Origin of the sequence: Roseateles paludis (genome assembly GCF_039872745.1) — a bacterium.
Lineage (GTDB): Bacteria > Pseudomonadota > Gammaproteobacteria > Burkholderiales > Burkholderiaceae_C > Pelomonas > Pelomonas paludis.
In genome coordinates this window covers 1,039,394-1,154,736 of sequence record NZ_JBDPZD010000002.1, presented here as the reverse complement: position 1 = coordinate 1,154,736, position 115,343 = coordinate 1,039,394, and the positions used below count along the sequence as shown (strand labels likewise).

Annotated in this window: 85 protein-coding genes (2 of these 85 running past the window's edge); 47 read left to right on the top strand and 38 right to left on the bottom strand. The window is 68.1% G+C overall.

The features are described 5' to 3' along the window. From ABDJ85_RS11100 to ABDJ85_RS11080, 5 genes are all read right to left on the bottom strand, one after another. Positions 1-884: the beginning of a TonB-dependent receptor gene (locus ABDJ85_RS11100; RefSeq protein ID WP_347704890.1), read on the bottom strand. 1,960 nt of this gene lie to the left of the window's left edge; 884 of the gene's 2,844 nt are visible here — the first part of the coding sequence; it begins with the start codon at positions 882-884; the stop codon falls past the left edge of the window. Between the two features lie 577 nt (positions 885-1,461). After that, positions 1,462-2,097, bottom strand: coding sequence for a 2-dehydro-3-deoxy-6-phosphogalactonate aldolase (locus ABDJ85_RS11095; protein WP_347704821.1), 636 nt, complete (start codon positions 2,095-2,097; stop codon positions 1,462-1,464). A 4-nt stretch (positions 2,098-2,101) separates the two neighbouring features. Continuing rightward, positions 2,102-3,112 (bottom strand): 2-dehydro-3-deoxygalactonokinase, encoded by a 1,011-nt coding sequence (locus ABDJ85_RS11090; protein ID WP_347704820.1) that lies wholly within the window; start codon positions 3,110-3,112, stop codon positions 2,102-2,104. Continuing rightward, positions 3,109-4,293, bottom strand: a complete 1,185-nt coding sequence (dgoD, locus tag ABDJ85_RS11085; RefSeq protein ID WP_347704819.1) for a galactonate dehydratase — start codon at positions 4,291-4,293, stop codon at positions 3,109-3,111. Before dgoD ends, ABDJ85_RS11090 begins: the two co-directional genes overlap by 4 nt. Positions 4,294-4,451: 158 nt before the next feature. Beyond that, on the bottom strand, positions 4,452-5,417 hold the full coding sequence (locus ABDJ85_RS11080) for a LysR substrate-binding domain-containing protein (protein ID WP_347704818.1): 966 nt from the start codon (positions 5,415-5,417) through the stop codon (positions 4,452-4,454). A 219-nt stretch (positions 5,418-5,636) separates the two neighbouring features. Here ABDJ85_RS11080 and ABDJ85_RS11075 point away from each other — a divergent pair, with 219 nt between their 5' ends. From ABDJ85_RS11075 to yicI, 3 genes are read left to right on the top strand one after another with little or no spacing between them, the layout of a single operon-like run. Beyond that, positions 5,637-6,902, top strand: coding sequence for a glycoside hydrolase family 27 protein (locus tag ABDJ85_RS11075; protein WP_347704817.1), 1,266 nt, complete (start codon positions 5,637-5,639; stop codon positions 6,900-6,902). Between the two features lie 22 nt (positions 6,903-6,924). After that, a complete protein-coding gene (locus ABDJ85_RS11070) occupies positions 6,925-8,475 on the top strand; it encodes a tryptophan halogenase family protein (RefSeq protein ID WP_347704816.1) in 1,551 nt (516 codons plus the stop codon). Positions 8,476-8,501: 26 nt separating this feature from the next. After that, entirely contained in the window at positions 8,502-10,781 is a 2,280-nt protein-coding gene (gene yicI, locus ABDJ85_RS11065; RefSeq protein WP_347704815.1) for an alpha-xylosidase, read from the top strand. 138 nt (positions 10,782-10,919) lie between these two features. Here the strand turns inward: yicI and ABDJ85_RS11060 are convergent, their stop codons facing one another. Next, positions 10,920-11,420, bottom strand: coding sequence for an AAA family ATPase (locus ABDJ85_RS11060; protein ID WP_347704814.1), 501 nt, complete (start codon positions 11,418-11,420; stop codon positions 10,920-10,922). A 257-nt stretch (positions 11,421-11,677) separates the two neighbouring features. Here ABDJ85_RS11060 and ABDJ85_RS11055 point away from each other — a divergent pair, with 257 nt between their 5' ends. Then, complete coding sequence (locus tag ABDJ85_RS11055; RefSeq protein ID WP_347704813.1) at positions 11,678-13,054, top strand: family 43 glycosylhydrolase; 1,377 nt, start codon at positions 11,678-11,680, stop codon at positions 13,052-13,054. A gap of 804 nt (positions 13,055-13,858) precedes the next feature. On the opposite strand, the gene ABDJ85_RS11050 is transcribed toward ABDJ85_RS11055, so the two are convergent. Then, on the bottom strand, positions 13,859-15,262 hold the full coding sequence (locus ABDJ85_RS11050; RefSeq protein ID WP_347704812.1) for a glycoside hydrolase family 43 protein: 1,404 nt from the start codon (positions 15,260-15,262) through the stop codon (positions 13,859-13,861). A 272-nt stretch (positions 15,263-15,534) separates the two neighbouring features. Here ABDJ85_RS11050 and ABDJ85_RS11045 point away from each other — a divergent pair, with 272 nt between their 5' ends. The 7 genes from ABDJ85_RS11045 (at position 15,535) to ABDJ85_RS11015 (ending at position 24,186) form a co-directional block, all read left to right on the top strand. After that, positions 15,535-16,812 (top strand): efflux RND transporter periplasmic adaptor subunit, encoded by a 1,278-nt coding sequence (locus ABDJ85_RS11045; protein ID WP_347704811.1) that lies wholly within the window; start codon positions 15,535-15,537, stop codon positions 16,810-16,812. 63 nt (positions 16,813-16,875) lie between these two features. Continuing rightward, positions 16,876-17,571 carry an ABC transporter ATP-binding protein gene (locus ABDJ85_RS11040; RefSeq protein ID WP_347704810.1) on the top strand — a complete coding sequence of 232 codons (696 nt, stop codon included), beginning with the start codon at positions 16,876-16,878 and terminating at the stop codon, positions 17,569-17,571. A gap of 8 nt (positions 17,572-17,579) precedes the next feature. After that, positions 17,580-18,851 (top strand): TolC family outer membrane protein, encoded by a 1,272-nt coding sequence (locus ABDJ85_RS11035; protein WP_347704809.1) that lies wholly within the window; start codon positions 17,580-17,582, stop codon positions 18,849-18,851. Continuing rightward, on the top strand, positions 18,851-20,158 hold the full coding sequence (locus ABDJ85_RS11030; RefSeq protein ID WP_347704808.1) for an ABC transporter permease: 1,308 nt from the start codon (positions 18,851-18,853) through the stop codon (positions 20,156-20,158). The genes ABDJ85_RS11035 and ABDJ85_RS11030 overlap by 1 nt, the downstream gene beginning before the upstream one ends. Beyond that, positions 20,158-21,468: an ABC transporter permease gene (locus ABDJ85_RS11025; protein ID WP_347704807.1), complete on the top strand. Its 1,311-nt coding sequence runs from the start codon at positions 20,158-20,160 to the stop codon at positions 21,466-21,468. Before ABDJ85_RS11030 ends, ABDJ85_RS11025 begins: the two co-directional genes overlap by 1 nt. Positions 21,469-21,487: 19 nt before the next feature. Further along, positions 21,488-22,828, top strand: coding sequence for a sigma-54-dependent transcriptional regulator (locus ABDJ85_RS11020; RefSeq protein WP_347704806.1), 1,341 nt, complete (start codon positions 21,488-21,490; stop codon positions 22,826-22,828). After that, positions 22,825-24,186, top strand: coding sequence for a sensor histidine kinase (locus tag ABDJ85_RS11015; RefSeq protein WP_347704805.1), 1,362 nt, complete (start codon positions 22,825-22,827; stop codon positions 24,184-24,186). Before ABDJ85_RS11020 ends, ABDJ85_RS11015 begins: the two co-directional genes overlap by 4 nt. A gap of 56 nt (positions 24,187-24,242) precedes the next feature. Here the strand turns inward: ABDJ85_RS11015 and galA are convergent, their stop codons facing one another. Further along, the gene (galA, locus tag ABDJ85_RS11010) at positions 24,243-27,068 is read right to left on the bottom strand and encodes a beta-galactosidase GalA (protein ID WP_347704804.1); all 2,826 of its coding nucleotides are present in this window, start codon (positions 27,066-27,068) and stop codon (positions 24,243-24,245) included. Between the two features lie 153 nt (positions 27,069-27,221). Here galA and ABDJ85_RS11005 point away from each other — a divergent pair, with 153 nt between their 5' ends. The 4 genes from ABDJ85_RS11005 (at position 27,222) to ABDJ85_RS10990 (ending at position 34,231) form a co-directional block, all read left to right on the top strand. After that, a complete protein-coding gene (locus ABDJ85_RS11005; protein ID WP_347704803.1) occupies positions 27,222-28,829 on the top strand; it encodes an alpha-N-arabinofuranosidase in 1,608 nt (535 codons plus the stop codon). 29 nt (positions 28,830-28,858) lie between these two features. Beyond that, on the top strand, positions 28,859-31,198 hold the full coding sequence (locus ABDJ85_RS11000; protein WP_347704802.1) for a CocE/NonD family hydrolase: 2,340 nt from the start codon (positions 28,859-28,861) through the stop codon (positions 31,196-31,198). Between the two features lie 104 nt (positions 31,199-31,302). Next, positions 31,303-33,603, top strand: coding sequence for a beta-glucosidase BglX (gene bglX / locus ABDJ85_RS10995; protein ID WP_347704801.1), 2,301 nt, complete (start codon positions 31,303-31,305; stop codon positions 33,601-33,603). 34 nt (positions 33,604-33,637) lie between these two features. Beyond that, positions 33,638-34,231 carry a GNAT family N-acetyltransferase gene (locus ABDJ85_RS10990; protein WP_347704800.1) on the top strand — a complete coding sequence of 198 codons (594 nt, stop codon included), beginning with the start codon at positions 33,638-33,640 and terminating at the stop codon, positions 34,229-34,231. Between the two features lie 370 nt (positions 34,232-34,601). On the opposite strand, the gene lepB is transcribed toward ABDJ85_RS10990, so the two are convergent. Both lepB and ABDJ85_RS10980 read right to left on the bottom strand, forming a co-directional pair. Further along, a complete protein-coding gene (gene lepB / locus ABDJ85_RS10985; protein WP_347704799.1) occupies positions 34,602-35,129 on the bottom strand; it encodes a signal peptidase I in 528 nt (175 codons plus the stop codon). Positions 35,130-35,265: 136 nt separating this feature from the next. Beyond that, the gene (locus ABDJ85_RS10980) at positions 35,266-35,781 is read right to left on the bottom strand and encodes a DUF1697 domain-containing protein (protein ID WP_347704889.1); all 516 of its coding nucleotides are present in this window, start codon (positions 35,779-35,781) and stop codon (positions 35,266-35,268) included. A 139-nt stretch (positions 35,782-35,920) separates the two neighbouring features. On the opposite strand from ABDJ85_RS10980, the gene ABDJ85_RS10975 reads away from it, so the two are divergent. The 3 genes from ABDJ85_RS10975 to ABDJ85_RS10965 are packed head-to-tail and all read left to right on the top strand — an operon-like array spanning position 35,921 to position 37,329. Further along, on the top strand, positions 35,921-36,268 hold the full coding sequence (locus ABDJ85_RS10975; protein WP_347704798.1) for an NIPSNAP family protein: 348 nt from the start codon (positions 35,921-35,923) through the stop codon (positions 36,266-36,268). Next, on the top strand, positions 36,265-36,609 hold the full coding sequence (locus tag ABDJ85_RS10970) for an antibiotic biosynthesis monooxygenase family protein (RefSeq protein ID WP_347704797.1): 345 nt from the start codon (positions 36,265-36,267) through the stop codon (positions 36,607-36,609). Before ABDJ85_RS10975 ends, ABDJ85_RS10970 begins: the two co-directional genes overlap by 4 nt. A gap of 30 nt (positions 36,610-36,639) precedes the next feature. Beyond that, positions 36,640-37,329 (top strand): ArsR/SmtB family transcription factor, encoded by a 690-nt coding sequence (locus ABDJ85_RS10965; protein ID WP_347704796.1) that lies wholly within the window; start codon positions 36,640-36,642, stop codon positions 37,327-37,329. A 224-nt stretch (positions 37,330-37,553) separates the two neighbouring features. Here the strand turns inward: ABDJ85_RS10965 and ABDJ85_RS10960 are convergent, their stop codons facing one another. The 18 genes from ABDJ85_RS10960 to ABDJ85_RS10875 all read right to left on the bottom strand — a co-directional run bounded on the left by ABDJ85_RS10960 (position 37,554) and on the right by ABDJ85_RS10875 (position 65,523). Then, positions 37,554-38,318, bottom strand: a complete 765-nt coding sequence (locus tag ABDJ85_RS10960; protein WP_347704795.1) for a hypothetical protein — start codon at positions 38,316-38,318, stop codon at positions 37,554-37,556. 59 nt (positions 38,319-38,377) lie between these two features. Next, a complete protein-coding gene (locus ABDJ85_RS10955) occupies positions 38,378-39,295 on the bottom strand; it encodes an AbiTii domain-containing protein (protein WP_347704794.1) in 918 nt (305 codons plus the stop codon). Between the two features lie 126 nt (positions 39,296-39,421). Then, on the bottom strand, positions 39,422-40,774 hold the full coding sequence (locus ABDJ85_RS10950; protein WP_347704793.1) for a glycoside hydrolase family 27 protein: 1,353 nt from the start codon (positions 40,772-40,774) through the stop codon (positions 39,422-39,424). Positions 40,775-40,783: 9 nt separating this feature from the next. Then, positions 40,784-43,291 (bottom strand): glycosyl hydrolase 115 family protein, encoded by a 2,508-nt coding sequence (locus tag ABDJ85_RS10945; protein WP_347704792.1) that lies wholly within the window; start codon positions 43,289-43,291, stop codon positions 40,784-40,786. Positions 43,292-43,318: 27 nt separating this feature from the next. Beyond that, positions 43,319-44,440 (bottom strand): glycoside hydrolase family 43 protein, encoded by a 1,122-nt coding sequence (locus ABDJ85_RS10940; protein WP_347704791.1) that lies wholly within the window; start codon positions 44,438-44,440, stop codon positions 43,319-43,321. 13 nt (positions 44,441-44,453) lie between these two features. Then, positions 44,454-45,428, bottom strand: coding sequence for a galactofuranose ABC transporter, permease protein YjfF (gene yjfF / locus ABDJ85_RS10935; RefSeq protein ID WP_347704790.1), 975 nt, complete (start codon positions 45,426-45,428; stop codon positions 44,454-44,456). After that, positions 45,425-46,402 (bottom strand): ABC transporter permease, encoded by a 978-nt coding sequence (locus tag ABDJ85_RS10930; RefSeq protein ID WP_347704789.1) that lies wholly within the window; start codon positions 46,400-46,402, stop codon positions 45,425-45,427. The genes yjfF and ABDJ85_RS10930 overlap by 4 nt, the downstream gene beginning before the upstream one ends. A 34-nt stretch (positions 46,403-46,436) precedes the next feature. Then, positions 46,437-47,972, bottom strand: a complete 1,536-nt coding sequence (locus ABDJ85_RS10925; RefSeq protein ID WP_347704788.1) for a sugar ABC transporter ATP-binding protein — start codon at positions 47,970-47,972, stop codon at positions 46,437-46,439. Positions 47,973-48,569: 597 nt separating this feature from the next. After that, positions 48,570-49,520, bottom strand: a complete 951-nt coding sequence (locus ABDJ85_RS10920; RefSeq protein ID WP_347704787.1) for an ABC transporter substrate-binding protein — start codon at positions 49,518-49,520, stop codon at positions 48,570-48,572. A 31-nt stretch (positions 49,521-49,551) separates the two neighbouring features. Beyond that, the gene (locus ABDJ85_RS10915) at positions 49,552-52,491 is read right to left on the bottom strand and encodes a TIM-barrel domain-containing protein (RefSeq protein WP_347704786.1); all 2,940 of its coding nucleotides are present in this window, start codon (positions 52,489-52,491) and stop codon (positions 49,552-49,554) included. Continuing rightward, positions 52,488-54,905 carry a beta-L-arabinofuranosidase domain-containing protein gene (locus tag ABDJ85_RS10910; protein WP_347704785.1) on the bottom strand — a complete coding sequence of 806 codons (2,418 nt, stop codon included), beginning with the start codon at positions 54,903-54,905 and terminating at the stop codon, positions 52,488-52,490. The genes ABDJ85_RS10915 and ABDJ85_RS10910 overlap by 4 nt, the downstream gene beginning before the upstream one ends. A 5-nt stretch (positions 54,906-54,910) precedes the next feature. After that, on the bottom strand, positions 54,911-56,542 hold the full coding sequence (locus tag ABDJ85_RS10905) for an alpha-L-fucosidase (RefSeq protein WP_347704784.1): 1,632 nt from the start codon (positions 56,540-56,542) through the stop codon (positions 54,911-54,913). A 40-nt stretch (positions 56,543-56,582) separates the two neighbouring features. After that, positions 56,583-58,130, bottom strand: a complete 1,548-nt coding sequence (locus ABDJ85_RS10900) for an alpha-N-arabinofuranosidase (RefSeq protein ID WP_347704783.1) — start codon at positions 58,128-58,130, stop codon at positions 56,583-56,585. 45 nt (positions 58,131-58,175) lie between these two features. Further along, positions 58,176-59,762, bottom strand: a complete 1,587-nt coding sequence (locus ABDJ85_RS10895; protein WP_347704782.1) for an aldehyde dehydrogenase (NADP(+)) — start codon at positions 59,760-59,762, stop codon at positions 58,176-58,178. A 9-nt stretch (positions 59,763-59,771) separates the two neighbouring features. Beyond that, on the bottom strand, positions 59,772-61,526 hold the full coding sequence (locus ABDJ85_RS10890) for an IlvD/Edd family dehydratase (protein ID WP_347704781.1): 1,755 nt from the start codon (positions 61,524-61,526) through the stop codon (positions 59,772-59,774). A gap of 38 nt (positions 61,527-61,564) precedes the next feature. Continuing rightward, positions 61,565-62,629 (bottom strand): LysR family transcriptional regulator, encoded by a 1,065-nt coding sequence (locus ABDJ85_RS10885; protein ID WP_347704780.1) that lies wholly within the window; start codon positions 62,627-62,629, stop codon positions 61,565-61,567. A gap of 17 nt (positions 62,630-62,646) precedes the next feature. Continuing rightward, on the bottom strand, positions 62,647-64,581 hold the full coding sequence (locus ABDJ85_RS10880; RefSeq protein ID WP_347704779.1) for a glycoside hydrolase family 97 protein: 1,935 nt from the start codon (positions 64,579-64,581) through the stop codon (positions 62,647-62,649). Positions 64,582-64,593: 12 nt separating this feature from the next. Next, positions 64,594-65,523, bottom strand: a complete 930-nt coding sequence (locus ABDJ85_RS10875; protein WP_347704778.1) for a dihydrodipicolinate synthase family protein — start codon at positions 65,521-65,523, stop codon at positions 64,594-64,596. A gap of 229 nt (positions 65,524-65,752) precedes the next feature. Between ABDJ85_RS10875 and ABDJ85_RS10870 the strand changes: the two genes are divergently transcribed. The 3 genes from ABDJ85_RS10870 to ABDJ85_RS10860 all read left to right on the top strand — a co-directional run bounded on the left by ABDJ85_RS10870 (position 65,753) and on the right by ABDJ85_RS10860 (position 68,708). Continuing rightward, positions 65,753-66,520, top strand: coding sequence for an SDR family NAD(P)-dependent oxidoreductase (locus ABDJ85_RS10870; RefSeq protein ID WP_347704777.1), 768 nt, complete (start codon positions 65,753-65,755; stop codon positions 66,518-66,520). 195 nt (positions 66,521-66,715) lie between these two features. Next, positions 66,716-67,777, top strand: a complete 1,062-nt coding sequence (locus ABDJ85_RS10865) for an aldose epimerase family protein (RefSeq protein ID WP_347704776.1) — start codon at positions 66,716-66,718, stop codon at positions 67,775-67,777. A gap of 10 nt (positions 67,778-67,787) precedes the next feature. Next, positions 67,788-68,708, top strand: coding sequence for an SMP-30/gluconolactonase/LRE family protein (locus ABDJ85_RS10860; RefSeq protein WP_347704775.1), 921 nt, complete (start codon positions 67,788-67,790; stop codon positions 68,706-68,708). 206 nt (positions 68,709-68,914) lie between these two features. Here the strand turns inward: ABDJ85_RS10860 and recG are convergent, their stop codons facing one another. After that, on the bottom strand, positions 68,915-71,056 hold the full coding sequence (gene recG / locus ABDJ85_RS10855; RefSeq protein ID WP_347704774.1) for an ATP-dependent DNA helicase RecG: 2,142 nt from the start codon (positions 71,054-71,056) through the stop codon (positions 68,915-68,917). 76 nt (positions 71,057-71,132) lie between these two features. Here recG and ABDJ85_RS10850 point away from each other — a divergent pair, with 76 nt between their 5' ends. Continuing rightward, positions 71,133-71,510 carry a COG4315 family predicted lipoprotein gene (locus tag ABDJ85_RS10850; protein ID WP_347704773.1) on the top strand — a complete coding sequence of 126 codons (378 nt, stop codon included), beginning with the start codon at positions 71,133-71,135 and terminating at the stop codon, positions 71,508-71,510. A 33-nt stretch (positions 71,511-71,543) separates the two neighbouring features. On the opposite strand, the gene ABDJ85_RS10845 is transcribed toward ABDJ85_RS10850, so the two are convergent. Beyond that, entirely contained in the window at positions 71,544-71,918 is a 375-nt protein-coding gene (locus tag ABDJ85_RS10845) for a hypothetical protein (protein WP_347704772.1), read from the bottom strand. 32 nt (positions 71,919-71,950) lie between these two features. Next, positions 71,951-72,334 carry a TraR/DksA family transcriptional regulator gene (locus ABDJ85_RS10840; protein ID WP_347704771.1) on the bottom strand — a complete coding sequence of 128 codons (384 nt, stop codon included), beginning with the start codon at positions 72,332-72,334 and terminating at the stop codon, positions 71,951-71,953. Positions 72,335-72,450: 116 nt separating this feature from the next. On the opposite strand from ABDJ85_RS10840, the gene queA reads away from it, so the two are divergent. Beyond that, complete coding sequence (gene queA / locus ABDJ85_RS10835) at positions 72,451-73,530, top strand: tRNA preQ1(34) S-adenosylmethionine ribosyltransferase-isomerase QueA (RefSeq protein ID WP_347704770.1); 1,080 nt, start codon at positions 72,451-72,453, stop codon at positions 73,528-73,530. Here the strand turns inward: queA and ABDJ85_RS10830 are convergent. Next, a complete protein-coding gene (locus ABDJ85_RS10830; protein ID WP_347704769.1) occupies positions 73,482-74,087 on the bottom strand; it encodes an IMPACT family protein in 606 nt (201 codons plus the stop codon). The genes queA and ABDJ85_RS10830 overlap by 49 nt on opposite strands. Before the next feature lie 32 nt (positions 74,088-74,119). Here ABDJ85_RS10830 and tgt point away from each other — a divergent pair, with 32 nt between their 5' ends. From tgt to ABDJ85_RS10805, 5 genes are all read left to right on the top strand, one after another. Next, positions 74,120-75,247: a tRNA guanosine(34) transglycosylase Tgt gene (tgt, locus tag ABDJ85_RS10825; RefSeq protein ID WP_347704768.1), complete on the top strand. Its 1,128-nt coding sequence runs from the start codon at positions 74,120-74,122 to the stop codon at positions 75,245-75,247. Next, positions 75,244-75,933 (top strand): UPF0149 family protein, encoded by a 690-nt coding sequence (locus ABDJ85_RS10820; RefSeq protein WP_347704767.1) that lies wholly within the window; start codon positions 75,244-75,246, stop codon positions 75,931-75,933. Before tgt ends, ABDJ85_RS10820 begins: the two co-directional genes overlap by 4 nt. Before the next feature lie 70 nt (positions 75,934-76,003). After that, entirely contained in the window at positions 76,004-77,896 is a 1,893-nt protein-coding gene (locus ABDJ85_RS10815; RefSeq protein ID WP_347704766.1) for a site-specific DNA-methyltransferase, read from the top strand. 3 nt (positions 77,897-77,899) lie between these two features. After that, positions 77,900-78,295, top strand: coding sequence for an HI0074 family nucleotidyltransferase substrate-binding subunit (locus ABDJ85_RS10810; RefSeq protein WP_347704765.1), 396 nt, complete (start codon positions 77,900-77,902; stop codon positions 78,293-78,295). Beyond that, entirely contained in the window at positions 78,288-81,311 is a 3,024-nt protein-coding gene (locus ABDJ85_RS10805; RefSeq protein WP_347704764.1) for a DEAD/DEAH box helicase family protein, read from the top strand. Before ABDJ85_RS10810 ends, ABDJ85_RS10805 begins: the two co-directional genes overlap by 8 nt. Here the strand turns inward: ABDJ85_RS10805 and ABDJ85_RS10800 are convergent. Beyond that, positions 81,297-82,046, bottom strand: a complete 750-nt coding sequence (locus ABDJ85_RS10800; RefSeq protein ID WP_347704763.1) for an SDR family oxidoreductase — start codon at positions 82,044-82,046, stop codon at positions 81,297-81,299. The two genes, ABDJ85_RS10805 and ABDJ85_RS10800, sit on opposite strands and share 15 nt — an antisense overlap. A gap of 44 nt (positions 82,047-82,090) precedes the next feature. Here ABDJ85_RS10800 and ABDJ85_RS10795 point away from each other — a divergent pair, with 44 nt between their 5' ends. The 14 genes from ABDJ85_RS10795 (at position 82,091) to galB (ending at position 100,593) form a co-directional block, all read left to right on the top strand. Further along, positions 82,091-83,314, top strand: a complete 1,224-nt coding sequence (locus tag ABDJ85_RS10795) for a GGDEF domain-containing protein (RefSeq protein WP_347704762.1) — start codon at positions 82,091-82,093, stop codon at positions 83,312-83,314. Then, the gene (locus ABDJ85_RS10790) at positions 83,311-84,462 is read left to right on the top strand and encodes a GGDEF domain-containing protein (RefSeq protein WP_347704761.1); all 1,152 of its coding nucleotides are present in this window, start codon (positions 83,311-83,313) and stop codon (positions 84,460-84,462) included. The genes ABDJ85_RS10795 and ABDJ85_RS10790 overlap by 4 nt, the downstream gene beginning before the upstream one ends. 15 nt (positions 84,463-84,477) lie before the next feature. Beyond that, complete coding sequence (locus tag ABDJ85_RS10785; RefSeq protein ID WP_347704760.1) at positions 84,478-85,140, top strand: YecA/YgfB family protein; 663 nt, start codon at positions 84,478-84,480, stop codon at positions 85,138-85,140. A 454-nt stretch (positions 85,141-85,594) separates the two neighbouring features. Then, on the top strand, positions 85,595-86,266 hold the full coding sequence (locus ABDJ85_RS10780) for a hypothetical protein (RefSeq protein ID WP_347704759.1): 672 nt from the start codon (positions 85,595-85,597) through the stop codon (positions 86,264-86,266). A gap of 20 nt (positions 86,267-86,286) precedes the next feature. After that, entirely contained in the window at positions 86,287-86,652 is a 366-nt protein-coding gene (locus ABDJ85_RS10775) for a response regulator (protein WP_347704758.1), read from the top strand. A 3-nt stretch (positions 86,653-86,655) separates the two neighbouring features. After that, entirely contained in the window at positions 86,656-87,000 is a 345-nt protein-coding gene (locus tag ABDJ85_RS10770) for an STAS domain-containing protein (protein ID WP_347704757.1), read from the top strand. A gap of 19 nt (positions 87,001-87,019) precedes the next feature. Next, a complete protein-coding gene (locus ABDJ85_RS10765) occupies positions 87,020-89,263 on the top strand; it encodes a chemotaxis protein CheA (RefSeq protein WP_347704756.1) in 2,244 nt (747 codons plus the stop codon). After that, the gene (locus tag ABDJ85_RS10760) at positions 89,257-92,112 is read left to right on the top strand and encodes a methyl-accepting chemotaxis protein (protein ID WP_347704755.1); all 2,856 of its coding nucleotides are present in this window, start codon (positions 89,257-89,259) and stop codon (positions 92,110-92,112) included. The genes ABDJ85_RS10765 and ABDJ85_RS10760 overlap by 7 nt, the downstream gene beginning before the upstream one ends. A 36-nt stretch (positions 92,113-92,148) precedes the next feature. Then, positions 92,149-94,797 carry a methyl-accepting chemotaxis protein gene (locus tag ABDJ85_RS10755; RefSeq protein WP_347704754.1) on the top strand — a complete coding sequence of 883 codons (2,649 nt, stop codon included), beginning with the start codon at positions 92,149-92,151 and terminating at the stop codon, positions 94,795-94,797. Between the two features lie 6 nt (positions 94,798-94,803). Continuing rightward, the gene (locus tag ABDJ85_RS10750; protein ID WP_347704753.1) at positions 94,804-95,352 is read left to right on the top strand and encodes a chemotaxis protein CheW; all 549 of its coding nucleotides are present in this window, start codon (positions 94,804-94,806) and stop codon (positions 95,350-95,352) included. Continuing rightward, positions 95,349-96,164 (top strand): CheR family methyltransferase, encoded by an 816-nt coding sequence (locus ABDJ85_RS10745; RefSeq protein ID WP_347704752.1) that lies wholly within the window; start codon positions 95,349-95,351, stop codon positions 96,162-96,164. Before ABDJ85_RS10750 ends, ABDJ85_RS10745 begins: the two co-directional genes overlap by 4 nt. Next, the gene (locus tag ABDJ85_RS10740) at positions 96,157-96,696 is read left to right on the top strand and encodes a chemotaxis protein CheD (RefSeq protein ID WP_347704751.1); all 540 of its coding nucleotides are present in this window, start codon (positions 96,157-96,159) and stop codon (positions 96,694-96,696) included. Before ABDJ85_RS10745 ends, ABDJ85_RS10740 begins: the two co-directional genes overlap by 8 nt. After that, the gene (locus tag ABDJ85_RS10735; protein WP_347704750.1) at positions 96,696-97,790 is read left to right on the top strand and encodes a protein-glutamate methylesterase/protein-glutamine glutaminase; all 1,095 of its coding nucleotides are present in this window, start codon (positions 96,696-96,698) and stop codon (positions 97,788-97,790) included. Before ABDJ85_RS10740 ends, ABDJ85_RS10735 begins: the two co-directional genes overlap by 1 nt. Before the next feature lie 43 nt (positions 97,791-97,833). Beyond that, on the top strand, positions 97,834-100,593 hold the full coding sequence (gene galB / locus ABDJ85_RS10730; protein WP_347704749.1) for a beta-galactosidase GalB: 2,760 nt from the start codon (positions 97,834-97,836) through the stop codon (positions 100,591-100,593). A 5-nt stretch (positions 100,594-100,598) separates the two neighbouring features. On the opposite strand, the gene ABDJ85_RS10725 is transcribed toward galB, so the two are convergent. The 3 genes from ABDJ85_RS10725 to ABDJ85_RS10715 form a co-directional block, all read right to left on the bottom strand. After that, positions 100,599-102,221, bottom strand: a complete 1,623-nt coding sequence (locus ABDJ85_RS10725; RefSeq protein ID WP_347704748.1) for a methyl-accepting chemotaxis protein — start codon at positions 102,219-102,221, stop codon at positions 100,599-100,601. 126 nt (positions 102,222-102,347) lie between these two features. Next, a complete protein-coding gene (locus ABDJ85_RS10720) occupies positions 102,348-102,851 on the bottom strand; it encodes a DUF3237 domain-containing protein (protein WP_347704747.1) in 504 nt (167 codons plus the stop codon). A gap of 18 nt (positions 102,852-102,869) precedes the next feature. Beyond that, positions 102,870-103,673, bottom strand: coding sequence for an AraC family transcriptional regulator (locus ABDJ85_RS10715; protein WP_347704746.1), 804 nt, complete (start codon positions 103,671-103,673; stop codon positions 102,870-102,872). Between the two features lie 164 nt (positions 103,674-103,837). Here ABDJ85_RS10715 and bglX (ABDJ85_RS10710) point away from each other — a divergent pair, with 164 nt between their 5' ends. After that, positions 103,838-106,120: a beta-glucosidase BglX gene (gene bglX, locus ABDJ85_RS10710; RefSeq protein ID WP_347704745.1), complete on the top strand. Its 2,283-nt coding sequence runs from the start codon at positions 103,838-103,840 to the stop codon at positions 106,118-106,120. A 90-nt stretch (positions 106,121-106,210) separates the two neighbouring features. On the opposite strand, the gene ABDJ85_RS10705 is transcribed toward bglX (ABDJ85_RS10710), so the two are convergent. Then, entirely contained in the window at positions 106,211-106,576 is a 366-nt protein-coding gene (locus ABDJ85_RS10705) for a response regulator transcription factor (RefSeq protein ID WP_347704744.1), read from the bottom strand. A gap of 170 nt (positions 106,577-106,746) precedes the next feature. Between ABDJ85_RS10705 and ABDJ85_RS10700 the strand changes: the two genes are divergently transcribed. The 4 genes from ABDJ85_RS10700 (at position 106,747) to ABDJ85_RS10685 (ending at position 114,482) form a co-directional block, all read left to right on the top strand. Continuing rightward, positions 106,747-108,204, top strand: a complete 1,458-nt coding sequence (locus ABDJ85_RS10700; protein ID WP_347704743.1) for a methyl-accepting chemotaxis protein — start codon at positions 106,747-106,749, stop codon at positions 108,202-108,204. A gap of 90 nt (positions 108,205-108,294) precedes the next feature. Continuing rightward, positions 108,295-109,089 carry a phosphate/phosphite/phosphonate ABC transporter substrate-binding protein gene (locus ABDJ85_RS10695; protein WP_347704742.1) on the top strand — a complete coding sequence of 265 codons (795 nt, stop codon included), beginning with the start codon at positions 108,295-108,297 and terminating at the stop codon, positions 109,087-109,089. A gap of 24 nt (positions 109,090-109,113) precedes the next feature. Next, positions 109,114-111,369 (top strand): sensor histidine kinase, encoded by a 2,256-nt coding sequence (locus ABDJ85_RS10690; RefSeq protein WP_347704741.1) that lies wholly within the window; start codon positions 109,114-109,116, stop codon positions 111,367-111,369. Beyond that, complete coding sequence (locus ABDJ85_RS10685) at positions 111,366-114,482, top strand: CHASE domain-containing protein (protein WP_347704740.1); 3,117 nt, start codon at positions 111,366-111,368, stop codon at positions 114,480-114,482. The genes ABDJ85_RS10690 and ABDJ85_RS10685 overlap by 4 nt, the downstream gene beginning before the upstream one ends. 25 nt (positions 114,483-114,507) lie before the next feature. Here ABDJ85_RS10685 and ABDJ85_RS10680 read toward each other — a convergent pair whose 3' ends face one another. Then, positions 114,508-115,343, bottom strand: the 3' portion of a protein-coding gene (locus ABDJ85_RS10680; RefSeq protein ID WP_347704739.1) for a DUF4382 domain-containing protein. 613 nt of this gene lie beyond the right edge of the window; 836 of the gene's 1,449 nt are visible here — the last part of the coding sequence; its start codon lies off the right edge, out of view — the gene reads right to left on this strand; the stop codon is at positions 114,508-114,510.

The following is a 115,343-nucleotide window of genomic DNA, read 5'->3' as shown; positions in this document are numbered from 1 at the left end:
GTGCGGGTGTCGGCGCCGAAGTCGAGCTTGGAGCCGTCCTTCATCGACAGCGTGCCGTAGGTCAGGGCGCCGTTGCCGTCCCACTGGCCGTTGGCCACCTGGATGTTGTAGGGGCTGCCGATCTGGGCAAAGATGGCGTTCTCGTCCCACTGCATCTTGTACTTCGATTGGAAGTAGGTCAGCGAGGACTCCATGTTGTCCTTCTTCCACTGCACGGCGGCATAGGTGCCATCGCGCTTGCGGTCGAATTCCAGCGTGCGCCACTGCGAACCCTTGGGCACCCAGTAGGTGCCGGTCTGGCCGGGCACGGCGTCGGTGCGCGGGTAGTAGGGCTCGACCTGGAAGGCGTCGGTGCGGGTGCCGCTCTTGGACGTGGCCAGGCTCAGCAGCATGCCGATCTTGCCGGCCGGGGTGTTCCAGGTGTTGGACAGCAGGCCCGAGACCTCGGGGCGGTTCTTGCCCTTGAGCGTGGAGTACGTGCTCTTGGCCGACAGGCTGGCCTTGAAGCCGGCGTAGTCGAAAGGCAGGGCCGTGCGGAGGTTCACCAGACCGCCGATTGAACCTTCAATCTGCTCGGCCGAAGGGTTCTTGTAGACATCGACGCCGGCCATCAGCTCGGGCGGCACGTCTTCGAAGTTGAGCGCGCGGCCACCGTTGGCGGAGAAGGAGTCGCGGCCGTTCAGCTCGGAGCGGACATAGGTCAGGCCGCGGATGCTCACGCCCGAGCCTTCGACCGAGTAGTGCTCGGGGTCGCCCTTGGACATGGTGCGGTCGATGGTCACGCCCACGATGCGCTGCAGCACTTCGGTCACCGAGCGGTCGGGCAAGGCGCCGATGTCGGACGCGACGATCGAGTCAACGATTTCGTCCGAGCTTTGCTTGATCTTCTGGGCCGACTGCAGGGCGGCGCGCTTGCCGCTGACGACGACGGTTTCGATCTTGTCGGGGTCTTGTCGGCCGGTGCAGTCTGCGCGAACGCGAGGCCACCCCAGAGCAGGGCGGCTTGCGTGGCGGCGATGGAAACGGCGGTCCTCTGGAATCTCATCTGATGTCTCCTAGCTAGGAATGGAAAGGCGCCGAGAGCCGGGGGGTCTCTCGGGCGCGGGCGCACGTGGGCCTGGGGCTGGCTTGCCAAAGGGGGGCGATGGGGCGGATGTACCGCTACATCATGGCGATCCATCGGTATGAAGGATGTACCGCTACATCAAATCAATCCGCGTCAGGCGGAAGGCTGGCTTACCGAGGTGGGCCGCTCTTGACGGGCGTTCTCGTGCGGCAAAGTTATCGATTTGCGACATGCCCGACCAATCGCGCTTTTCGCCCAATCCATACGAATCTTGAATAGCGTTGCGCTGCCGTCGCGCCGTCTCATGGTGATCCCTAGGGCCTGAAGCCCGCGACCAAAAGTGGGAGCGCTAACGCTTGCGCGAGGCTTGCTGCGCGGTGCCTTGGCCGGCCGATTCAGCCGCGCCAGGCGGACACGAATTCGCGCGCCTGGCGGGCAATTTCGGTCGCGTTTTGCCCGGGCCGGTAGAGCGCCCCGCCGAGACCAAAGCCATCGGCGCCCGCCGCCCGGTAGGCCGCCATGCTGGCCGGCGTGATGCCGCCCACGGGCAGCAGGCGCACGCTGGCGGGCAGCACGGCCCGCAAGGCCTTCACCACGGCGGGGCTCACCAACTCGGCCGGGAAGAGCTTGACCGTGTCAGCCCCGGCCTCCAGCGCCGCGAAGACCTCGCTGGGCGTGGCGGCGCCCGGGATGCACACCAGCCCTGCGTCACGGGCGGCGCGGATCAAGCCCGGCGCGGTGTGCGGCATCACCACCAGGCGCGCCCCAGCCGCGCGCAGCGGGGCCAGCAGCGCGGCGTCCAGCACGGTGCCTGCGCCCAGCACGGCATCCGGTGGCAGCGCCGCATGCAGTGCCTCCACCGAGGCCAGGGCCTCGGGCGAGTTGACGGGCACCTCGATGAGCCTGAAGCCCTCGGCATACAGAGCCTGCCCGATGTCGGCCGCTTCGTCGGGCCGCACGCCGCGCAGGATGGCCACCAGGGGCAAGGCCGCCCAGGCGGCGTCGAAGGCAGGGCAGGCGGGGGTGGGCATGGACTCAGTGTGCAACGAAGGAGGCCAGGGCGCGCCACACGCATTGCGCTGGATCGGGCACGGGCTGCAATGCCACGTCAGGGGCGCACAGGGCCAGCGCCTGGGCGTAGCGGGCCGTCAGGGCCTCCTCGCCGACCAGGGCCAGCGGCGCGTCTGCCGCGTGCTGGCGGCGCCAGGCCAGGCCGGCACGCAGTTCATGGCCCAGCAGCAGGCCCGACAGCAGCTCGCGCAGCGCGGCGCCGGGCCACTGGTCGATCAGGCCGCGCGTGCGCACGGCAAAGAGCTGGTGCAGCAGGCCGCCGCCGTCGTCCTGCCAGGCTGCGCGCACGCCCTCGGCGAAGGCGGCCTGGCAGCTAGGAGCGTGGTCATGGTCAGGGGCTGGAGCGCTCCAGTCCATCTCCTGGGGCAGCAGCCGCCCCAGCACCGAGTGCTGGCTGAGCACGGCAAAGAGCTCGCCCGTCATGTGGGTGGCAAAGCCCTGGATCTGGCCTTGCCGGACCCACGCCCACTTCGAGTGGGTGCCGGGCATGACGAGCACGCTCGAAGCGCGCAGCGTTCTGGCCGCGCTGAGCGCACCCAAAGCCTGGGTTTCTTCGCCGCGCATCACATCAGGCGCTTGCCCGGCCAGGGTGCAGCACAGGCCAGGCAGCAGGTGCACGGCCTGGCCTTGCCAGTCCACCCGCACGCTGGCGGCGACCAGGGCGGCAGCGTCGGCCGGGCAGGGCAGGTAGGGCGCCTCGCGCCAGCCATGCTGGCTGCCCGCCATGCCGCAGGCCAGCACGGGCAGCAGGACGCCGCTGGGGCCCACATGCCAGTCGCCGATCAGGGCCGTCAGGGCCATCGAGAAGGCGGTGGCGCCGCCGCGCAGCGTGGAGGCGCCTGCGTCCGCGTGGCGGGCCTCCAGCACCGTGCCATCGGCCGCCAGCAGGGCGGCGCGCAGCCGGCTGCTGCCCCAGTCCAGGCCGATCAGGGCTGCGTCGCCGTGCATCCCGGCGGGCCGGGCCGCCAGGGTCACCACTCGGCGACGCTGCCGTCCTCGTGGCGCCACAGCGGGTTGCGCCAGTCGGGTGCCCGCAGGCTGGCTTCGCGGATATGCGCCTCGTTCATCACCACGCCGAGCCCCGGCTTGGTGAAGGGCAGCATGTAGCCGTCCTGGATCACGAAGTCCTCGGGGTTGAGCACGTAGTCCAGCGGCTCGACGCCCTGGTTGTAGTGGATGCCGATGCTTTGCTCTTGCAGCACCGCGTTGTGCGAGACGAAGTCCAGGTGCAAGCAGGCGGCCAGCGCCACCGGGCCCAGCGGGCAGTGCGGCGCCAGGGCCACGTCGTAGGCCTCGGCCATGGCGGCAATCTTGAGGCACTCGCTGATGCCGCCGGCATGCGAAGGGTCGGGCTGCACGATGGCCAGGCCGCCGGCCTCAAACACGCGCTTGAACTCGAAGCGCGAGTACATGCGCTCACCGGCGGCCAGCGGGATGCTGGTGTGCTGCGCGAGGCGCGCGTAGTGCTCGTCCTGCTCGGCCAGCACGGGTTCCTCGACGAACAGCGGCCGGTGCGGCTCCAGCTCGCGCAGCATGGTCTTGGCCATGGGCAGGCCGATGCGGCCATGGAAGTCGATGCCGAACTCGATGGTGTTGCCAAAGGCCTCGCGGATCTCGGCGATGCGGGCAATGGCGGCGTCCACCTTGGCGCTGTTGTCGAGCGGGCCCATCTCGACGCTGCCATTCATCTTGAAGGTGTCGAACCCCCGCTCGTGCAGGCGCTTGATGTCGCGGATCACGTCCGAGGGCCGGTCGCCGCCGACCCAGGAATAGACCTTCATCTTGTCGCGCACCAGGCCGCCCAGCAGCTGGTAGACGGGCACGCCCAGGGCCTTGCCCTTGATGTCCCACAGCGCCTGGTCAATGCCGGCGATGGCGCTCATCAAGGTGGGCCCGCCGCGGTAGAAGCCGCCGCGGTACATGACCTGCCAGAGGTCGTTGATGCGCATCGGGTCCTGCCCCACGAGGTAGGGCGCGAACTCGTGCACGGCAGCCTCGGTGCTCAGCGATTTGCCTTCCACCACGGGCTCGCCCCAGCCGTCGATGCCTTCGTCGGTTTCAACCTTGAGGAACATCCAGCGCGGCGCGACGCGGAAGGTGGAGAGCTTGGTGATCTTCATGGGGCAGCGGATGCGGTGGCTAGGGCCTGTTAACACTACGGGAATGGGTCGCGAGTTAACAGGCCCTCGCCAGCTTAAGAGGGCGCCCCGCGGGCCCTCTATGCAATGTTTTGCGTCAGCTATCCCGGCTTCGCATAGCGCGACCTGCGCCGCCCAGCCTGTGGCGCGCAGGTCTATGGTTTGTTTCGAGCGAGCTATCCGAGCTTCGTATAGGCCGCGCCGTAGCGTTGGCGGCCGCCTTCGCGCAGCAGGTCCAGCAGCACGGCGGGCCCGGGGGCCAGCTGGTGGTGCTTGCGGGTGACGATGCCATAGAGGTCCATGCGCAGGCCCAGCTCCAGCGGCAGCGTGGCCAGGTGGCCGGCGTCCAGTTGCTCCTGCACCAGCTCAGGGGGCAGGGCCGTCACCATGTCGCTGGCCAGCAGCAGCTGGGTGATGCAGGGCACGGCGGTGGTCTCGACGATCTCCAGCGGCTCGGGCACGCCCTGGGAGAGGAAGAGCGCCGTCAGGCGGTCACGCAGGATGCTGCCGGGCGAGGGCATGACCCAGGCCTGGGCGGCCAGGTCGGGCAGGGCCAGGGCGCTGCGCTTGAGCAGCGGGTGGCCGGCCCGCACGATCAGGCTGTGCGGCTCGTCGGTCAGCGGCTCGAAGTTCAGCTCGGCGGCCGATTCGCTGTCCAGGATGCGGCTGACCACGATGTCATGCCGGCCCTCGCGCAGTTGCTGGATCAAGGCCTTACTCGTGTCCACCGTGATGCTGACCTGCACCCGCGCATGGGCCTGCTTGAGCTTGAGCACCGCCTCGGGCACGAGGCCAATGGCCGGCGTCATCACCGTGCCCAGCGAGATGCGGCCGCTCAGCCCGTCGGCCAGCTCAGCTACCTCCTGATGGGCGGCACTCAGCTCGGCCAGCGCGGCGCCGGCGCGGCGGATCAGCACCTCGCCATAGCGCGTGGGTTGCACTCCGCGTGGCAGGCGCTCAAACAGCGTTACCCCGAGCGCATGCTCCAGCTCGGCCAGCAGCTTGGAGGCGGCGGGCTGCGTCAGGTTGGCGGCCTGGGCAGCGCGCAGGATGGAGCGGTGGCGGCCCAGCTCCACCAGCAGCACCAGGTGCCGCGTCTTCACGTGCGAGCGAACAAAACGGTTGGTGCGGGGGTCGGACATGGCAAGCGGCGAACGACGGGGGGCCAAAGTGTCGCTCACCCAATAAATGGGGCCAGATGGGTTTGCCAGGGGTGGGCGCCCGCATTGATAACCCGGGAACCCCCCAGGTATATTGATTTTCAAGAGCGTCCCGCCGCCTGTTTGTTCAAGCGGTCACACCGCCCCAGCCTGCCCCGCGCCCATGCCGGGACCTGGCCCCGACCACTGGAGACACCCGCCATGAAAACGACCTGGGCTGCGGCCCTGCTGGGCCTGCTGCTGTCTGCGCTGCTGTCCGCACCTTCTGCGGCGCACGCCCAGGCCGCGCCCGTGGCCACCGCCCCCCCGGCCTGGCACAAGGCCGAGGGCCTGGCCCTGACGCCGCCCATGGGCTGGAACAGCTGGAACAAGTTCCAGTGCGACGTCTCCGAGCAGCTGATCCGCGAGACGGCCGACGCCATGGTCGCCACCGGCATGAAGGACGCCGGCTACCAGTACATCAACATCGACGACTGCTGGCACGGCGAGCGCGACGCGCGCGGCTTCATCCAGGTGGACGCCAAACGCTTCCCCAATGGCATGAAGGCGCTGGCCGACTACATCCACAGCAAGGGCCTCAAGGTCGGCATCTACTCCGACGCCGGCTGGAAGACCTGCGGTGGCCGCCCCGGCAGCCGGGGCTATGAATTCCAGGACGCCCAGACCTATGCCGAATGGGGCATCGACTACCTGAAGTACGACTGGTGCAACACCGAGGGCCTGAACGCCGAGGGCGCCTACCAGACCATGAGTGCCGCGCTGCGCAAGGCCGGCCGGCCCATCGTCTTCAGCCTGTGCGAGTGGGGCAACCAGAAGCCCTGGCTCTGGGGCCAGAAGATCGGCCATTTGTGGCGCACCACGGGCGACATCACCGCCTGCTTCGACTGCGTCGTCAACCATGGCGACTGGAAGGCCTGGGGCGTGGTGCAGATCCTGGACATGCAGGACGGCCTGCGCCAATACGCTGGCCCCGGCCACTGGAACGACCCCGACATGCTGGAGGTGGGCAACGGCCTGACCCCCAACCAGGACCGCGCCCACTTCGCCCTCTGGGCGATGCTGGCTGCGCCGCTGATTGCTGGCAACGACCTGCGCAAGATGCCGGATGCCGTCAAGGCCGTGCTGACCCAGCGCGAGGTCATCGCCATCAACCAAGACGCGCTCGGCGTGCAGGGCCTGCGTCACAGTGCCAAGGACGGTATCGAGACCTGGGTCAAGCCCCTGGCCGGCGGTGACTGGGCCGTGATGCTCTTCAACCGCAACAAGGAGGCCCGCGCCGTCACCCTCGACTGGACCCAGCTGCGCCTGACCGACGAGCTCTCCAAGCGCAGCCTGGACGCCGTGGCCACCCGCTACCAACTGCGCGACCTGTGGGCCGGCAAGGACCTGGGTGTCAGTGGCGCGGCCATCAAGCGCGAGCTGCCGGCGCAGGACGTCTTCATGCTGCGTCTCAAAGCCCCCCACTGAGCGAGGCGCTAACCTGCGCGGCATGAGCACTCCCCAACGCATCCGCAGAGTTGTCATCGTCGGCGGCGGCACCGCCGGCTGGATGACGGCTGCGCCGCTGGCGCAGAAGTTCTCCCGCCAACTGCCGGTGGACGGCGGCCCGCCCACCGAGGTCGTGCTGATCGAGTCGCCCGAGATCGGCACCATCGGCGTCGGCGAGGCTACGCTGCCCACCATCCGCGCCTACAACGCGACCCTGGGGCTGGACGGCGCCGACTTCATCAAACGCACCCAGGCCAGCTTCAAGGTCGGCATCGAGTTCAAGGACTGGAAGCAGGTCGGCGAACGCTTCTTCCATGGCTTTGGGGACTTTGGCCCCGCCATCAACAACCTCTCGTCCATCCAGTACTGGCTGCACCTGCGTGCGGTGGCGGAGAACATGCCACCCTACGAGGACTGGTCCACCTCCAGCGTGATGGCGCGGCAGATGCGCTTCACGCCGCCCACGGGCGAAGCAGCTGCGCCCACCAACGCCTACTCCTACGCCTTCCACTTCGACGCTGGGCTCTATGCCGCCTACCTGCGCGAGTACGCGATGGGGCATGGCGCCCAGCGCATCGAAGGCACCATCACCGAAGTCCACCAGCGGCCCGAGGATGGCTTCGTCACCGGCGTCACGCTCAAGGATGGCCGCCGCGTCGAGGGCGACCTCTTCATCGATTGCAGCGGCATGCGCGCGCTCTTGATCGGCGACACCATGCAGGTGCCCTTCGAGGACTGGAGCCACTGGCTGCCCGTCAACCGCGCCCAGGCCGTGCCCAGCAAGCGCGTGGAGCCGCTGACGCCCTACACCACCTCCACCGCCCGCACGGCAGGCTGGCAGTGGCGCATCCCGCTGCAGCACCGCACCGGCAATGGCCATGTCTATTGCAGCGGCTTCATCAGCGACGAAGAAGCCGGCCGCCAGCTGATCGCGGGCCTGGACAGCGAGGCCCTCGACAGCCCCCGCCTCATCAAGTTCACCACCGGCGTGCGGCGCGAGTGCTGGCGCAAGAACGTGATCGCGGTGGGCCTGTCCAGCGGCTTCCTGGAGCCGCTCGAATCGACCAGCATCCAGCTCATCATGGACGCCGTGGGCCGCATCATCCAGTTCTTCCCCGAGACGGATTGCGCCCCGGTGCTGGCCGATGAATTCAACCGCCGCATGAGCACGCAGTACGAGTCCATCCGCGACTTCATCATCCTGCACTACAAGCTCACGCAGCGCCGCGACACCGAGTTTTGGCGCCACGTCTCCGGCATGGCCATCCCCGAGCGCCTGGCGCACCAGATCGAGCTGTTCCGCCGCAGCGGCCGCGTGGCCGTGTACGACCCCGATGGCTTCCAGGAGCCCTCGTGGCAGTCGCTGATGCTGGGCCTGGGCATCCAACCCGAGGCCTATGACCCCATGGTCACTGTCATCGACCCGCGCGAGCTGCTCGCCCACTTTGCGCGTGTGCGCGCCTCCATCGCCCAGACGGTGGCGGCCATGCCCACGCATGCCGACTTCATCCGCGCCAATGTGCGCGCTGATTCCCCCATGGCCAAGGCCTGAACCATTTTGCAAACCCGGACGACCCTATGAAATTCACTGACGGGCAGTGGCTGCTACAGCCCGGCGTCACCGCCCACTACGCCTCCGAGGCCTACACCGTCGACGCCCAAGACGACCGCATCGTCATCCTCGCCACCTCGCGTCCCATCAAGCACCGGGGCGACACCCTGCAGGGCCCCACGCTCACCGTGGTGCTGTCTTCGCCCATCGAGGGCGTGGTGCGCGTGAGCTGTGAGCACTACAGCCACAGCGAAGGCGCTCGCCTGCACATCCCCATGGTCGGCGCCACCAAGCCGGCCGTGCAGATCACCGAGACCGACACCCACATGACGCTCACTTCGGGCGCCTTGTCGGTGGACGTCAAGAAGGGTGAGGGCTGGAGCCTGGTCTTCCGCGAGGGCAGCCGCATCCTCACCAAGAGCGACTGGCGCTCGCTGGGCTACATCCAATGGGGAGCCAAGGGCAATCACGTCCACGAACAACTGCTGCTGCAAGTGGGCGAGTCCATCTACGGCCTGGGCGAGCGCTTCACGCCCTGGGTCAAGAACGGCCAGATCGTCGAGAACGTCAACAAGGACGGCGGCACCGCCTGCGAGCAGGCCTACAAGAGCGTGCCCTTCTACCTGTCGAGCCGTGGCTATGGCGTGCTGGTGAACGAAGCCGGCCCCGTGTCCTTCGAGGTCGCCTCCGAGAAGACCACCCGCGTGCAGTTCAGCCGCGAGGGCGAGAGCCTCGACTACTGCGTGTTCGCCGGCCCCACACCCAAGGACGTGATTGGGCGCCTCACCGCGCTGACGGGCCGCTCGCCCCTGCCGCCGGCCTGGACCTTTGGCCTCTGGCTCACCACCTCGTTCACCACGCAGTACGACGAAGCCACCGTCACCCACTTCATCGACGAGATGGCGCGCCGCGACATGCCGCTGGCCGTCTTCCACTTCGACTGCTTCTGGATGCGCGAGTTCCAGTGGTGCGACTTTGAGTGGAACCCCAAGGGCTTCCCGGAGCCCGAGGCCATGCTGGCGCGCTTGCGCGCCAAGGGTCTCAAAATTTCGCTCTGGATTAATCCTTACATCGCCCAGAAGTCGCCGCTGTTTGCTGAAGCTGCCGCCAAGGGCTATCTGCTCAAGCGGCCCAATGGCCAGACTTGGCAGACCGACCTCTGGCAGCCCGGCATGGGCATCGTCGACTTCACCAACCCCGCCGCCACCGCTTGGTACCAAGGCCACCTGCGCCGCTTGATGGCCATGGGCGTGGACTGCTTCAAGACCGACTTCGGCGAGCGCATCCCGGTGGATGGCGTCGTCTATCACGACGGCTCCGACCCCGTCGAGATGCACAACCTCTACGCGCTGCAGTACAACGAGGCCGTCTTCAAGGTCATGCAAGAGGTCAAGGGCGACGAGGCCGTCGTCTTTGCGCGCTCCACCTACGCCAGTGGCCAGCGCTTCCCCGTGCACTGGGGCGGCGACTGCTGGAGCAACTTCGAGTCCATGGCCGAGAGCCTGCGCGGTGGCCTCTCGCTTACCGCCTGCGGCTTCGCCTTCTGGAGCCACGACATCGGCGGCTTCGAGGGCAAGCCGCCGCCAGCCCTCTACAAGCGCTGGATCCAGTTCGGCCTGATGTCCTCGCACAGCCGCCTGCATGGCTCCAGCAGCTACCGGGTGCCATGGCTGGTGGACGAAGAGAGCTGCGACGTGCTGCGCGCCTTCACCCGGCTCAAGCACCGTCTCATGCCCTACCTCTTCGGCGTCGCCATCGAGGCCACGCAGACCGGCGTGCCCGTCATGCGGGCCATGGTCATCGAGCACCCGCAGGACCCCGCCTGCGTCACGCTCGACCGCCAGTACCACCTCGGCAGCCCGCTGCTGGTGGCGCCCGTCTTCACCGAAAGCGGCGAGGTGGACTTCTACCTGCCCGGCCCTGATGGCGGAGCCTGGACGCACCTGCTCTCTGGGCAAAAGCGCGCCGGTGGCCGCTGGCACAAGGAGACGCATGACTTCCTGAGCATGCCGCTCTACGTCGCGCCCGGCAGCGTCATCCCCTGGGGCGACACCGACCTGCGGCCCGACTACGACTTCGCCCACGGCGTCACGCTGCGCGTCTTCGAGTTGGCCGATGGCGCCAGCGCCGACTTCGTGGTCCCGGCCCTGGATGGCAGCATCGCCGCCCGTGGGCGCGTGGTGCGCGCCGGCTCGCGCTACACCGCGACGGTCAGCGAGGGCGCCCTGCGGCAGTGGAGCCTGCAGGTCGGCGAGCAGCGCAGCAGCGTGCTGGCCAGCGGCGGGAGCCTCAGCTTCGACGCCTGAGCCTCCTCGCCTTTGCTTCGCAGGGCGCCTACCGCAAGGGGGGCGCCCTGTTTGCCTTTCTTGACGGCTGCGCCAGCCCCAACGCCCACGCGGGGACCGCAGGCCTTCATGCCGCTGTCGCCACCCTCTCGGGCTGAATTACCGGCCCTTGGCGGGCCAGGCCAAATCAACGACGTTGCGAAGCCGGCTCAGGCATGCGGGATCCAGGCACTGCCGGCCCGAAGAGGCGAGTAGGACGACGCCGCCGTAGGCTTCCAGCTTCTGCAGCAGATAGTTGGTCTCGATGTTCGCGTAGCGGTCGTGGCTGTCCTTGACCTCGCTGCGCGTGCCGAACAAAGCGTCGGCCTCATCAAAGAACAGCACGGCGCCGCCGGCCTCGGCCGCCGCGAGAGCGCGATCCAAGTTCTTCTCGGTCTCGCCGATGTACTGGCTGGCCAGTTTGCCCAGCTCCAGGCTCACGAGAGGCCGCCCCATTTCGCGGGCCACCGCCTCGGCAGCCGCCTGCCGGCTCATCCCGGAGGCGGTCGTCAGGATCACGGTGCCTGCGCGTGCTGCGCTCAGGTTGCGCAACAGGGCCGTGCGACTCGACGGCACGGTGAGTGCTTCGCTGCGCGTGGTGCTTTTGTCGAGCTTGGGCATGTCGATCTCCGGGGACAGGAACGGATTGATTCGCGCCAGCGTGATCGCCAGTCAGAGCGCATGGTGCCACTGTCGTGTCCGGGTCGCTGTGCCGTGGCGCAGCGCCTGCCCCGTGGCTGGCGCCCTGACTGGCTGCTTGAAAGCGCCAAGCGAAAGCATTCCTTGCTCGGGCGAGCCATCACAAAAACGGAATTGCGCCACCCCAGCGGCCAGCGTCTAATCGCCCGCTCCCACGATTGAGGATTTGATCGACGACCATGAAGCTGTCTCTGCGCCAATTATTTGTCCTGGGTTTTGCTGGATTCATGAATATCCAGCCCGCGTTTGCGGCCAACCCTTTGATCATGGATCAATTCACGGCCGATCCAACGGCACGGGTTTTCGAGGGCAAGATATACGTCTACCCCTCGCACGACATCAAGGCGCCACCGGGCTACAAAGGAAAACCCGACTGGTTTGTGATGGAGGACTATCACGTCTTCTCATCCGACAATCTCACGGATTGGAAAGACCACGGCATGATCGTCTCGCAAACTGGTGTGGAGTGGGCGGACCCCACGGCCTATGCGATGTGGGCGCCGGATTGCGTATTCAAGGACGGGAAATACTATTTCTACTTTCCAGCCATTGCCAAGCCTGAGGAAAAATCCGAGGGCTCCAACGAGAAGAAGCGTCCCGAATTCAGAATTGGCGTCGCCGTGGCCGACAAGCCCTATGGCCCCTTCAAACCCCTGCCCAATTACATCCAAGGCGTGCGAGGTATTGACCCCAATGTCTTGATCGACAAGGACGGCACGGCCTATCTGTATTACTCCGCAGGCAAGATTTATGTTGCCAAGCTCAAGCCCAATATGACCGAGATCGAGGGCGAGCCCATGGTCATTGACAACCTGCCGACCAAAGGCTTGCTTGAGGGGCCTTTTGCTCTTGAGCGCAATGGCATCTATTACCTCACCTACCCGCACGTCGAAAACAAGATCGAACGGCTTGAATATGCGATGAGCAGCTCACCCATGGGGCCGTTCAAGCAAGCCGGGGTGATTCTCGATGAAGCTGACAGTGGCTGCTGGACCGTGCACCATTCCATACTCGATTGGCAAGGCCAGTCTTATCTCTTCTATCACGACAAGGATTTGTCGCCCGGTTTCGACAAGAACCGGGCAATTCGTGCCGACAAGCTGTTCTTCAATCCAGACGGCAGCATCCGGAAAGTGATCCCGACGCTGCGCGGTGTGGGCTTGGTGGACGCCAAGAGCGAGATTCAAATTGACCGCTACAGCGCGAAGAGCGCCGGCGGTGTGGCCATCACATTCCTGGACGATGCCAATCCGCATGCCGGCTGGAAAACCACTTTCGGCACCGCCAAGTCCTGGGTCCGGTTCAATGAGGTTGACTTTGGAAAAGGCGCCCAGAAAGCCATCAAGGTCCGCGCCAAGTCCGGCGCCGGCAGCACGCTCGAAATCCGTCTGGATAGCGAAGACGGCCCCCTGCTCGGCCGCGTGAAGATCGACAAGGCAGCGGATTGGAAACTGTCGAGCGCTGCAGCCACGAAGGTTCCGAACGGCGTGCACGACATCGTGATCACTCAAGCCGGTGGTCAGGCGGTCGAGGTGGATTGGGTCAGTTTCAGATAGAGCTGCCCCATGGCAACATCAGCACTCCGACATCGCGGCTTCGCAGTTCACAGCAGATGTGTCAGGAGGGCTGCGCCACCAGCGTAACCCGCCATTCTGTGAGTGGGCAGGCCCTTTCCATTCATGCGCGGGTCAATGACCCGCTCTACGAGGTTTAAACGGCTGGTGAGTGCGAATTTGGGGGTGTGACTTAGTATTTGATGGCTTGGCCAGAATTCCTGGATACCTCATGGGCACGACTTGAAATAGAGCTTGCAACGGAGTGGAAAGTGGTGCGTAATTTCGTGGGTTGGATATTAGACAGATTGCTTTGGCGGAATTGGAATGGCGTGGTGTCATTGTTCACAATTTGCATAAGTGTGTCAGCGTTGTGGGTGGCGGAATTCGTTGGGTTGGTTGCATTTAGAGATGGAACCTTCTCGTCACTCCTCCTCGCAGGCGTTGCTATATTTGTCCTGATGCCATTCTTTAATAGGTGACTTTTGAGATGGGGACGGGAAATCGGGAGCACCCATTTGCCGCCCCGTCAAGTTGCAAACAAAGGCCCCTGCACCGCAAGAGCGCACCCAGGCATTTCCTCAAGACTGCATTCCCGTCGCCGGACTCAGCGCGCACTTGGTTCTCGAATAGTGGTTGCGCCGCAGCACACCAGTCACCCATCAGGTTCAAGGCCTTCGGTTCGGCACCTTGACGCGCCTGAATTCGGGTTCAGGTCTCAAGCGTTCAGTGCCCACCGACACCAGCCTGCCCGCGCCTCCCTGCCCGGTGTGCATCCCCGCCTTAATTCCCTCGGCGAAGTCGGCTTCAGCGGCTGAATACCCAATGGTCGAAGTTGAATAGCGGCGCCTCGCCCTTGCCGCGGAACACCAGGTAGAGGTCGTGCGTGCCCGTCGCGCCTGACACGGGCACGCTCTGCGTTTGCCAGCGTTCCCAGCCGCCGGTGCCGGACACGGTGAGGGTGCCGAGGTGCGGGCCGTCGAGGCGGTCGAGGCGCAGTTCGATCTTGCCGCCGTCGCTACCAGCGGCGACGTTGGCCGTGAAGCGGCTGGCGCCCTGGGTGCCGAAGTCGACGCGGTTGACCTTGATGTAGCTGAGGTCGGTGATGCGGGTGACGTGCATGCCGACCTGGCTGCTGTGCGCGGTCTTGATGCCTGGGGCCCAGTCAAACGGGCGGTCGCGGTCGCGCTTGATGCGGCTGGTCCAGGCGATGGTTTCGGCCTCGACGCGGCGGTAGGGGTCGAGCGGCTTCAGCGGCGCCACGCCGGTCTTGTCCCACCAGGGCAGTTGCTTGATGCGGCCGTCGGGCTCGTACTCCAGCTTGGCGATGGTGACCGAGCGGCGTTCGCGGTGCAGGGGGCTGTCGGCAAAGCTCAGCTCGTAGTTGAAGCCGAACACATAGCTCGCGCCCTCGTAGTCAATGATGCCGGGGTGGTTGCCGGTGGCATTGGCGTTGTGGTCCATCACATGCCCTTGGTAGACCCAGGGGCCGGTGGGCTTGTCGCTCATCGCGTAGCCGATGCCCTCGGGGCAGCAGGTGGACGCATAGGCCATGTAGTACTTGCCTTGGCGCTTGTAGAACCAGGGGCCCTCCTGATAGTCGCGCGGGGTGTCCTTGATCTGCTGGATGGGGCCTGAATAAGAGACCATGTCCTCGTTGAGCTTCACGTACCAAAGCTTGGGGTTGCCCCAGTAGAGGTAGGCCTGGCCGTCGTCATCAACGAAGACGGTGGGGTCGATATAGCCATCGGCCTTGTCGATCAGCGGCTTGCCGAGTGCGTCCTTGAACGGGCCTTCGGGTCGGTCGGCCACCGCCACCGCGATGACGTTCTTGGGCCAGCCCGCCACGCTGATGGGCACGTAGAGATAGAACTTGCCCTTGCGCTCCACCACCTGCGGCGCCCAGGCGTCGTTGTCCTGCACGGCCCAGGGGAAGGTGGCGAGCGAGGCGACAACGCCCTTGTCCGTCCAGTTGGACAGATCGGTCGAGGTGTAGAGCCGCCAGTCGCGCATCTTGAAGCCCTGTGCGTCGTCCTCGTCATGGCTGGTGTAGAGGTAGACCACGCCCTTGTGCACCATCGGCGCGGGGTCGGCCGTGAAGTGGGTTTGGATGATGGGGTTCTCGGCCCGCGCAGGCTGCATGGCCAAGCCGAGATGGGCGGCAAGCGCGAGCAGCAGGCGCGCGGCTGAGGCGACGAAGCGTGTAGGCATGGCAGCGAATGACAGAAGCTGATGAGCGCAGCAGCCTAGCGAGTAATGACCCTGCGAACGCCACCGTGCACGATGAAATGCACGCGGGCAGCCATGCAGGCTCAGAGACGTCGTCCCGAGCCATCGACCGTTTGGCCAGGCATGCCGCCCAGGCATTGCCGATCGAGGCATCGTCCAGTTGTCCGTTGGTTGTCCGCGGACACCCGCTGCCGCGCCAAGTCATTGATTCATGGAGGCCCTTCTGCTGGCATGCCCCTTGCGCTTACCAGGGCATGAACATCGGCATCCGCGACACCTCCGAGCAGGACCGCCCGCTCCCGCCCAAACCCCGGCGCACGCGCCTGCTCGTCGCAGGCCTGGTGGGGGCACTGCTTCTGCTCGGGCTGCTGGGCGGTGGTCGGATCCAGCAGATGCTGACGTCCAACGCGGCCGTTAGCGTCTCGCGGCTCTCTCTGGCCACCGTCGGCATGGCGCCGCTGACGCGCGACGTGGCCGGCGAGGGCCGTGTCGTCGCCGCGCAAAGCCCGACGCTCTTCGCCCAAGGTGGCGGCAGCGTCACGCTGCTGGTGAAGGCCGGAGATCCGGTCAAGCGCGGCCAGGTGCTGGCGCGTGTTGACTCGCCCGAGCTGACCAACCGCCTTGCGCAGGAGAGGAGCAACGTCGATGCAGCGCGTGCAGAACTCGCCCGGGCCGAGGTGGAAGCCAGGCAGCAGGCCGCTGCGCTGCAAAGCGCTTTCGAGAACGCCCGCATCGACCAGCAGACCGCGCAGAACGACCTCGCCCGCCAAACCCAGGCCCTTGAGGCGGGTGCCACAGCGCGCATGCAGGTGGAGCGCGCGCAAGACACGCTGGCCAAGGCCAAGCTGGCGCTCGACCAGGCCCAGTCGATGCGCGGCTTGAAGACGGACAGCCTCAGGCTTGACGTGCAGGCCAAGCAGAGCGCGCTGGCGCGCCAGCAGCTGCTGGTGGCCGATCTGGAGCGCCAGGTGGCCGAGCTGCAAGTGCGCTCACCGGTGGACGGGCAGGTGGGCCAGCTCTTCATCGCCGACCGAACCAATGTGGCGCGCGATGCCAGGCTGCTGTCGGTCATCGACCTGTCGGCCCTGGAAGTCCAGATGCAGGTGGCCGAGAGCTTCGCGCGCGAGTTGCAGCCCGGCATGCCCGGGGAAATCAGTGGCAATGGGCAGCGCTGGAAGGGCGAGGTCAGTTCGGTGTCACCCGAAGTCGTCAACGGGGAAGTGAGCGCACGGCTGCGATTTGCAGACGCACAGCCAGAGCAGTTGCGGCAGAACCAGCGCTTGTCGGTGCGCGTCTTGCTCGATCGGCGCGAGCAAGTGCTGTCGGTAGCCAGAGGCAGCTTCGTTGACGAGAGCGGTGGCAGCTATGCCTATGTGGTGCGAGACGGCGTGGCGGAGAAGCGGGCGGTGAAGCTGGGCGCACGCTCCCTGGAGCGGGTCGAGGTGCTCGCGGGGCTGCGGCTTGGCGATCGCGTCGTGATCTCGGGCGCCGACAACTTCAAGGGCGCGGATCGCGTGCTTGTCGCGGACTGAGCTTGCCCATGCTTGACACCCTCACCCTCGCACCAGTCATCACTCAGACAGGACCCTGACCCCATGCTCCAGATGGAAAAACTCCGCAAGGTCTACCGCACCGAAATGGTCGAGACCTACGCCCTGCGCGACTTCAACCTGACCGTGAACGAAGGCGAATTCGTCGCCGTGACCGGACCGTCCGGCTCGGGCAAGACAACCTTCCTGACCATCGCCGGACTGCTCGAAGCCTTCAGCGCGGGCACCTACAAGCTCGACGGCATTGACGTGAGCCGCATGGACGACGCCGAGCGCTCACGCATCCGCAATCAGAAGATAGGCTTCATCTTTCAGGCCTTCAACCTGATCCCTGACCTCAACGTACTCGACAACATCGAGGTGCCGCTGCGCTACCGCGGCTTCAGCGCCGCCGAGCGCAAGAAGCGCGCGGCCGAATCGCTGGCCCGCGTGGGCTTGTCCGCCCGCGCCAAGCACTATCCGGCGGAGCTGTCCGGCGGCCAGCAGCAGCGTGTGGCCATCGCCCGCGCGCTGGCCGGTGAGCCGCGCCTGCTGCTGGCCGACGAACCCACCGGCAACCTCGACAGCGCCATGGCGCGCAGCGTCATGGAGCTGCTGGAAGAGCTGCACCGCGACGGCGCCACCATCGTGATGGTCACGCACGACCCGCAGCTCGCGGCGCGCGCCCAGCGCAATGTGCACGTCATTGACGGCCAGGTCGTTGACCTGAAGGCCGAGCTGACGCTGGCGACACCCGCTTGAGACCGACGATGCGTGTTGCCGTCCTCGTCCTGGCGCTGCTTGCCGCCACAGCAGCGCGCGCCGACGACCTGCTGCAGGTCTGGGCCCAGGCCCGCGCGGCCGACCCGGTCTTGCGTCAGGCTGCAGCCCTGGCCGGCGCGCAGGAGGCCAGCGCGCGCGAGGCCCGTGCCGCCCTGCTGCCGCAGTGGCAGGTGCAGAGCAGCGAACTGCGGGACACAGGCGGCGCACGCTCGCGCGTGACCACCAGCAGCTTGAGCCAGACCCTGCTCGACCTGGCCGCCCTGCGCGAATGGGATGCCAGCCGCAGCCTCGCCTCGGCCCAGGCGGCGCGCCTCGTCGCCGCAGAGCAGGACGCCCGCGCCCGCGTGGCCAGGGCCTATTTCGGCCTGCTGTCGGCCGAGGCTCAGCTCGCCACTGCGCGCGCCAACGAGGAGGCCTTTGCCCGGCAGGTGAACGAAGCCGAGGCGCGCTTCAAGGCCGGCCTGTCCGCCCAGGTCGAGGCCGACCAGTCTCGCGCCTACCGCGAGCTCGCCCGCACGGCCACCTTGGCCGCCGAGCGCTTCGTGGCCGACGGCCGTGAGGCGCTGGCCCAACTGACCGGCGGCGCGGCCCCGCCGCTGCAGCCGCTGCGCCCGGCGCTGGCCGCGCAGGCTCTGCCCGACGATGCCGAGGTCTGGGCGCAGCGCGCGCTGCTTGCCAACCCCGAGCTGCAGGCGCTGCAGCTGGATGTGCAGGCCAACGAGCAGCGCATCTCGTCGGCGCGCGCTGGCCACCTGCCCACGCTGAGCGTGGGCCTGGACACGCAGCGCCAACGTGGCGACGGCGTGCCGCTGTCCGACACCAGCCGCACACCCACACAAGTCACGCTGAGACTGACCATGCCCTTGTTCGCCGGCGGCGCCACGGCAGCCGCCGCTGACCGCGCCGCGTTCCGGCGCGAAGCCGCGCGCGAACAACTCGAAGCTGGCCGCCGCGCCGTGCTGCGCGAGGTGCGCGCCCATCACCTCGCCGTGGGGCAGGGCGCCGCCCAGCTGCGCGCCACACAGGCCGCAGTCGAGGCCGCCCAGCGCGCGCTTGAGTCCACCCGCACGGGCCTGGCGCTCGGCACGCGCAGCACCACCGACCTGCTGCTCGCCATCCAGACCCTCGCCAGCGCGCAGAACGCGCAGACCGATGCCCGACACCGCCATGTGCTCGCGCTGCTGGCCCTGCACCAGGCCGCCGGCTCGCTCGGCGACCACGAACTCGCCGCCGTCAACGCCCTCTTGGAGACACGCTGATGTTTCTTCACTACCTCGAACTCGCCGCCCGCAGCGCCCGGGCCTCCAAGGGGCTGACCGCGCTGATGGTCCTGGCCCTGGCCTTGGGCATTGGCGCCTGCATGACGACGCTGACGGTCTATCACGTGCTCTCCGGCGACCCCATTCCGCACAAGAGCGCGCGGCTGTTCAATGTGCAGCTCGACGCTGGCGACCTGGTCGGCTGGAGGGCCGGCGATGAGCCCACCTTCGACCTGACGCGCTTCGACGCGCTGGCCCTGCTGCGCGACGCCAAAGGCAAGCGCCAGGCCATGATGAGCGGCTCGAACACGGCCGTCGGCGTGAACGACGCGCAGGTCAAGCCCATCTTCTCGATGACGCGCTACACGACCAGCGACTTCTTTGCGATGTTCGACGCACCTTGGCAGTTCGGCGCCGGCTGGAGCCCGGCCGACGACGAGGCCGAGGCGCGCGTGGCCGTGATCTCGGCGTCGCTGAACGACAAGCTCTTCGCCGGCGCCAACAGCGTGGGCCGGGACATCGTCGTTCGGGGCCAGACGCTGCGCGTCATCGGCGTGCTGAAGGCTTGGAAGCTGCAGCCGCATTTCTATGACATGACGCTCGGCGCCTACGCCGAGACCGAGGACCTGTTCCTGCCGTTCACGACGGCCATCACCCTGGGCATTGGCCACTGGGGCAGCATGAACTGCTGGGCCAGCGGCCCGGGCGGCGGCAGCCCGCTCGCCGTGAAGTCCAACTGCGCCTGGGTGCAGTACTGGGTGGAGCTGGAGCGGCCTGAGGACGCCGCCGCCCTGCGCACCTACCTCGTGAACTACTCCGAGGCGCAACGCACCGCCGGCCGTTTCTTGCGCCCAACCAACGTGCGGCTGCGCAACGTCATGGAGTGGCTGGAGGCCCGCAGGGTGCTGCCCGCCGACGTGCGGCTGCAGACCTGGCTGGCCTTCGGCTTCCTGCTCGTGTGCATCGTCAACATGGTGGGCCTGCTGCTGGCCAAGACGCTCAGGCGCTCCGGTGAGATCGGCGTGCGCCGAGCCCTGGGCGCCACGCGCGGCGCCATCTTTGCGCAGTTCGTCGTCGAGGCCGGGCTGCTGGGTCTGGTGGGCGCCGCCCTCGGCCTGCTGTTCGCGAACGGCGGGCTCTGGCTGGTGCGCCACAGCCCCAATGACTATGCCCGCCTGGCCGAGCTGGACGCCCCGATGCTGGCGCTGACGCTGGGTCTGGCAATCGTGGCCAGCCTGTGCGCCGGCCTGCTGCCGGCTTGGCGCGCCGCGCTCGTGACACCCGCCGTCCAACTGAAGGTGCAGTGATGTCCTCTTCCCTCACGCTCGCCCCCGCCACACCAAGCCGCCGTGGTTTCGTGTCCGCGCTGCATGCGCTGCTGCTGGACCTGCGCCCCATCCTGTCGACGCTGCGCCGGCACCGCATCGCGGCCGGCCTGATCGTGCTGGAGGTGGCACTGAGCTTCGCCATCGTCACCAATGCGCTGCACCTCATCCAGACCCGCATCGAGGCGCTACAAGCCGACAGCGGCATGCTTGAGCCCGGCATGGCCGTGCTGGAGGTGCGCTATAGCAAGGCGCTGCCGCGTGAGCGCGAGGCCGCCGTCGCTGCTGAGGACATGGCGCGCCTGCGGGCGCTGCCCGGCATCCGCGCCGCCACGACGGCGAACCAGATTGCCTACGCCTACAACAGCAACAACAACGGCGTGCGGCTGCAGCCCGGCCCCAAGGCCGAACGGCTGATGGTGGTGTCGCAGTACGGCGGTGATGACCATCTGCTGGCCACCTTCGGCCTGCAGCTCGTCGAGGGCCGCAACTTTCTGCCCGAGGAGGTGCTGGACGGCAACGCGGTGTTCAGCGCCGACGAGCCGCGCATCGGCCAGGTCATTCTCAGCAAGGCCGCGGCCGACAAGCTCTTCCCTGGCCGCTCGGCGCTCGGCCAGTCCATCTACGTCTTCGGCGATGTGCCGTCGGTGGTCATCGGCGTCGTGCAAAAGCTGACGCACCCCTTCGTGGGCCGCGGCCGCAATGACGGCGGGCCCAATGGCAATGAGGACTTTTCGATGATCCTCCCGCTGCGCGGCCTGGCCTTTTACGTCGTGCGGGCTGATCCCGCGCAGCTGGATACGCAGATCAAGGCCGCTGCTGCGGCGCTGGAGGCGGTGGACCCGGGCCGTGTCGTGACGAGGGCCCAGCCGCTGCACGAGATGCGCGCCGGCTTCTATGCGCAAGACCGCGCCATGGCCTGGCTGATGGGCGGCGTCTGCGTGTCGCTGCTGCTCGTCACCGCCATGGGCATCGTGGGCCTGGCGAGCTTCTGGGTGCAGCAGCGCACCCGCATGATCGGCACGCGCCGCGCGCTCGGTGCCACCGAAGGCCAGATCCGCCGCTACTTTCAGGTCGAGAACCTGCTGCTGACCACGACCGGCGTTGTCATCGGCATCGTTGGTGCCGTGGCATTGAGCCAGTTGCTGATGCAGAGCTACGAAGTGCCGCGCCTGCCCTGGGCCTATCTGCCAGCCGGCGCGGTGGCGCTGTGGCTGCTGGGCCAGGTCGCCGTGTGGGTGCCGGCCCAGCGCGCGGCGCGGCTGTCGCCGGTGGCGGCATTGCGCAGCTGAGCGAACTATCCTTCGGCGGATGCGACGAGTCCTCATCATTGACGACCACCCCGGGGTGGGCCAGGCGCTGGAGCTGCTGCTGTCCCTGCACGACATCGAGGCCCACGTCGCCACCAGTCCTGCACAGGGCCTGGCGCTGCTCGATCAGCGGTCCTATGGCTTGGTGATCCAGGACATGAACTTCACCGCCGACACCACATCGGGCGAAGAAGGTGCCGCACTCTTCCGCGCCGTCCGCGCCCGCCGGCCCGACCTGCCCATCATCCTGCTGACCGCCTGGACGCGGCTGGAGGCTGCCGTGGCCCTCGTCAAGGCCGGCGCGGCCGACTACCTCGCGAAGCCCTGGGACGACGCCAAGCTGCTGGCCACTGTGGAGAACCTGCTGGAGCTGGGCGAGGCCAACCGTGAGGCGGCCCAGCTGCGCGACGCCCGCCGCGAGCGCCATGCGAGGCTCGCGCGCAAGTACGAGCTCGCCGGCCTGGTGTTCGGCTCCGACGCCATGGCCAGCCTGCTGGAGCTTGCCGGGCAGATTGCCGGCGCTGCGGTGCCCGTGCTGATCACCGGGCCCAACGGCGCGGGCAAGGAGCGCATTGCCGCCTTCGTCCACGCCAACTCGGCGGTGCGCAGCGGCCCCTTGGTGGCGCTCAACTGCGGCGCCCTGCCGGGGGAACTGATCGAGGCCGAACTCTTCGGCAGCGACAGCGGGGCCTACACCGGGGCGGCCAAGGCGCGCATCGGCCGCTTCGAATCGGCCGACGGCGGCACGCTCTTCCTCGACGAGATCGGCAATCTGCCGCTGGCCGGTCAGGTCAAGCTGCTGCGCGTGCTGGAGACGGGCCAGTTCGAGCGCCTGGGATCGAGCAAGACGCGCGAGGTGAAGGTGCGCGTGCTCAGCGCCACGAACGCCGACCTGCGCGCCATGGTGAAGGCCGGCGCCTTCCGCGAGGACCTGTTCTACCGCCTCAATCTCATCGAGCTGGCGCTGCCACCGCTCGCCGAGCGGCGTGACGATGTGCTGCCCTTGGCGCAGCACTTTCTCGCGGGCCGCGCGCGGCTGTCGGACGCTGCGCGCGAGGCGCTGCTCAGCCACGCCTGGCCCGGCAACGTCCGCGAGCTGAAGAACGCCGTCGAGCGGGCCGCGCTGCTATGCCAGGGAGCCGAGATCACGGCTGAGCTGCTCGGGCTGCAGGACGCAGGCAACGCCGGCAACGCCTGGCGCAACCTGGACGAGCCCAGCCGCGAGGCCGTGATCGCGGCACTGGGCGCGGCCGGTGGCGTCATCAGCCGCGCGGCGACGCAGCTCGGGCTCTCGCGCCAGGCGCTGTACCGGCGGCTGGAGCGCTACGGGATCACGCCGTGAGCCTGCGGCCGACGTGGCCCTTGTCCTTGCGCGCACGGGCGCTGCTCGCTCTGGCGCTGGCCAGCGGGGTGCCCCTGTTGGTCCTCCTTGGGTTGGGTCAATTGGGCTGGCAGGGCGGCCAGGCACTCGTGGTGGCTGTGGCCGTCACGGCCCCGCTGCTGGCCTGGCTGGCTGCCGCCTGGCTGGCGCCGCTGCGCAGGCTGATGCGCGCGCTGGAAGGCTCGGTCTTGAGCTACCGCGACGGCGACTTCAGCCTCACGCTCGCGCCCAATGGACCGCAAGAGCTGGCCGAGCTCACCCGCCTGCATGCCGAGCTCGGCACCGCCTTGCGCGAGCAGCGCCAGCACCTGGCCCAACGCGAACTGTTGCTCGACACCGTGGTGCAAAACACGCCCGTCGCGCTGGTGCTGACGGGGCCGAGCGAGCGCATTGCGATCGCCAACCTCGCGGCACGTCAGCTGCTCGGGGACGGTCGCAGCCTGACGGGGCTCAGCTTTGCCGCTGTCATTGCCAACCTGCCCGAGGCGCTGAGCGAAGCCTTCGCCGGTGAGAGCGACCGGCTGTTCACCGTGACGCTGCCAGACGGCTCGGAGGAAACCTTCCACCACAGCACCCACGCCTTTCGGCTGCAGGGGCAGCATCACCGCCTGCGCCTGTTGCGCCGCATGACGCGCGAGCTGTCGCGCGCCGAGGTGGCCACCTGGAAGCGCGTCATCCGCGTGCTGAGCCATGAACTGAACAACTCGCTGGCGCCGATTTCGTCACTGGCGCATAGCGGCGCGGAGCTGGCCCGGCGCGGTGACCACGAGCGCCTGCTCCAGGTGCTGGCCAGCATCGGTGAGCGGGCCGCGCACCTGCATGGCTTCCTGAGCGGCTATGCCCGCTTTGCCAAGCTGCCCGTGCCGCGCCGAGAGTGGGTCGAGTGGGCGCCCTTCCTGAACCGGCTCGGCACCCTGTGCGAGTTCACGCTGGACGGCGAACTGCCGGCCCAGCCCGGCTGGTTCGACCCGGCACAGATGGAGCAGGCCCTGCTGAACCTGGTGAAGAACGCGCACGAGTCCGGCAGCCCTGCCGATCAAATCGCGCTGCGCCTTTGGCAGGCCGCCGGCGAGCTGCGCCTCGAGGTGCTGGACCGTGGCCCTGGCATGAGCGAGGCCGTGTTGGCGCAGGCCCTGCTGCCCTTCTATTCGACCAAGCGCTCCGATCCCGGCAGCCAGGGCGGCACCGGCCTCGGCCTTGCGCTGGTGCGCGAGATTGTCGAGACGCATGACGGCCGCGTGGCGCTGAGCAATCGCAAGGCAGGTGGCCTGCGTGTGTCCATCACCCTGCCGGAGGGCGGGACCCTCGCGAGTGCTTGATGGCCGCCGGCGGCGTGGCGGCCACCACGCCGTGCGCTAGGAGCGTGGGCGGCGCCTTACACCCGCACGCGCACCACCCCTCCCAGCCCCACCTTCTCTCCCGCCTCGACCTGGAAGACAAACGCCAGCCGACGCTGCCCCTCGCCCGGCGGCAGGCGCAGGCGCAGCGGCGCTGAGGCGGCCTCGGTCTTGCGGCCGAGCAGGGTGCCATTGCTGTAGACCTCGCAGCGGCCCGTGACGCTCAGCGCCTCAACCCAGCCGCCCTCGCGGCGGATGCGGGAGTAGGGCGTGTGGTTGATGGCGCAGAGCACATAGCCAGGCGCGGTGGCGGCAGGCAGCAGGCCGCCGGCCTGGAAGCCCTGCCAGGAGTTCATGTCCTGCGGCGGGGGCTGCAGCTGTGGGTCGGGCGCGGTGGCTTGCTGCGGCGCGCGTTGCCACCACTGCAGCAGCTGGACGCTGGTGCCCGTGGCTTGCTGGCGCGGCGCGGCGGCGGGCGTGAGGGCGAGGCTGATGCTGGTGCCTTGCAGGCCTTCAGCCGCCGCGCTGAGCTTGAGCTCGCCCGTACCGCCAGCGGTGCTGCGCACGATGACCTGGGCCAGGCCGTGGAAGAGGCTGCGGCGGTCGCCCTTCTCGGGCTCGGTGCTGTTGGAGTCGCCATTGCCCAGGCCGATGATCTCGCCGCCTTCGATGCGGAACTGCACCATCGATGAGGCCAGCGGATGCGCGCGGCCCTGCGCATCGATGGCCTCGACGCGCACCGGCACCACGTCCACGCCGTCGCCGCGCAGGCTGCTGCGGTCGGCCACCAGGCGCAGCGCGGTGGGTGGGCCCACGGTCTCGACCTGGGCCTTGGCCACCAGGCGGCCGGCCTTCCAGCCCAGGGCGCGCAGGGTGCCGGCTTCATAGGGCACCTGCCAGTGGTTCATGGTCCAGCGGTCCACGCTCTGGCGGCCGAGCAGGCGGCCGTTCAGCTCCAGCCCCACCTCGTCGAGGTTGCTGCACACCATCACCTTGACGGGCTGGCCCTCGCGGCCGGGCCAGTTCCAGTGCGGGGCGAGGGCGAGCACCGGGCGGTCGTGCACCCATTGGGCCTGGTGGATGTGGAAGGCGGTCTTCTCGAAGCCGCACAGGTCCATGATGCCGAACACCGAGCTGTTGGACGGCCACTCATAGGGCGTGGGTTCGCCGTGGTAGTCAAAGCCCGTCCAGACAAAGCCGCCGGCGATGAAGGGCCGCTCGGCAATCGCCTTCCAGGCCTTGCGGTGGGTGGCGCCCCAGTCGGCGGCATCGTCGTCGTAGCTGGGGATGAGGTGGCGCTTGTCGTCACGCGGGCCGTAGTAACCGCGCAGCATGAAGGCCGAGGTGTCCTCCGACGACATCAGCGGCAGCTTGGGCCGCGCTTTGTGGACGGCGTCGTACTGGTCCTGCTGGTAGTTGAAGCCCAGCACGTCGAGTGCGTGCGAGACATTGAGCGGCGTGAACAGGCCGTCGTTCATCGCGGCGGTGACGGGGCGGCTGGTGTCCAGGTCCCGCACCACCTCGCGCATGCGGCGCACCATCTCGTAGCCGCCTTCGGTGCCCTGCATGGGCTCTTCGTTGAAGACCGACCACATGAACACGCAGGGGTGGTTGCGGTCGCGCCGCACCAGCCACTTGAGCTGCTGCTTGACGTACTGCGGCGAGGGGTTGAAGAGCCGGTTCTCGGCCATGACGAGGAAGCCCAGCCGGTCGCAGGCGTCCATGAAGGCGCGGTCCTGCGCGTTGTGCGAGGCGCGGATGGCATTGCAGCCCAGCTCCTTCAAGCGCCGCAGCCGGAAGTCGATCAGCGCCGGCGGCACGGCCACGCCCACGCCGGCATGGTCCTGGTGGATGCAGACGCCCTGGATCTTGAGCGGCTGGCCGTTGAGGAAGAAGCCCCGGTCGGCATCGAAGTGCTGGGTGCGGAAGCCGCAGGGCGTGGTGGTCTCGTCCAGCACCTGGCCGCCTTGCAGCACGCGCGTCACGACGCGGTAGAGATGAGGGCTGGCGGGGCTCCAAAGCTCAGGCTTGTCGTGCTTGATCTGCAGCTTGGCCACGGCCTGGCGCAGCAGGGGCACCTGGGCGCGCACGCTCGCTTTGGCGTGGCTGCCGCGCGCGTCCTGCAGCTCGCACTCCACGGTCACGGGCTGGGTCTTGTCGGCCAGGGTGGCGACGGTGACTTCGATCGGGATGACCCAACCCTCGGGCCGCTTCACCGGGTGGGCAAACACGCCGTCGGTCACGATGTGGGTGGCCGCGCGCTTGACGATGCGCACCTCGCGGTAGAGGCCTGCGCCTTCGTACCACCAGCCCTCCATCGCCACGGCATCGACGCGTACAACCAGCGTGTTCAGCGCGTCGCCGAAAGTGGCGTAGGGCGTGAGGTCGATGGCCATCTCGTTGTAGCCACTGAAGTTGTGGTGCACCAGCGTGCCGTTGAACCACACGGTGGCGTGCGTGGCGGCGCCGTCGATCTGCAGCTCCAGGTGGCGGCCACGGTCCTCGGGTTCAAAGCGGATGCTCTGGCGGTACCAGGCCATGCCGCGCCGGCGGTAGCCTTGGGCGACGTTGGCGGCCTGCTCGATGGGCTGGCTGGCCGCAAAGTCGTGCGGCAGGTTGACGAGCGGCCAGTCCGAGTCGTCGTAGTCGGGCGCTGCTGCACCCTGTGCGTTGCCGGCCTTGGCGCTGCCATAGGTCCAGCCGTGGCCCAGGATCTTGGGGAAAGGGATGTCGCCGTCGTGGAAGCGCCAGCCTTGGGTCAGGGCCAGCACTTCACGACCCGTGTGGGCGGCGCCGGCCAAGGTGATGGAGGCGGCGGGGGTGAGGCCGGCGGCGCCGGCTTGCAGCAGGGTGCGTCGTTTCATGCGGCATTGGGACCGCGCGCGGGCGCGCAAGGCAAGCCGTGTTTTCCTTGAAATTCAAAGACGGTATGGCCGCGCGCCAAATCGATAAGCCTTTGGCCACACGCCGGGCGCGCGCGCTTTCACAATCGCCGCTCCCCTTTTGGAGGTCATTTGATGGGCAAGTGGAAGTCGATGAAGCGCCTAGCGTGCGCGTTGGGCGCGGGTGCCCTGGTGGTGGGTGCAGCTTTTGCTGCAGACAGCCCGCGCGTGCAACTCAGCGTGGCCACGGGCACCGCCGGCCCCGAGATCAGCCGCCACCTCTTCGGCCAGTTTGCCGAGCACCTGGGCACCGGCGTCTACGGCGGCATCTGGGTCGGCAAGGACTCCAAGATCCCCAACACGCGCGGCATCCGCAAGGACGTGGTGGAGGCGCTGCGGGCCATCAAGGTGCCCAACATCCGCTGGCCCGGCGGCTGCTACGCCGACAAGTACCACTGGCGTGATGGCATCGGCCCCCAAAGCCGCCGGCCCAAGACCCTGAACCCCGACTGGGGCGGCGTGATCGAGCCGCACAGCTTTGGCACGCACGAGTTCATGGACTTCGTGGCCCAGGTGGGCGCCGAGCCCTATCTCTCCGTCAACGTCGGCTCGGGCTCGGTGCGCGAAATGGCCGACTGGCTGGAGTACATGACCTCGGCCAAGCCCAGCACCCTGGCGCAGGAGCGCGTGCGCAATGGCGCGGCCCAGCCCTTCAAGCTGCCGCTGCTGGGCATCGGCAATGAGGTCTGGGGCTGCGGTGGCTCCATGACGGCCGAGGAGTACGCGGCCGAGCTCAAGAAGTACGCCACCTTTGCCTTCAACTTCCACCCCGACCAGCAGGCGCCCGGGCAGAAGATGCGCCGCATTGCCTCCGGCCCCAACCGTGACGACTACCGCTTCACCGAGGTGGTGATGAAGCACGTCAAGGAGCACGCGATCTACAGCTGGGGCATCGAGGGCCTCTCGCTGCACAGCTACACCGGCATGGAGAAGTGGCCGCCCCCGCACCCGGCCACGGGCTTTGGCATTGACGAGTACATGTTCATCCTCAATGCCACGCTGGACATGGAGACCTTCGTCACCAAGCACTCGGCCATCATGGACCGCTACGACCCCGAGAAGAAGGTGGCCCTGGTGGTGGACGAGTGGGGCGCCTGGTACTCGCCCACGCCGGGCAGCAACCCCGCCTTCCTGCAGCAGCAGAACTCGCAGCGCGACGCCATCCTGGCGGCGCTCAACATCAACATCTTTGCGCGCCACGCGGACCGCGTCCGCATCGCCAACATCGCGCAGATGATCAATGTGCTGCAGGCCATGATCCTCACGTCCGACACCGGCATGGTGCTGACCCCCAGCTACCACGCCTTCAAGCTCTACGTACCCTTCCAGGACGCCAAGCGGCTGGAGCTCAAGCACGACGGCCAGCCCTTCAAGCTGGCTGGCGCCGAGCTGCCGCGCCTGGATGCGCTGGCCGCGCGCGGGCTTGACGGCAAGGTCTGGGTCTCGCTCACCAATGTGCACCCCACCGAGTCGCTGCGCGTGGAACTGAAGGCCGATGCCAATGCAACGGCTGCACGTGGCGAGACCCTGGCCGCACCGCGCGTTGACAGCGTCAACACCTTCCAGCAGCCGGCCTTGGTCACCCCCAAGCCCATCCAGGCGCGCCAGGACGCTGCCTGCGGCTGCCTGGTGCTCGACCTCGCTCCCGCTTCGCTCACCGTCGTCTCGCTCGACGCGCACTGACCGACCAGCCGCCCCCGGGAGCCCACCACATGCCCACCGCCGCCCTGACCAGCGCCTCGCGGTGGCTGCGGCTGCTGTGGGTTGGGGCGGCGATCTGGGCCGCAGCCGGCAGCGGCCTGGCCCAGGACACGCCAGCGGCTGCGCTGGAGGCGCGGGTCCCGGCGCTGGCTTGCAACGCGCTGGCTGAGACCTCAGAGAACGCCCCGGCTGGCGACACCGCCGGGCTCACAGCACTGGAGGAGCGCTTCCGCCTGGCCTTCGCCTGTGGCCGCTTGGAGCAGGCCCTGCACACCCTGGCCGACTGGAAGCGCCAGCGCCCCGTGCCCCCGCGCGAAACCGTGGAGCCCTGGCTGCGCCTGGAGCTGCATGCGCGCGCCCTGCTGGCGGCAGCGCCAGGGCAGGGGGCCTATGGCGAGGCCTTTGCCACCGCGCTGGCCACCGCCTTCGCGGCCCTGGATGACCGCTCCGCCGTGGACTCCGCCTGGGCCCTGGGCCTGCCGCCCCGCGTGGCGCGCATGAACCTGGACCGGCGGCTGGAGCAACTCGCCAAGCAATCCGCCGAGCACACCACCATCACGCGCGCTGACCTGCTCGACCTGCTGTACTGGCACAGCACCTGGCAGGCCGTATCCGCCTATGCGCCGGGGCTGGACGCCGCGCTGGCCCGGGACGACGAGCGCCGTTTCGTCATCGACCGCAACGTGCTGATCCGCACCCCGCAGGGCGCCACCTTGTCGGCCGACGTGGTGCGCCCGCGCCGCCTCTCGGGCCCCCAGCCCACGGCCTTGCGGTTCACCATCTACAGCGACCCCGTCTTCAACCTCAAGAGCGCGAAGGAAGCTGCTGCACGCGGCTACGTGGGCGTGCTCGCCAGCGCGCGAGGCAAGGCGGCCAGCCCGGACGCCATCGTGCCCTGGGAGACCGAGGCGGCCGACACCTGGGCGGTGATCGACTGGATCAGCCACCAGCCCTGGAGCGATGGCCAGGTCGGCATGTACGGCAACAGCTACGACGCGTTTGCGCAGTGGGCCGCCGCCAAGAGCGGCCATCCGGCGCTCAAGACCATCGTGCCCAGCGGCGCCAGCTTCCCGGGCAATGGCCTGCCGATGCAGAACAACGTCTTCCAGCTCGGCAACTACGGCTGGCCGCTGCAGGTGACCAGCGACCGCTTCATGGGCAGCCCGGCGCTGCAAGACGGCCGGCGCTGGTCAGCGCTGCTGGAGGCCTGGTTCGCCAGCGGCCGCCCGCTGCGCGAGATCGACGCCATCGACGGCACACCCAACGAGGTCCTGCAACGCCAGCTGCGCCATCCGTCCTTCGACGCCTACTGGCAGGCCATGCAACCCTGGGGGGCCGAGTTCGCGCGCATCCGCATCCCGGTGCTGTCCTTGACGGGCTACTTCGACGACGCCGGCGCCGCCGCCGTGAACTACCTCGTCGAGCACCGCTGGCACCGGCCCAATGCCCCGCACTACCTGGTGATCGGGCCCTGGAGCCATGGCGACAACCTCTCGGCCGGCAAACGCAGCCGGGTGAACGGCTACGAGATCGACCCGGTGGCCAACATCGACACCGAAGCGCTGACCTTCCAGTGGTTCGACCACGTGCTGCGCGGCGGCCCAAGGCCGGCGCTGCTGCGCGAGCGCATCAACTACCAGGTGATGGGCACCAACACCTGGGCGCATGCGCCCTCGATCCCGCAGATGGCCGCGCAGCGTTGGCGCCTCTACCTGTCTGCCGAGCCCCAAGGGGCACGCCACCGCCTGACGCCGCACCTGCCCGTGACCGAAGCGTTTGTTGAGCAGCGCGTGGACCTCGCCGACCGCCAGACGCGCCACAACCTCTACCCCACCAGCGCCTGGTCGGACGCCCCCGATGCACCCACGCGGGTGGCCTACGTCAGCGAGCCGCTGGAGGTGGCCGCCTGCGTGTGCGGGCAGGTGACGGGCGCGCTGCAGGCCAGCGTTGACCGCCGGGACTTCGACTTCACCTGGGCCTTGTACGAGATCACGCCCGAGGGGCGCTACTTCAACCTGTCCTACTACCTGGGCCGCGCCAGCTACGCCGCCCACCGCACCCAGCGCCGGTTGCTGACGCCCGGCCGCAAGACCCTGCTTCCGTTCTCGATGACCCCGCTCATTGCCAAGCAGCTGGCGCCCGGCAGCCGGCTGCTCTTGCTGCTCACGGTCAACAAGAACCCCTATGCCGAGGTCAACCACGGCACGGGTCGTGACGTCAGTCATGAGTCCATCGCCGATGCGGGGGCGCCCCTGCGCGTGCGCTGGTACGGTGGCAGCTTTATCGAGATACCCTTGCAGCCGCAGGCCCGTGCTGCCATGACTGCGCGGCCCCGCAAGCAGATGCCCTGATGGCGTGTGCCCCTTCCTCCTCGTTGCTGCCGTGCGTTGCGCTCGGCGCTTGTTGCCCAGCGTTGCTTTGCCACCGCTTCTTTGAATAGCCAGGACCCAGCCGTATGTCTACCCTTGCCTTGAAGTCCCGCGCCACGCGCTGGGCACGCCCGCTGCTCTTCAGCCTCACCGCCCTGGCCGCCGCTGCGCAGTGCCACGCCCAGCTCTCCGACGACGCCGTGCGCGCCCGCGTGGATGCGCTGATGGCGCGCATGACGCTTGAAGAGAAGGCCGGGCAGATCACCCAGCACTTCGTCTTCCAGGACGTGCCGAACGAGGAAGCGCGCGCCGCCAAGGAAGTGGCCGCTGCGCGTGGCGGCAGCGTGCTGCTGCTCAAGACGGCGGCCGACATCAACCGCTTCCAGAAGATGGCGCTCCAGACGCGCCTGGGCATCCCGCTGCTGGTGGGCTTTGACGTCATCCACGGCTTCCACACCGTGATGCCGGTGCCGCTGGCCCTGGCCGCCAGCTGGGACCCTTCCGTGGCCCAGGAGGCGCAAGCCGTGGCCGCGCGTGAGGCGCGGGCCGTGGGCATCCACTGGACCTTTGCGCCCAATGTCGACATCGGCCGCGACGCGCGCTGGGGCCGCACCGTGGAAGGCGCGGGCGAGGACCCCACGCTCGGCTCCGCCATGGCCGTGGCCCAGGTCAAGGGCTTCCAGGGTGCCTTCATCGGCGCCCCGGGCCATGTGATTGCGGGCCCCAAGCACTTTGCCGGTTATGGCGCGTCCCTCGGTGGGCGTGACTACGACGAGGTGGACCTCTCCGACAGCCAGCTCTGGAACGTCTACCTCAAGCCCTTCAAGGCGGCGGTGGACGCCGGCGCCGGCAACATCATGAGCGCCTACATGGGCCTCAACGGCGTGCCGGCCTCGGGCAACCATTGGCTGCTGACCGAGGTGCTGCGCAAGAGCTGGGGCTTCAAGGGCTTTGTCGTCACCGACGCCGGCGCGGCGTTTGACCTGACCACCCACGGCTACACCCGCGACCGCGCCGAGGCCGGCAAGCAGGCCCTGATGGCCGGCGTGGACATGGAAATGACCAAGCCCTTCGACAGCCAGGTCTTCGGCCACCTGCCCGACCTCGTCGCCAAGGGCGAAGTGCCCGTCGCGCGGCTCGACGAAGCCGTGCGCCGCGTGCTGGAGGCCAAGGTGCGCATGGGCGTCTTTGAGAAGCCGCTGGTTGACGAAGCCGAAGCCGCCAAGGTGCTGGCCGACCCAGCCCACCGCGACGTGGCCCGCCGTGCCGCTGAGCGCTCCTTCGTGCTGCTGCGCAACGACAAGCAACTGCTGCCGCTCAAGGGCAGCAGCCTCAAGTCCGTGGCCGTGATCGGCCCGCTGGCCGACGCCGCGCGGGACACCGCCGGCCCCTGGATCTTTGCGCAGAACGATGCCGAGACCGTGACCGTGCTCGCCGGCCTCAAGGCCAAGCTCGGCGCCAAGGTCAAGCTCAGCTACTCGCCCGGCGTGAGCATGCCCAAGCGCGCCAACAAATCCATCTTCCCCGAGCCCCTGCCGGTGACCGTGGACGACGGCAAGGAGATTGCCCGCGCCGTGCAACTGGCCAAGCAGTCTGACGTGGCCGTGCTCGTGCTCGGTGAGGCGCAGATCATGAGCGGCGAGAACGCCTCGCGCTCCAGCTTTGACCTGCCCGGCCGCCAGCAAGAGCTGCTCGCCGCCGTCATGGCCACCGGCAAGCCCGTGGTGGCCCTCTTGATGAGCGCCCGCCCGCTCGACCTCAAGGGCGTGCAGCCCCAAGCCCTGATGCAGATCTGGTACCCCGGCACCCAGGGCGGCGCCGCTGTGGCCAATGTGCTCACGGGCGAGGTCTCGCCCGGCGGCAAGCTGCCCTTCACCTGGCCGCGCAACATCGGCCAGGTGCCGCTGAACTACGCGCAGCTGCAATCGCACTTCACCCACGCCATCACCGAGCGCTACTGGAACGAGCCCAACACGCCGCTCTACCCCTTCGGCTTTGGCCTCAGCTACAGCAGCTTCGCCATCGAGAACCTCGCGCTGTCCCAGCCCGTTCTCAAGGCCGGTGAGACGCTCAAGCTCAGCGCCACGCTGCGCAACACCGGCGCTCGCAAGGCCGACGAAGTTGTGCAGCTCTATGTGCGCCAGAAGGCCGGCTCCGCCGCCCGCCCCGTGCGTGAGCTAAAGGCCTTCAGTCGCGTCACCCTCGATGCCGGCGCCAGCCAGACCGTGCAATTCGAGCTGCCCGCCAGCGAGCTGCAGTACTGGTCCGCCGCCGTGCGCCGCTTTGTGCTGGAGACGGGCGACTTCGACGTCTTCATCGGCAACGACGCCACCGCCAAGCTGCAGGGCAAGTTCCAGCTGCAGGCCGACGCCATCGCGCGGCCTTGATCGGCCTTCAGCGGCAGTGAACGCGGGGTGCGCCTTGCCTGACCCGCTGCGCATCGCCGTCCCCGAGGCCATCGAGACAGAAAGGCTGCTGCTTCGCGCCTTCCGCGAGAGCGACGCACCGGCCTTGCACGAGGCCTTGGTCGAGTCGCTGCCCGCGCTGCGCCAGCACCTGGGCTTTCTGCCTTGGGTGGCTGAGGAGCAGACGCTGGAGTCCGCGCTAGCCCGCTGCCGCCGCGCAGCGGGCAACTTCCTGCTGCGGCTTGACCTGCCCTACCTCGCCTTCTCGCGCAGCACCGGCCGCCTCGTCGGCTCCATCGGCCTGCACCGCACCGACTGGAACGTGCCCCGCACCGAGGTCGGCTACTGGATCCGCACCAGCGAACTCGGCCACGGCTACGCCACCGAGGGCGTCCGCGCCCTGACCGGCTGGGCCCTGCGCGACGTGGCCGAAGGCGGCCTCGGCGCCCAGCGCGTCGAGCTGGTCACCGACGACCGCAACCAAGCCTCCCGCGCCGTGGCCGAGCGCTGCGGCTTTGCGCTGGAAGGCCTGCTGCGCAACACCATGCGCGACCCCGATGGGGGCCTCAGTAACAGCTGTGTGTATGCGAGGGTGCCGGGGGAGGGGTGAGGGCGGTTGGCAAGGCTGCACAGGGCGCGCGTGAGCCGCCTTCGAGGGCCAGGTCAACGATGCCTTCCATCATTCGCGGCCTAAGAGGCTGCGGAGAAAAGACCAGAAGCTACGCCCGAACCATACCGACGCCGCCGCGCAAAGAAGTGCGCAGATCACCGCTACGAACAGCCAATGGTCTTGCAAGTCTCCGTAGCGGACCCATCGAGCGAACAGCCATCCACCGATCACAAAGCCGAGGAAGGCAGCGACCAGATGGGGAACCCACCAGCCAGCGCCGTCTTCGGTGTGATTGGTAGCCACGTTTGTGCCTCAAAGTTCGAGCTAGGCGGTCAGTCGTAGCGGGTCGGTTTGAGCGAGGAGATCGGACTCAACGCACCGGGCGCTGTTCGCGTGGGTTGTCCAGAGGGTGGACAAGAACAATCTTCCCGACCAAGGCGGCGAAGGGGATCGGGCCGAGAAGACGGCTGTCCTTGCTATTGTCGCGGCAGTCTCCGAGCAAGAAAGCGTGAGCCTCGGGAACGGACGTGCAAGGAAAGTCCCTGGAGTACTCACTTTCGGCGGCAGCGGTGAGCTGATATGGCTCGGGGTTGACCTGCCCGTTTAGGTACAGCTGACCTGCCTTGAGTTCGACGCGGTCACCTGCGAGACCAACGATACGAAGTGGAACCTTGACGCCCTCGAAGTAGCTCTGGTGCGCAAGGGTTACAACGTCTCCAAGGCACAGCGATGATGGCTCTTGCCTCTTGTAGAGAGCGACTTCGCCAAGGCGAAGGGTCGGCTCCATGTTCCCGCCGAGAACCTGGAATGCAAGCAGGCCCGATGAGCGCGCCGCCGCGCTGGCTCGGGCGAGGCGGATCTTGGGTGCGAGAAAGTGGTTGTAGATGCGGATGAGCACGATGCGATGCAGAACTTGAAGCCTAACGTGTTGTAGTCGGATCGTTGACGATCCCCGTAGCAAGCGGCGCATGATCAAGTGCCCAGCCCGGCGTATCGACCTGAAGAGGCCACGCGCGCAGACCGTGCTGCCGAGGCTATGCGACCGAGCACTTGCGCACCGTTTCGAGCGTGCGCGTGGTGATGTCCTTGCTGAAGCTGCGCTCCAGGAAGGCCATGAACGCCGACGCCTTGGGCCCGGGCACATAGAAGGACAGCACCTCAGATCCCGTGAACTTGAGAACGCACGCGTCGTCGCGCTCGATGGGCAGGGCCAGCGTGTGCGCTGACGGCCGGCGCAGGAAGGTGACGACGGGTTTGGCTGCTGGGGGTAGCTTGAACTCGGCGAAGGGCTCCGACGCGACCAGCTCGCGCAGGAACTCGGCCGGGCGAACGAAGGTGTCAAAGACTCGGTCCAGCGTGGATTGCATCGCCGCTTCTGCGCGGCGCTCCAGTCCGGCGCATGAGGTCGTGCGGGCGTTGAAGACGACGTTGCCGCTGGACAAAAGCGTTCGCACGTCGGAGAAGCCGGCCGCCTCAAAGCACCGCTGGAGATCAGGGCTCCTGGCGTTCATGGGGCTGACTCCGCGAAGGAGGGCGACATAGCGAGGCATGCGCCAATGTAGCGCTGCGCCGGCGCGCAGCCGTGGGGCCAGCGTGGCCAACGCTTCGGCCTTGGCCGAAGCATCCGGCACCCGACTCGTCGCACAGTGCAGGCTCACGCCTCAACACCCCAAGACCCAGAGCCGCCTTATGTCTCTCACGTCCCTGACCTGTTTCATCCGCTACCAGATCGACCCCTTCCAGCGCGAGGCCTTCAGGCACTACGCCGAGGCCTGGGGGCGCATCATTCCGCGCTGCGGCGGCAACTTGATCGGCTACTTTCTGCCGCACGAGGGCAGCAATGATGTAGCTTGGGGGCTGATCGGGTTTGACAGCCTGGCGGGCTACGAGCGCTATCGCGCCACCCTCAAGACCGACCCTGAGGGTTGCGCCAACTTCGAGTTTGCGCAGGCCCGGCGCTTGATCCTCCGGGAGGAGCGCACCTGGCTGGAAGATGTGGCCTCGACATTGAATCTGACCCGGGAGCTGACGCCATGATGGCCGTGATTTTTGAGCTGGAGCTGCAAGCCGATGTGGCTCCGCGCTACTTCGAGCTGGCCGCCGCGCTGAAAGCGGAGTTGGAGTCCGTGGACGGCTTCATCTCGGTCGAGCGATTCGAGAGCCTGACCCACCCGGGGCGCTTTCTGTCCTTGAGCTTCTGGCGCGACGAGGCGGCGGTGCGCGCCTGGCGTTGCCATGGCATGCACCGCAACGCCCAGCAAGAGGGCCGCAGCCAGGTCTTTGCCAACTACCGGCTGCGCGTGGCCGCCGTGGTGCGCGACTACGGCTTGCATGAGCGCGACCAGGCGCCCGCAGACTCGTTGGGCGCGCTGCTTTGATCGGCTGACTCTCGACTAAGGCAGAAGCTGATGACGGCACCTCATGAACCCCGCCTGGCTCGTGTCGCCGCCCTCGTGGCCGACCCGGCGCGGTCGCGGATGCTGGCCTACCTGATGGATGGCGAGTACGCCAGCGCCAGCGAGTTGGCCAAGGCTGCGAGCGTGACGGCGGCGACGGCCAGCGGGCATTTGGCCAAGCTGCTGGACGCGCAGTTTGTGGTGTGCGAGCCCAGAGGCCGACACCGCTACTACCGCCTGGCCGACGCCGAAGTGGCCCATGCGCTTGAGGCCCTGGCCCTCGTCGCCGAGCGCCAGGAACACGACCGCGCCTGGGCCCACCCTGCCCGGGCCCGCCTACGCCTCGCGCGCTGCTGCTACGGCCACCTGGCCGGCAAGTTGGGCGTCTCCGTCTTCGAGGCTCTGCAGCGCGATGGCCGCCTGGGCGCGACGGCCAGCGGCTTTGAGCTGACGGCCGCTGGCCGGGCTTGGCTGCAAGGGCTGGGTATGAACCCCAGCGCGCCCCAAGGCCGGCGCCGCTATGCCTACCGCTGCCTCGACTGGTCTGAGCGCCGCGACCACCTCGCCGGGCAACTGGCCGATGAGCTCTTCCGGCACTTCATCGCCAAAGGCTGGCTACGCCAAGGCCCCGGCCGCGCGGTTGAAGTCACGGCGACCGGGCATCGGGATTTGTTGCCTTGTTTGAGTGAGGGAGCTGACTGAGTTGGGAGAGCGCTTGCGGATTTGACAGCCAATGCAGTTTCGGCAGCTGAGCCTGACGTTGGCACCCGCGCTGGCAAATTCAGCGCGGCAGTGACGCGGATTCCATGTCAGCACGGGACTTCAACGCCCCGGCTTTAGATGCCGGATAGACGACTGCAGGTGTCTCTTCCCTCCTGCCCAATCGATCAGGCCTTTGCCGTTGTTGGACGCGCGTGTACGAGGGGTTAAACCTCATTCTCTCCACCTGCCCCGTACTTCTTCTCTATGTCGCGTTTGATTGCGCCAGACACCTTCTTCAGCGTTGCCAGGGCCGCGTTGTAGTAGTGCTTGTCCACTTCGACCTTATCGCCAACCTTGCCACGCGCCTTCTTGGCAGCCTTCTCCAGGTACAGCGCGTTTATCACTCGATTGTTGTGCACCACCAAATCACGTGTCGCGGCCACCTCGAAGTAGTCGATGAAGCTTTGATCACTCTTAATGCTAAGGAGCTTGACCGCATACGCCATGTAGGCGCTGGGGCGCTGGCGAAAGACACTGGCAACGTGATCCGACAGCACCCGCTGGACAAGTTGGTCCTTGTCCGGCGCAGAAACGAGCTCGCGTGGCGAAACACTAGGACACGCAGGTACTCCTTGCACGACCTCTGTGATGCGCAACGGGTAGTGATTTAGGAAGGTGACCAGCACATCAGCCAAGAATGACTCGAACTGAGAGACGGCGGTGATGAGGAACGCCTCGTACAGCCCGCCAGAGCTGAAGTGGGCATAGATTTCCTTCAACTCATGGTCAGTGCGCTTGGCGAACTTCTTTCGATCGACCGACGGTACGTAGTAGCGCCTGTCTGACTTCGAGTCGCTGCGTTCGAACGTCGCACGGGCGTCCGTCAGCAAAGGTCCAATTTGCTCAAGAAAGATGTGCGCGTCATTCAGATCACGCACTATCCGATTCTGGAGGGAGTAGATCTTCCTGGCGAGGGCTTCGTCGGGCATCTGATGAGGTCTAACGTGTGCGCTGAGCTTTGCAGGAGCGTGTCGGCTCGAGCGAGGAGCTAGGCGCCTCCGAACCCGTAGTAGGAGGCGATAGCCGTTGCCAACACTCCGCCAGCCGTGGCTACGCTGATCTCCCAGGCGCCTGCGCCGGCCTTGGCAACCATGTTGCCAATCCAGTTCCGAACGCTCGGGCCGAGCTTCTTGTTCCTGACGTCGTCGGAGGTGTCGTCGCTCACTAAGGCTTGCTTCAACTGCTCCAGATCAGCGTCCTGAATCCCGTAGGCGCGCAAGGCAGACACAAGACTGCCTAGATCGTTGACCGTTACGTTGTTGGTGACACCCTGAATTGACCCGCCACCAACCACAATCGTTGTGTTGCTGCCGAACACTGCGTTCCGAAAAATCTCTGACACTGCTACCTCCTGCGCAACCGCGCGGATGGCTTCTGGTTGTGGTTCCTGCGGAATACGGTCTGACACTTGAAGAGCCAGTTCGAGGAGTCGCGACCGCACCTCGGTGACGATCTGGAGCATTGAGCCCACGGAGTGCTTTCCCCAGGCACGCTCGATCTCGAAGCTGCGATCAATGCCCTTCTTAATGTGCCCGAAGTACTCAGGCGCGATGACAATCGCCAAGTCCGTGTCGCGCTTTGCCCACTCGGCCACTACGGCAATGCTTTCCGACACTCTCCGTGTCTCGAGTTTGTCCCGGAGTCTTTGATCCACACCCATCATTGGCAACGGCTGGTCCGAGTAGCGAACTACGCCGTTGCTCAGATTGGCCATCACGGTGACAGGTAGAACGCGGTAAGCCGGGAGGCTAAGGCGGTCGGGGTAGCCCTTCAGCTCATTTGTCACCCACTTCTTCATGTCCAACTCACCGAGGCGATGAGCAAGCACCTGCGCCTTAAAGAGCGCGTCTTCAAGGCTCGGCGAACTCGAACTCAAGAGATCGATGATTTCGGTGAGCAGGTGCATGGCTGTTTTGCCTGTGGGGCGAAACGTGTTGTAGTCGGATCGCTAACGATCCGCATGGCGGCGGCGGATCATCAAGCGCCCGGCCACCGCCGTCAACGTGGTATCGACGTTAGCCAGCGTCGCACCCTAGCCCCCACGCAACCCCAACATCGCCACCCCATGCGACGGCACCGCCACGCTCACCACCCCCGCCTCAATCCCCGGCGCCGCCACGTTGGCGTCCCACAGATCGCGCAGCTTGCCCTGCTGCGGCAGCCCGACGCTGTGCAGCGGTAGCCGCAGCGAGTCAGCCTGCTTGCCCGTGTTGAACACCGCCAGCACGTACTCGCGGGTCTTGGGGTTTCGGGCTGTCCAGACGCGCCAGTTGTCGGCGACGAAGTGGGGCTGGTTGGCCTCGCTGTGGCGGTGGATGGCGAGCAGCTCTTTGTGGGTCAGCAGCGCAAGCGTCCAGTCATCGAGGTGGCGCAGGTCGCCGCCCATGATGAGGGGCGAGCGGGCGATGCACCACAGGGCCATGACGGTGCGTTGCTCGTCGCGGGTGAAGCGGGAGTCGCGCTCGCCCAGCGCGAGGCGGCCCAGGGGCAGCATGTCGGCATCGGGCCAGGCGCCGGGGCGGCGGTGGGGGTTCCAGTTCTCGAGGCGGGTGAACTGCGATTCGAGCAGCGGCCACTCGTCCCAGAAGTCGTCACTGATGCGCCACATCTGCGCAAAGCGGCGCACGTGCTCGGCGCGGTGCACGGGGGTCTCGCCGGGTGAGAGGCTGAGCAGCATGGGCCGCTTGCTTGCCTCGATGGCGCGGTGCGCGGCCTCGATCTCGGGCGCGTGGGCGTCGTAGGGGCGGCTCATGTCGTCCATCTTGACGAAGTCCACACCCCAGGACGCGAACAGCGCGAACACGCTGTTGTAGTAGGCCTGGGCGCCCGGGCGGCGCATGTCGACGCCGTACATGTCGGGGTTCCAGGGGCAGGTGCTGTGGGTGTCGGCAATGTCGCGCGCGGTGAGCTTGGTGCCGAGCACGGGCAGGTTCTTCTCGACGGCGGCGCGCGGGATGCCGCGCATCAGGTGCACGCCGAACTTGAGCCCCAGGCGGTGGATGTCATCGGCCAGGGCCTTGAAGCCGACGCCGTTGGCGCTGGAGGGGAAGCGGTTGGGCGCGGGCAGCAGGCGGCCATAGCCGTCCATCGCCGGCTGGGGCGCGCGGTTGTACTCGTAGCTCTTGGCCTCGGGCTCGTACCACTGGATGTCGATGGTGAAGACGTCGTAGCCCGAGGGCAGCAGCTTGGCAGCCTGGATGGCGGCGGTCTCGCGGGCTTGGGCCTCGGTCAGCGTGGTGGCGAAGCTGTTCCAGCTGTTCCAGCCCATGGGGGGCGTGGGGGCGAGCAGCGGGCGGGCGGTGGACGCTGCTTGAGCATCGACAGCAGCGGTGGTGCTGGCAGCCGCCAGGGTGGTGGCGCTGATGAGTTGGCGGCGGTTGAGCATGGGGAGTCCTTAGGGGAGCCAGATGCGATCGAACACGAGGCCGGGGTCGAGGGCGACGACGCGCAGCCGGTGCTTGCCGGCTTCCAGCTTGCCGAGGGGCAGCTTGAGGCGCACGCTGTTGGTCTGCACGGCGTCCTGGCGGATGCGGCCGTTCTCGTCTTCAGACCCGCTGGCGCCGGGCACTTCGAAGTTGCCGAGGGCCTGGCCATCGAGGCTGACAGCCACGCCGAGCTGGGTGCCCGGGATCAGGCGGAAGGTGGGCATGAACTCCAGGTAGGCCACGCCGTCCACCGCCTTGGTGTTGAACTCGTACTCCAGGGCGGGGGCCGAGGCCGGGTCACTGCGCCAGGTGGTTTGCAGGTTGGCGGGCAGCACGACCAGGGCGCGGCCGGTGCCGCCGAGGCCGGGCACCGAATGCCACGCCGCGCCGCCTTGGCCTGCTTGCTGCTGGAGGGTGGCGGAGGCGGGGCGCCAGCGAGATTCGGAGGGCTGGCCGGCAGGGTCGGGCAGCACCACGGGCTTGGTCTCGCCCCAAGGCCAGCGGACCTGGCTGTTCCAGGCCATCAGGTTGGCGGCGGTTTCCAGCCCGGGCATCACGCCCTTCCACTTGCCGCCGGCCACCTCGTTGTTGAAGTGATCGACCTGCTGGGTCAGGGTGTTGCGCAGGGTCTGGATGCGCTCGGTGTTGGCGGCGGCATCAACGCCCATCTGCACGTCGCGGTCGGCCAGGAAGATCAGCCCCGAGTAGGCGACCACGCGGGCGGGGAAGCCGATCATCTCGAAGTAGGCGTCGCGCGATTCAGCGGGCAGGGATGCGGCCAAGGCGGCGTCCATGCGCAGCAGGTGCTGGTACTCGTCACGCAGCTGCGCGGCGCGGGCGGCGGTGAGCGACAGGGCCCAGCTGCGCTCCATCAGCTCGGGCTTGCGGACGGTGCCGAGGCGGAAGTGCTCGGCCATCAGCTCGGCCAGGGCCGGGGCGTGTGCGGCGCTGAAGTTGCGCTCGGCAAACTCCTTGAGGAAGCGGCTGGCGGACTCGGGGCCCATGGACTCGGGCGCCCAGGCCAGGCGCGCAAAGTAGTCCATGCCCACTTCCATGGGCTTGATGTCGCCGACGTTGATGACCCAGGCGGTGCGTGCCTCGTTGGCCCAGGCCTTGTGGAACTCCTCCCACATCAGCGCGGGGGCGGTGGTGTTGATCCAGGTGTAGGAGTGCGGGCCGCCGTAATAGGACAGATGCCAGTACACGCCGGCACCGCCCGCACGCTTGCGCTCGGCCGGGTTGCTGAGGCGGCGGATGTAGCCGAAGTTGTCGTCCACCCAGACCAGGGTCACGTCGTCGGGCACGGGCAGGCCGGCGTCGTAGATGGGCAGCACTTCCTTGTAGGGCACAAAGATCTTGGCGGGCGTGCCGGGGCGGGTGGCCGTGTGCTTGGTGATCAGGGCCTGCTGGTCCTTGAAGACTTGGCCCAGCGTGGCCATGCGCACGGCGGTGTCGGGCGGGCCTTGCATGCCGCGGTCGTGGATGCCGCGGATGCCCATGGTCCAGACGCCGTCCTGGCCGGAGACGTTGGCGGCGGTGGTCTCCCAGACGGCGTGGATGGCGTCCTTGTTGCGGGCGTAGTCCCAGGGGCCTTGGGTCTTCTCGTCCCAGTGGACGTTGTTGTAGAGCATGGGCTCGCAGTGCGAGGAGCCGAGCAGGATGCCGTAGCGCGCCGCCATGCGGGCGTTGTCGAGGTTGGAGCCGAACTCGGTGGACACCTCGTGCATGGCCGGCCAGATGTAGTTGAGCCGCATGCGCAGCATCAGCTCGAAGATCTTTTCGTAGGTCTTGGGCCCGAAGTTGCCGTGCGCGGGGTCGAAGGTGGTCTTGATCCAGGGGATCAGGCCCCAGTCCTCGTCGTTGACGAAGATGCCGCGATAGCGCACGGCCGGTTTGTCCACGCTGGGCTGGGCGGCCTGCACGTAGAGCGAGGCCTGGCGCTTGGGCGGCACGTCGGCCCACCAGTGCCAGGGCGAGACGCCCATGCGCTCGGACATCTGCATCAGGCCATAGGCGGTGCCACGCGGGTCACTGCCGACGATGACGAGCGCGCGCTTGACCTTGGGCAGTGGCGCCTCGACGCTCTGCCACAGCGTGGCCTCCCACTGGCCACGAAGCTGGTCGAGGCCCTTGAGCTTGCCGGCGCGGGCGAGTCGGTCGATGAGGCGGCTCTGGCCCAGGGTGCCGGCGATGACGACCTGGTCGGCCGTGGCCTCGGCCACCACCGCAGGTGCTTTGCCCGTCACCTTGGCAAGGTCGTCGGCAAACAGCTGGGCGCTGAGCTTGACGAGCGGCGCATCGTTGTCGCTCACCACCACGGGGCTGAGCTGGGCGCCATCCACCAGGCGCACGGAACGGCTGGCGGGCGTGGCGTGGGCCGAGAACTCCAGCCGGGCCTGGGCGAAGGCAGGCAGGGCCTGGACTGCAGCTGCAAGGAGCAGCACGCGGAGGCTTGAGCGGAGCAGGGTGAGTGGCATCCAGAGGTCCCTCAGTCGGCGGCCCGTTTACTTCTGGGCGAAGTAGCGTTGCAGGCGGGCCATCTCGGCGGGCGAGATGGCGATCACGGCGCCGTGCTTGGCGCCCACGAAGTTGGCGGCCTTCATCGGCGAGCCTGGCTCGTTGAAGCGGCCCAGGTTCTTGAAGTTGACGAAGTCAGTCGTCTCCGAGAAGCCCATGTTGTTGCGCGGCTTGGCGCCAAACACGTCGTACATGAGCACATAGGTCTGGGTGCCATGGCGGTGCCACAGGGTGGGCGCCTCGGTGTAGTCGGTCTCAGGGTCCACCTTCTGCGGGTTGAAGACAAAGCCCTCGTTGATGCGGTCCGAGATGGCCTGGCGCAGGAAGCCCGGGTCGTCGTGCGCGACGTAGAACAGGTGGTACTTGTCGCCGATCTTGGTGATGTCGCCGTCGATCGCGCTCTTGCCCTTGATGGGGTAGGTGAACAGGGTCTTGGGCTCGGTCTCGAGCGTGTTGAACGCTAAATCAGCGTAGGCGTAGACCAGGGTGTTGGGTGCCGCGCCGACCCGGGTCGTGTAGTACACCATCGGCCGCTGGGCCTTGTCGTCCCAGATGGTCTCGGGGGCCCAGACGGCGCCGAGGTCGCCCACCTGCGGGAAGAGCGCTGCCACCTTGACCCGCGCGTGCGTCCAGTGGATGAGGTCGAAGGACTTCATCAGGATCAGGTTCTGGTTGTTGCCCCAGCCGTAGCCCTCGATGGGCCGCTCCCACTCGGTGCTGCGGTGGCCGGCGCCCTTGCCGTAGATGTGCAGGTCGGTCATGGCCATGTAGAAGGCGTTGTCCGGGCCGCGCATCAGGTGCGGGTCACGCACGCCCTTTTGCTCGGCCAACACGCGCCCGAGGGCGACGGGCTGGCCGCCGTTGACGTCGGTGAAGGTATAGCCGTCGGGCGAGGTGGCGAAGTAGATGTCGTGCGTCTCGTCCTTGAAGTAGACGAGCAGGTAGGCGCTCTGCTCAGCCGGCTTGGGGGCCACGAGGCCCGCAGGCGGCGCAATCGTCTTGACCAGTTGGACGGTGTGCTTGGGGTTGGCGACTTCCAGCGGGTGCGACTGCGCCAGCGCTGGCGGGATGGCGAGCACCAAGGCCAGGGCGCCGAGCAGATGCTTCATGGGGAGATCACTTTCAGTGAGCGCTACGCCTCGCCACCACGCGCTGCACGGCGCAGAAGGCGAACAGCAGGGTGCCGATGACGATCTTGGTCCACCAGGAGCTGAGCGTGCCGTCGAAGACGATGAGCGTCTGGATCAGGCCCAGCACCAGCACGCCCGAGAGCGCGCCGGCCACATAGCCGGTACCACCAGCCAGCAAGGTGCCGCCGATGACGACGGCGGCGATGGCATCCAGCTCCACGCCTTGCGCATGCTGGCCGTAGCCCGAGAGCATGTAGAAGGCGAACAGCAGGCCGGCCAGGCTGGCGCAGCCGCCGCTGAGCGCATAGACCGCGACCTTGGTGCGGCCCACGGGCAAGCCCATCATCAGCGCCGAGGTCTCGTTGCCGCCGATGGCATAGACCGTGCGCCCAAAGGCCGTGCTGTGCGCGGCCCACAGGCCGAGCGCCAGCACCACCAGCGCAATCACCGCGCCGGGCGACAGGAAGCCGCCGGGCAGGGGTAGCTGGGTCTGCGAGAGCCACACAAACGTGGGCGCGTCGATGGTGATCGAGTCCACGCTGATCAGGAAGCACAGGCCCCGCGCCAGGAACATGCCGGCCAGCGTGACGATGAAGGCCTGCAGCTTGAAGGCATGGATCAACCAGCCCTGCAGCGCCCCAAACGCGAGGCCCCCCAGCAGGCTGACGACGATGACGAGCTCGGCCGGCCACTGCGCGGTTTGCAGCAGCCATGCGGCCACCGTGGTGGTGAGCGCCAGCACCGAGCCGACCGAGAGGTCGATGCCGCCCGACAGGATCACGAAGTTCATGCCCACCGCGATGACGAGCAGGAAGGCGTTGTCGATCAGCAGGTTGTAGACGACCTGGCCACTGGCAAAGCCCGTGTAGCCGACGGCGCCAAAGCCATAGAGAGCGAGCATCAGCACGACGCTGATCCACGCAGTGAACGAGGGTGCCGCCATGGCGGCTTGCAGGCGGGCTTTCATCGTGCGCCCCCTTTCTTGATCCACACCGGCGACTGCAGGATGCACACCGCAAACACGACGATGGCCTTGACCACCATGGTCACCTGCGGCGGGATACCGAGCGCGTAGATGGTGGAGGTGAGGGTCTGGATGACGAGCGCGCCGATGAGGCTGCCCACCAGCGAGAAGCGCCCGCCATTGAGCTGCCCGCCGCCCAGGGTCACGGCCAGGATGGCGTCCAGCTCCAGCAGCAGGCCGGCGTTGTTGGCGTCGGCGCTCTTGATGTTGGAGGTGATCATCAAGCCCGCCAGGCCTGCGCCCAGGCTGCTGTAGAGGTAGACGAAGAGCATCACCGCCAGCGTGGGCACACCGGCCAGGCGCGAGGCCACCGGGTTGACGCCGACCGACTCGATGAAGAGGCCCAGCGCCGTGCGCCGCATCAAGAGGCCCGTGAGGCCCGCCACCAGGGCCAGCACAAAGACGGAGACCGGCAAGCCCAGCAGGTAGCCGCCGCCCAGCCAGAAGAAGCTGGCGGGCTCGTAGATGGTGAGGATCTGGCCGTCGGTGAAGAGCTGCGCGAGACCACGCCCGGCGACCATCAAGATCAGCGTGGCGATGATGGGCTGCAGGCCGAGCGTGGCGACCAGCAGGCCATTCCAGAGCCCGCAGAGCAGCGCCGCACCCAGGGCCGCCGCAAAGGCCACGGCCACGCCCTGTGAGCCGACCAGCATGGCGGCCACGGTGCCGGCAATGGCGACGATGGCGCCGACCGAGATGTCGATGCCGCGCGTGGCGATCACGAGGGTCATGCCCAGCGCAATCAGCATCAGCGGCACCGCGCGGTGGACGATATCCACGAGGCTGCCGTAGAGGTGGCCGTCCTTGACCTCCAGGTGCAGGAAGCCGGGCACGCTGACGGCGGCCACGCCGAGCAGCAGGGCCAGCGCGATCAAGGGTCGCGACAGCGGGTGGGAGAGAAAACCAGGGAGCTTCATGGGAATGGTTTGTTCTTGTTCTCTTCAGGCAGCGTCACGCAGCTTGGGGCGCATCGGCCGCAATCACTTCGAGCACGCCGTGTTCGTCGAGCGCGCCGCGCGGGTACTCGCCCAGCACATGGCGGTCGCGCATCACCAGCAGGCGGTCGCTGCAGTGCAGCACCTCGGGCAGCTCGGACGAGATGAAGAGCACGGCCATGGGCTCGGCTTGGTCTGCGGAGTGAGCCAGGGCCAGCACCGCGTCCATCAGCTCTTCCTTGGCGCGCACGTCGATGCCACGCGTGGGTTCGTCGAGGATCAGCAGCGCCGGGTGCGTGGCCAGCCAGCGGGCCAGCAGCACCTTTTGCTGGTTGCCGCCCGAGAGCTGGCCGATGGGCGTGTCGGCGCTCGCGGTCTTGATGCCGAGGCGGCGGATGTAGTCGTCGGCCAGGGCTTGCAGCTCGGCCGGCTTCATCACCAGGCGCAGGCCGTGCCGGGCCTGGAGGGCAAGCACGATGTTCTCTCGCACCGAGAGGTCGAGCACGCAGCCCTCCAACTTGCGGTCTTCAGAGCAGAAGGCCAGGCCGGCGGCAATGGCCTCGCGCGGCGAGCTGAAGCGGCCCGCTGGGCCATCGCCCACGCGGAGCTGCCCGCTGTCCGCCGCGTCGGCGCCAAAGAGCAACCGGGCCAGCTCCGTGCGGCCCGAGCCCAGCAGGCCGGCCAGGCCCAGCACCTCGCCCCGCCGCAGTTGCAGCGAGGTGGGTTGCAGCGTGCCGCTGCGGCCAATCTGCTCGGCCGTCAGCACGGGCGCACCCGGCGCGGTGCTGCGCGAAGCCAAGCGCGCCTTCTCGGCGTCGTCCGCCGCAGCGCCCACCATCTTGTTGACCAGGGCCAGCCGGCTCAGGTCCTGCGCCAAGTACTCGCCCTCGGTCTCGCCGTTGCGCATCACGGTGATGCGGTCGGAGATGGCGTAGGTCTGGTCCAGGAAGTGGGTGACGAAGAGGATCGCCAGCCCCTGCTCGCGCAGGCGGCGCAGCACCGCAAACAGCTGCTGCACGGCGGCTTCGTCGAGGCTGGAGGTGGGCTCGTCGAGGATGAGCACCTTGGCCGGGTCGCGCAGCGCGCGGGCAATGGCCACCATCTGCTGCTGCGCCAACGGGCAGCGGTGCAGCGGCTGGTCCACATCGATGTCCAGCTCCATCTGCGCCAGCACACGCTGGGCCTCGGCGCGCACGGCCGCCCAGTCGATCCGGCCCCAGCGCTTGGGCAGCCGCCCGAGGCAGATGTTCTCGGCCACCGAGAGGTTGGGGCAGAGGTTGACCTCTTGGTAGACGGTGCGGATGCCGTGGTCTTGGGCTTCTTGCGTGGTGCGCGGGGCTATTTCTCTGCCCGCGAGTTCGATGCGGCCGGCATCGGGCTCGTAGAGGCCGGTGAGCACCTTGATGAGGGTGGACTTGCCGGCGCCGTTTTGGCCCATGAGGGCGTGCACTTCACCGGGGAAGAGGCGCAGGCTGACTTCGTGCAGGGCGCGGACGCCGGGGAAGCTCTTGCAGATGCCTTGCAGGGCAAGGACGGGCGTGGGGGCTGTCATGGTGAAACTGGTTTTGTGGCGAGGCCCATGCCGTGTGGTTCGATGCAGTGGGTTTCCGGCGAGGCCGATGCCGGGTCCCGCCCCGGCGGGCGGGTAACTTTCTTCTGCGGCGCCAGAAGAAAGTCACCAAAGAAGAGGCGCTCAATGCAATCCGCATCCCGCACAAAAACCCGCTCGCTGCGCTCGGGCTGTGCACGTCCGAGAAGCGATCCGCTGCGCTCTCGCCTCCGGCTTGTCACGAGCCTCATGGCTCGGGCCTCTCGGCCGCCTAAGTCGCGGCTGAACGCCGACGCCTGAGAGAAATACCGAAAAGGCGTCGCCCGAGCGACGCGGCTGTTGGTGGTGAGCCCGGCGTTCAGCCGCGCGTCAACCGGGGTGCTGGTGCGATGAGGTAGGGCGGTGACAAGTCCGCCGCGAGAGCGCAGAGGATCGCTTCCCCCGCCCTTCAAGGCACCAAACGCATGTCGGGCTCTGAAGTGGAAGAAGCGCCTCTTCTTTGGTGACTTTCTTCTGGCAAGACAGAAGAAAGTTACCCCGCCGCCGGGCGGGACTCCCGGCATGGGCCTCACCACAAACCCGCCCTCACGCACAGCGTCCTCAGTACTTGCGATTCGGCAGCTCCTTCGCCGCCTGATCCGCCGTGTACACGCCCTCGATCACCTTGATCCGCTTCTCGACCGGCTTCTTGGCCACCACATCCTTGGCCAGTTGCATCAACTGCGGCCCCAGCAACGGATTGCACTCAACCGTCACATTGAGCTTGCCAGCCTTCATCGCCTCAAACGCGCCACGCACACCATCAATCGAGATGATCGTGATGTCGACACCAGGCTTCAGCCCGGCTTCTTCGATGGCCTGAATCGCACCAATCGCCATGTCGTCGTTGTGCGCGTAGAGCACGTCGATCTTCTTGTCCTTCTGCTTCAGGAAGGACTCCATCACTTCCTTGCCCTTGGCGCGGGTGAAGTCGCCGGACTGGGAGCGGATGATCTGGATCTTGGCGTTGCTCTTGATGATTTCCTCGAAACCCTTCTTGCGGTCGATGGCCGGGGCCGAGCCCACGGTGCCTTGCAGCTCGACGACGTTGATGGCCGGCGCGGTGCTCTTGGCCACGCGGTCCAGCAGCCACTTGGCGGCCTTGCGGCCTTCTTCGACGAAGTCGGAGCCGATGAAGGTCACGTAGAGCGACTCATCGGTGACCTTGACGGCGCGGTCGGTCAGGATGACGGGGATGCCGGCGGCCTTGGCTTCCTTGAGCACGGTCTCCCAGCCGGACTCGACCACGGGCGAGAAGGCGATGACGTCGACCTTCTGTGCGATGAAGCTGCGCAGGGCCTTGACCTGGTTCTCCTGCTTTTGCTGTGCGTCGGCGAACTTGAGCGTGATGCCGGCTTCCTTGGCGGCCGACTTGACCGACGAGGTGTTGGCGGTGCGCCATTCGCTCTCGGCGCCGACTTGCGAGAAGCCCATCACCAGCGGAGCGGCGAAGGCGGACAGGGCGGGCAGGGCCAGCGAGAGGGCCAGCAGGGTGCGACGGGGGAAGCGCATGGGAGGTCTCCTGAAATGGGCTTGTGGGTCTTTAAGGGAACTGCAGTGTCAGGGCTTGGCCCCGATACGTCACGTTGCGCGAGGGCGCGGGTTTGGTGGCGGTGTTGGTGCTGGGGCCAGCCATCAGGCGAACCTGGAGCTGGCGTTGCTTGACGAGGCCGGGGAAGTTGCCTTCACGTGCTGCCACTTGCAGCTGGCGCTTGGCGTCGTTCCAACGCAGCTGCACGGTGGCGCGCTGACCTCGCTCGTAGGCATAGGTGTCGCCATCGTCTTCATAGAGCGTGAAGCTGGCGTCGCGCCCGGGGTAGATGCGGATCTCGAGCGGTGCATTGGGCTGCTCGTTCACGTACTGGAGCACCGGGCCCATGGGCACGATGCTGCCGGCGCGCACGAAGAGCGGGAAGCGGTCGAGCGCGTATTCCTCTTGCACGGTGCTGCCGCCGGCATGGCGCTGGCCGGTCCAGAAGTCGAACCAGTCGCTGCCCGAGGGCAGGCGTGTGGCGATGCGCGGGTCCACATTGGCCTGCTCTTCGGCCAGGGCCTTGAGCTGGGTGGGCGTGCGCCATGAGAGGCGCAAGTTGCGCTCGCCACCGCCTTGGTAGAACTCGATGCGCACGCGCACCGGCTGGTCCTTCTGCAGCGCGACCTTGACGCTCTCGCGGCGGGTGGCGCCGTTCTTCCAGTCCTCGATCAATAGCTTGTCGTCGAGCCAGAGGCGGAAGCCGTCGTCGCCCTCCAGGCCGATCTCGTACTCGCCCGACTCAGGCGCGATCAGCTGGCCTTGCCAGCGGGCCGAGAAGTTGTTGATGCTGGTCAGGCCGGGCGGGAAGCTGCTCAGCGGCGGCTCGGGCCAGTTGTGGTCCACCGTGGTGGAGACGGCCTGGCCGGCTTGCTTCTCGAAGTTGGTGCCCTGGTAGTAGGTGACCGCAAGGCCGGGCTGGCCGTCGGGTGTGCGCAAGGCCGTGGCGGGGATGGTGCGGGCGCGCGGCAGCTCGGCGTACTTGACGGAGCGCGTCACCGGCCGGACGAGGAAGGCGGGGCCGTACATGAAGGCCTCGTCGATGTCGCGCAGCGCGGCCTCGTCGGGGAAGTCCATCACCAGGCCGCGCATCGGCACATAGCCTTCGCTGTGCGTGCGCCAGGCCAGGCCGTAGTGGTAGGGCAGCAGGCGGTAGCGCAGCTCGGCGGCGCTGCGCAGCGAGTTGTAGAAGGTGGGGTCTGAAGTCTTGAAGTGGTAGGGCTCGCGGACCACGTCGGTGCCGTGGATGCGGTAGACCGGGTTGAAGATGCCGAACTGGTGCCAGCGAGCAAACAGCTCGCGGTACGCGGGGTTGCGCTCGCCGCCTTGGTGGCTGACGAAGAAGCCGCCGGTGTCCTGCGTCCAGTAGGGCTGGCCGCCCATGCCGACGTTCAGGCCGCCCGAGATCTGGGCGCGGAAGGTGGCCCAGCTGGCACGTGTGTCGCCCGACCAGGCAAAGGCGCCGCAACGCTGCTGGCCGGCCCAGGCTGAGCGGGTGAGCGTCATCACGCGCTTGTTGCCGCGCGGGGCGGGCAGGGCGCGCTGGCCGTCGTAGACGCCGCAGGTGGTGAGCAGGCTGTAGACGTTGAGGTAGCGCGAGAAGTCGCCCATGGCGTTGCGGCGCATGGCCTTGATGTCGCGCTCCACGGTGCCGGGGTCGTGCGCGGCGCCGCTGACCTCGACCTCGGTGCCGTCCATCCAGAGCGCATCGACGCCAACGTCGAGCAGGCCCTTCTTGAGGTGGCGGAAGTAGATCTCGCGGCCCTTGGCGCTGAAGGCGTCGTAGATCTGCGCCTGGCTGGCCACGCCTTCCATGGGCCCGAAGCGCAGGCCGTTCGCGTCCAGCTCGCGGGCCAGCTCGGTCTTGTTGCCGACCGAGGGCCAGATCGAAATCATGAACTGGGTGTGCAGGTCCCGGTGCAGGGTGTCGATCATGGCGCGCGGGTCGGGGTAGCGCGAGTGGTCCCAGATCATGCCGCTCCAGGTGCCGTCGGCGGCGCCGCCCCAGTACTGCCAGTCCTGCACGATGTTGTCGAGCGGGAAGCGGTCGGCGCGGAAGCGTTTGACGACGTCGAGCACCTGCTGCTGGGTCTCGTAGCGCTCCTTGCTCATGAAGAGGCCGAGGGCGCTCTTCGGCAGCATGGTGGCGGCGCCGGTGAGCGTGCGCAGGCCACGCATCACACCATCCATGTCCTGCCCTGAGACCAGGTAGTAGTCAGCCCCGGCGGGCGCGCTGTCGGCCCAGAAGCGGGCGCCTTGCGCGTCGTCGGTGAAGCGCATCTTGGAGTAGACGTCCCACAGCAGGCCGTAGCGCTGGCTGGACAGCAAGAAGGGCAGCACGATGCCGATATTGGTTTGCACCATCAGCACGTCGCGGCCACGGTAGTTCCAGTAGGGCTCGTTGTACTGACCCAGGCCGTAGAGGGACTCGTCCGGCGCGAGCTGGAAGCCCTGGGTCATCTGGTAGGTAGGGCTGCCGTCGAAGGACGAGGGCTCCAGCGCCGCTGGCGCGCTTTCGCGCGTGAGCGGGCTGCCGTCCAGGCGCTGGAAGCTGAGCGCCGCTGTGCGCTTGTCGACCAGCACGCGCAACTGGCTGTTTTGCAGCGTGAGCGTGGTGTCGGTCTCGCTGACGCTGAAGGTCTCGGCCACCGGCTTTTGCACGACCACGAGACTGGGCTGCGTGGCGTGGCTCTGGCCCAGGTGGGTGGTGACGCGCACCGTCTGCGGGCCGTAGAAGAGCACGTTGCGCGTGAGCGTGCCGAGTTGCAGCTGCACGCCGGCTTCGAGCCGCGTCCAGGCGAGGCCCTGGGCCGACGACGCCGGCGCCAGCGGCAGGCGCGTGGCCTGGCCGATGGCGTCGAGGCCGCTGGGGTTTGCCGCATGGGCAACGAAGGCGCTGCCCAGCAGGGCAGCCACCAGCAGGGGGCGGAGTCGGAAACGCAGGAAGCTCATGGGGCGGCAGTCGGAGCAGGGAGGCTGCTGAGCAAGCGCAGACCATAGAGCCCACCGGCCATGGAGCCGGGCTGCGCGACAAACTTGACGCGCAGCTTGCCCGAAGCATCGCGCGGCAGGTCAGCGGGCAGGGGCAGGTCCAGGCTGTACAGCAGGCCCTCTGTGGGCGGGCGCTTTTCCAGCGTCAGACTGGCCAGCACACGGTCATTGAGAACGACGTCGAAGCGGCGGCCCGCGTCGCGAGGAGCAAACCACAGGCGCAACCAGCGCCCACGGGATTCAAGGTCACGCAGCTCGTAGCTGAACCACTGGCGCGCATGGCGCCAGCGGCCTTCAACGGCGATGCCGGCTTCGGTGCCGTCGCCGGTCATGGCGTGTTCGACCTCGGGCTGTTGCTCGCCCGGGGCGACCTGGTCCACGGTGATGGCATCGAGCGCGCGGCGTGCGGCCTCGGCCTGCGCCACCTGCACGCGCAGGGCCTGGTATTGGCTCTGCGTGGCCTGGGGCCAATAGAGCATGTAGCGCGAGTCGTGCAGCCGGAAGAAGGGCATCAGCTGCAGGCTGCCCCGGCTGCCGTCGGCGCGCACCAGGCCACTGGCCGTGAAGTTGAGCGGCTGCCCCGGCACCGGCCGCAGGCGGCTGGCGATGTCGCGCTGCTCGCCCACGAAGATGGGCGCGGCTTCCTGCGGGCAGGTGGGGCCGTGCGGCGCATGGCCCATGCGCGAGTCGTCGGCCTTGAAGTTGAGGGCTTCGCCGGGGCGCGGGTCGGTCTTGGCGGCCAGCACGATGGGGCCGTGCAGCACAGCCACGTAGCGCGGCAGGGCCGGCATGGGCTCGACATGGGTGCGCATGGGCAACTGCAGGGCGATGCGGTCGCCAGCCTGCCAGTCGCGCGTGATCTCGACGTAGTCGCCTGGCTTGGCCCGGGTGGTGACCGGCTTGCCGTTGACGCTGACGCGCAAGGCGCCGGCTGCCACCCAGCCCGGGTAGCGCAGTGCGAGGGTGAAGTGTCCGCCGCCTTGCTCGATCTTGAGCTGGGTGCGCGCTTCGTCGGGGAAGTTGGTGGACTGCGTCAGGCGCAGGCCGCGCTCGCGCCAGTCCAGGCTGGAGGCGACGAAGAGGTTGACGTAGAGCTTGTCGGCGCCGTCCTGCGAGTAGATGAACTCGCTGTGCCGCGCGTGGCTCTCGATGCCAGAGCCCACGCAGCACCACATGCCTTGGTCCACCTGCGAGTAGACGCGGTAGTGCTGGGGCCGCATCGGCGTGAAGTAGACGAAGCCGCCCTCGGGGTGCTGCGAGGCGAGGATGTGGTTGTAGAGGGTGCGCTCGTAGTAGTCGGCGTACCGGCCCAGCTCGGCGCTGCCATCCGCCGTGCGGTGCAGCAGCGCGGTGAGCCGCAGCATGTTGTAGCTGTTGCAGGTCTCGGGGCCTTCCACGTCGTCGACCATGGGCTTGAAGTCGTCGGCGGGGTGGAAGTGCTCGCGCACGCTGTTGCCGCCGATGGCGACGCTGCGCTTGTCGACCACGGTGTGCCAGAAGAACTCGGCGGCGCGGCGGCCCTCCGTCTCATGGTTCAGCTCGGCCATGCGGCCGTAGCCGATGACCTTGGGGATCTGGGTGTTGGCGTGCAGGCCGGTGAGCTGGTCGCGCTGCTCGGCCAGCGGCTGTAGCACCGCGCGGTGCGAGAAGCGCTGGGCCAGGGCCAGGTAGCGCTTGTCGCCGGTGATCTCGGCCACATCGGCAAAGACCTCGTTCATGCCGCCGTGCTCGGCGCGCAGCATGTCCTGCATCTGCGCGTCGGTGAGCGGCGCGGTCAGGCGCTCGGCCCAGTCCGAGAGCCTCACGAGCATGCCCTTGGCCTCGGCATTGCCGGCATAGCGCCAGGCATCGCGCAGGCCGGCGTAGAGCTTGTGCAGGTTGTACCAAGGCACCCAGCGGCCATTGAGGCCGAAGTTGTCGGCCTTGAGGTTGCCGGCGGCAATCTCGTTCCAGGCTTCGGCGCCCTTGGGGATGCCGCCGAGGTAGCCGGTGCCAATCTGGTCCTGGCAGCGCTTGAGCTCGGCCACCACATGGTCGAGCCGGGCCTTCACGTCGGCATTGCCGGTGGAGGCCCACATCAGCGCCAGGGCCGACAGGTAGTGGCCGCCCATGTGGCCGTCGAGGCCGCTGGACTCCCAGTTGCCGTAGGACGGGGTCGTGACCGGCAGCCCGGCCTCGCGCTTGAAGGGCGCCAGCAGGCGCTCGGGGTCGAGCGCCATCAGGTAGCGCAGGTCGGTCTGCTGCGCGTCGTAGAAGGGCCCGTAGAGCAAGCGCACGCGGTCCAGCGGCACGGCGGTGGGGCCGGCCCAGGCCAGCAGGCCTGCGCTGGCGAGAACGGCCGACAGCAGGGCCTTGAACACGCGAGAAGTGGGCATGAGGCTCAAACGATCTTCAGCACATAGGCCGGGCTGGGGGCCAGGCCTTCGGGGAGTTGCACGACGAGGGCGTCGCCGTCCTGCTTGAAGCTGAGCGCTTGCGCGCCGCCGAGAAGGTCAACGCGGCGAACTTCGCGGTGCGCCTTGCGCGCCAGGCTGGTGATGCGCACGCGGCGGTCGGCCGGCAGGCCGAAGACGCTGGCGTAGAGCACCTCGCCCTTGGCGGTGAAGCGCAGGTCTTGGGCGCCCAGCGGCTTGCCTTTGCCCTCGTTGAAGCCCTGGCCTTGCAGCGGCGCGGACTCGGCCAGCGAAGGGCCTTCGCCAAAGCGCGTCCAGGGCCGGGTGCCGTAGATGCTCTCGCCGTTGACGCGCATCCAGGCGCCGATCTCGCCGACGACGCGGCGCTCGTCAGCGTCGATGCGGCCGGTGCGGTCCACCGGCACGTTGAGCAGCAGGTTGCCGTTCTTGCTGACGATGTCGATCAGCATGTGCACCACGGTGGCGGCGGACTTGTACTGGTGCTCGCGCAGCAGGCGGCCGTCGTAGTGCCAGCCACCCAGGCAGGTGTCGGTCTGCCAGGGCAGGGGCTCGATGGCATTGCTCTGGCCGCGCTCGATGTCCCAGACCATGCAGCGCCGTTGCTGCTCGTCGAGGATCTTGCCGAACAGCACCGCCTGCGTGGCGTTGCGGTCGTTGGTGTGCAGGTTGTAGAGGTGCGCGGCGATCTTGAGTCCGGCATCGCTGATGGGCCACAACGGCAGGGCGGTGTCGTCGAAATAGACGAGCTCGGGCCGGTAGCGGCTGAGCAGCTCGACCGTGCGGTTCAGGAACTTGCGGCAGTAGGCGTCCGTGGGGATCGAGGCGCCATTGCCCCAGTTCCACTGCCCATGGATGGCATTGCGGTTGTCGGCGTTGGCGCTGCGCGCGTGGTTCTGCGCGTAGAGGTCTTGCGGGTCGAGGCCCTCCCACCACTGGCCCTTGCCGTCTTCCAGGCGCAGCGCGCCGTCATAGGGCTTGCCGGCCAGCGGGCCTTCGCGGTCGGCGCCTTGGGCGGGCTCGTACCAGGTCCAGGCATGGGCAGCGTGCACGCTCACGCCAAAGGGCAGGCCTTGCGCACGCGCAGCGGCGGCCCAGCCACCGATCAGGTCGCGCTGCGGGCCGATCAGCGTCGCGTTCCAGGGCTGGTGGCGGCTGGCAAAGAGGTCGAAGTTGTCATGGTGATTGGCCATCGCCATGAAGTAGCGCGCCCCGGCCTGCTTGTAGAGCGCCACCAGCTCGTCGGGCTGCCAGTGCTCGGCCTTCCAGCGGCGGATGACGTCCTTGAAGCCGAACTGGCTGGGGTGGCCGTAGGTGGCCGTGTGGTGCTGATAGCGCCCATGGCCTTCCAGGTACATCTCGCGGGCGTACCAGTCGCCCACCTCGGGCTCGCACTGCGGGCCCCAATGGGCCCAGATGCCGAACTTGGCATCGCGGAACCAGTCGGGCGTCTGGTACTTGCCGAGCGACTCCCAGGAGGCTTGGAAGGGCCCGGGCTGCAGCGGCTCGTCGGGCGCCGCCGCAGCGGCGGCCGTGGCGGCCGCCAGGCGCTGGGCCTCCGACTGCGCCAGCGCCGGGCCGGCGCCCAAGGCGCCGGCCATGGCGAGCAACGCGCGTCGATGGATCGGCGCCTGCACGGGCTCAGGGCTCCAGCGCGACGACCAGCACCGACTTGGCCGGCAGCGTCAGCTTGAGCTGGCCATTGCTGGCCTTGGCCTCGAAGGCCTTGGGCACCACTTGCGCGGGCTTGCCCAGCTCGTTCTGCGCGTCCATCTTGTCGGCGGTCAGCAGCTGGCCACGGGCAGCTTGCACGGGCTTGCCAATGTCGACGGTCAGGCTTTGCGCGTCGTGGGCGTGGGCGTTGACGAGGCCGAGGTAGAGCTTGCCGTCCTTGCCGCGCGCAGCGGTGGCGCTGACGGTGGGCATCTCGAACTTGTCGACTTTGTAGACCGGGTTGCCTTCGAGCGTGGCGGGCAGCGAGGTGGCGTCCTGGAAGGGCACGTACATCGCAAACGCGTGGTACGTGGGCGTGAGCACCATCTTGTCCTTGGTCGTCAGGATCATGGCCTGCAGCACATTGACCATCTGGGCGATGTTGGTCATCTTCACGCGCTCGGCGTGCTCGTGGAAGACGTTGAAGTGCAGGGCCGAGAGCAGGGCGTCACGCAGGGTGTTGCGCTGGACCAGGAAGCCAGGGTTGGAGCCGGGCTCGGGGTCATACCAGCTGCCCCACTCGTCGAAGTAGAAGCCAATCTTCTTCGAGGGGTCGAGCTTGTCGAGCACGGCCACGTTCTCGCGGATCATGGCGTCGATTTGCTGCGCGTTGGCCAGCGTGGACACCCACTCGGACTCCGGGAAGTTCACCGCCTGGCCCTTCTTGGCCCAGTCGCTGGTGGGCAGGGTGTAGGCGTGGTGCGAGATGGCGTCCACCGGCACGCCCTTGGCGCGCTTGGCGATGGCTTCGGTCCACTCGATCTGGTGGCCGGTGCCGCCGCTGGCGATGAAGATCGGGCGGTTGTTCGGCGGGGTCTTGAAGAAGGTGGCGGCCTGGCGGTAGAGGTCCACGTAGTAGTCCGGGCGCATATTGCCGCCGCAGCCCCAGGCCTCGTTGCCCACGGCAAAGTAGTGCACGCGGAAGGGCTTGTCGCGGCCGTTCTTGCGGCGCAGCTGGGCGAGCGTGGAGTCGCCTTCGGCGGTCATGTACTCCAGCCACTCGGCCATCTCTTGCGGGCTGCCGGTGCCGAGGTTGCCGTTCACATAGGCCTCGGCGCCGAGCTGCTCGGCCAGGTCGAAGAACTCGTGCGTGCCGACGGCGTTGTTCTCTGCCACGCCGCCCCAGTTGGTGTTGACCTTGACCGGGCGCTTGTTGCGCGGGCCGATGCCTTCACGCCAGTGGTACTCGTCGGCAAAGCAGCCGCCGGGCCAGCGCACCAGGGGCACATGCAGGGCCTTGAGCGCCCCGATCACGTCTTTGCGCCAGCCGCGCACATTGGGGATCTTGGACTCGGGGCCCACCCACATGCCTTCATAGATGCCGGTGCCGAGGTGCTCGGCAAACTGGCCATAGATGTTGCGGTGGATGACGGGGCCGGCCTGGTCGGCCTTGACGACGAGCTTGACCTCGGCGGCCAGGGTGGCCGCGCTGAGGCTGAGCAGCGCCGCCAGGGCGCAAAGACGCTTCTTCAACATGGGTTGTCTCCGGAGGGATTTTTTTGGGAGGCGACGGACGGGAAATCAGTCTTGGGTCAGCACGCCGTCGCGACGACGCCAGACGCCGCGCGTGTTGGGGTCCTGCAGCACGGCGGGCAGCAGGGCCTGGGGCAGGTTCTGGTAGCTGACCGGGCGCAGGAAGCGCTGGATGGCGGCCGTGCCGACCGAGCTGCTGCGGCCGTCCGACGTGGCCGGGAAGGGGCCGCCGTGGACCATGGCGGTGGACACCTCGACACCCGTCGGGAAGCCATTGGCCAGGATGCGGCCCACCTTGCGCTCCAGCACGGGCAGCAGGCGGCGCGCGAGGGCCAGGTCGGCCTCGTCGTCGGCCTGCAGTTGCAGCGTGGCGGTGAGCTGGCCTTCGAGGCCTTCGAGCACGGCCAGCAGCTCGTCCAGGCTCTGGCAGGCCACGACGAGCGAGGCCGGGCCAAAGACCTCGTCACGCAGGCTGTGGTCGACCTGGAAGGCCGAGCCCGTGGTGCGGTACAGGGCGGGCGCGCCTTGGCAGCCGCTGGAGCTGCCGCGCTGCAGCGTGGTGACGGATGCATTGCCGGCCAGGGCCGCCTCGCCGCGCTGGTAGGCGCTGGCAATGCCGGGGGTCAGCATGGTGCCGGCGGGCAGCGGGGCCAGTGCCGCAGCAGCAGCGGTGGCAAAGGCGTCCAGCTCGGGGCCGGCGAGGCCCAGCACCAGGCCGGGGTTGGTGCAGAACTGGCCGACGCCCATGGTGAGCGAGCCAGCAAAGCCGGTGGCGATGTCGGCACCGCGGGCCTTGAGCGCGCCGGGCAGCAGGACCACGGGGTTGATGCTGCTCATCTCGGCGTAGACCGGGATGGGCTGGGGCCGTGCAGCGCAGGCGGCCATCAAGGCCGTGCCGCCGCCACGCGAGCCCGTGAAGCCCACGGCCTGGATGGCCGGGTGGGTGACGAGGGTCTCGCCAATGCCGTGGCCGCTGCCGGCCAGCACGGCAAACACGCCGGCCGGCAGGCCAGCCTGGCGCACGGCTTCGCACACGGCGCGGCCGACCAGCTCAGACGTGCCCGGGTGGGCCGAGTGCGCCTTGACGACGACCGGGCAGCCGGCGGCCAGTGCCGAGGCGGTGTCGCCCCCCGCCACCGAGAAGGCGAGCGGGAAGTTGCTGGCACCGAACACGGCCACCGGACCCAGGCCGATGAAGCGCAGGCGCAGCTCGGGGCGCGGCGGGGTGCGCTCGGGCAGGGGCGTGTCGATGCGCGGGTCTTGCCAGGAGCCTTCACGCAGCAGCGTGGCAAAGAGCTTGAGCTGGTTGCAGGTGCGGCCGCGCTCGCCTTCGAGGCGCACGCGGGGCAGGCCGGTCTCGGCCATGGCGCGCTCGATCAGCGCATCGCCGATGGCCATGATCTGCGCGGCGATGCCGTCGAGGAAGTCGGCGCGCTGGGCGTCCGACGTGGCGCGGTAGGTGTCAAAGGCCTGGCCGGCGAGTTCACACGCGGCACGCACCTGGTCGGGCGAGACCGCATAGAACTCGGGGTCCAGCGGCTGGTTCTGGCTGGGGTTGAAAGCGCGGAAGGTCTTGCCTGCGCCGCGCACCGGCTGGCCGCCGATGAGAGAACTGCCGTCGATGGTGAAGCTCATGGGATGTGATCAGTGTGAATGGCGGGGCACGGCTGAACCACGGCAGCCGCGCAGGAAGTCGAAGTCGCAGCCCTCGTCGGCCTGCAGCACGTGTTCGACGTAGAGGCGACGATAGCCGCTCGCGTCGGCGGGGTCGGTGGTCTGCGCGGATTGCCATGCCGCCAGGCGGGTGGCGATCTCGGCCTCGGGCACGTCAAGGTGCAGGCGGCCAGCGGCGCAGTCGAGCTCGATCCAGTCGCCCTCGCGGACGATGGCCAGCGGGCCGCCCGCGCGGGCTTCAGGCGCCACGTGCAGCACGACGGTGCCGTAGGCGGTGCCGCTCATGCGCGCATCGGAGATGCGGACCATGTCGGTCACGCCCGCAGCCAGCAGCTTTGGCGGCAGGCCCATGTTGCCGACCTCGGCCATGCCGGGGTAGCCCTTGGGGCCGCAGTTCTTCATCACGAGGATGGAGCTGGCGTCCACTTCGAGCGCCGGGTCGTTGATGCGGGCCTTGTAGTCCTCGAAGTTCTCGAACACCACGGCCCGACCCCGGTGCTGCATCAGCTCTGGCGTAGCGGCCGAGGGCTTGAGCACGGCGCCGCGCGGCGCGAGGTTGCCGCGCAGGATGCAGATGCCACCGTCGGCGATCAGAGGCTTGTCCAGCGGGCGGATGACCTCGTCGTTGTAGACCGGGGCGTCCTTGCAGTTGTCCCACAGGCTCTTGCCGTTGACGGTGAGGGCCTCGGGGTGGGGCAGCAGGCCGGCGTCGCCCAGGCGGCGGATGACGGCGGGCAGGCCGCCGGCGTAATAGAACTCTTCCATCAGGAAGCGGCCCGAGGGCTTGAGGTCCACCAGGGTGGGCGTGCCCTTGCCCATGCGGCTCCAGTCTTCCAAGGCCAGGTCCACGCCGATGCGGCCGGCAATGGCCTTGTAGTGGATGACGGCGTTGGTGGAGCCGCCGATGGCGGCGTTGACGCGGATGGCATTCTCGAAGGCCTGCTTGGTCAGCACCTTCGAGAGGCGCAGGTCTTCCCACACCATCTCGACGATGCGCATGCCGGAGAGGTGGGCCAGCACATAGCGGCGCGCGTCCACGGCCGGGATGGCGGCGTTGTGCGGCAGCGAGACGCCGAGCGCCTCGGCCATGCAGGCCATGGTGGAGGCAGTGCCCATGGTGTTGCAGGAGCCGGCCGAGCGCGAGTGGCCCGCCTCGGCGGCCAGGAAGTCGTGCATGGTGATCTGGCCTGCCTTGACCTGCTCGTGCAGCTGCCACACGGCGGTGCCGGAGCCGATGTCCTTGCCACCGAGCTTGCCATTGAGCATGGGGCCGCCGGTCACGCACAGCGCAGGCACGTCGCAGCTGGCGGCGCCCATCAAGAGGGCCGGGGTGGTCTTGTCGCAGCCCACCAGCAGCACGACGGCGTCGATGGGGTTGCCTCGGATGCTCTCCTCCACGTCCATGCTGGCGAGGTTGCGCGTGAGCATGGCGGTGGGGCGCAGGTTGGACTCGCCGTTGGAGAACACCGGGAACTCGACGGGCCAGCCGCCGGCTTCGAGGATGCCCTTTTTGACGTGCTCGGCGAGCTTGCGGAAGTGGGCGTTGCAGGGCGTCAGCTCGCTCCAGGTGTTGCAGATGCCGATGATGGGCTTGCCCTGGAACTCATGATCGGGGATGCCCTGGTTCTTCATCCAGGAGCGGTACATGAAACCGTTCTTGTCCTGGGTGCCGAACCATTCGGCGGAGCGCAGCTTGACGCGGCTTTTCTTGTCGTCGGTTGTCATGGCGGGAGAGGGTCTGAAGAGGAATCAGTGTGGCCAGGCTAGTGGCTGGCCAGCGGCAAGGCGGTCGAGCCGTTGTGAACGCTGGCGGCGGCTTCGGTGATGGCCGCAGGCTCGGCGTAGATCTCGGCCGCCAGCGTGCGCACATGGTGCAACAGACGGCGCGCGCCGGGAGAAAGTAGATGGCCGGAGCGGGTGATGAGGCCGAAGGCATCCATGTGGCAGGGCAGGCGCATAGGCAGCACTGCCAAGCCGGAGGTGCTGACGAAGGATTGCGCCACTTCCAGCGGCATCACGTGCAGCGCGTCGGTCTGCATCAGCAGCACGCGCACGAGCACTTGCAGGTTTGTCTCGGCAAGGCTGACGGGCAGCTCGAGGCCGGCATGCTGGAACATTTGCTCCCAGCGGTGACGCAAGAGGTTGCCCGGTGTCGGCAACACCCATGGAAAGCGAGCGAGGTCAGCCAACTGCACAAGGTCGGCCTTCAAGAGGGGGTGGCCCATGCGAGCAACCGCGCACACGGGCACGGGCGCACTGGTGATGGATTCGTAGCGCAGGTCGGAGCCGTCCTCGGCGTCGAGCAGGCGGCCGATGACGAAGTCCAGCACGCCGCGGCGCAGGCCGTCGAGCAGGGCTTTGCTGCTGTCCGTCATGATGCCGATGCGCAGCTGGGGTGACTCTTCCTTGGTCTGCGCGATGGCCTGGGGTAGCAGGCTGACGGCGGGCGTCATGATGGCGCCCACCTCGACGCGGCCACTGATGCCGTGCTTGAGCGCCACGATGTCGTCATGCGCGGCCGCGAGGCTGGACAGGGCCATGCGTGCGTGGCGGATCATGGTCTCGCCGTAGAGCGTGGGCACCATGCCGCGGGCGTGGCGGTCAAAGAGCCGCACTTCCAGCATGTCCTCCAGGTCCTTGAGCTGTTTGGACGCGGCGGGCTGGGTCATGCACAGCACGTCGGCGGCGCGGTGGATGTTGCGCTCGTCGTCGATGGCGATGATGAGGAGAAGCTGCCGCGTCTTCAGTCGCGCACGCAGGAACCAGTTGGGGTTCGGCGTGGTGTCGGTGAGCGGCAGGGCGTCGTCTTCAAGGTCGGCGCTGGGCATGGTGGTGTCCCGGTAAGTCATGGGAAGCGAGCGATGAAGCCGCCCTGCGGCTGGAGGGTCAGCCGCGTGCTGGCGGATTTGGGCAGGGGCTCGATGCGGAAGTCGCGCGGGCCCTCGCCATCGGTGTAGAGCTGTCCGGCGCGTTGGCGCAGGAAGGGCGCGTCGAGCAGCAACTCGCGGGCGCTGTCATCGGCATTGAAGCCGGCCACCCACCATGTCTTGCCAGCCCGACGCGCGATGACGGCGAACTTGCCGGGCTCGCCGTCGATGAAGCGGGTCTCGTCCCAGCGCCGGGGCAGCTGGCGCAGCAAATTCTTGACCTCGGCCGGCACGGTCGCCATGCCCTCGGGGATCTCGGCAAAGTGCTGGATGCCCGACAGGAAGAGCACGGCCTGCGCCAGCTCGAAGCCATTGCGCGTGCGGCGCTGGATGTTGGGGATGTCGCCAAACACCATGGGCGTGAAGTCCATGGGGTCGAAGAGATTGCGCGTGAAGGGCAGCATGGCCGCATGCCCTGGCACCTTGTCCTGGTCGGCCTGACCGAAGGTGACAAACTCGAAGCCCTTGATGGCCTCGGCGGTCATGAAGTTGGGGAAGGTGCGGGCCCAGCCGCGCGGCAGCGTGGCGCCATGGAAGTTGACCATCAAGCCGGCTGCGAGCGTGTCGCGCAGCAGGTCCAGGTAATAGGCCTGCATGCTGGCGCCGTCGCCGCCGAAGAAGTCGATCTTGACGCCCTTGACGCCCATCTCGGCCAGGCGGCTGAATTCGCGCTTGCGGGCCTCGGGGGTGAGCAGGGCGCTCTTGGGCGTTTGCGGGGACTCGTTCCAGTCGCCCGAGGAGTTGTACCAAACGTGGATGCCGATGCCCTTGCGGCGCGCATAGTCCACCAGCTCCTTGAGCTTGGCGTCGCCGATGCGGGTGTCCCACTCGGCGTCGATCAGCAGGTAGGGCCAGCGCATGTCGGCCGCGTAGTCGATGAAGCGCTTTTGCACGTCAAAGACCGTGGCCTCGTCCTTGAGCAGGGCCCAGCTCCAGGCGGCGGCGCCGGGCTCGAAGCGGGCGGTGGCCGGTAGAGCGGGCGGCGCCAGGTCGGTGCCCAGGGTCGATTCGACGAGGGTGGCCAGCGTGCCCAGCGCAATCACGCGCCATGGGCTGACGAGGGTGCCATCGGCCTCGGCCAGCAGGTGGCCGCCGGTGAAGACCTCGCGCGCCATGGGCAGGCCCAGGCAGTAGTTGCCGCCTGAGGAGTCGGCTTGCAGGCGCGAGGCGTGGAAGCTGCCGTCCATGCCCGCTTCGGTCAGCGCGACCCAGGTGGGGCCGGTCCGGAACAGGGCCGGAAACACCCAGCCCGCCGGTGAGGGCGAGGGCGTGCCGACGGGGATGTCGGTTTGGTAGTGCTCTTCGTAGGAGGGATTGGTGCCCTTCCAGCCCGTGCCCGCCACCGACATCGGTTGCAGCCAGGCGCGGGCCTCAGGGGCGAACTGCAGGCAGGTGGTCTCGGCCACGAAGCGGCGCTTCTCGCCGGCCTCGCCCGGGGCGGTGTAGCGCAGGGCCAGGCCGTCGTTGGAGACGCGCACATCCAGCAGCAGGCGCTGGCCGCCGGGGTTTTCCAGCTCGAAGCGCTGCTCATTGGCCACATAGCTCACCTGTTGGCGCTTTCCGGCGGGCAACTGGTAGCGCTCCTGGTGGCGGCGCGGCGGGCTGGTTTTGACGAGGCGCAGGTTGTTGCTGAGGTCGGCGTCCGCCAGTTGCAGGCCCAGGCGCGAGGGCAGCAGCACCGGCTTGCCCGCTTGCTGCACGCTGTAGACGAGGCGCTGCTGGGCATCGAGGCGGACGTCCACCTGGATGCGGCCGTCCGGGCTGACCAGGGCTTGCGCCAGCAACGGCAGGGCGGCAGCCATGCCGGCCAGCGCGGTGCGCAGCAGGCGGGCGGAGGGACGAAGCAGCGTCACAGGCGCTCCAGCTCAGCGGCCCCAGCGCAGCACCAGCGGGTCGAGCCGGCGTGCGGCGTCCAGCAGGCCGGCGCGCACCTCGGGGCTCATCTCGGGGAAGGGGTGGCGCGGCGCGTCGCAGGCGATGACGCCGCCTTCCTTCATCAGGGCCTTGGCGGTCAGGATGCCGCCCTGGCGGTTCTCGTAATTGATGAGGGGCAGCCAGCGGCCGTACTGGCGCACGGCTTCCTCGCGGTCTCCGCGGTGGAAGGCATCAAAGATCTGACGAATGCCGTCCGGGTAGGCGCCGCCGGTCATGGCGCCGGTGGCGCCGGCGTCCAGGTCGGCCAGCAGGGTGATGGCTTCTTCGCCGTCCCAAGGGCCTTCAATCGCGGCACCACCGAGGCGGATCAGCTCGCGCATCTTGCTGGCGGCGCCGGGCATCTCCAGCTTGAAGTACTTGAGGTTGGCGATGTTTTGCGCCATGCGGGCCAAGAAGGGCGCTGACATCGGCGTGCCGGCCACCGGCGCGTCCTGCACCATGATCGGGATGTTGATGGCGTCCGACAGGCGCTGGTAGAAGGCCTCGACCTGCCCTTCGGACACGCGGAAGGTGGCGCCGTGATAGGGCGGCATCACCATCACCATGGCGGCACCGAGCTGTTCGGCCTGGCGGCTGCGCTCGATGCAGATCTGGGTGGCGTAATGGGTGGTCGTGACGATGACGGGCACGCGGCCGGCCACATGCGCGAGGATGGCGCGGGTGAGCACGTCGCGCTCCGCGTCAGACAGTACAAACTGCTCGGAGAAATTTGCGAGGATGCACAACCCGGTCGAACCGGCGTCGATCATGAAGTCGACGCAGCGCAGCTGCCCCGGCAGGTCCAGGCTGCCGTCAGCGTTGAAGATGGTGGGGACGACCGGAAAGACGCCCCGGTAGGGCCGGGTGGCAGACGTGGGCATGTTGGTGATGGGTGCAGTAAGAGGCAGCGGCGGACCCGTGAAACAGGCCCGCGACAGGCGGACCGAGGGTGCACCCCGATGACTGAATGAGTAGGGATTAAAGTATGATTATGTGCTATTGATTATCAGTAAGAACCCGGCATTCGCCTGAATTGCCTTGTATTAGTCAGACTATTTATGATCGTTCGGCCTCCCTGAATCGAGGGATTAGGCCTGAGGAGTGGGTTCCATGAGTCAATTTGCGCGCTATCCCAGCCTGCAGGACCGGGCGGTCCTGATCACCGGCGGGGCGACGGGCATCGGGGCGGATCTGGTCAAGGCCTTTGTCGAACAAGGCGCCAAGGTCGGCTTTCTAGACATTGCCGCTGCGCAAGGCCAGGCCCTGGCCGCCGAGCTGGCAGTGGGCGCCCGGCATGCGCCCCAGTTTGAGGCGGCCGACATCACCGACATCCCGGCGCTGCAGGCCGCGATTGCGGCGCTGCGGGCGCGCACCGGCCCCATCCTGGCCCTGCTCAACAACGCCGCCAACGACAAGCGCCACCTGGCCGAGACCACCACGGTTGAGCAGTGGGACGCCGGCATCGCCGTCAACCTGCGGCACCAGTTTTTTGCCGCCCAGGCCGTGCTGCCCGACATGAAGGCCGCCGGCATCGGCTCCATCATCAATTTCGGCTCGGTCAGCTGGAAGCTGCGCCACGGCAATATGCCGGCCTACACCTCCAGCAAGGCCGGCGTGCAGGGCCTGACGCGCGGCTTGGCGCGGGACTTTGGCGTCTACGGCATCCGCGTCAACACCCTGGTGCCCGGCTGGGTGATGACCGAGAAGCAGCTGCGCCTCTGGGTCACGCCCGAGACGGCCGACGAGATCAAGCGCAGCCAGTGCATTGGCGAGCCCGTCCAGCCCATCGACATCGCCCGCATGGCGCTATTCCTGGCGGCGGACGACAGCCGGATGTGCTCGGCGCAGGACTTCATCGTTGATGGCGGATGGGTCTAGAGAGCTTGCAAGCCCGCCGTTCACGCCCGCTCGTCCCGCCCCAACTGCCGCACTCGGCGTTGCGAATGCGCGCTGTAGCCCGAGCTACAGCTGTGCTTCGCGCCTTGATTGCGACACCTGGGGCGACCCGCTCGGACGCGCCCGACGGGCTTACAAGCTCTTTACTTGGCGTCGCCTCTTAAATCTGAACATCCCATGAACATCCGCGAATACGGCCGCTTGCCTGATGGGCGCCTGGTGCACGAGTACGTGCTGGAAAACGAGCTGGGCTTGCGCCTGGTGGTGATCACGCTGGGCGGGATCGTCACGCAGCTGGAGGTGCCGGACGCGCGGGGGGTGCTGGGCAATGTCTGCCTGGGCTTTGAGGCGCTCGACGACTACGTGCACCGCAACCCCTCGTTCGGGATCATCGTGGGGCGCTATGGCAACCGGATCGCCGGGGGCAGCTTTGAGCTGGACGGGCAGCGCTACGAGCTGGACCGCAACGAGGGCAGCAACTGCCTGCATGGCGGGCGCCAAGGCTTTGGCAAGCAGCTATGGCAGGCCGACGTGGAGACGCCGATGGCGGGCGAGGCGGCCGCGCTGCGGCTGCGCTACATGAGCGTCGATGGCGAGCAGGGCTTCCCCGGCAACATGCATATCAGCGTGCGCTACTCGCTGGCCAAGGCTTCGCGGGCTTGGCGTATCGACTACGAAGCCACCACTGACAAACCCACGGTCGTCAACCTCACGCACCACGCCTACTTCAACCTCGCGGGCGGCGGCTCGGTGCTGGACCACCGCCTGCAGCTGCATGCCAGCCGCTTTACCGAGGTCGATGCCAAGCTGATCCCGACAGGCCACGCGTCGGTCGAGGGCACACCGTTCGACTTCCGCAGCCCGCGCGTGGTGGGCGAGCGCATCCGCCAGGGCCACCCGCAGCTGCAAGTGGCGCGCGGCTACGATCACAACTTCGTCCTCGACGCGCCGCTGGCAGCCGATGGCCTGCGCCCCGCCGCGCGGCTTGAAGACCTGGCCAGTGGCCGCGCGATGACGGTGTTCACCAGCGAGCCGGGCGTGCAGTTCTACTCCGGCAACTTCCTGGATGGGTCCTTGAAGGGCTGGGGCGGGCAGATGGTGCGGCAAGGTGATGGCCTCTGCCTGGAAACCCAGCACTACCCCGACTCGCCCAACCACCCGGCCAGTGAAGACTGGCCCTCCACCGTGCTGCGCCCGGGCACCGTCTGGCGCAGCAGCACCGTCTACCAATTCGACTGACTCGACTGACATGTCCCAAGCCCTCACCGTCCAGCGCACCCTCAGCCACCTGCTCGGTGAAGGCCTGCAATGGCATGCCCCCAGTGGCCGCTGGTGGTGGACGGACATCGAGGGACGCAGCCTGCAGGCCTGGACGCCGGGCCAAGCCGAGCACCTGGTGCTGCACCTGCCGGACCGCCTGGGCTGTTTCACCCACACCCGCTCGGGCGCGCTGCTGCTGGGCTTTGCCAAGTACCTCGCGGTGCTCAAGAGCTTTGACGCCCAGGCCGTTGGCGAGCACACCTTGGGCGCTGAGGCCTTGCAGGTGCTGTGTCCCGTCGAGGCCGACACGCCCAGCACCCGCGTCAATGACGGCCGTTGTGACCGGGCCGGCAACTTCGTCTTCGGCACGCTGGACGAGGCCGAGCCGCGCCAGGCCGTCGCGCACTACTACCAGTATTCAAACGCCCACGGCCTGCGCCGGCTCGCCATCGACCCCATCCGCATTGCCAACAGCGTCTGCTTCAGCCCTGATGGCCGGCAGATGTACTACGCCGACTCGCCGCTGCAGACCATCTGGGTCTGCGACTACGACGCCGCCACCGCCCACACCGGCAGCCCGCGCGTCTTCGTCCAGTGGCAGGGCCCGCAGCGCGACCCGGATGGCTCGGTGATCGACGCCGAGGGTTGCTTGTGGAACGCCGAGTGGGGCACCGGCACCGTGGTGCGCTACGGCCCCGATGGCCGCGAGCTGGCGCGCTATGTCGCCAGTGCTTGCAACACCACCTGCCCGGCGCTGGGTGGGCCGCAGGGTGACGAGCTGATGGTCACCACCGCCCGCGTGGGCTTGAGCGCGGCGCAGTTGGCGGCGCAGCCTTTGTCGGGCAGCTTGTTTGGGGTTCGCATCGCGGCGGGGCTGGCTTTGGCGGAACCGCTGTTTGCGGATGCTTGACTGGGGCGGTGGGGCTTTTTGCTCTTTCGTTGTTGCGGGTTGGTGGCGCGGCCGATGCCGGGTCCCGCCCCGGCGGGCGGGTAACTTTCTTCTGGCAAGACAGAAGAAAGTTACCCCGCCGCCGGGCGGGACTCCCGGCATGGGCCTGGCCCGAAAACCAAACCAACGAAAAGCCAGCGGCATGGGCCACGCCTCCCCCCACCCAGCTACGCCTTCAAAAACTCCGCCTTCGTCCCCAACCACCGCTGAATCTGCGCCCGGGCCGCGCCAGGATGCCGCTCCAGCAATTCCGGCGCCAATCGACGCGCCATCTGCAGCAGCGGCGCGTCTTCCTGCAGGTCCGCAAAGCGCAGCAACTCGGCCCCGCTCTGGCGTGATCCCATGAACTCGCCTGGGCCGCGGATCTCCAGGTCGCGGCGGGCGATCTCGAAGCCGTCGGTCGTCTCGACCATGGCCTTGAGCCGTGCCTTGCCGGTGTCGGACAGCGGCGCGGTGTAGATCAGCACACACACGCTGGCCTTGGCCCCGCGCCCCACGCGGCCGCGCAGCTGGTGCAGCTGCGCGAGGCCAAAGCGCTCGGCGTGCTCGATCACCATCAGGCTGGCATTGGGCACGTCCACACCCACCTCGATCACCGTGGTGGCCACCAGCACGCTCATGGTGCCGCCCGAGAACAGCGACATCACCGCCGCCTTCTCCTTGGGCGGCATGCGGCCGTGGAGCAGGCCCACCATTTGCCCCGGCAGCGCGGCCGCCAGCTCGGCGTGCGTCTCGGTGGCGTTGCGCAGGTCCACGGTCTCACTCTCTTCCACCAGCGGGCACACCCAGTACACCTGCGCGCCCTGGCCCACCTCGTAGCGGATCTTGTCGATCACATCGAGCCGGCGCCCTGCAGCAAACAGCTTGGTCACGATGGGGCTGCGGCCGGGCGGTAGCTCGTCGATGGTGCTGACGTCGAGGTCGGCGAAGTAGGTCATCGCCAGCGTGCGGGGGATCGGGGTCGCACTCATCATCAGCAAGTGCGGCTCCAAAGAACCTGTTGGCCCCCACGTCGCCTTCGGCTCGGACCCCCCGAGGGGGCTGGCCCCGCCTTGGGGCGGCCCGGCGCCGGGGCCATCGCCCTTCAGCTTGGCCCGCAAGGCGAGGCGCTGCGCCACGCCAAAGCGATGCTGCTCGTCGATGACCGCGAGCCCCAGGCGCGCAAAGCGCACCTTGTCTTCGATCACTGCGTGCGTGCCCACCACGAGCTGGGCTTCGCCGCTGGCCGCCCTGTCCAGCATGGCCTGGCGGGCCTTGCCTTTGACGCTGCCCGTCAGCCAGGCCACGCGGATGCCCATCGGCTCCAGCCAGTCCACCAACTTGCGGAAGTGCTGCTCGGCCAGGATCTCGGTCGGCGCCATCAGCGCGCACTGCCAGCCGGCGTCGATAGCGACCAGGGCCGAGAGCGCGGCCACCACGGTCTTGCCCGAGCCCACATCGCCTTGCAGCAGGCGGTGGGCGGGTTGGGGCCGGGCCAGGTCTTGCGCAATTTCTTCCACCACGCGCTGCTGCGCGGCAGTGAGCGAGAAGGGCAGCACGGCCAGCAGGCGCTCCACCAGCCCGCCTTGGGATGCCTTGAGCACCGGCGCCCGCAGCTTCTCACGCTCCAGCTTGGCCTGGCGCTGCGACAGCTGCTGGGCCAGCAGCTCCTCAAACTTCAGCCGCTGCCAGGCCGGGTGGCTGTGGTCTTCCAGCTGGGCCAGCGAGACCTTGGGCGGGGGGTGGTGGAGGAACTGGAGCGCCTCCTTCAGGCTCGGCAGCTCCCGTGGCACCACGCCCTCAGGCAGCAGCTCTCGCAAGTCCGCCCGCGCCAGCCCCGAGGCCACGGCCTTGCGCAAGTACGCCTGTGGCAACTGCGCCGAGGCCGGGTAGACGGGCGTGAGCGCTGTGGCCAGCGGGGTGTCCTCAATCACCACCTTCACCACCGGGTGCACCATCTCCCGCCCGAAGAAGCCCACCCGCGCCTCGCCCCGCAGCCGCAGCCGCGTGCCCACCGCCATCTGCCGTTGCTGCGACGGGTAGAAGTGCAAGAAGCGCAGCAGCACGCTGCCCGAGTCATCCGCCACGCGCACCAGCAACTGCTTGCGCGCTCGCGCCTCCACCTGGCAGTCCGTCACCACACCTTCCACTTGCGCTGGCTCACCTTCGCGCAGCGCCGCCATGGGCGTGAGCTTGGTCTCGTCCTCGTAGCGCAGCGGCAGGTGCAGGGCCAAGTCGATGTCGCGCAGCAGGCCGAGCTTCTCCATCGCCTTCTGCGGCGCGGATTTGGGCTTGGGGGCGGGCGAGGGTGAGGGGGCAGCCTCAGGCATGGGCGGCATTGTGCAAAGGAATAGACGCCGCCCGGTCCGCGTCTACCGCTTTGTCACAACCCTAAGGACCTGCATCATGCGCAGCCTCTTCACCCTTTGCATCGCCGCCGCCACCCTCGCCCTCGCCGCCTGCGCGTCCACCCCGCCTGCCCCCGCCAAGGTGGAGGGCGGCGTGCTCGTCGGCTTGAGCGGCATGACGCTCTACACCTTCGACAAAGACGCCGCCGGCAGTGGCAAGAGCGTCTGCAACGGCCCCTGCGCCACCAACTGGCCGCCCTTCAAGGCCGAGGCTGGTGCCACCCCAAGTGGCGACTACAGCATCGTCACCCGAGACGACGGCAGTGCCCAGTGGGCCTACAAGGGCAAGCCGCTTTACTTCTGGATCAAGGACCAAAAGCCGGGCGACAAGACCGGCGATGGGTTCAACAAGGTCTGGCAGACAGCCAAGCCCTGAGGCTCAACCTGCCTGGCCTCTGAAGCTGGCGCTTCAAGTCGGCGTCGGCACGCCAGCCATGCGGTCGTGCTTCAAGAAGAACTGCCGCGCCAGGGCCAGCAGTTGGCCTTGGGTGGGGTGGTCCACCGTCTCGTACGCCACGATGTGCTTGGCGATGTCGGCGCGGTGCTTGTCGGCGTAGTGCTTGAAGTCAGCGAGGCCGGTGCGTGAGCCGGTGACGAGCACCTCCTGCACGCCCTCCAGCGCCTTGCAGACGTCGGCAAAGAACTCGTGCTCGGTGCGCACGCCCGAGGCGTGGCGGCGGGAGACGCTGCCGTGGGCATTGAGGCCGATGCGCTCGACATCGGTGGCGTTGAAGTGCAGGACTTCGGCGTGGTGGTGGTCGATCTGGATGACGGCGTGGAACATGGTGTGGATCGCTCCTGTTGAGTGAATGGGGTTCAGTGAGCCTGAGCGGCTTCGAACTCGGTCTGGCAGTCGACGCAGCGCAGCGCTTGCGGTTGGTGCGTCAGGCGGTCAAAGGGGATGGCGGCGTCGCAGTCCTGGCATTGCCCGTAGCCCGGTTGCTGCAGGCGCTGCAGCGCGGCGTCGATTTCGCGCAGCTGGGCTTCGAGCTGGTCGGTGCGGGCAAAGTCCAGCTCGCGCTCGGCATCGTGCTCGCGGGCGTCGTGCGGGTCGTCGGCCAGCAGTTGCGCGGCATGGCTGACGCGGCTGCCGCCTTCGAGCTGCGCGTCCAGCGCCTGCTGGATGCGGCGGCGGGCCAGTTGCAGTTCGGTCTCGAGCAGCGCGTGCTGGGCGGGGGTGAGGCCGGTGTTTGTGGTCATCGGGGTGTCTCCTTTCGAGCCCATCGTGTGCCTGCCGGCAGGTGCCGGCTTTGCGCTGGGTCAAAGGCCGTCTGCGTGCTGGCGCGCTGTGGCCCGGGTGGGACAATCCGCGCCCCATGCCGACCCCGACGAACTACGCTGTTTCAGACTTCGATTTCGAGCTCCCGCCGGAGCTGATTGCCCAGCATCCCGCGCCTGAGCGCAGCGTCTCTCGCCTGCTCGATGGCAGCGGCGCCGCGCCGGTGGACCGGGTCTTCTACGAGCTGCCCGGCCTGCTGCAGCCCGGCGACCTGCTGGTCTTCAACGACACCCGCGTCATCAAGGCCCGTCTCTACGGCGCCAAATCAACGGGCGGCAACGTCGAAGGCCTCGTCGAGCGCGTGCTCCCGGGCACGCAAGAAATCTGGATGCACCTGCGCGCCAGCAAGAGCCCCAAGCCCGGCAGCCGCGTGCGCTTTGCCGACGCCTTTGATGCCGAGGTGCTGGGCCGCTGCGGGCCCGACAACGGGCTCTTCCATCTGCGCCTGGATGGCGACCCCTTCGAGCTGCTGGAGCGTCACGGCCACGTGCCGCTGCCGCCCTACATCACGCATGCCGACGAGGCCGACGACGTGCGCCGCTACCAGACTGTCTTCGCCCGCGTGCCCGGCGCCGTGGCCGCGCCCACCGCGTCACTGCACTTTGACGAAGGCGTGCTCTCAAGCCTGGCCAATCGCGGCGTCGAGACCGCGCACGTGACCCTGCACGTGGGCGCTGGCACCTTCCAGCCCGTGCGGGTGGAGAGCATTGCCGAGCACAAGATGCACAGCGAGTGGTGCGAGGTCTCGCCCGGGACAGCGGCCCGCATCGCCGCCTGCCGTGCGCGCGGGGGCCGGGTCATCGCCGTGGGCACCACCACGCTGCGCACGCTCGAATCTGCCGCCGTGGCGGCTCGCGTGGCCGGGAGTGGCGAGCTGCTGCTGGCCGGCAGCCGGGAGACCGACATCTTCATCACCCCCGGCTTTGAGTTCCAGGTCGTGGATCGGCTCGTCACCAACTTCCATCTGCCCAAGAGCACGCTGATGATGCTGGTCAGCGCCTTCGCCGGCTACGAGCGCATCCGCGCGCTGTACGCCCACGCGATTGCGCAGCGCTACCGCTTCTTCAGCTACGGGGATGCGATGCTGCTCACGCGGGCCCAGCCGACGCGGCCCTGACCGACCTCGTCCACCGCCGCCACAAAGGCCGTGCGGGCGGTGACGGGCAGCGCAAAGCGCATCAGCACCCGGGCCTGGTGCTGCACGTCCACCAGCGCCGCGCCATGCTGCTCGGCCAGGCGGCGCAGCCGCCCTTCCAGCTCATACGGCAGCTCACAGGCCAGTTCGACCTGGGCGACGCGCTCGATCTTCTCGGCGGTGAGCAAGGCCTGGGCGATGCAGTCGGTGTAGGCGCGGACCAGGCCGCCGGCGCCGAGCTTGGTGCCGCCCCAGTAGCGCACGGCCGTGGCCAGCACGCCGTCGAGGCCTTGGTGGCGCAGCACGTCGAGCATGGGGCGGCCGGCGGTGCCGCCGGGTTCGCCGTCGTCATTGGCGGCGGAGTGGCCGCCGGCAAGCAGGGCCCAGCAGACGTGGACGGCGCCGGGGTGCTGCTCGCGCAGTTGCTGCACGCGGGCCAGGGCGGCCACGCGGTCGGCGCAGGGTTCGACGCGACCGAGGAAGCGGCTCTTCTTGACGACGATTTCGTGTTCAGCTGGCGAGGCGAGGGTCAGAGCCATGGCTTCAATTGTCGCCAGCGACAATCGCATCCATGTTGAAGTTCGATCTCCTCAAGCTTGAGGGCCGCGCCCGCCGTGGCACGCTCACGCTGAACCACGGTGTGGTGCAGACGCCCATCTTCATGCCGGTGGGCACCTATGGCACGGTCAAGGGCGTGATGCCGCGCTCGCTGGAGGAGATGGGCGCGCAGATCATCCTGGGCAACACCTTCCACCTGTGGATGCGGCCGGGCCTGGACATCATGAAGCAGTTCGGCGGGCTGCATCGCTTCGAGAGTTGGAGCAAGCCCATCCTGACGGACTCGGGCGGCTTCCAGGTCTGGAGCCTCGGTGAGATGCGCAAGATCAGCGAGGAGGGCGTCAAGTTCGCCTCGCCGGTCAATGGCGACAAGCTCTTCCTCACGCCCGAGGTGAGCATGCAGATCCAGACGGTGCTCAACAGCGACATCGTCATGCAGTTCGACGAATGCACGCCCTACGAAACCAAGGGCAAGCTCACGACCGAGCGTGAGGCCAAGGCCTCGATGGAACTCTCCTTGCGCTGGGCCAAGCGCTGCATTGACGAGTTCCAGCGCCTGCAGAACCCCAACGCCCTCTTCGGCATCGTGCAGGGCGGCATGTTTGAGCACCTGCGGGATGCGTCGCTAGCGGGCCTGGTGGACCTGGACCTTCCGGGCTATGCCATCGGCGGCCTCTCGGTGGGCGAGCCCAAGGCCGAGATGCAACGCATCCTCGGCCACATTGGCCACCAGCTTCCGGCGGACAAGCCGCGCTACCTGATGGGTGTGGGCACGCCCGAAGACTTGGTCGAAGGCGTGAGCCAAGGTATCGACATGTTCGACTGCGTGATGCCCACCCGCAATGCGCGCAACGGCCACCTCTTCACCCGCTTTGGCGATCTGCGCCTGCGCAACAGCCGCTACAAGGCCGACGAGGCGCCCATCGACGCCACCTGCAGCTGCCACACCTGTGCCAACTTCTCGCGCGCCTACCTGCACCACCTGGACCGCTGCGGTGAGATGCTGGGCCCCATGCTGACCACCATCCACAACCTGCACTACTACCTGGCCCTGATGCAGGAGATGCGCGATGCGCTGGAGGCGGGCAACTTTGCAGCCTGGCGCGTCGAGTTTGCGCAGAACCGGGCGAGGGGCGTATGAAGCCTGACTCTGCGGCCTGGACCGACGAAGAGATCGCCTGGATCGACGAGCTGCTGATGGACGAGGACAACGGCCTTGACCAGCCGCTGTTCTCCAGCGAGATGGACGGCTTCCTGTGCGCCGTGATCAGCGGCCCCAAGCTCATCGCGCCGAGTGAGGCGCTGCGCTGGATCTTTGACGCCGACGCGGGCGAGCAGCTGCCCAGGTTTGCGAACCCCGCCGACGCCGAGCGCCTGATGCAGCTCGTCATGCGGCACTGGAACCACATCGCCGCCAGCCTGGCCGATGGCAGCTACGACCCCCTGCTGATGCAGCACGAGCGGGCCGACGGCGTGCTGATGACGCTGTTTGCCGACTGGTGCGCTGGCTACATGACCGGCGTGGGCCTGGACCGCGAGGGCTGGCGCTCGCTGCTGGAAGGCGAGGGCGCCTTGCTGCTGCACACCATGCTGATGTACGGCACCGAGGAAGGCTGCGAGGCGCTGGAGCGCAACCCGCCCTCCGACGCCGAACACGAGGCCCGCGCCGACGCCCTGGCCGACGAGGCCTGCGCGATCCGCGACTACTGGTTCAGCCTGCGCGTGGCTTCAGCTGCCGCTGCGGCCCCCGTGGAGGCGCCGTCGCCCGAGCAGCCCTGCCACTGCGACAGTGGCAGGCCCTACAAGCACTGCCACGGCGCGAACTGAAGGCGCGGCGGCCCGGCACAACCGAGGCAAACTTCGAACCCGAGCCCAGCCTACCGCCAGACCTCAACCCATGCCCGAAATCGTCTTCAAAGGCAAAGAGTACGTCTACAACCACCACCTCGGCGTGCCCTACCGCCCGCTGGTGCCAGACGCCGCCAAGAGCGTGGGCGAGCCCAACCTGGCGGGCAATCTCATCGTCCACGGCGACAACCTGCACGCCCTCAAGAGCCTGCTGCCGCGCTACGCCGGCCAGGTGGATCTGATCTTCATCGACCCACCCTACAACACCGGCAACGAAGGCTGGTGCTACAGCGACAACGTCAACTCGCCCATCATGCGCGAGTGGCTCAGCACCAACCCCGTGGACGGCGACGACATGCTCAGGCACGACAAGTGGCTGTGCATGATGTGGCCGCGCCTCACCCTGCTGCGCGAGCTGCTCAGCGAGCGCGGCTCGATCTGGATCACGCTCGACGACAACGAGGTGCACCGGGCGCGGATGGTGATGGATGAGTTGTTTGGGGAGAGCAATCACGTCGCAACCGTGATCTGGGAGAAGGCTGATAGCCCAAAGATGGATGCCGATACCTTCTCGACGCGACATGACACCATGCTCGTCTACGCGAAAGACGCAGACCAGATGACGCTGCATCGGCTCGCAACCAGTGAGGATGACGTTGCGCCTCACTACGACAAGCTCGACGAGGCGGGTCGTCGCTACTACCTAAAGCCGCTGAGAGCGATGGGTGGGCAAGGCGAGACACGTGCTGCCCGTCCTAACCTGCACTACCCCCTCATCGCTCCCGATGGCACAGAAGTCTTGCCACGTTTGCGTGATGGAACCGATGGCGCGTGGCGCTGGAGCCAGGCGAAGGTTAATGAGGAGGCCGCTCGAATTGAATGGCGCCAGACTGACGCCGGCTGGTCTGCCTATTTCCGGATTTACGCCGATGCTTCGGCCGGCTTGCCACCCGAGACGATCTTCTACAACGGCGATGCCGGGAGCAGCCGTAGCGCCGCCACCGAACTGAAGCAGATCATGGGCGACAACGTGGGTTTCGCAACGCCCAAGCCCACCAAGTTGATCGAGCGCATCCTCGAAATCGGCGCCAGCGCTGACTCCCTCATCCTCGACTCCTTCGCCGGCTCCGGCACCACCGCCCATGCCGTGCTCAAGGCCAATGCCAAGGACGGCGGCACGCGCCGCTTCATCCTCGTCGAGGGCGAGGCGTACGCCGACACGCTGACGGCCGAGCGCGTGCGCCGCGCCATCCACGGCTATGCCTGGAGCGGCACCCAGCGCGAGACCTTGCTCGAAGAGAAGATCACCCTCACGCAGTTCAAAAAGGCCGCCGAGTGGCTGGCCAAAGTGGATGCGATCAAGCGGGCCGAGGGGCTGGCCGATGACGATGGGGCGCAAGCCTCGCTCGATCCAGCGTCGCCACCCAAACGCAAGCGCTTCGACAAGATCGAAGCCAAGATCGACGAGGGCGTGCTGCGCGTGGAGGGCGTGCGCCGCGTGAGCGAGCGGGCGCCGGGGCTGGGCGGCGGCTTCACCTACTGCACGCTTGGCGAGCCCGTCACCGTCGAGGGCCTGCTCTCGGGCAGCCACCTGCCCAGCCGCGCGGCCTTAGGTGCCTGGCTCTTCTACACCGCCACCGGCGCCACGCTGCCTCCGGTGCCCGCCGGCGCTCCGGCCCACTACCTGGGCGAGGCGCAAGACAAGCACGTCTGGCTGCTCTATGAGCCTGACCTCGCCTGGCTCAAGAGCCCCGCTGCGGCGCTCACGCTGTCGGTGGCCGAGGGCTTCAACGCCTGGGGCCAGGCGCGCGACGCCCAGCTCGGCCAGGCCCCCAAGGGTCACCTCGTGTTCGCCCCGGCCAAGTACCTCAGCCACCGCCAGCTCAAGGACCATGGCGTGGACTACGCGGCCCTACCGTTTGCGCTGTTCAGGGAGGCTTGAAGCATGGATAAGCGACTGGAACTGGCGCTCCAACACTTCGAGAAGGCCCTGGCCACGCTGGCCGAGGTGGCCGCCCTGCCGCAAGACGACATCGTGCGCGACTCGCTGATCATGCGGTTCACGTACAGCTTTGAGTCGGGCTGGAAGGCGGGCTACCGCTGGCTGCGGGCGCGTGGCGTGGATGTGGATGAAGGCGCCTACGAGGTGATTCCTGAGCTGTTCAAGCGCCGCCTGATTCCTGACGCCGCTACGTGGGGCGAGATGCGCAAGATGCGCAACCGCGTGGCGCATACCTATGACGAAGCGGTGGCTGAGCAGGTGGCAGCCTTTGCGCGGTCGGAGGGGCTGAGCCTGCTGCAGCAATTGCTGGCTGACCTGAAGGCGCGGGCTGATGAGTGAGCAGGACCGGGCGGGGGCGGCTGTGCCTCACGGCATCGCGCCGGGGGCTCTGGCGGAGATTCGAGCCCTGTGCGAACGTACCCCGGGCGTGGAGCGGTTGTGGCTCTTTGGCTCGCGCGCCCAAGGCACGCACCGTGACCGCTCGGACATTGACCTCGCCGTCGATGCGCCGGGCTGGACGGCCAAGCAAGCGGCGGCCTTCACTGCGGCACTCAAGCAATTGCCCTTGGTGTATCCGCTCGATGCAGTGTGGTGGCAAGACCAGATCGGCGACATCTTCCGCGCCGAGATTGCGGCACACCGGGTGGTGCTGTGGCAGCCGGCGGCGCTCGCCCAACGCGCCAACGCCCGCAGCCCGGGTGTCGAGTTCAAACCCTTCCAGGAGCGGGTACTCAGTCAGCTCACGGCCTATCTGGCCGAGCTGCAGCCTGCCGCCAAGACGGCCGAAGCCCAGGCCCAGGTACTGGAGGCGATGGAGGAAGCGCCGGACACCGAGCTGCTGCGGCGCCTGAAAGACTACCCGGCCATTGCCTGGAAGAAGCTGCGCGAGAAGGCCCTGCTGCCCGACAGCAGCCGCGAGCGCCCGCACAACAGCCGCTGGGATGGCGCGGGCCGAGCCATTCCCAACGTCTGCCTCAAGGTGCCCACCGGCGGCGGCAAAACCTTGCTGGCTACGGCGGCCATCGGGCAGGTGTTCAGCCAATGGTTCAAGCGCCACACGGGCCTGGTGCTGTGGGTGGTGCCCAACGAGGCGATCTACCAGCAGACGCTCAAGACCCTGTCTGACCGCGACCACCCCTACCGCCAACTGCTGAACGTGGCCGGTGCGGGCCGCGTCAAGGTGCTAGAGAAGCACTCGCCGCTGACCCGGCAGGACGTGGACAGCCACCTGTGCGTGATGGTGCTGATGCTGGCAGCGGCGGCAAGGCAGAACAAGGAGACGCTGAGGTTCTTCCGTGACCGGGGCAATGTGCTGGGCTTCGTGCCGCGCGAGGACGACCTGCCCGCCCACCACGAGTTGCTGCTGCGCGTGCCCAACCTGGACGCCTATGCGCCGTTTGGCACCAGCCAAGCCGAGCTGCGGGCGCAGATGGGCAGCATCGTCAAAAGCTCGCTCGGCAATGTCGCGCGCCTGCTGCGCCCGATGGTCGTGATCGACGAAGGCCACCACGGCTACACCGAGAACGCGCTCAAGACGCTGGATGGCTTCAACCCCGGCTTCCTGCTGGAGCTGTCGGCCACGCCGCGTGTGGCAAGCGCCAAGGGCTCGGGCTCGAACGTGCTGGTGGATGTGCGCGGCACCGACCTGCAAGACGCGCAAATGATCAAGCTGCCCATCCACGTGGACGTGCAGCACTGGAGCGACTGGCAGGCCTGCCTGGCGGCCAGCGTGGAGCGGCTTGACGCCCTGCAGCGCGAGGCCGAAGCGCTGCGTGGCGAAACGGCCCGCTACGTCCGGCCCATCCTGCTGGTGCAGGTAGAGCGCACGGGCGCGGACACCTTGGACACGGGCTTCATCCACGCCGAGCACGCCAAGGCCTATCTGCTGCAACTGGGCTTCACGGAGCGGCAGATTGCCGTCAAGACCTCGGAGCAGAACGACCTGTCGGCGCCCGAGAACATCGACCTGCTGAGCCCACTGTGCGAGGTGCGCGCCATCATCACCAAGCAGGCGCTTCAGGAGGGGTGGGACTGCCCCTTTGCCTACGTGCTGTGTGCACTGGCTGCAGGCCGCAACCCGGGGGCGATGACACAGTTGGTGGGCCGCATCCTGCGCCAGCCGCAAGCCGCGTACACGGGGCGTGAGGCGCTGGATGCCTGCTATGTGTTGTGCCACGACGCCAAGACCGCCGAGGTGGTGAAGGCGATTCGCAGCTCGCTGGAAGGCGAAGGCATGGGTGACCTGGCCTTGCGCGTCAGTGGCGGTGGGAGCGACACGGCCGAGCGCAGCACGGTGCGCCAGCAGCGCCGCGAGGCCTTCCGGCGCTTGCGCATCTTTGTGCCTCGGGTGACGTGGGCTGAGCCCGGCAAGCCGAGGCGCGAACTGGCCTACGACAGCGATGTGCTCGACGGTCTGGATTGGTCGGCGGCGAACGTCGCTGGCTGGGTGGCCGGCTGGGCGCCGAACCCCGAGACGGCACTGGCCGAGCGCTTTGACGTGAGCCTCGACATCCTGCAGCGGCACGGCCTGAGGCAAGGGCCGCGCGCCCTGGATGCCGGTGGGGCCACGTTGGACCGTGGCCGACTGGTGCGCGCGCTGCTCGACCTGATGCCTAATGCTTGGCTGTTGTGGGATTGGGTGAACGAATGGGTGGCTGCCTTGCGGGGGCGCGGCTTGACGGAGGCCGAACTGGCGGGCTCCAGCGCATCGCTCATCGAGCACTTGCGCCAGGCGCTGGAGGCCAGGCGCGACGAGTTGGCTGAGGGGCGTTTTGCAGCGCTGGTGGCGCAGGGGCGCATTGAGTTCGCTCTGCGCGCCGACGCGCAGGACTACGAGCTGCCGCAGGAAGCGGAGCTGGCGCTGGGCTCAGCCGCACCTCAGGCGCTGTTGAATGCGGCGGGGCTGCCGGCCCTGAAGTCGCTGCTGGAGCCGGCCCTCGTGACGGGCGACCTGAACGGCCTGGAGGCTGACTGCGCCGGCTACCTCGATGCCAAGGCCGCCGTGCACTGGTGGCACCGCAACGTGGCGCGCACGCAGTACGGCCTGCAGGGCTGGAAGCGGCACAAGGTCTACCCGGACTTTGTGTTCGGCCTCACGCAGCAGGGCAAGGGCCAGCGCCTGTTGCTGCTGGAGACCAAAGGCGCCCATCTGCAAGGCAACGAGGACACGGGCTACAAGGCCCGGCTCTTTGCGCGGCTAGAGGCGGCCTTTGCGGACGCGCGCTGGCAGAGCGTGGGTGAACTGGCCTTGGCCGACGCCGAAGACAAGACCCTGCTGAACTGCAAGCTGCTGATGGACGCCGCGTGGCAGGGCGGGCTGGAGCATTTGCTGGCGGCCGACTCAGCGGCCGCCTGACACATCCAGCATCGTCCCCACCGTGTAGCTGGCCGCATCGCTGAGCAGCCAGGCAATGGCCTCGGCAATCTCCTCGGCGCGGCCGATGCGGCCGATGGGGATGTCGCGGGTGCGCTGGGGCAGCAGGTCGGCCGTGTGGCTGTCGGCGTGGATCTCGGTGTCGATGATGCCGGGGCGCACGCCGTTGATGCGGATGCCTTCGCTGATCAGCTCGCGCCCGAGGCCGCGCGTCAGCACGTCCACGGCGCCCTTGCTGGCGGCGTAGTCCACATAGACGTTGGGCGAGCCGTACTCCGAGGCGCGGCTGGAGAGATTGACGATGCAGCCTCCCGCGCCGCCCAGCCGCGTGCTCATGCGCCGTGCGGCGGCGTGGGTGCACAGCAGCAGGCCTTGCACATTGACGTCAAAGAGCCGCTGCCAGCGCTCGGGCGTGGTGTCCAGGAAGCGCGCGGCCGGCGCCACGATGCCGGCGTTGTTGACCAGGCCTGTGACGGTGCCCAGACCCTGGTCGATGGCCTCGAACATGCGGCCCACCTGGTCAGCGTCGGCGATGTCGGCCTGCAGGCACAGCGCCCGACGCCCCAGGGCGCGCACCTCGGCTGCCACCGCCTGCGCGGCGGCTTCGTCATGGCGGTAGTTGATGGCAATGTCATGGCCGGCCTGCGCCAGGCGCCGCGCCGTGGCCGCACCAATGCCGCGCGAGCCACCAGTGATCAGGGTCAAGGGAATCGTCATGGCTTGATTGTCGAAGCGGTGGTGACGAAGGCATGATCGCCTCAATGAGCGCCCAGCCCTACTTTGACGCCGTCACTCTGGCGCAGGCGATGGCCATCTTCAACGCCTACTCGGTGGTGGTGTGGCTGGTGCTGGGCGAGCTGTTCCGCATCTCGCCCCAGGCCTGCCGGGCCATGGCCCTGGGTCATGCCTTGCGGCTGGTGACCGTGCTCGTGGGGCCGCTGCTGCTGGCGGCGCCCGTGTTGGGCAGCCTGGTCTTTGCGTGGCTCAGCATCGGCAGCACGCTGGCCCTGGTGATCGCCTGGCAGCGCATCCTGCAGGTGCGCAAGGGGCGGCGGCTGCCCTGGGCCGTCGCGGGCCTGGCGGCCGTGGTGGTGCTAGTCTCGGGCATCGTGGGCCGGGGCGATGTGGCGCGCCTGGCGGCCGGCCTCTGTCTGGTCATCCTGACGGCGGACGCCTGCGTCCAGCTGCGCCGGACGTTGTGGCGCCGGCTGCCGTTGGGGGTGTCGCTGGGCTTGGCGTTGCCTTTCGTGGGCTGGGCGGTCTATGGCCTGGTGCGGTCGGCGGCCTTCTACGTGCCGGCTTGGGGCGAGCACTTCATGCAGCAGGGGCAACCCACGGCGCTGACGATCGCCTTGTCGTGGCTGCTGCATGCCGGCGTGTCGCTGAGCGTGCTGATCCTGCTGCTGTGGCGCCTGGTGTCGCGCGTGCAGACCCTGGTGCGGCTGGACGGCCTGACCGGCGCCTTGAGCCGCCGCGCGTTTGAGTCGGCCCTGCTGACGGCGCTGGCCTGGCTGCGGCGTGGCCGGCCCTTTGCGTTGGTGATGATCGACATCGACTTCTTCAAGCGCATCAACGACCAGCACGGCCATGCGGTGGGCGACGCGGCGCTCAAGCATTGCGTGCGCCTGTGGCGCAGCAGCCTGCGCGAGAGCGACCAACTTGCCCGCATCGGGGGCGAGGAATTCTGCGTGGTGCTGCCGGGGGCTGACCTGACCCTGGCCGCCTCGATCGCCGAGCGCATGCGCAGCCGCCTGGCGCAGACGCCCTTGCGCTGGAAGGGGCTCAGCATCCCCATCACGGCCAGCTTTGGCGTCGCCCTGCCCGCCACCGGCGACGAAACGGGCGATGCCACGCTGGCCCGGGTCGATGCCGAGCTCTACCGCGCCAAGGCCGCCGGGCGCAACTGCGTGTGCGTGGCGGGGGAGCCGGCGCAAGCCGCTGAAGCGGGCGGCTCAGGCCCCGCCCTGCCGGAGGGCGCCGCATGATTGGCGCGCCCGAGACCCACTCGCTGCTGCTCGCGATCGTGATGATCTGCGTTGTGTCCAGCGTCATCTGGCTGTGCATGGCCACGGTGGCGCGCATCGCGCCGCAGGCGTCCTACTGTGTGGCGGCAGCCAACCTGGCACAGGCGGCATCCATCGCCTTGCTCAGCCTGAGTGGCCGGGCGCCGGACGCCTGGACCCAGTGGCCGAGCGACATGCTGGGCGTGGCCAGCTTCGTGCTGCTGCACCACGGTGTGCAGCGCATGACACGCGGCCCCGCCTCCTGGCCCTTGACGCTGGGGAGCCTGTTGATCGTGGGCCTTGCGCTGGCCTGGCTGCCGGGCGTGGCGCAGACGGCGCTGGCCCTGCTGGCCTCGGCCGGCTTTGCGCTGGCCGCCGCCGCCAGCCTGCGCAGCCGCCCGCTGATCCGCAACGATGCCGAGCGCTATGCCTTCGTGCTCTGGGCGCCGCTGCTCCTGACCGGCCTGCTGCTGGCGCTGCGGGGGCTGGAGCTGGGCTTCTTCCCCGGCACGTTGGCCGCCGTGCGGGGTCTGCAGCTGCTGGACGACAGCTTTCTGTGGATCGCCATCGTCGTGGTCCTGCTGCAGAACACCTCGCTGGCCTTCCTCGTGCTGCTGCGGCTGGTGCTGCGCATCCAGCAGCTGCACGAGAGCGATGTGCTCACCGGTGCCCTGAACCGCCGCGCCTTCGAGGCCGCCCTGGTGCGTGCCCACCACGACGCCCGGCGCAACGAGCCCTATGCCCTGGTCATGCTCGACATGGACCACTTCAAACGCCTGAACGACAACCTCGGCCACGCCGCCGGCGATGCGGCGCTGCGCCTCATGGTGCAGGCCGTGTCGCCCTGCCTGCGCGAGGTGGACCGCCTGGGCCGCTTGGGCGGCGAAGAGTTTGCGGTGCTGCTGCCGCGTACCAGCCTGGCCGGCGCCGCCCTGGTGGCCGACCGCATGCGCACCCTGCTGGCCGAGCGCGCCTTTGCGTGGAAGGGCCAGGCCTGGCCGCTGAGCGCCAGCTTCGGCATTGCCGAGGTCGAGCCCGGCGACGCCAATGCCGAGGCCGTGCTGGCACGGGCCGATGCGGGGCTCTACCTGGCCAAGTCACAGGGCCGCAATATCGTGCAGTCCGTCTGACTAAGATCCGGCCCCATGCCTGCAGACCACAGCCCCGACATCGATCTCAGCCACCTGCAGGACCTGCTGGATGCCTTGCCCGCGCCCTGCGAGCCGCTTGACGTCAGCATGCTCGACGGCTACCTCTGCGGCGTGCTGCTGCAGCCCGAGGCCGTGCCCATTGCGCAGTGGCTGCCACCGCTGCTGGACGCCGATGGCCGCTTTGATGGCCGGGCGGACGACGAACTCGTCGCCCTGCTGCGGCGGCGCCACCGCGAGCTGAACCTGGCCATCTCCGCGCGGCAGTGGTTCGACCCCTGGGTATTTGAGCTGGACGGCGAGGGCGACGGCGATCCCAACCCCAGCGAGACCGTGCTGCCCTGGGTGGCGGGCTTTGCCCACGCCATGGAATGCCACCCCGCGCTGATGAACTTTCCTGAGAGCGCGCTGCTGGAGCCCTTGGCCGCGCTCTACATGCACCTGGACCCCGACGATCTCGAAGACGCCGACGACCTGCTCGAAGAGATCGAGTCCCTGGAGCCGCCGGCCGACCTGGACGAGGCGGTGGAGGGCCTGGTCAGCGCCGTGCTGATGCTGGCCGACGTGTCGCGTCCGCTCAAGGGCGGCAGCACGCCGCGCCCCGCGCGCCCCGGGGCTGGCCCGCGCCGCAGCCCGCCGCGCCCGGGCGGCAAGCGCTAAGCCTTACCTGCTTACCCGGCCCTGACCCGGCCTGCAATGCCACAGCGGCTCGATCAGGTATCACAGTGCCTCGCCATCGAGGGCGCCGCCGCCGCCAAGTTTTTCACGGCCGCGCTGCGGCACGCCGGCCGCGGCGGGGCAGGCCTGACTAAATTGGCCGACTGCCGTTGATCGACTCATGGCTGCCCGCGCCCGGGCGGCTGGCGTTGCCGGCTCCTGGAAGTTGGCAGCATGCAGCACCCCCGATTGGCCCGAGCGCAATGCGCACGCCGTGCCCCGCAACACCCGGCACCCGGGGCGCGCCGGACCGGAACAAACGCACACATCCGGCCCACTTGCTCCGTTCAGACAGCGCGTAAGTTCCTATGCTGGCCGGCAAGGCTTCATCAAGTGGTCGCGATGAAGCCGGGAGGATTCCAGACATGCTGCCGGCCCCCGTTGCATTGCGCACCCCATGCTGACGCTCTCTGACTCGCACGAGACCGTCGCGAAGCTTGCGCGGGCGCGCCGCTATGCGCATGCCGTGCTGGTGCTGCTGGTATTGCTGTCGGTGGTGCTGGCCCTGCACGGCGATTGGCTGGCCCTCTTTGCCTTGCCCTGCATTGCCTGGCTCGCGGCGCTGTGGCCGCCGGCGCCCATCCTGCGTCCCCCCGTGGCCGACCCGACCGAAGCCGCGCGCGCTCGCACGCACGAGCTGCTGCAGCGTGTGCTGCCGCTCTGGAGCAAGCAGCTCGACCTGCTGGGCACCGAGCTGCGCGAGGGCGGCGAGCGTGTGATGTCCGACTTTGCCGGCCTCATGCAGGAGCAGGAGAACCTTAAACAGGCGCTGGAGCTGCCCGTGCCTGACAAGGCGCATACGCACCTGGCCGTCACCCGCTCCGAAGCGCTCTGCGATGCCGCCCTGCAAGGCATGCAGATGGTGGACCGCGTGGGGCAAATGATCGACGTCATCAAGCTTGACCAGCAACGCATGGCCGAGCAGCTGAAGCAGGCCGAAACCCTGGATGCCGCAGCCGTCGAGCAGTGGTTGGCGCACCTGAAATCCACCTACACCACCGCCGAGCAGGTGGCCGTTCACCAGGGTGAGCGGCCGGCTGCAACGACCGGTGGCGTCCAGTTCTTTTGATGTGAAGAGGTTGAACGGATATGAGCAAAACCATCATGGTCGTCGACGACTCGGGCAGCTTTCGCACCGTGGTGAAGCTGGCGCTGCAAAAGGCTGGCTACACGGTGATGGAGGCCGGTGACGGCAAGGACGCGCTGGCCAAGCTGGCGGGCGCCAAGGTCAATCTCATCGTGTGTGACGTGAACATGCCCAACATGGACGGGCTGACCTTCCTCAAGACCTTGAAGACCTTGCCGGCTCACAAGTTTGTGCCCGTGATCATGCTGACCACGGAATCCCAGGAGGCCAAGAAGGCCGAGGGCAAGGCGGCGGGCGCGCGCGCCTGGATCACCAAGCCCTTCCAGCCCTCGCAGTTGGTGGACGCTGTCAACAAGCTCTGCGTCTGAGCCATGGCCCGCAAGGCAGCCTCACGCAAGCCGGCGGCCACAGCCGCGTCTGGCGGCGTCAGCTTGCTCGCGCCGGCCGACTTCAACATCGTGCAAGCCTCGGCCCTGCATGCCGACTGGCTGCCGCGCCTGCTGGATGCCGCTGACGCGCCGCAGCCCTGGGTGCTCGACGCCTCGGCCGTGCAGGAGTTCGACAGCGCGGCCCTGCAGCTGATGCTGGCGCTCAAGCGCGGCCTGGTGCAGCAAGGCCAGACCTTGAGCCTGCAATCGCCCAGCGCCGTGGTGTTGGCCGCGTTGCAGACCTACGGGCTGGACCAGAGCCTCGAACCCTTGGCCTTTGCCGACTGAGGTGAGCATGAGCATGGGCATGAGCGATGACGACGCCGAGATCCTGGCCCAGGCCGTGGCTGGCTTCAGCGACGAAGCGCAGGAGATGCTTCAGCAGTTCGAGGACGCCATGCTGGTGCTGGAGTCCGACCCGTCCGATGCCGAGAGCCTCAACGCCGCCTTCCGCGCCGCCCACACCATCAAGGGCACGGCGGGCCTGTTCGGCTTCACCCGTGTCGTGCAGTTCACCCACGAGGCCGAGACCCTGCTCGAAGCCCTGCGCTCGGGTGAGCTGGTGCTCTCCGAGCCCGTTGTGGCCGTGCTGCTCGACAGCCGCGACCAGATCAGCCGCTTGCTGGCGGAGTTGAGTGACGCCGAGCCCTCGCCTGACACCGACGCCCTGGGTTTGGCGCTGGTTGCGCGCCTGCGTGCGCTGCGCGGCGCCCCGCCCCCTGCATCGGCGCCCGCGCCAGCCCCCGCGCTGGCCCATGCGGTTGAACACGAGGCCACCCCGGATGCCCCGCCGTGCTGGCATCTGTCCGTTCGCTTCGGGCCTGATGCGCTGCGCAATGGGCTCGACCCGCTGGCCTTCCTGCGCTACCTGGCCAAGCTCGGCGATGCCTCACGCATCCGCCTGCTGTCCGAGACCATCCCCGCTTTGGACAGCCTGGATGCCGAGGCCTGCCACATCGGCTTCGAGCTGCGCCTGCTCAGTGACAGCACCAGCCGCGAGGAGCTGGAATCGGTGTTCGAGTTCGCGCTCGACGACTGCGACCTGCGCATCCTGCCGCCCGGCAGCCCCCCCGCCGACTTTGAAGACCTAGCCCAGCACCGCTGCGGCGATGCGGCCGAGGCGCGCGCCGCGCTCTTTGCCTGCTGGGAGGCCCTGGGCCTGCGCTTTCCGCTGCGCATCGAGCCGGCCGCTGCGCCGGATGCGGCGGAGGACGACGCCCCCGCCGCCGTGCCCCACATCGAGCGGCGTGACCCCAACGCGCCCAGCAACCGCAATGACCGCCGCAGTGGCGAGGGCGACCGGCGCAATGGCGGCCGCGACCGCCGCGCCGGCGACGAGACCCGCTTCGTGCGCGTGCGGGCCGACAAGCTTGACCACCTGATCGACCTGATCGGCGAGTTGGTGATTGCCGGCTCCGGCGCCCAGATGGTGGCCCACCTCGAACAATCGACCCCGCTGCTGGAAGCCGCCGAGCGCGTGATGACCCTGGTGCAGGACACGCGCGATGCCGCGCTGGGCCTGCGCATGGTGCCCATTGGCGAGACCTTTGGCCGCTTCCACCGCGTGGTGCGCGACCTCTCCAAGCAGCTGGGCAAGGACATTGAACTGGTGGTGAGCGGCGGCGACACCGAACTCGACAAGTCCATGGTCGAACAGATCGCCGACCCGCTGATGCACCTGGTGCGCAACAGCCTGGACCACGGCATCGAGCTGGCCGCCGACCGCATCGCCGCCGGCAAGGCCGCCACCGGGCGCCTGACCCTCAATGCCTACCAGAAGGCGGGCGCCATCGTCATTGAGGTGGCTGACGACGGCAAGGGCCTGGCGCGCGAGCGCATCCTGGCCAAGGCGCTGGAGCGCGGCCTCGTTCAGCCAGGCCAGACCCTGAGCGACCACGAGGTCTGGCAGCTGATCTTCCTGCCCGGCTTCTCGACGGCCGATGCTGTGACCGACATCTCCGGGCGCGGCGTGGGCATGGACGTCGTCAAGCGCAACATCGAGTCGCTGCGCGGCACCATCCAGCTGTCCAGCGAAACCGGGCACGGCACCACCACGCGCATCAACCTGCCGCTGACCCTGGCCATGATCGATGGCTTCCTCACCCTGGTGGGTGGCGTGCACTATGTGCTGCCGCTGGCTTCGGTGTCGGAGTGCATCGACGTGCCACCCGAGCACGACGACTCACGGCGCGTCAGCGGCACCTTCAATCTGCGCGGCGAGGTGCTGCCCTGGCTGGACCTGGCGCGCTTCTACGGCGTCGAGCCCACACCGCTGACGGCCAGCTCGCGCCGCAGCGTCGTGGTCGTGCGCCACGCTGACCAGCGCGTCGGCCTGGTGGTGGACCGCCTCATGGGCGAGCACCAGACCGTCATCAAGCCGCTCTCCAGCATCTTCGAGCACCTCAAGGCCCTGGCCGGCTCCACCATCCTCGGCTCCGGCGATGTAGCCCTGGTGCTCGACATCGGCGGGCTGCTGGCCCATGCGCAGGCTCTGGACGCCCAGAGCCCATCTCCTCATCACGGACAACTGGCGAAAGAACGACCATGTTGAATGCCTTCCGCAAGTTGCTGCTGTGGCAGCGCTTCCTGTTACTGGGTCTGATCGGCGTGGTGGCAACGTCGGTGCCGCTTTACCACGTCGTCCACGACGAGAATGAGCAGATCCGGGTGGCTGTTGAAGAGGATGGTGGCCTCGACTACATCCGGCCTTCGCTGCTGCTGATGAAGGAGCTGCAGACGCATCGCGGCCTCTCTGGCATGGCACTGCAGGGGGACGCAGACGCCGTCAGTCGGCGGCGCGAGTCGGCGGCGGCTGTTCAGCGCCAGCTCGACGAGCTTGGCAAGTTGCTGACAGCCAGCGGTGGCTACAAGAACAGCATGGCAGCCCTGCAGACGCTGGCGCGTGACTATCAGCAGGTGGCTGAGCGAGTTGGCGCCAAGCAGCTGGATGTTGGAGCCAGCTTTGCAGCGCATGGCGAGTTGGTGCGCCGTGCCTTGGGTTTGATCGAGGTCATCGGCGATGAGTCCGGCTTGGCTTTGGACCCCGTGGCAGAAAGCTACTACGTGGTCACGACGGTGGTGGACTCGCTGCCGCAAGTCGCCGAGGCCCTGGCGTCTGCCCGCGGGCGCGGTGCAGCCTTGCTGGTGCAGTTGCAGCAGAGCAAGGACGTCAGCGGTGTTGACCGCGCCGATGTGGTCAACATCGCGCGCAACGCCGAGTTCTGGTTGGCGCGTGCCAAGCAGCAGCTGGACAAGGCAATCGCCCTTCGCCCTGAGCTCAAGACCAAGTTGGACCAGGCTTTGCGCGAAGCCGAGGCCTCGGGCCGGAGCTTCGACGAGAAGGCACGTGCCGAGGTGATGAGCAGCAAGCCCGGCATGTCGGGGTCGGACCTGTTTGCGCTCGGCACCCGTGCGGTGAACGCACAGTATGAGCTGCATGTAGCGGCGACCAATGCGCTGGAAGACCTGCTGCACGAACGCATCCACAGCGGCACACGCAACCGCAACATCCTTCTGGGCAGCCTGTTGGCGCTGTTGGCCGCTGGTTTGGCCGTCGGCGTGGTTATCGTGCGTTCCGTGAGCGTGCCCATGCAGCGCGCGGTGCGCGCCGCGCAGGCCGTGGCCTCGGGTGACCTGGACTTCGACACCCACGACAGCGCCCGCGACGAAGTGGGCCGCCTGCTGGCCGCCATGGGCGACATGCAGAGCCAGCTCAAGGACCGCATCGCGCGCGACGCTCGCATCAGCGCCGAGAACGGCCGCATCAAGGAGGCGCTCGACAACTCGGCCACCGCCGTGATGCTGGCCGGCCCGGACTACCGCGTGCTCTACGCCAACAAGTCGCTGCAAGCGATGCTGGGCCGCCACGAAGCCGAGATCCGCGCCAGCGTGCCGCGCTTTGCCGTGGCCGAGCTGATGGGCGCCAGCATCGAAGGCTTCCACAACAACCCCAGCCAGCTGCACGGCACGCTCGAGCAACTCAAGGGCACGCACACCGCGCGCGTCAAGCTGGGCGCCCGCGTGTTCGACCTGGGCTTCAGCCACGTCTTTGATGCCCAGGGTCAGCGCGCCGGCACCATCGTCGAGTGGGTGGACCGCACCGAGGAGCTGGCCGCTCAGGAGGCCGCCGCCGCCGTGGCTGCCGAGAACTCGCGCGTGCGCCAGGCGCTCGACACCTGCTCCACCAACGTGATGATCGCTGGCGCCGACGGCCACATCGTCTATTTGAACCACTCGGTGCAGGCCATGATGCAGCGCAACGAGGGCGCGCTGCGCAAGTCGCTGCCGCAGTTCGACGCGCGCCGCCTGATGGGCGCCAACTTCGATGCCTTCCACCGCAACCCCGGCCACCAGCGCAACCTGCTGGGCAACCTCAAGGGCGAACACCGCACCGAGATCCAGGTCAGCGGGCTGACCTTCTCCCTGGTGGCCAACCCCATCCTCGACGACCAAGGCAAGCGCCTGGGCACCGTGGTGGAGTGGAAGGACCGCACCGGCGAAGTGGCCGCCGAGCGCGAGATGAGCCAGATCGTCGAGGCCACCGTGGGCGGCGACTTCACCCAGCGCATTGAGCTCGAAGGCAAGGAGCCCTTCTTCCGGGTGCTGGGCGAGCGCTTCAACACCCTGGTGGACACGGTGTCCGGCACCATCCGCGAAGTGACGGTGGCGGCCGAGCAGCTCAACGCTGCCGCCGAGCAGGTCTCGCAGACCTCGCAGTCGCTGTCGCACTCGGCCTCGCAGCAGGCCGCCAGCGTCGAAGAGACCACCGCCTCGCTGCAGGAGATGGCCGCCAGCGTCAAGCAAAACGCAGACAACGCCAACGTCACCGACCGCATGGCCACCCAGGCCTCGGGCGAGGCCATGCAAGGCGGCCAGGTCGTCAGCCAGACAGCCGACGCGATGAAGCAGATTGCCACCAAGATCTCCATCATTGACGACATCGCCTACCAGACCAACCTGCTCGCGCTCAACGCTGCCATCGAAGCTGCGCGGGCTGGCGAGCACGGCAAGGGCTTTGCGGTCGTCGCGGCCGAGGTGCGCAAGCTCGCCGAGCGCAGCCAGGTGGCGGCGCAGGAGATCGGCAACCTGGCCGGCTCCAGCGTCAAGCTCGCCGAGGAGGCTGGGCATCTGCTCAGCTCCATGGTGCCGTCCATCCAGAAGACCAGCGAACTGGTGCAGGAGATCTCAGCCGCGTCGGGCGAACAGGCCGACGGCGTGCAGCAGATCACCGGCGCCATGAACCACCTGTCCAGCTCCACGCAGCAGACGGCCTCGGCCTCCGAGCAGCTGTCTGCCACTGCCGAGGAGCTGTCAGCCCAGGCCACACAGCTGCAGGAGCTGATGGCCTATTTCAAGATCGACGCCGACGTCTCGGCGCCCGGAACGCGACAGCGGCGCTGATAAGCGCCCAGCCGTCGCCACCAAGGAGCAGTCCCCATGCGCAGCAACTTGCCCGTGACCCAGCAGGAGTACGTGCTGAGGGATGGCATGACCATCGTCTCCAAGACCGACCTCAAGGGCCGCATCACCTACGTCAATGACGACTTCATCGAGGCGAGTGGCTTCACCACCGACGAGCTGATCGGCCAGCCGCACAACATCGTGCGCCACCCCGACATGCCGGAGGAGGCCTTCGAGGACCTGTGGACCACGCTCAAGGCCGGGCGGCCCTGGACCGGCCTGGTCAAGAACCGCTGCAAGAACGGCGACCACTACTGGGTGGTGGCCAATGCCACGCCGGTCAAGGAGGGAGGCGCAGTCGTTGGCTATATGTCCGTGCGCACGCGCCCGACGCGGACTCAGGTGGACGCCGCTGACGAGCTGTACCGACGCTTCCGCGAGGGCCGTGCCAGTGGGCTCAGGATCCAGGACGGCGTGGCGGTCAAGACCTCATGGCTGTCAGGTCTGGCGCGGACCTGGCAGCAACTGGCCCTGTTGCAGCGCTTTGCGATCTTGATGGTTGCGCTGCTGGTGGCAGGCGCCATGGGCGGTGTGCTGCTGAGCCGCAATCTGCTGGGGGCCGGCTTCTTCTTCGGAGTGGCGGCGCTCGCGGCTGCCTTGGTGCTGCAGACCGTGGCGCGCGTGGCGCGCGTGCTGCGCACCGCCGGAGATCAACTGGAGCAGTTCGGGCAGGGCAACTTCGATGGCATCGTGGAGCGAGGCAGCCGTGACGAGACCGGCGAAATGATGATGGCGCTGCGGCGCGTGCAGACGCGGCTCGGCTTCGAGTTCGCTGACACGCGGCGCCGCGCCGAGGACGCCGAGCGCATCCGCCAGGCGCTGGATGTGGCCGCCACCAACATGATGGTGGCCGACGCCAGCTACAACATCATCTACACCAATGCCTCGCTGCAGGCCATGCTGGCCACCGCCGAGCCCGACATCCGCAAGGACCTGCCGCAGTTCAGCGCCGCCACCGTGGTGGGCACCAATATCGACAGCTTCCACAAGCAGCCCTCGCACCAGCGCGGCATGCTGGACCGGCTGAGCGGCGTGCACAAGACGCGCCTGCACATCGGGGGCCGGCGCTTTGACCTGATCGTGAATCCCATCGTGCGCCAGGGCAAGCGCCTGGGCATGGTGGTGGAGTGGAAGGACATCACCGCCGAGCTGGCGGCGCAGGAGCGCGAGCAGGCCATGGCCGCTGAGAACGCCCGCGTCAAGCAGGCGCTCGACACCTGCTCCACCAACGTGATGATTGCTGGCGCCGACGGCCACATCGTCTACCTGAACCACTCGGTGCAGGCCATGATGCAGCGTAACGAGGCTAGTTTGCGCAAGGTGCTGCCGCAGTTCGATGCAAGCCGGCTGCTGGGCGCCAACTTCGACAGCTTCCACCGCAATCCGGCGCATCAGCGCAACCTGCTCGGCGCGCTCAAGGCGGAGCACCGCACCGAGATCCAGATCAGTGGCCTGACCTTCTCCCTGGTGGCCAACCCCATCGTCGATGCGCAGGGCGCGCGCCTGGGAACCGTCGTGGAGTGGAAGGACCGCACGGCCGAGGTGGCGGCCGAGCACGAGATCAATCAGATCGTCGAAGGCGCGGTGCAAGGTGACTTCACGCAGCGCATCGAGCTGGAGGGCAAGGACGCCTTCTTCAGCATGCTGGGCGAGCGCTTCAACACCCTGGTGGACACGGTGTCCGGCACCATCCGCGAAGTGACGGTGGCGGCCGAGCAGCTCAACGCTGCTGCCGAGCAGGTCTCGCAGACCTCGCAGTCGCTGTCGCACTCGGCCTCGCAGCAGGCCGCCAGCGTCGAAGAGACCACCGCCTCGCTGCAGGAAATGGCTGCCAGCGTCAAGCAAAACGCAGACAACGCCAACGTCACCGACCGCATGGCCACCCAGGCCTCGGGCGAGGCCATGCAAGGCGGCCAGGTCGTCAGCCAGACAGCCGACGCCATGAAGCAGATCGCCACCAAGATCTCCATCATTGACGACATCGCCTACCAGACCAACCTGCTCGCACTCAACGCAGCCATCGAAGCTGCACGGGCTGGCGAGCACGGCAAAGGCTTTGCGGTCGTCGCGGCCGAGGTGCGCAAGCTCGCCGAGCGCAGCCAGGTGGCGGCGCAGGAGATCGGCAACCTGGCCGGCTCCAGCGTCAAGCTCGCCGAGGAGGCTGGGCATCTGCTCAGCTCCATGGTGCCGTCCATCCAGAAGACCAGCGAACTGGTGCAGGAGATCTCAGCCGCGTCGGGCGAACAGGCCGACGGCGTGCAGCAGATCACCGGCGCCATGAACCACCTGTCCAGCTCCACGCAGCAGACCGCCTCGGCCTCCGAGCAGCTGTCTGCCACCGCCGAGGAGCTGTCGGCCCAGGCCACGCAGTTGCAGGAGCTGATGGCTTACTTCAAGCTGCTTCGGTCAGGCGGCGGTGGCGATGCCGCAGCCCCAGCCCGCGGCCGCCGCAGCGAGCCCGCCGCCCGCCCAGAGCCCGCTGCTCCGGCGCGGCCCGCACCGGGCAGCAGTGCCCGCCCGCGCAGCCGCCAGGGCCAGACCTCGGCCCGGCCCTGGGGCAGTGACGGCCCGGACGGCGCCCAGCCGCAAGGGGGCGTCGATGAGTCCAAGTTCAAGCGCTTCTGAGGTCACATGAGCGTCGCAGACCTCGTCGAATCGAACGCCGCTACCGGCCTGCGCCAGATGCTGCGGCTTGCCTGTGGGCAGGCCCAGCTGCTGGTGCCCATCGATGTGGTGCGCGAGATCCTGGAGCATGGCCGGCTGACGGTGCTGCCGCGCACGCCCGACTTCCTGCACGGCGTGATGAACCTGCGCGGCGCCGTGATTCCGGTGGTGGACCTGCACGCACGCTTTGGCTTCGGGCGGGCCGTGGTGGAAAAGCGCAGCGCCATCGTCGTGGTCGAGGTGCCCGACTCCCAGGGTCATGACATGCTGGCCATGGGCCTGCTGGTGGACGCCGTCTTCGAGGTGCTGGACGTCGAGTCCACGGCCGTCGAGGCCGTGCCGCCGCTGGGCATGCTGGTGCCGCCCGCCTTCGTGGCCGGCATGGTCAATGTGCGTGACAGCTATGCCTGCTTGCTGAACCTGGCGCACACGCTGTCGCCGCCCGAGTTGGCGCGCCTGATCGGGCAGGGGCAGTCGCAAGGGCAGTCGCAGGGGCACGGGCAGAGGGCGGGATGAGCAAGCTCTCCGACGCCGCCTTCCGCAGCGTCTGCGACTACTTCTGGAGGGTCTCGGGCATCCGCCTGACCGATGCCAAGCGCGCGCTGGTGCTGAGCCGCCTGCACCGCCTGGCGCTGGAGCACGGCCACGACGACCTCGACAGCTTCATCGAGCGCCTGACGCGTGGCCAACTGCCCAAGGCCGCCGAGGTGGCCGTGGTGGACCGGCTCACCACCAACGAGACCTATTTCTTTCGCGAGCCCGCGCACTTTGCCGACCTGCGCGAGCGCGCCCGCAAGCACTCGGGCCCGCAGGGCCGCAAGGGCGATTTCCGCGTCTGGAGTGCCGCCAGCTCCTCGGGCGAGGAGGCCTACAGCGCCGCCATGCAGCTGGACGACACGCTGGGCGATACGCCCTGGCGCATCCACGGCACCGACCTGTCCACCACCGTGGTGGCGGCCGCGCGCACGGGCCTGTATGCGCTGGACCGTGCGCAAAGCCTGTCGCAGGATTTCTTGCGGCGCTACTGCCTGCGCGGCGAAGGGCCCTACGAGGGCCAGATGCTGATCGACCGCAAGCTGCGTGCGCGGGTGGATTTCCAGTGCGCCAACCTCACACAGCCGCTGCCCGATCAGCTGCCGATGTTCGACGTCATCTTCCTGCGCAACGTGCTCATCTACTTCGAGCCCGCGGCCAAGGCCGACATCGTGCGGCGCGTGATCACCAAGCTCAAGCCCGACGGCGTGCTCTACACCGGGCATGCCGAGTCGCTCTCGGGCCTGGGCCTGCCGCTGGCACCTGTGGCCCCCGCCATCTACCGCCATGAGTAGCCCGCCTGCGCCCTTGCCATCGCAGACCATCGGCTGGCACGCCAGCAGCAGCCCGGTCATCAGCCTGCTGCCCGGCGAGCTCTACTTTGGCCAGCGCCATTTGCTCAAGACCCTGCTCGGCTCCTGCGTTGCCATCACGCTGTGGCACCCGCAGCGGCAGCTGGGCGGCATGTGCCACTACCTGCTGCCCAACCGCGTGCGCCGCCCCGAGGAGAAACTCGATGGCCGCTATGGCGACGAAGCCGTGCTGACCCTGCTCAATGCCATCGAGCGCGCCGGCGCCAAGCCCAGCGACTTCATCTGCCACCTCTACGGCGGCGCCGACACGCTCTCGGGCGCCACGCAGACCAAGTTCAACGTCGGCGAGCGCAACATCGAGCAGGCCTGGACCATGATCGACCGCTACGGCTTCCAGATTGACGGCATCGACGTGGGCGACGACGTGCCGCGCCACGTCAGCATTGACCTGCGCACCGGCCTCGTCGATGTGCGGCGCGGCCCGCCGGTCAAGGTCACCGCGAGGGACAGCTGATGTGCGCCTTGCGAGTGGCCGTCATCGATGACTCCGCCGTGGTGCGCAAGCACCTGACCGAGCTGCTGGAGAAGGCCGGCATCGAGGTCTGCATCACCGCCAGCGACCCGCTCTTTGCCTGGCCCAAGCTGCAGGCCGACTGGCCCGACGTGATCGTGCTCGACGTGGAGATGCCGCGCATGGACGGCATCAGCTTCTTGCGCAAGCTGATGGCCGAGCGGCCCACACCGGTGGTGATGTGCTCGACGCTGACCGAGGCCGGCTGCGAGACCACCTTGCAGGCCCTGGCCGCCGGCGCGGTGAGCTTTGTCACCAAGCCCAAGATCGGCCTGCGCAGCTTCCTGGAGGACGCCGGCAACGGCCTCGTCGCCGCCGTGACGGCGGCCGGGCGGGCCAACCTGCGTGCCTTGGTTCCCATGCCACCCATGCCGCCCGCCACGCCCATGGCCGCCGGCGCGCCGGCCCGTGCCCCGCTGCCCAGCCCGGCCGACACCAACATGGCCATGGCCCAGACGACCGACAGCCTGATCGCGCTCGGTGCTTCGACCGGCGGCGTGCAGACCCTGGAGAGCCTGCTGCGGCAACTGGCGGCCCGCAATGCCGCACCGCCTGGCATCGTCATCGTGCAGCACATGCCGGCGCAGTTCACCAAGGCCTTTGCCGAGCGCCTGCGCGGCTGCACCGGGCTGGACGTGCTGGAAGCCAAGGACGGCGACCGCGTGCTGCCCGGCCGCGTGCTCATCGCGCCCGGTGCCCACCACATGATGCTGCGCCGCAGTGGCGCGCAATACCTGGTCGAGGTGCGGGACGGACCCCTGGTCAACCACCACCGCCCGTCGGTGGATGTGCTGCTGCGCTCGGTGGCCCAATGCGCCGGCCGCAACGCCGTGGGCGCGCTGCTCACCGGCATGGGCGACGACGGCGCGCGCGGCCTGCTGGCCATGCGCAAGGCCGGCGCCCACACCTATGCGCAGGACGAGGCCAGCTGCGTGGTCTACGGCATGCCCAAGGCTGCGGTGGAGATGGCGGCGGCCGAGCGCTCGGTGCCGCTGGCGGAGATGGCCGAAGTGCTGTTGGGGGCGGCGCGGGCGTAGGCAGAATCCGGCGCTTGCCGCCTGCGCTCTCGCGCCTTTGTCGATGCCCCACGCCGCCGTTTCCCGCCTTTGCCCGCGCTTGTGCCTGGCCGCGCTGCTTCTATGCAGCCTGGTCCTGCCAGCCCAGGCCCAGCGCCTCACCCCTGACACGCCGGATCTCGCCCCGCGCGAGCGCATCCGGCTCGACACCGGCTGGCGCTTCCACAAGGGCGACCCCGAGCCCGCCGCTGCGCGCCTGATCTACGACGTGCGGCCCGAGGTGACGCAGTCGGCCGACGGCAAGGTGGCCGATGCGCGGCCCGACGAGGCCGTGCAGACCCAGTCCCGCGAGGGCGTGCTCAAGCCCTGGATCCTGCCCACCGCCAACCCCTTCATCGGCGACCCGGCCAAGCGGCATCTGCGCCCCGCAAGCCACCCCGGCGCCGAGCTGGCCGTGATGCGGCCCGACTTTGATGACAGCGCCTGGCAGGCCGTCACGCTGCCGCACGACTGGGCGGCAGCCGGCCCCTTCCTGCCCACCGGTCCCTATGGCGGCATGGGCCGTCTGCAAACCTGGGGTCCGGTCTGGTACCGGCGCGCGCTGGACATCCCGGCCACTGACGCCGGCAAGTCGCTCTACCTCGACGTCGATGGCGCGATGGCCTATGCCACCGTCTGGCTCAACGGCAAGCTGGTGGGCGGCTGGCCCTATGGCTACAACAGCTGGCGGGTGGACCTCACGCCCTATGCCGAGCCCGGCAAGTCCAACCAGCTCGCCATCCGGCTCGACAACCCGCCCGAGTCCGCCCGCTGGTACCCAGGCGCCGGCCTCTACCGCCACGTTTGGCTGACCAAGACGGCGCCAGTGCAGATCGGCCACTGGGGCACGGTCGTGCGCACGCCGGAGGTCTCGGCCGACAAGGCCAGGCTGACGATGGAAGTCACCATCACCAACCGTGGCAGCCAGGCGGCACGCGCCCAGGTGGAGACCGAGTTCTTCGCGCTCGGCAGCAACGGCCAGCCCCAGGGCCCCGCCGTGGCCCGCATCCGCTTTGCCACCGTGCAGCTCGCGGCCAGCGCCGAGCAGACGTTGAAGGGCGAGGCCACGGTCCTCAAGCCCCGGCTCTGGGGCCCGCTGCCGCAGCAACAGCCGCACCGCTATGTGGGCATCACGCGCGTCCGTCAAGGCGGCCAGGTGGTGGATCGCGACGAGACGCGCTTTGGCATCCGCGAGGTCCGCTTCGACCCGCAGCAGGGCCTGCTGGTCAACGGCCAGCACGTGCGCATCCAGGGCGTCAACAACCACCACGACCTGGGCGCTCTCGGCGCGGCCTTCAACCTGCGTGCGGCCGAGCGCCAGCTGGAGCTGCTGCAGGGCATCGGCGTCAACGCCATCCGGCTCTCGCACAACCCGCCCGCGCCCGAACTGCTGGAGCTGACCGACCGGATGGGCCTGCTCGTCATCAACGAGATCTTCGACTCGTGGGAGCTGAAGAAGACGCCGCTCGACTTCCACCTCGTCTTCCCCGACTGGTCTGAGCCCGACCTGCGCGCGATGCTGCGGCGCGACCGCAACCACCCCTCGGTCGTGCTCTGGAGCGTGGGCAACGAAGTGGGCGAGCAGTACACCGGCGAGCGCGGCGCCGTTGTGGCGCGCCGCCTGGTGCAGATCGTGCGCGAGGAAGACCCGACGCGCCCCACCACCACGGCCATGAACTTCGCCAAGCCCAGCATGCCGCTGCCGGCCGAGGTCGATGTGATCGGCCTCAACTACCAGGGCGAAGGCATCCGCCAGGAGCCCGAGTTCGAGGGCACGGACCGCATCCGCACACCGCCGCAGTACCAGCCCTTCCGCACGCGCTTCCCGGGCAAAGCGGTGGTCAGCACCGAGACGGCCTCCGCCTTCAGCAGCCGGGGCGTCTACCTCTTCCCCGTGTCGACGGCCAGCACCTCGATCACGCGCGATGGCCGGGGCGGCGACTCCAAAGCCCGCCAGGTGTCCAGCTACGAGCTGCATGCGGTGGACTTCGGCTCCTCGGCCGACAAGGTCTTTGCCGCGCAAGACCGTCACCCCTTCGTGGCCGGCGAGTTCGTCTGGACGGGCTTCGACCACCTCGGCGAGCCCACGCCCTACTACGACTCGCGCAGCAGCTACTGCGGCATCTTCGACCTCGCCGGCTTCGCCAAAGACCGCGCCTACCTCTACCAGGCCCGCTGGCGCCCCGAGCTGCCCATGGCCCATCTGCTGCCGCACTGGACCTGGCCCGAGCGTGTGGGTCAGGTCACGCCGGTGCATGCCTTCACGAGCGGCGACGAGGCCGAGCTGTTCTTGAACGGCCGCTCACTCGGCCGCAAGAAGATGGGCGCTTTCGAGTACCGGCTGCGCTGGGATGAGGTCGTCTACGAGCCGGGCGAGCTCAAGCTCGTGGCCTACCGCAAGGGCCAGCCCTGGGCCACCGACACGGTGCGCACGGCGGGCCCGGCGGCCCAGCTGCGCGTCAGCGTGGACCGCACCGAGCTGCGGGCCGATGGGCAGGACCTGGCTTTCGTGACCGTGCAGGTGACCGACGCGCAAGGCCAGCCCGTGCCGCGTGCCGACAACCGGCTGCAGTTCAGCCTCGAAGGGCCGGGCGAGATCGTGGCCACGGACAACGGCGATGCGACCGACCTGGAGGCCTTCCCGTCGCTGACGCGCAAGGCCTTCAGCGGCCAGGCCCTTGCCATCTTGCGCACGCGGGCAGGCCAAGCGGGAGCCTTGCGCGTGCAGGTGCAGGCTGTGGGCTTGGGCGCCACCAGCGCGTCGCTGCGCAGCAGCCTCAGGTAGCCGGCTCAGGCCTGCGGCAGACGGAAGCGCGAGACCTCGTCAGCCAGCGCATCAGCCAGCTGCTTCATGCTGGCGGCGGCTGCAGCGGTCTGCTCGACGAGGCCGGCGTTCTGCTCGGTGTTCTGCTGCAGCTGCTGGACGGCGGCGCCGATCTGCTGGATGCCCTGGCTTTGCTCGCGCGAGCCGTTGGCCACCTCGGCCAGCAGGCCATCCACCTTGCGGGACTCTTCGACGATGTTCTGGATCGTGCCGGCCGCGCGGCGCACGGTCTGGGTGCCGCTCTCCACGCTCTCGACGTTGGACTGGATCAGGGTCTTGATCTCCTTGGCGGCACCCGCGCTGCGCTGCGCGAGCGAGCGCACCTCGGCCGCCACCACGGCGAAGCCGCGGCCTTGCTCACCGGCGCGAGCGGCCTCCACAGCAGCGTTCAGCGCCAGGATATTGGTCTGGAAGGCGATGCCGTCGATGGTGCCGATGATGTCGGCGATGCGGGCCGAGGCGCTGCGGATCTCCTCCATGGTGCTGGCCACTTCGGACATCACGGCGCCGCCTTCGGTGGCGGTGCCGGCATTGCGGCGCGCCACGTCGGCAGCGGTGGCGATCAGGCCCGAGCCATTGGCCACGGTGGTGGAGATCTGCTGCATCGACGAGGCCGACTGCGCGAGATTGCTGGCCGCTGCCTCGGTGCGGGTGGAGAGGTCTTGCGCGCCTTGTGCCACCTCGTCGCTGGAGCTGACGATGCGGTCGCTGGAGGCCCGCACCCGCGCCACCACGGTGGCCAGCGAGTCCTGCATGGTGGACAGGTCGTTGAGCAGCCAGGCCGCCTCGTCATTGCCCCAGGCGCGGGGCCGGTGGGTCAGGTCGCCCTGGGCGATGGCGTTGAGGTAGCGGCGCACTTCGCTCAGGCCGCCTCCCATCACCTTGTAGAACGAGAAGAACAAGTAGCCCGCCAGCAGCAGCGCCACCAGGGCCACCACGACCACGCGGGTCACACGCTGGCGCAGCGCGGTGCGCAGGTCGTCCACATAGGTGCCGGTGCCCAGTACCCAGCCCCAGGGCTCAAAGGCCATCACGTAGGAGAGCTTGTCCACCGGCGCCTCGCTGCCCGGGCGCGGCCACTGGTACTCGACAAAGCCCTTGCCCTGGCGCTTGGCCACGTCCACAAAGGCGCGGAACAGGTACTTGCCGTTCGGGTCCTTCAGGTCGCCTACCTCCTTGCCGTCCAGCTCGGGCTTGATGGGGTGCATCACCACCCGAGGCTCCATGTCGTTGAGCCAGAAGTACTCATTGCCGTCGTAGCGCATCAGGGCAATCGCCTTGCGGGCGGCATCCTGGGCTTGTTCACGCGGTGTGCCGGCCTTCTCAAGCCCGTAGGCCCACTGCAGCACGCCGTGCGCCACCTCGACGTGCTGGCGCAGCGCGTCCTCGCGCGCTTCGCGGGCGTCGGCAGCGCCGCTCAGCAGTTGCCAGACCAAGAGGCCCAATAGCGGCAAGGCAAAGCAGGCGGAGATCAGCAGTGCCTTGCTCGGGAAGCGCAGCTGGCGGAAGAGCCGCACACCGGGTGCCCACAGACCGTGGTGCGCAAAGAAGCCGCTGGACGAGGGGGCACTGGACGAGGCGTAGGGCATGGGCAAGGGGGCAGGGGGCCGGAAGGTTCGAGTCGGCCGCACTCGGCGGCAAGCCGAACATTCTGTGCAGCCCCGTGCGGCTAAGCGCGCGTCAGCCGCAGCGCGGCGTGACGCGCTTCACACCCGTCACTTGATCCGGAAAAAGCGGATGCGCACCGCCGGCCCTTCACTGGCCGGCGCGCCGCCCAGCGTGCCGACGAAGCTGTGTTCGTTGAGCCACTGGTGCGGGCCCAGCGGTGCCTCGAAGTTGACGAAGGTCTTGATGTCGTAGACCCCTTCGCCGCGCTTGAACAGCGTGCCACGGTTGTGGATGTGAATGACGGTGCCGTCGTCGGCCTGGATGAAGTAGCTGGCGTCGATGTCGATGTGGCCGTCGGGGCGGATCAGCTGCCAGTCCCAGCCGCCGGACAGCACCTTGCCCTTGAGGCGCGGCCCTTCGAAGCGCCCGCCGGTGATGGGGATGAACTGGCGCTGCCCGCGCGGCGTGCGGCCCACCGGCACGGCGGCGCCGATGGTGACGATCTCCTCGAAGGCGAACTCGGTCTCGGGGCCAGCGGGGGGCGCGTCGGCCGCGCGTGCGGTGGCCAGGGGGAGCAGGAAGGCAAGCAGGAACAGGGAGCGACGGATCATGGCGGCGGTGGTGAGGTGTCAGCGTGCGCCCTGCGGTGCGGCCCGGTAGTCGGACGGGCTGCGGCCAAAGCGGCGGCGAAAGCGGTTGGTGAAGTAGAACGGGCTGGCAAAGCCCACCATCTCGGCCACGTCGGCGACGGACTGGGCGGTGGTGCGCAGATAGTGTGCCGCCATCTCCAGGCGCCGCGCCTCCATGTAAGCCTGGGGCGAGAGCCCCGTGCCGCGCCTGAACAGCAGGCAGAACTGCGAGCGCGACAGGCCCGCATGCGCGGCCAGCCGGTCGATATTGAAGGGTGCGGCCAGCTCGCAGTGGAACTGCTCCAGCACCTGCTCGATGCGCGGGTCCATCTCGCGCGCGCCTTCAGGCCGCGCCTGCGCGGCCGCCACGCGCAACAAAAAGGCCTCCAGCAGCGCCTCGACGATGGGCTCGCGGCCGGGCAGGTCGGGCTCGGTCAGGTTGAAGTGGTGCGCCGCCTCCAACTGCGTCGCCAAGGTGACACGCAAGGACACGTCGGCCACCGCGTGCAGCTGCCAGCGTGTGGCGGGGTCGAACCAGGGCAGGTGGCTCGTCAGCCGGGGCGTCGAGCGAAAGTGCAGCCAGTAGAACTCCCAGCCCATGCGCGGCTCGGGGATGCGGTAGCGGCGCGGGTGGCCCGGGGCCAGCAGCAGCAGCTCGCCCGGGCGGGTCTGCACGGTCTCGCCGTCAAAGGCCACCTCGCCCTTGCCCCGCAACGTGAAGTAGCCGTTCCAGTGCGCGAGGTTGCCCTCGGCCCAGCCACGGGCCTCGCGCCGGCTGTTGAAGTAGCCGGTCATGGGCATCATGGGCCCGGTCGATCCGATCACGCCGCGCATCGTCCGATGTTATAGGCGGATCACCCGCGCCTTGATTCACGGCCCCCGGGGCGGCTGGCTAGAGTCGCCTCCTTTGCCGTTTGGCACCGCTTTCAAAAAATTGGAGACCGCCCGTGAGCCGAGCCCGATCCGCCGTGTCGTTGCCCCTCTCGCTGCCCCGTGCCCTGCTGCTTGCGCTGGCCTCCCTGGTGAGCAGCGCCCAGGCTGGGCAGGCGCCGGCCGATGCAGCCGTCACGCGCCGTGTCGAGGCCTTGCTCAAGCGCATGACGCTCGACGAAAAGATCGGCCAGCTCACGCAGCTCGGTGCCGGCATGCCCGGCCCCAACAAGGAAACCACCGACGAGCTGATCCGCGCCGGCAAGGCGGGCTCGGTGCTCTGGACCATCAACTCAGCCGACATCGAGCGCATGCAGCGCGTGGCCATGAAGGAGAGCCGGCTCGGCATCCCTCTGCTGTTCGGCTTCGACGTGATCCATGGCTACAAGAACGTCTTCCCCGTGCCCCTGGGGATGGCCGCGAGCTGGGACCCGGGCCTCGTCGAGCGCGCCCAGGCCATGGCGGCCAGGGAGTCCTGGGTGTCGGGCGTCAACTGGACCTTCTCGCCCATGGTGGACATCGCGCGTGATGCCCGCTGGGGCCGCATCGTCGAAGGTGCGGGTGAGGACACCTTCCTGGGCATCGCGATGGCGCGCGCCCAGGTGCGCGGCTTCCAGGGCCCCAAGCTCGGCACGCCCGAGCGCGTGCTGACCAGCGTCAAGCACTTTGCCGCCTACGGCGCGGCCGACGGCGGGCGCGACTACGACTCCGTCTATGTGCCCGAGGTGCAGTTGCGCAATGTCTACCTGCCGCCCTTCCAGGCCGCCGTGGACGCCGGTGCCGGCACGGTGATGTCGGCCTATATGACGCTCAACGACGTGCCGGCCTCGGGCAATGCCTGGCTGCTGCGCGACGTGTTGCGCCAGGAGATGGGCTTCAAGGGCTTTGTGATCAGCGACGCCTGGGCCGTGCACTCGCTCAAGGTCCACGGCTACGCGACTGACGAGGTGGATGCGGCCGCGCGCGGCTTGAGCGGCGGCGTGAGTATGGACATGGGCAGCAATACTTATCTCAAGCACCTGCCCGGCCTCGTCAAGGCCGGCAAGCTGCCTATCAAGGTGGTGGACGACATGGTGCGCGAGGTGCTGGCCGTGAAGGTCCAGATGGGCCTCTTCGAGCGCCCCTATGGCGACCCGTCGCGCAAGGACGCTGTGCTCAACGATCCAGCTCACCGCGCCGCCACGCGCGAGGCTGCGCAGAAGTCCATCGTGCTGCTGCGCAACGAGGGCGCGCTGCTGCCGCTCAAGGCCAACCTCAAGCGCATCGCCGTCATCGGCCCGCTGGGCGATTCGGCCGAAGACATCAAGGGCTCCTGGACGCTCGAAGCGGCCGGCGCAGCGGTGTCGGTGCTGGAAGGCATCCGTGCCCGCTGGCCGCAGGCGACCGTCGACTTCGTGCGCGGCGGCGACATGCAGCGCGCCTACCCGCTGCCCTGGGATGCTGATCAAGGCAAGCCCGCGCCCAGCCTGATGCCCGCTGCCGAGATGGCCACCGAGCAAGCGCGCGCCGTGCAGGCCGCGCAGCAGGCCGAGGCCGTGGTGATGGTGCTGGGTGAGCGCGCCAACATGAGCGGCGAAGCGGCATCCACCTCCGACCTGCGCTTGGGCGGCAACCAACAGGCGCTGCTGGAGGCGGTCGTCGCCACCGGCAAGCCCGTGGTGTTGGTGCTGCTGAACGGCCGGCCGCTCGACATCAGCTGGGCCGCCGAGCACGTGCCCGCCATCGTCGAGGCTTGGTTCCCTGGCACCGAGGGCGGCAACGCGATTGCCGACGTGCTCTCGGGTACCGTCAACCCGGGCGGCAAGCTGCCCGTGAGCTGGCCGCGCAGCACCGGCCACGCCCCGGTCTACTACAACCACAACCGCACCCATGCGGACGAGACCGATCCCAAGTTCACCTCACGCTACGCGAACCTCACGTCCAAGCCGCTATACCCCTTCGGCTTTGGCTTGAGCTACACGAGCTTCCGCTACAGCGACATGAAGCTCGATCGCGCGGCGATCCATCCCGACGGCCGCTTGCAGGTGTCCGTCACCGTCGAGAACACCGGCGCCGTGGCCGGCGACGAGGTCGTGCAGCTCTACGTGCACCAGCGCGCTGGCAGTGCCGCGCGGCCGGTGCGGGAGTTGAAGGGCTTTCAGCGCGTGACGCTGGCTGCGGGCGAGAAGCGGGTGGTCAGCTTCCCGGTGGGCCCGGATGAACTGAAGTTCTGGAGCCCGGTTTCGCGCCGTTGGGCCGTGGAGACGGGGGTTCGGGATGTGTGGGTGGGTGGGGACTCCCTGGCGGGCTTGCGTGGGGAGTTTGAGGTGAAGGGGCGGTGAGGGCAGGACCCGGCATGGGTCTCACCATCAATCTGCACCAGCGAAAAACGGCAAAAGGGGCGACCCACTCGCCCCGACCCCAACGCCGCGTCAGCCAATCATCTTGTTGACGACCTGGAGCAATTCCAGCGGGCTGAAGGGTTTGGTCAGGTAGTCGTCCGCCCCGGCTGAGTAGCCGGCGGCGCGGTCGGCCTGCTGGCCCTTGGCGCTGAGCATCACGATCTTGGCCTTGCGCAGGCCACTGTCGCCGCGCACGCGGCGGCAGACCTCGATGCCGTCCATGCCGCCCGGCATCATCACGTCGAGCAGGATCAGGTCGGGCCGTTGGGCCTTTGCTTGTGCCAAGGCGCTTTCGCCATTGGCGGCTTCACCGAGCTCGAAGTTCTCAAACTCCAGCGTCACGCGAATGAGTTCACGGATGTCGTCCTGATCTTCGACGATGAGTACCTTTTTCACCGTGAGCGCCTTTCTCTTTCCAGGCCAGTATGCCCAAAATCGGTCCGCGCCCAGGTGCGCCGCCGGTGCGCAATCGCATCGATTCGTGAATCAATGCAGGGATTGTTCAGGACGCCTCGATGTACGACTCGCCCATCCCAACTTCGCGTACGCGGGGCGTGGATCGCTTCATGCTTTTGCTGATCCTGGCGAATGCGCTGCTCGCACTCTGGCTGGGGCTGGAGGGTGGGCGTTGGCTGTTTGCGCTCGGGTGCGGCGCGGCCGTGCTCGCGCCTACCGCGCTCGCGCGCCTAGTGCGCGTCTCGCCGCTGGTTTCGCGCTACCTGCATGTGCTCAGCCTCACTGGCATGGTGGCGCTGCAGTTCCAGCTGGGCAGTGCGGCGATGCTGGTGCCCAACCTCTTCGTCACCTTGGCGGTTCTGCAGATCTACCGCGACTGGCGGGTGCAGCTGCTGGCCACGGCGCTGCTGGTGGGCGCCTATGTGGCGGCACCGGGCAGCTTTGAATGGCGGGCCTCGGCGGCGACGCTCGGCTTCCTGGCAGCGCTGTGCGTGGCCACGGTGGTGGCCAGCCGCCGCATGGCGGCGGAAGCGGATGCACGCTTTGAGATGGAGTTCCTGGTCAATGCCATGGGCCAATTAGGCCCGGTGCGTCTGAACCTGGACGTGGTGCGCGCCAAATCCAGCGCCGCCAGTCGCCTGAAGGACGCCCAGGGCCGCATGGCCACGGCGCTGCGCCAGGTGCGTGACGTGATCTTCAGCGTGCACGCGGCGGCGGAGGAGATGTCGTCCAGCAGCTCGGAGCTGATGAGCCGCACCAACAACACGGCCAATGGCCTGCGCGATGCGGCCATGAGCCTGGAGCAGATCAACGTCATCGTGCAGGACAGCGTGCGGGCCTCGCGCGAGGCGCGCGAGCTGTCGCAGGCGGCGTCGGGCATGGCGACGGAGGGCGGGCAGGTGGTGGTCAAGGTGGTGGAGGCGATGAACGAGATCAGCAGCTCGTCGAAGCGCATCACCGACATCATTGGCGTGATCGATGGCATTGCCTTCCAGACCAACATCCTGGCGCTGAACGCGGCGGTCGAGGCCGCTCGGGCCGGCGAGGCGGGCCGTGGCTTTGCGGTGGTGGCGGGCGAGGTGCGCCTGCTGGCCCAGCGCTCCAGCGAGGCGGCCCGCGAGATCAAGACCCTGATCAACACATCCCTGGAAAGCGTTGAGCGTGGCAGCAGCCTGGCCAGCCAGGCCGGCGGCGCGATGGAGCGGCTGGTGCAGTCGGTGCAGCGGGTGGGCGCGGTGTTCGAGTCGCTGACGGCGGACTCGTCTGAGCACGCGCAGGGCATCGACGTGGTGACCAGCTCGGTGCGCGAGCTGGACTCGGTCACGCGCATGAACGTGCGCACGGCCGAGCGCAGCGGTGACATCGCTTTCGAGCTGCTGGCCCAGGCGGCCAAGCTGGCCGAGGTGCTGAGCGCTTTCCGGCTGGGCGACGACCAAGCCGTGCTGGACCTCAAGGCAGCGGCCCAGGCTTCGCATGCGCGCGAGTCGGAAGCGCGGGCGGATCGCCAGCCCGGCAGTGGCCAGGACGCGGGAGGCCAGGCGGCCCAGGCGAATGTGGAGTTTTTCTAGGCTGGGTTCAGCCAGGGGAGGGTGAGCATGGTTGGATGGCGTTCACTGAATTGGGCCCGGGCGGCGAGCCTGTGTCTTGGTTGGCTGCTGATGGCGCCGTCGCTGCGCGCCGAGCCCGAGTACCACTTCTCGCCGGTCAACCAGTCGAGCATTGCCACCGTGGCGGCTTACTGGAACCCCATCGTGGGCTATGTGTCGCAGAAGTCGGGCGTCAAGCTCTCGCTCAAGATCGGGCGGACCTCGGCGGACACCACGGCCTATGTGCTGGCGCAGGAGGTGGACTTCGCGTTCACCAACCATTTGTTCAGCCCCGAGCGTGACCCTCTCGGCTGGAAGGTGCTGGCCCGCCGCAACACGCCGCCGCTGCATGGCCAGATCGTCGTGCCGGCCGATTCGCCGATCAATGACCTCGCCCAGCTCAAGGGGCTGGACGTGGGCTTCCCCGGCCCTGAGGCCTTCATTGCCTACAAGACGACCTATGCCGAGATCCTGCGCCGCAAGGTGGACGTGAAGGTGGTGTTTGGCGGCAATATGGACGGCGCCTTTGCACAGCTCTTCAGTGGCAAGGTGGCGGCCGTGGGCGCCAACTCGCAGCTGGTGGAGGGCTATGCCAAGCGCGAGGGCAAGCGTTTCAAGGTGCTGTGGAGCTCGGAAGGCTTCCATGACCTGGCGTTGATGGTGTCGTCCCGCGTGCCCGAGAAGGAGGCCCAGGCCGTGGCCAAGGCCTTCGTGGACATGGCCAAGGACCCGGTGGGCCGCGAGGTGCTGGCGAGCAGTGGCAAGGTCATCGGCCTGGCTGCAGACGTCGTCTTCGTGCCAGCGGACGCTGGCGACTACGCGTCCTACCGGCGCTTCTTCCAGAGTGCACCGCCGCAGCTGCGGTAAGCGCCGGACGCCAGGGCCGCTCAGATGCAGTTGTTGATCCGGGCGCTGACGGCGCTGCTACCCAAGTCGCTGCTGCGCCGCGTGGCGGTGCTGTATGTGCTGACCCTGACGCTGCTGATCAGCGCGGGTCTGGCGGCCTTCATCACCTACAAGGCCCAGGCTGCGGTGGAGGACGCCGAGCAAGGCGCCGCCGCTATCTCGGCGCTGATCATGCCGACGCTGACCGAGTCGGCCGTCATCGGCGACTACGACACCATCAAGCGTGTGTTGGCGCGCTGTGTCGAACACCCCTTGTTCGAGAAGGCCGCCTTCATCGACATCAAGGGTTCGCGCGTCGAGGTGGTGCGGCAGGAACCGTCCGAGCACCAGCCGCCGGCCTGGGTCACGCGCCAGTTCAACGACCTGCTGCCCCCCATCAACGACTTCGTCCGCGCCGGTGGGCGGGACTACGGCATCACCCGACTCACCATGCGCAGCGAGCGCGTGGCGGCCGAGGTCTGGTCCATCGTGGCCGTCGCGCTGCTGATGGGCCTGGTGGGTCTGGTGCTGGGGGCGACGGTGGTGTGGTGGCCGCTCAAGAGCTGGCTCGGAGAGCTGGACCGTGTCTCGGCCATGGGTGATGCCTTGGCGGGTACCGGCCCGGCGATGGAACGCGTGGAGGCCGACGCCGTGCCGCTGGAGTTCCAGCGCACCTTTGCCGTGATCAACAAGGTGGCGGCCTCGCTGCAGGCCGAGCGCGCCCAGGCGGCCGTGACGCTGACCGCCATTGCCGAAGGCGTGGCCACGCTGAATGGCGAGGGTGCCATCGTGCTGGCCAACCCGGTGATGGGTGAGCTGCTGCACCGGCCCAGCAGCAGCCTGCTGGGCCTGCGCCTGGCCGAGGTGCTGCCAGCCCTGGGTTTTGCCGGCGAGCCGCGCGAGACCTGGCGCAACCGCCGCATCCACCTGGACGGGCCGCCCGCCTGCACGCTGGAGGCCAGCCTCACCCTCGTCAGCGCCGAGGGCGACCGCGCCGCCGGCTGGGTGCTGGTGCTGCGCGACATCAGCCAGCAGCAGCAGCTGGAAGACCAGCTGCGTGCCGAGCTGGATGCGCGGGCCACGGCCATCCGGGCCATGAGCGATTTGCTCGGCCCCTCGACCAGTGTGGCCGTCAGCGCCGAGCACTCGGTGATCGAGCGCCTGTCGCGCCAGGTGGCCGACCTGGTGTCGCGCCTGCAGCGCCAGACCGACCAGCTCGGCGCCATCTTCACGCTCAGCCCCGATGGCTTCATCTCCTTCGATGCCGAGCGCCGCGTGCAGTTCGTCAGTCCCTCGGTGCCCTTGCTGACCGGGCTGGACTCGCGCGACATCCTGCATCAGGACGAAGCCGGCCTGGAGCGTTTGCTGACCCAGCGCCAGGTCAATGCCAGCACGCAAAAGACCGTGTCGCTGGCGCAGCTGCATGAGGACGCGCTCATCCTGCACATGGACCGGCCCATGCAGCGCATCCTGGCCCTGGCCATGCATGCGGGCGGTGGGCGCGAGGTGTCGCAGGTGCTGCACATCCGCGATGTGTCACAGCAGTTCGAGGTGGACCGGCTCAAGAGCGAGTTCCTGACCACGGCCGCGCACGAGCTGCGCACGCCCATGACCAGCATCTACGGCTTCACCGAGCTGCTGACCACGCGCACCCTGGCGCCCGAGCGCCAGCGCGAGCTGCTGGGGCGCATCTACCGCCAGAGCCGCGCCATGATGGACATCCTGGACGAGCTGCTCGACCTGGCCCGTATCGAGGCCCGCAGCGCGCAGGACTTTGTCTTCACCGTGGTAGCCCTGGAAGACCTGGCCCGCGAGACGGCCGAGGACTTCCAGCCGCCGGAGGGCCGGACCCCCGTCGAGCTGCTGCTGCAGGCCCCGGGGGTGCAGTTGCGCGTCGATGCGGGCAAGTTGCGTCAGGCGCTGCGCAATGTGGTCTCCAACGCCTACAAGTACTCGCCCGGTGGCGGTGCCGTGGGCATGCGCGTCAGCGCCACTGGTGAGGGTTGGGCGCGCATCGAGGTGCGTGATGAAGGCATCGGCATGTCGGCCGACGACCTGGAGCGCGTGACCGAGCGCTTCTTTCGCGCCGACAAGTCCGGCAAGATCCCCGGCACGGGCTTAGGCATGGCACTGGTGAAGGAGATCGTCCAGCTGCTCGGCGGGCGCATGCACCTGAGCAGTGAACTGGGCCAGGGCACGACGGTGACGCTGGAGTTCCCGGTAGCGCTGCGGTCAGGCACGGCGGAGCACGCGCTGCCATGAACCGCCGGACCGGCAGCCGCTGGGTTCGCGCCGGTCTGCTGCCCGTGTTCGGCATCGGGACCTATGGGCTGGTGGCCTATAGCCTGTTGCACCTGGTGCCTGAGCCAGATTGGTACTGGGATGTCTGGCGGGACCTGGCCGTGTTGGTGCTGCCGCCAGTGCTGTGGCTCATCTGGCGCCTGCGCCATGGCATGCACGAGACCATGGGCCTGACGGCCGCAGAAGGGGCACGCAGCGCGCGCGCGCCGGTGATGGCGCTGCTGGGCGGGCTGGCGCTGACCGTGGTGCTGGTGGCGCGCATGGAGGCCAGCCAACAGGCGCTGGCCCAAGCGCACTTTGACAACGAGGTGGCGCGCGCCAAGACCGAGCTGCGCGACCGCATGGAGCGGCCGCTCTCGGCGCTGTTGGGCCTGCGGGCGCTGTACGCCGCCAATGCGCAATTCAAGCGGCTGGAGTTTGTGCGCTACGTCAGTGCCTCAGACATCAGCAACCGCTTCCCGGCGGCGCTGGGCTTTGGCTTCATCGAGCCGGTGCGGCGTGGCGCGCTGGACGCGTTTCTGGCGCGCGAGCGCGCCGACGACGCGCCTGACTTCACGCTGCATGCGCCCGGTGAGGCCGGTGAGTGGCTGTACGTCATCAAGTACATCGAGCCCATGTCGGCCAACCGCCCGGCCTGGGGCCTGAACCTGGGCTTCGAGGCCGCGCGGCGCGAGGCCATCGAGGCGGCTATCGAGAGCGGCGAGGCGCGACTCTCGGGCGTGGTCCCGCTGGTGCAGGGGGGCGAGGCGCGCTCGGGGATGTTGCTGATGCTGCCGGTGCACGATGCCGACGCCATGCTCGACACCGCCGAGCACCGCCGCAATGCGACGGCTGGGCTGGTCTATGCGCCGCTGCTGCTCAGGCGCATGTTCGATGGCCTGGACAGCATGCGATCGGGTGAGCTGGACTTTGACGTGCTGGACGTGACGGCGGCGGGCCAGCCCGTTTCGCTGCGCCAGGCCAATGGCGATTCGGCACCCACGCTGGCCACCTATCAGCATGGCGCCAGCGGCACTGCCCGGGCCTATCGCCAGGTGCAGCGCGTGGCGTTTGCCGGCCGGCAGTTCGACTACTACTTCTGGTCCACCGAGGCCTTTGCCAAGTCGGTGGCGCTGGGCTGGCAGCCGATCCGCCTGGGCTTGCTGGGCAGCGTGATCAGCGGCTTTCTGGCGGTGATGCTGTGGCTGATGGCCACCAGCCAGGTCCGCGCTCAGAAGCTGGCCGAGCGCATGACGGTGGACCTGCTGGAGGCCACTGCCAAGGTGCAGGCCACGCAGCAGGAGCGAGAGCGCCTGATCACCAGCCTGAACGAACACTGCATCGTCTCGGTGACCGATGTCGAGGGGCGCATCATCGAGGCCAATCTCGCCTTCGAGCAGATCAGCGGCTACCGGCGCGAGGAGCTGATCGGCCAGAACCACCGCATCGTCAACTCGGGCCTGCATCCGCCCGAGTTCTGGCATGGATTCTGGGACACCATCTGCGCGGGCCAACCCTGGCACGGCGAGGTCTGCAACCGCCGCAAGGACGGCAGCTACTACTGGGTCAAGACGACGGTCGTGCCCTTCTTCGACAGCGGCGGTCGCGTGGACCGCTATGTCTCGATCCGCACCGACGTGACCGACGAGCACCTGCTGCGCGCCGAGCTGCAGGGCAAGCACGAGCGCTTCAGCCTCGCGCTGGAGGGCGGGACCGATGGCCTGTGGGACTGGCTCGACACCCACAGCCAGGCCATGTGGTGGTCGCCGCAGTTCTATCGCCTGCTGGGCCATGAGCCGGACGCCATCGAGGCCAGCATCGCCGAGTTCGATGCCATGCAGCACCCCGGAGACCGGGCCCGCACCCAGGCCGCGCTGGCGGCGGCGCTGCGGGACGACGCGCCGTATGACGTGGAGTTCAGGCTGTGCACACGCGCCGGTGACTACCGCTGGTTCCGCTCGCGGGCCAAGGTGTTTCGTGACGCGGCCGGCCTGCACCGGCGCATGGCGGGCTCGCTGCAGGACATCCATGATCTGAAGTCCGCCGAGGCCGATTTGTCGCTGCGCAACGCGCAGATGGCGGCGGTGTTCGCGATCACGCCGGACGCCTATGTGTCGATAGACGACACCGGGCATGTGCAGTTTGTGAGCCCGGCCTTCGAGCGCCTGACCGGCCTGGGCGCGGAGGCGGCGACGCGCCTGGACCTGGAGGCACTGCTGATGCGGCTGGCGGAGCGCGGCAAGTTCACGCCCGACCTGGCTGCCCACTGGCTGCCTGAGCTGGCGGCGGGCACCTTGAGCTACGAGCCCGCCCAGGGCCAGCGCCGCACGCTGGGCTTGCGCCTGCACACCGCTCCGGAAGCCGGCCCGGTGCGCAGCCTGCTGCTGATCCACGACATCACGCACCAGGTCGAGGTGGAGCAGATCAAGAGCGAGTTCCTGTCCACCGCCGCGCATGAGCTGCGCACGCCGATGGCCAGCATCCTGGGCTTCAGCGAGCTGCTGGCCACGCGCGAGTTCACCGAGGAGCGCCGCCAGGGCTATCTGGCCCGCATCCTGCGCCAGGCGCGCGCCATGATGTCCATCCTCAACGAGCTGCTGGACCTGCAGCGCATCGAGTCAAGGCGCGGCAAGGACTTTGTGCTGGCGGTGTGCGACCTGCGCGAGCTGGTGCGGGAGGCAGCGCAAGACTTCCCGCCGCCTGCGGGCCGCGAACCCCCCGAGCTGCTGCTGCCCGAGGAGCCCGCCCAGGTGCGCGTGGACCGCAGCAAGCTGCAGCAGGCGCTGCGCAACTTGATCTCCAACGCCTACAAGTACTCGCCCGGCGGCGGCGCGGTGCAACTGCATTTGGCGCGTGACGACGGCAACTGGCGGCTCAACGTCATCGACCACGGCATTGGCTTGACCCCCGAGCAACTCGCCCGCGTCAGTGAGCGCTTTTATCGGGCCGACACCTCAGGCGCGATCGCGGGGACCGGCCTGGGCATGAGCATCGTCAAGGAAATCATCGAGCTGCATGGCGGGCAGCTCAGGCTGCAGAGCGTGCACGGCGCGGGCACCACGGTGAGCGTGGTGCTGCCCGAGCACGAGCCCTGATCTGGTCCCGGCCGGGGCCCTTAGCTCAACCCGGGCCGGACGACTTCTGGCCGGCGCAGCCTTCCACCTCCAGCTCCATCGCCGTCAACACGCTGCCACTGACCGTGCCGCGCACGCGCACCTGGGCTCCCACCGCCAGGCAACTGCCGTTGCCGCGCCGGTAGTGCGCCTGGGTGGCGTCCACCGTATAGCTGCCGACGGGCACGGTGGGGCTGGCGCGGGTCACGTTGAGGGTGAAGTCGGTGAGGCTGCGCAGCGCCGTCACCGCACCCGACACGCCGGCATTGAAGGCTTGGTCCGGGCGCTGATGGCGGGCACGGTCGCTCGGCGCGCCGTCCAGGTCGATCACCTTCACGGCCACGACGGCATTGCTGCCTGTCCCTGCGGCTGTGCCTGCAAAGTGCACGGCCACCCCGACCGCCAGATCGCTCAACTGGCCGTGGGCGAACTGCGCATGGCTGAGGTCGAGCACCACGCTGTTGCCGCCAGGCAAGAAGTTGGCGTCCTGCAGCGAGACCGTCACGCGCTGGCCATCAAGGGCCAGCACGGTGCCTTCGCCGCTGAGGCGCGGGGCGGTGCCCTCAGCATTGCTGCTGGGTTCGGGCAGGACGTGGACGACCGAGCTTGTCACTGTCGAGGGGTCTGCCGTGGTGGCGCCCGGCGTGACGCTGCCCTTCACCTCGACACGGCTGCCCACGGCCAGGGTGGCCAGGGTCAGGACGCTGTGGGTGGCTTCGCTGGTGATGACGGCATCGCTACTCAGTGTGACCACCACCGTGCCGCCGAGGCGGCTGTCCGAGACGGTGAAGCTGCCACCGGCGACGTTCACCGCCGTGACGGTGCCATGCACATGGGCTTGCT

Coding starts and splice junctions, on each gene's coding strand:
- ABDJ85_RS11055 (WP_347704813.1), top strand. CDS start 11,678: ATGAAGCTGTCTCTGCGCCAATTATTTGTCCTGGGTTTTGCTGGATTC.
- ABDJ85_RS10775 (WP_347704758.1), top strand. CDS start 86,287: ATGAGCAAAACCATCATGGTCGTCGACGACTCGGGCAGCTTTCGCACC.
- ABDJ85_RS10790 (WP_347704761.1), top strand. CDS start 83,311: ATGATTGGCGCGCCCGAGACCCACTCGCTGCTGCTCGCGATCGTGATG.
- ABDJ85_RS11045 (WP_347704811.1), top strand. CDS start 15,535: ATGAACATCGGCATCCGCGACACCTCCGAGCAGGACCGCCCGCTCCCG.
- ABDJ85_RS10885 (WP_347704780.1), bottom strand. CDS start 62,629: ATGCCCAGCGCCGACCTTGAAGACGACGCCCTGCCGCTCACCGACACC.
- ABDJ85_RS11060 (WP_347704814.1), bottom strand. CDS start 11,420: ATGCCCAAGCTCGACAAAAGCACCACGCGCAGCGAAGCACTCACCGTG.
- ABDJ85_RS10900 (WP_347704783.1), bottom strand. CDS start 58,130: ATGTTGAAGAAGCGTCTTTGCGCCCTGGCGGCGCTGCTCAGCCTCAGC.
- ABDJ85_RS10715 (WP_347704746.1), bottom strand. CDS start 103,673: ATGATGCCCATGACCGGCTACTTCAACAGCCGGCGCGAGGCCCGTGGC.
- ABDJ85_RS10760 (WP_347704755.1), top strand. CDS start 89,257: ATGTTGAATGCCTTCCGCAAGTTGCTGCTGTGGCAGCGCTTCCTGTTA.
- bglX (WP_347704801.1), top strand. CDS start 31,303: ATGTCTACCCTTGCCTTGAAGTCCCGCGCCACGCGCTGGGCACGCCCG.
- ABDJ85_RS10785 (WP_347704760.1), top strand. CDS start 84,478: ATGCCTGCAGACCACAGCCCCGACATCGATCTCAGCCACCTGCAGGAC.
- ABDJ85_RS11020 (WP_347704806.1), top strand. CDS start 21,488: ATGCGACGAGTCCTCATCATTGACGACCACCCCGGGGTGGGCCAGGCG.
- ABDJ85_RS10720 (WP_347704747.1), bottom strand. CDS start 102,851: ATGATCCGTCGCTCCCTGTTCCTGCTTGCCTTCCTGCTCCCCCTGGCC.
- ABDJ85_RS10725 (WP_347704748.1), bottom strand. CDS start 102,221: ATGCCCTACGCCTCGTCCAGTGCCCCCTCGTCCAGCGGCTTCTTTGCG.
- ABDJ85_RS11005 (WP_347704803.1), top strand. CDS start 27,222: ATGGGCAAGTGGAAGTCGATGAAGCGCCTAGCGTGCGCGTTGGGCGCG.
- ABDJ85_RS10875 (WP_347704778.1), bottom strand. CDS start 65,523: ATGCCCACGTCTGCCACCCGGCCCTACCGGGGCGTCTTTCCGGTCGTC.
- ABDJ85_RS11095 (WP_347704821.1), bottom strand. CDS start 2,097: ATGCCCACCCCCGCCTGCCCTGCCTTCGACGCCGCCTGGGCGGCCTTG.
- ABDJ85_RS10910 (WP_347704785.1), bottom strand. CDS start 54,905: ATGCCCACTTCTCGCGTGTTCAAGGCCCTGCTGTCGGCCGTTCTCGCC.
- ABDJ85_RS10850 (WP_347704773.1), top strand. CDS start 71,133: ATGCGCAGCCTCTTCACCCTTTGCATCGCCGCCGCCACCCTCGCCCTC.
- ABDJ85_RS10980 (WP_347704889.1), bottom strand. CDS start 35,781: ATGCCTCGCTATGTCGCCCTCCTTCGCGGAGTCAGCCCCATGAACGCC.
- ABDJ85_RS10745 (WP_347704752.1), top strand. CDS start 95,349: ATGAGCAAGCTCTCCGACGCCGCCTTCCGCAGCGTCTGCGACTACTTC.
- ABDJ85_RS10800 (WP_347704763.1), bottom strand. CDS start 82,046: ATGACGATTCCCTTGACCCTGATCACTGGTGGCTCGCGCGGCATTGGT.
- ABDJ85_RS10840 (WP_347704771.1), bottom strand. CDS start 72,334: ATGACCACAAACACCGGCCTCACCCCCGCCCAGCACGCGCTGCTCGAG.
- ABDJ85_RS10845 (WP_347704772.1), bottom strand. CDS start 71,918: ATGTTCCACGCCGTCATCCAGATCGACCACCACCACGCCGAAGTCCTG.
- ABDJ85_RS10755 (WP_347704754.1), top strand. CDS start 92,149: ATGCGCAGCAACTTGCCCGTGACCCAGCAGGAGTACGTGCTGAGGGAT.
- ABDJ85_RS10805 (WP_347704764.1), top strand. CDS start 78,288: ATGAGTGAGCAGGACCGGGCGGGGGCGGCTGTGCCTCACGGCATCGCG.
- ABDJ85_RS10780 (WP_347704759.1), top strand. CDS start 85,595: ATGCTGACGCTCTCTGACTCGCACGAGACCGTCGCGAAGCTTGCGCGG.
- ABDJ85_RS10815 (WP_347704766.1), top strand. CDS start 76,004: ATGCCCGAAATCGTCTTCAAAGGCAAAGAGTACGTCTACAACCACCAC.
- ABDJ85_RS10820 (WP_347704767.1), top strand. CDS start 75,244: ATGAAGCCTGACTCTGCGGCCTGGACCGACGAAGAGATCGCCTGGATC.
- ABDJ85_RS10860 (WP_347704775.1), top strand. CDS start 67,788: ATGTCCCAAGCCCTCACCGTCCAGCGCACCCTCAGCCACCTGCTCGGT.
- tgt (WP_347704768.1), top strand. CDS start 74,120: ATGTTGAAGTTCGATCTCCTCAAGCTTGAGGGCCGCGCCCGCCGTGGC.
- ABDJ85_RS11030 (WP_347704808.1), top strand. CDS start 18,851: ATGTTTCTTCACTACCTCGAACTCGCCGCCCGCAGCGCCCGGGCCTCC.
- ABDJ85_RS11080 (WP_347704818.1), bottom strand. CDS start 5,417: ATGTCCGACCCCCGCACCAACCGTTTTGTTCGCTCGCACGTGAAGACG.
- ABDJ85_RS10810 (WP_347704765.1), top strand. CDS start 77,900: ATGGATAAGCGACTGGAACTGGCGCTCCAACACTTCGAGAAGGCCCTG.
- ABDJ85_RS11025 (WP_347704807.1), top strand. CDS start 20,158: ATGTCCTCTTCCCTCACGCTCGCCCCCGCCACACCAAGCCGCCGTGGT.
- ABDJ85_RS10905 (WP_347704784.1), bottom strand. CDS start 56,542: ATGGCCGGCGCCTTGGGCGCCGGCCCGGCGCTGGCGCAGTCGGAGGCC.
- ABDJ85_RS11035 (WP_347704809.1), top strand. CDS start 17,580: ATGCGTGTTGCCGTCCTCGTCCTGGCGCTGCTTGCCGCCACAGCAGCG.
- ABDJ85_RS10740 (WP_347704751.1), top strand. CDS start 96,157: ATGAGTAGCCCGCCTGCGCCCTTGCCATCGCAGACCATCGGCTGGCAC.
- ABDJ85_RS11075 (WP_347704817.1), top strand. CDS start 5,637: ATGAAAACGACCTGGGCTGCGGCCCTGCTGGGCCTGCTGCTGTCTGCG.
- ABDJ85_RS10930 (WP_347704789.1), bottom strand. CDS start 46,402: ATGAAGCTCCCTGGTTTTCTCTCCCACCCGCTGTCGCGACCCTTGATC.
- ABDJ85_RS11000 (WP_347704802.1), top strand. CDS start 28,859: ATGCCCACCGCCGCCCTGACCAGCGCCTCGCGGTGGCTGCGGCTGCTG.
- galB (WP_347704749.1), top strand. CDS start 97,834: ATGCCCCACGCCGCCGTTTCCCGCCTTTGCCCGCGCTTGTGCCTGGCC.
- yicI (WP_347704815.1), top strand. CDS start 8,502: ATGAAATTCACTGACGGGCAGTGGCTGCTACAGCCCGGCGTCACCGCC.
- ABDJ85_RS10915 (WP_347704786.1), bottom strand. CDS start 52,491: ATGAGCTTCCTGCGTTTCCGACTCCGCCCCCTGCTGGTGGCTGCCCTG.
- ABDJ85_RS10950 (WP_347704793.1), bottom strand. CDS start 40,774: ATGCTCAACCGCCGCCAACTCATCAGCGCCACCACCCTGGCGGCTGCC.
- ABDJ85_RS10920 (WP_347704787.1), bottom strand. CDS start 49,520: ATGCGCTTCCCCCGTCGCACCCTGCTGGCCCTCTCGCTGGCCCTGCCC.
- ABDJ85_RS10975 (WP_347704798.1), top strand. CDS start 35,921: ATGTCTCTCACGTCCCTGACCTGTTTCATCCGCTACCAGATCGACCCC.
- queA (WP_347704770.1), top strand. CDS start 72,451: ATGCCGACCCCGACGAACTACGCTGTTTCAGACTTCGATTTCGAGCTC.
- ABDJ85_RS10700 (WP_347704743.1), top strand. CDS start 106,747: ATGCTTTTGCTGATCCTGGCGAATGCGCTGCTCGCACTCTGGCTGGGG.
- ABDJ85_RS10895 (WP_347704782.1), bottom strand. CDS start 59,762: ATGAGCTTCACCATCGACGGCAGTTCTCTCATCGGCGGCCAGCCGGTG.
- ABDJ85_RS10685 (WP_347704740.1), top strand. CDS start 111,366: ATGAACCGCCGGACCGGCAGCCGCTGGGTTCGCGCCGGTCTGCTGCCC.
- ABDJ85_RS10955 (WP_347704794.1), bottom strand. CDS start 39,295: ATGCACCTGCTCACCGAAATCATCGATCTCTTGAGTTCGAGTTCGCCG.
- ABDJ85_RS10765 (WP_347704756.1), top strand. CDS start 87,020: ATGAGCGATGACGACGCCGAGATCCTGGCCCAGGCCGTGGCTGGCTTC.
- ABDJ85_RS10965 (WP_347704796.1), top strand. CDS start 36,640: ATGACGGCACCTCATGAACCCCGCCTGGCTCGTGTCGCCGCCCTCGTG.
- ABDJ85_RS10940 (WP_347704791.1), bottom strand. CDS start 44,440: ATGAAGCATCTGCTCGGCGCCCTGGCCTTGGTGCTCGCCATCCCGCCA.
- ABDJ85_RS10795 (WP_347704762.1), top strand. CDS start 82,091: ATGAGCGCCCAGCCCTACTTTGACGCCGTCACTCTGGCGCAGGCGATG.
- ABDJ85_RS10865 (WP_347704776.1), top strand. CDS start 66,716: ATGAACATCCGCGAATACGGCCGCTTGCCTGATGGGCGCCTGGTGCAC.
- ABDJ85_RS10695 (WP_347704742.1), top strand. CDS start 108,295: ATGGCGCCGTCGCTGCGCGCCGAGCCCGAGTACCACTTCTCGCCGGTC.
- ABDJ85_RS10830 (WP_347704769.1), bottom strand. CDS start 74,087: ATGGCTCTGACCCTCGCCTCGCCAGCTGAACACGAAATCGTCGTCAAG.
- ABDJ85_RS10770 (WP_347704757.1), top strand. CDS start 86,656: ATGGCCCGCAAGGCAGCCTCACGCAAGCCGGCGGCCACAGCCGCGTCT.
- ABDJ85_RS11050 (WP_347704812.1), bottom strand. CDS start 15,262: ATGCCTACACGCTTCGTCGCCTCAGCCGCGCGCCTGCTGCTCGCGCTT.
- ABDJ85_RS10690 (WP_347704741.1), top strand. CDS start 109,114: ATGCAGTTGTTGATCCGGGCGCTGACGGCGCTGCTACCCAAGTCGCTG.
- ABDJ85_RS10960 (WP_347704795.1), bottom strand. CDS start 38,318: ATGCCCGACGAAGCCCTCGCCAGGAAGATCTACTCCCTCCAGAATCGG.
- ABDJ85_RS10925 (WP_347704788.1), bottom strand. CDS start 47,972: ATGACAGCCCCCACGCCCGTCCTTGCCCTGCAAGGCATCTGCAAGAGC.
- yjfF (WP_347704790.1), bottom strand. CDS start 45,428: ATGAAAGCCCGCCTGCAAGCCGCCATGGCGGCACCCTCGTTCACTGCG.
- galA (WP_347704804.1), bottom strand. CDS start 27,068: ATGAAACGACGCACCCTGCTGCAAGCCGGCGCCGCCGGCCTCACCCCC.
- ABDJ85_RS10870 (WP_347704777.1), top strand. CDS start 65,753: ATGAGTCAATTTGCGCGCTATCCCAGCCTGCAGGACCGGGCGGTCCTG.
- ABDJ85_RS10945 (WP_347704792.1), bottom strand. CDS start 43,291: ATGCCACTCACCCTGCTCCGCTCAAGCCTCCGCGTGCTGCTCCTTGCA.
- ABDJ85_RS10735 (WP_347704750.1), top strand. CDS start 96,696: ATGTGCGCCTTGCGAGTGGCCGTCATCGATGACTCCGCCGTGGTGCGC.
- ABDJ85_RS10750 (WP_347704753.1), top strand. CDS start 94,804: ATGAGCGTCGCAGACCTCGTCGAATCGAACGCCGCTACCGGCCTGCGC.
- ABDJ85_RS11070 (WP_347704816.1), top strand. CDS start 6,925: ATGAGCACTCCCCAACGCATCCGCAGAGTTGTCATCGTCGGCGGCGGC.
- ABDJ85_RS10970 (WP_347704797.1), top strand. CDS start 36,265: ATGATGGCCGTGATTTTTGAGCTGGAGCTGCAAGCCGATGTGGCTCCG.
- ABDJ85_RS11040 (WP_347704810.1), top strand. CDS start 16,876: ATGCTCCAGATGGAAAAACTCCGCAAGGTCTACCGCACCGAAATGGTC.
- ABDJ85_RS10890 (WP_347704781.1), bottom strand. CDS start 61,526: ATGACAACCGACGACAAGAAAAGCCGCGTCAAGCTGCGCTCCGCCGAA.
- recG (WP_347704774.1), bottom strand. CDS start 71,056: ATGCCTGAGGCTGCCCCCTCACCCTCGCCCGCCCCCAAGCCCAAATCC.